The following is a 115,343-nucleotide window of genomic DNA, read 5'->3' on the forward strand; positions in this document are numbered from 1 at the left end:
CTAACTCCCTTCTTACCCCAACCCCCAACTCCTAACTCCCAACTCCCTTCTTCCCCCAACCCCAACTCCCAACTCCCAATCCCTTCTCCCTCTAAGTATGCATAGCCCGTGCGAGTTCTGCGGCGACTTCGGGGCGAGAGAACTCTGGTGGGGGGAGTTCGCCGCGACGGAGCATTTCCCGTACCTTGGTTCCGGATAGGTGAATGCGCTGTTCTGGCTTGCTGGGGCTGGTTTTGGTAGTGGCCATCCCTTTAGAAATGGTGCAGTAGAAGGCGTGTTCAAACTTCATCGGCGTAATGCCTAATTCGCCCGGTTCAAATTCATCGAAAATATATTGAGCGTCGTAGTGCCGTAGTAGTCGCCAACGCCTGCGTGGTCGCGTCCAACGATAAAGTGGGTGCAACCGTAGTTTTTGCGGACGATGGCGTGGAAAATGGCTTCGCGCGGGCCTGCATAGCGCATCGCCGCCGGGTTAATCGCTAAAATTACCCGGTCTTTGGGATAGTAATGTTCGAGGATGATTTCGTAACAGCGCATTCGCACGTCTGCGGGGATATCATCTTCTTTGGTTGCACCGACTAGGGGATGCAAAATAGCCCATCCACGGTTTCTAAGGCGCATTTTTGAATATATTCGTGGGCGCGGTGGATGGGGTTGCGGGTTTGGAAACCAACGACAGTCTGCCAGCCTTTTTCGCGGAACATTTGGCGGGAGACGGCCGGATCGATTTGATAGATGGGAAATTGGGGATGGGGATCGCGTTCTAGTAGCCAGATGTCGCCAGCGAGGTTGACTTCGCCTTGTTCGTAAACGACCTTGACGCCGGGGTGTTTGTCTTCGTCGGTGAGATAGACGTGGGTAGCTTCTTTAACTTTGTCGTAGTGGTATTTTTCGGTCAGTTCAAGAATACCCACCATGCGTCCGGTTGCATCATCAAGCCGAATGAGCGATCCTTCATTGAGGGGTTGAGCCGTTTCTTCGCTAACGGATAGGGTAATGGGGATAGACCAGGGTAAACCGTTCGCCAGACGCATATCGGTGACGACGGTTTGATAGTCTTGCGATCCCATAAATCCAGTCAGGGGACTAAAACCGCCAATGGCGATCATCACCAGGTCGGAAAATGTGCGTTCATCCAGCGAGATGCGGGGAAGGGTTTCTGCTTTGGAGAGAAAGACTTCTTTTTGCTCGGAGTTAACAATCCGATTCACTAGCACGCCGCCGTGTGCGGGAATGTTGTCTAGGTGACGACTCATTGTAGGTTCGTTCGATTATGCGCTTAGGGATTCCAATGTTTCATCCTACCAAGATGCGATCGCCAATTGCGATCTTTTAGCGAGTTCGGGTAGAGAGCCGCGCTTCTACCCGAAAAGTCACTCAAGTGGTGTATTCGGCGTTGATCTTCACGTAGTCGTAACTGAGGTCGCATCCCCAAGCTTTGCTGCTACCGGGGCCATCGCCAACTTTGACGGAAATTAAGACGGTATCTTCTTTGAGGTACTCGCCTGCTGCGGCTTGTCTCATGTAGTTGCTGGCCGCATTGCGGTCAAAGGGGAGGGGTTGACCGTTTTCCATGAGCAGAAAGTCGCCTAATTTGACTTGGAGGTCTTCTGGGTTGAAATGAACGCCCGCACGTCCGGCGGCGGCGGCAATTCGGCCCCAGTTGGGGTCGCGACCAAAAATGGCGGATTTCACTAGGGAAGACCCGACGATGGTTTTGGCAATTTGACGGGCTGATTTTTCGTCGGCTGTGCCTGTGACTTGCACTTCTACTAGACAGGTTGCGCCTTCTCCATCGCGGGCGATCGCTTTGGCTAAATATTGACAGACGGCGGTTAACATGGCTTCTAGCTTATCGGCTTCGGGCCCCTGTTCGGTAATGGCGGGGGTGCGCGACTCGCCGTTGGCTAAGGCAATTAAGGTGTCGTTGGTGCTGGTATCGCCATCGACGGTAATTTGATTGAAACTGCGATCGGCGGCGCGGCCCAGCATTTCTTGCCACAGATGGGGAGAAACGGCGGCGTCGCAGGTGACGAAGGCCAGCAGGGTGGCCATGTTGGGGTGGATCATCCCCGATCCTTTACAAATTCCGCCGATGCGAACGGTGCGATCGCCAATGGTGGTTTCTAAGGCGATGGTTTTGGGGACGAGATCGGTGGTCATAATCGCTCTGGCAGTGGCGTCAGAACCCTCGCTAGATAAGGATGCTACTAGATTGGGGATGCCAGCCACCAGCTTATCCATTTTGATGCGTTGCCCGATCACGCCTGTGGAGGCGAGAAGGATCTGATTGGGGGCTAAATTTAGGGCATCTCCTAACGCTGTAGCACTCTCTAAGGCGTCTTTCCATCCCTGTTCGCCTGTGGCGGCGTTGGCTTGTCCAGAGTTGCATAAGATGGCTCTGGCGCTATGCTTGGCTTGCAGTTGTTGGCGACAATAATCGACGCAGGCCGCCCGGACAATACAAGTCGTGAACACCCCGGCTGCGATCGCATCTACATCCGACAAAATTAACGCTAAATCGGGTTGTCCTGAAGGTTTCAAACCCGCTGTAATCCCGGCGGCCCGATACCCTCTCGGTGCCGTTACTCCCCCGCTAATCTCATGCCATTCAGACACCTAGCGCCTCCCCCTGTTTGTCACTGCTGTTTGAGAGGCGATTATACCAACTTCTGAAGAGTCTGCTCTGTTGCAAAAGGATAAAAAAAAAGGAGAGCCACATGACTCTCCCTACCATCAGGGTGCATCTACTTATCACATTATTACATCAAGAGGATGGGGGGCGTAACCCCCTATTGTGTTTTTTTGGCAAAGTTGAAAACCCCTTAAATGTAGTTTTCTTGAATTTCTTTTTCAGTAGAAATACGATAAACAATCGCGTATTTTGCTCAAAGCTAAAATATTCTGACATAACCTTCAACCATCTTCAGTGAAAGCGCGGAATTAGAGAACCGTAGAAGCGCGGTTTTTCTTAAAATAAATTCAACTTTTAATCTCAAAATTCAGTGAAATTGCGGATAAAAATAGGGCTGGATCGCCAAGAAATCCAACCCTTTTTAAGTCTGAGAATTTCGACAATTTTCAGCCCCAGCAGGCAGTCAACGCCTTAGCCGTTCAGCTTTTGGGCTAATAACTGGTTCGTTAATTTCGGGTCAGCGCGGCCGCTGGTTTTCTTCATCACCTGTCCGACAAAGAAGCCCAGAAGTTTCGTTTTGCCACCGCGATACTGTTCCAACTCCTTGGGATGGGCTGCAATCACCTCATCGATGGCTGATTCCAAGGCCGCAGTATCCGAAATTTGAGTTAATCCCTTACCTTCGACCAATTCCTTCGCCGAACCCCCTTTTTCTAGCAGTTCCGGCAGGATATCCTTAGCAATTTTACTGCTAATCGTATTGGCTTCAATCAATTGCACCAATTCCGCCAAAATCAAAGGCTTCAGGGCAATTTGAGCAATGGTCAGCTTTTGAGCGTTCATATAACCCGCAATATCTCCCATCACCCAGTTTGCGACTAACTTCGGGTTGGCCTTGGCAGCGATCGCCGCTTCAAAGTATTCTGCAACAAAACGGTCATCGGTCAGTACCCGCGCATCGTAAGGCGATAGCCCTAACTCATTTTCATAGCGGTGGCGTTTTTGCGCCGGAAGTTCCGGTAACTCCGACTGCCATTGTTGCAACTGTTCCACCGAAACTTCAATAGGCGGTAAGTCCGGTTCGGGGAAATAGCGATAGTCGCTAGAACCCTCCTTACTCCGCATACTAATGGTTCGTTGCGCCCCTTCTTCCCACAGACGCGTTTCTTGGATAATTCTTTCTCCGGCTTCAAGGGCTGCGGTTTGCCGTTCAATTTCGTACTCAATGGCGCGTTGAATGGCGTTAAAGGAGTTCATATTTTTAATTTCGACCTTAGTGCCAAACTCCTTTTGACCCACAGGACGAACCGAAATATTGACATCGCAACGCAGAGAACCCTCTTGCATATTACCATCGCTAACCCCCAGATAGCGGAGGATGCGGCGCAACTCTTGGGCGTATTCGGCCGCCTCTTGACCCGAACGCATATCCGGTTCCGAGACAATTTCCACCAAAGGCACGCCCGCCCGATTGTAGTCTACCAAAGAGTAGGTGGAACCCGAAAGGCGATCGCTCCCACCATGCACCAACTTGCCAGCATCCTCTTCCATGTGCAAGCGCGTAATCCCAATCTTCTTACGGACGGGGTTGCCTGCATCATCGCTTAACTCAATTTCTAGCCAGCCATGTTCGGCGATGGGTAAGTCAAACTGAGAAATTTGGTAATTTTTGGGTAAGTCAGGATAGAAATACTGCTTGCGGTCAAATTTACTGTATTTGGCAATTTCGCAGTTGAGGGCTAAACCCGCCTTGACTGCGTATTCCAGCACTTTCTGGTTGAGTACGGGCAACACTCCCGGCATCCCCATACAAATCGGGTCAATATTTGTATTGGGCGTTGCACCAAATTCCGTGGAAGAACTGGAGAAGATTTTAGTTTGGGTACTCAACTGACAGTGAGTTTCCAGACCAATTACTGCTTCGTACTGAGTTTTAACAGGTGTAGCCGTGGTCATAGAATATTTTAATGCTTTACCACAATAGGCTTCTATTTTAACGGCTAGAGATTGCGCCTTAGCGGTTTACAGGAAGCCGAATCGAATAAAATCAACAAATGACTCGAACTCCCCACGACCAATTCGCCAAACAGTATCTTGCGGAACTCTTATCCGCTTTGGGAGAGGTGAATGTGGGACGCGAAGTTTCCCCAGAAGTTCGCGAAGTTGATATAACGATGACCAGGAATTGCTTATGAACTTATCACCAGCGTATCTCCAATGGCGGGAAGCGACGTTACAAGAAGGTCAGCAAGAAGGCCGTCAGCAGATGGTGGAAAACTTTCTGAGGGCGCGGTTTGGTGAAATTGATGTGACTTTATCCCCTATCGTTGCACCTCTGTTACAGTTGCCGCCTGAAGAGTTGGCCCCCTTGTTACTAACCTTATCTCGCGAGGAGTTGATAGCCAGATTTGGAGAATAAAGGGGCCTGTAGCCCCAATCTTAATTAGGCAATGGGTTCTGGAGTTTTGAAGGCGGGAATCACTTGTCCATCTACTTTTGGCAGAGTGACTTCTAATAATGCGGCAATCGTTGGGGCAAAATCTAGGATAGAAATGGGGGCTTCTAACTGTCCGGGGGCGATACCAGGGCCGTAAGCAAATAATAGACCGTCGGGTTTATGGTCGCCTGTGCGAACGCCTGGGAAGACTTTTTCCAGGGTGCCAATTTTGGGCGAGGAGACTTGGGCAATGGGGGCTTCTCGGTTCCACTCGACGAGTAAGTCTGGGAAGTGGTCGAGATATTCGCCTTGGTAGTGGTCTTGGGTTTTTAAAACGCGTTTGACGATGGGTTGACCTGTTTTGACGTTAATAATGTCCATTAAGTCTTGGGTCAACTGCTGGCAATAGGCTTCGTACTCAGCGCCGGGATGAATTTTCCCGTTGGGTTCGCGCCCGACTAGGTTGATGCGAATTCCCCCGTAAACATCGTTATTCGGCAGGGTGAAGCACTTGCGGTTGCTGGTATCCGGTTCTTGGAGGGCGTGGCGAATGGGTTTGTCGCTTTTCCAGAGGCGATCGCGCATAGGCGGCCAAATATATTTTCGCAGAGGTTGCATGAAATGGCGAATAATGGGTTTTTTCTCCCAAGAGGAGTTGAGGGCTTTGGCGACTTGTCGTTGTACCGCAGGCGTTTTTACCTTTTCTAAGCGACAGAGGATTTCATCGAGTAGGAAGGTTCCATCGTAGTGAGGCCCCATCCCGTGACTGGCGAGGACAAAGACGGTGGTATCGGAGTCAATTTGTTGGAGTAAATCGCCAATGGCTTTATCGATGGCAATATAGATATCTTGAATGGGGTTGCCGACAGCTTGCGCGATCGCGCTATCGTATTTAGGATGAGTCGGATCGTTGAGATGCCAGCACTGATGACCGACGCAGTGGCTTTCAGCAAATACGGTCATAAATAAGTCCCATTTCTCTTGTTGGAGAAATTGACTGGATAATTGGGCTTTCTTTTGGGTTCGCTCAATTAAGTTATTGCGAAATTGGGTAAATCCTTCTACATTACGGGTAATTCGGTTGCAATAGCCGATGGGATCTCGACCGTATTTGGCTTCAATTTCGCTGGCTAGGGATGTAGGCCAAGTATATAACCGATCCGGTAAATCGGGGTCATGGGTTCCCCAATCGACAATTTGAATCCCATTTAAGTTTTCTGAAGGGGGAATGCGAGGAACGTCGATAATGGCGACTCTACGACCTGCGCGACTAATCGTATCCCAAAACAGTTCTGATTTAAAGTCAAACACGCTATAGCGTTCGGTTCGATAGGTTCCAGGTCGTAATTGCGAGTAGCAGTAACAACCGTGTTGGGTTGGGGAGAGTCCGGTTGCGAAAGACGGCCAAATGGAACCTACGTAAAAGCCGACGGGACTGGTGGTTGGCGTCCAAGCGGCGGTGTTTAAAAGGGATTGGAAGGTGGGTAATAAACCGGATTTTGCCCAGAGTAAGATTAAATCTTTGTCTGCTGCATCAATGCCAATAAAAGCAACTTTAGAGGGACGGGTCATTGATTTGTCCTGAGTGTTGAAAAAGGGGGATTTACTGGGTACTAAAGCTCAATTTTCTAAGCTGATTTATCCTGAATTTTCATTAAATTGCACGGCAATTTCTGCACTTGGTTCTAATCTAGGCGCTTTTTGAGGAAATGTCACGTTCTGGTTCAGCTTTTTTAGGAAATAGGTTCAATAGATAATAGAAGGGACTCAGCAAGCTACTCTGTAAAAATTCCCATTCGCAGGTTGCTACTAAATCAGTTTGAGGATAACGGCGAGATTTGAGCCAATGTTGCAGAAGGCGTTTGCTACTCCCTAAAATCATTCGCAGAAATATCAAGGGTTTCTGCCAATGTTTAGCATTCAACATTCGCAGGTAACAAAGGCATAGACTAGACCCTCGAATCAGGGAAACTAGATAAGATTTTTCGAGGCGATGCGGGGGGATTTGATGATAGGTGTGCATGGCGGAATTGTACCAAATTTCCCAACCCGCACGGTGAATATAGAGTAAGGCTTCGTAGTCTTCTCCCGCAAGCATGGAACCTTGAATTCGACCGACTAAATGCAGGCGTTTGGGAACGTTATCTAGCCAGACTTGACGGCGAACGACTAAGGCGGCCCCTGGCGGTAGGCTAAGATGTTGGGGTTGATATAAATGGGGTTCCGAACCGCGTTCGCGAATGGCGAGAAAGGATTCTATTCGCTTAAAGTTAGTGGGGGGAGAAATTGCAAATTCTCCGTGAATTTGTCCGCCAAATGCTCCAGCTTGGGGATGGTTTTGGGCAAATTGGTAAGCTTGGGCAACCCAGTCAGGATCGGGATGATTATCGTCATCTAAGAAAGCAACTAGTTCGCCTTGGGCTTCAGTAATTCCTCGGTTTCTCGCAAAGGCTAATCCTTGTTCGGGTTCAAAACAATAACGGAGTGGATAGGGAAAGTTCCAGTTTTGTTGAATGGCTTGAATGAGGGCAGCAGTGGAATCTGTGCTATTATTATCAATGATGAGAATTTCCCAGCTAAAGCGGTCTGTATCGAATTGCGATCGCAATTTTTCTAAAAGCTTGGGTAAGCGGTCTGCACCATTATAAGTCGGGATGGCCACACTCAAGTCAAAAGTCATGTTCTGGTGCCTAAATAGCGAATTTTCCACAAGAAGAAAGGACTGAGCAAGGTACTTAATAAAAGCTCTCGTTCGCATCGGGCAATCGTATCTTGAGAATCTCTGCTACAGGACTGAAAATAATGCTTGACCAGTTTGAGCAGATCGGCAACAAAATAGACTAAAGAAGCAATTGGTTTTTGCCAGCTTTTCAACCTCAACATCCGAATATGATAGCGACTTAAGCCAATACAGCGGACTAAAGATACTAAGTAATCTACTTCTAAACGCCAACTGGGAATATGGTGATACAAGCGCATTTCTGGGTTATACCAAATGTCCCAACCCGCCCGTTGAATGTATAACAACGCCTCAAGGTCTTCGCTGGCCAGTCCGGCTTCTCGTCCCTTATGATTGAGGAATAGCCGCTTGGGAACAGCGCTTAACCACACCTGTTTCTGTACCACTAACCCCGCACTGGGGGGTAAAATCTTGCTTTGAGGCGTGTAGCAGTAGGCGCGATCGCCCCGTTCGACAATGGCTAGCAAACACGCTATCTTTTGAAAATTAGTGGGTGGATCGCTCTCAAAAGATCCGTGAATTTGCCCCCCGTATGCGCCCACTTCTGGATGTGCCCGATGGAAGCCAATAGCCGCCGCCACCCAGTCGCTAGCCGGCCAGTTATCATCATCTAAAAAGCCAATCAGTTCGCCTTGGGCTTCTTCTACAGCCTTTTGTCGGGCAAAAGCCGCCCCTTGTTCGGGTTCAAAACAGTAGCGCAATTGGCTGTGCTGCGGCCAAATCGCTTGATATTCTCGAACAATCTCCGCCGTGCGATCGCTACTGTTATTATCAACAACCAGAATCTCGCCAAAATGACTCGGAAGGTTGAGTTCTAACAGTGCAGGATGGGTAAAGCAATCTTGCAAACACTGAAGCACTCTATGCAAGCGTGTTTCCCCGTTATACGTGGGAATGGCGACTGTAAAAAAGACCATATCGTCATCGGTGAACATCTGACTCGAACCTTGCCTTACTCCCCTCACCTCTAGAAAAAGATGGGGGATGAGAGCGTTTTTGCAACTCATTTAGACTCGCGCTTACTGGGTTGCTGGCTTCAATCCAAACGGATCGGAGAACATCAACTTCAAAGCATTTCAGTAGAATTTCGGAAACTATGTGTAGCGATTCTCCCTAGCTTGTCGCGATCGCGAGCATCAAATCACTCTATCGTTTGGTCTGTTTCAGGGAACTGGGGCAAGCCATCTTATCAAGGATCGCTGTAAGCAAGTCTCTCAAAGCTATTTGTAGAATAATCTACCCAATCCCGGAGTGGCAAGAGCATCGTCCCGTGAAATCCCTCAATTCGATAGAATAGCAGCGATTCGCCGTTTCCCTGGAATCCTCAGCCGCTTTGAGTTATGAAACTTCTTAAACAAATTGCCCTCACCTTCCGCCTGATTAAGTTTGAACGCTTTTTGGGTTCGCTGTTTTACTCCTTTCAACGCGATTGGTTAGAACGACAGTATTCCCCCCCTCCAACCCCAACCTTGGTACAATCTCCAGGCGGGTTGATTCAAGCAGAAGCTAGAGAACGGGGCGCTGATTGCCAGTTTGAACGCGCCGAATTAGAGATTACCTTTCTCACCCCCGAACTGGTTCGCCTAGAGTGGAAACCCGGAAAACCGCCCCTCCCCTATGGCATTGCTAAACAGGATTGGCCGGAAGTCGAAAGCCATCTAGAACAAGCTGCTGAGGGGTGGAGGCTGACCAGTTCTCACCTCAAAATTGAGATTCTTAACGACGGACATCTGAAATTTGCCACCCCGGAGGGACAAACCCTGCGCGAAGAACTCCCCCCGCAACAGTTAGGGGAAATGCGGATTCATCAAGCGCGTTTGCGTCCCGAAGAATGCATCTATGGCTTAGGGGAACGCGCCGCCTCGCTAGACTTGCGCCGTCCGAAAACCGAAGGCCAGAATATCCCGGCTTATCGGATGTGGAACTATGATGCGGGAGGGGTTTATACTTCAGGCACCGATCCGCTTTACCTGTGCATCCCGGTTTATCTGGGATTGCATCGCCAAGGAAGCTATCTGGTTTTCTACGAAAATCCCCATCCAGCTAATTTCAGCTTTGAAGCTACCGCCACTGCTAGTTTTGAAGGCGGGAGTTTATGCTATTACTTTACGTCAGGAACCCCTGCCCAACTCCTCGAACGCTATACCGAACTCACCGGAAAGCCTCCGCTTCCCCCGCGTTGGGCCTTTGGCTATCATCAGTCTCGGTGGGGATATGGTACGCAAGCAGCAGTACAAGAGACGGTTGAATCCTTTATTCAACGCGATCTTCCGATTAGCGCGGTTCACCTGGATATTGATTGTCAGGATAACTTTCGCGCCTTTACGGTCGATCCAGATAGGTTTCCCAATATTAAAACTTTGACGGCAAACTTAGCAGCCAGAAGCATTCAACTGATTACGATTCTTAACCCTGGCATTAAAGCCAGCCGTAAGAGTAAGCTGTTTCAAGAAGGGCGAATGCAAAAATTCTTCTGTAGCGATCGCCAAGGGAATCTGATTCTAGGCCCAGTTTGGCCGGGGATGTCTGCGTTTCCAGACTTTAGTAACCCCGATGTTCGTCACTGGTGGACGCGCCAGTATGAATATTTACTGGATTTAGGGATTCGAGGATTTTGGCATGATATGAATGAACCGGGGATTTTTACCCTCTGGGGCGATCCTTCGTTACCGCCGCAGGCGACGCAGCATAGCATGGAAGGGAGGGGTGGAAACCACCAAGAGGTGCATAATCTCTATGGGATGTTGCAGGCGATCGCAGCTTATGATGCCTTACGAGAGTATTCTCCGCAAATTCGACCGTTTGTGATTTCTCGCGCCGGATGGGCGGGGTTACAACGCTATGCTTGGACGTGGACGGGCGATGTTCAAACCAGTTGGGAAGGGTTGCGTCAAACGGTTCCCACAGTCTTAGGAATGGGATTATCGGGGATACCCTACACGGGGCCCGATATCGGCGGGTTTAAGGGGAACCCGTCCCCAGAGTTATACTTGCGTTGGTTCCAAATGGCGGCGTTTCTGCCGTTTTGTCGCACTCACTCGGCGAATAATGTCAAGCATCGCACGCCCTGGATGTATGGCGAACCCTATTTAAGCCTCATTCGCGAGTTGTTGCGGCTGCGCTATCGCTTATTACCGTTTTTTTACACGCTAGCCTGGGAAATGACCCAAACCGGACATCCGATGGTGCGTCCGCTATTCTGGCTAGATCCTACCGATGTGCGACTGTGGAGTGTGGATGATGCGTTTTTAGTAGGCGATGCACTTTTGGTCTGTCCCATTTTGGCAGAGGGAGTGCGATCGCGCCAAGTGATTCTTCCGAAAGGGGAGTGGTATCAATTCTGGGACGATATCCCCGTAGGTGACAGCGAAACCCTTACCCTAGACGCGCCTTTAGAAACCATTCCGCTTTTAGTGAAAGCGGGAACAATTCTGGCAATGGAGGAAAATCAGCAACTCATCTTGCACCTCTACCCCTCCAGCGAAGGAAGCTGCATGGGTCAAGTTTACAGCGATGCTGGTGATGGGTATGGCGAATGGCGCGTAGACCGTTTTCAACTTCACTGCACGGGTGCAGAAATGACTCTAACCTGGCAAAGTGAGGGCAACTTTGAATTTCCCTACCATCGGCTTAAAATCCAGTTCCACGGTATCCAGCCTCAGCAAGCTTGGATTGAAGGTCAAGACCTGCCTATCCTAGAAAATAGCATTGAGTGCGATTCCTGCAAGGTTTTATTTTCTAAGACGATGTAGCGGTTTTGTTTCAGATGAAACCAGCCAATGCTATAAACTTGTCACCCCAAACAGGTTCTTGAGGCGCTTGCGAACCCAAATGACTGGGTTTTTATCATCTTCGTCATCATCAACTAAACCCATTTCCCGAAGCTGCTTCTGGCGTTCGGCGAGTTCTTCGCGATGTCGGGCCAGTTCTTGGATAATGGCTTCAGTTAGTTCTGGGTGTTCGCGCAGCAGTTTTTCAAAAGCCAGATTATTAATTGCAAATAATAGCGTCTCTTCGGTTGCCCGAATTGTGGCGGTTCGGGGAATGCCTAACATTAAGGATAATTCGCCAAAGAACTTACCTGGCCCCAGGGTGGTTAAATGCTTGCCAATCTTTTCGACATAGACTTCCACTTCACCGGACAGAATAATATAGAAGGCATCGCCCGGATCGCCTTCTCGAAAGAGAACCTGGGAGGAAGAAAGGCGCTTGCGATAGCCAATTTCAATCATTTGGCGCAACTCTAAGTCATTGAGGTTTTGAAAATAGACGACTTCGTGCAGGAGTTGGCGCAGCGATAAGGGTTTTTTAGGTTTTTCGAGTTCTGGGAGTGAGGAGACGGGATGATGGTTATTAGTAGAATAAGTGGGGGTGAGAACTTCAGGATTTCGCAACCATAAATCGCGCTGCGGGAAGGGAATGCTAATGCCTTGCTGTCTGAGTTGATACTCGATTATAAAATTAATGGAACTGCGAATAATGGGGGAGAGGTCGATGCGGTTGACCCAAACCCAAAGTTCAAAATTCAAGGCGTTATCGCCAAAGCCTTTAAAGATGACTCGCGGGGCTGGATCGTGCAATACTGAAGCATCCGCATAGGCACAGTTTAATAGGGTTTCTGTGACTAAAACGGGGTCGGTTCCATAGGCGACGCCAACGGGAATTTGAACGCGGGCGGTAAAGGTATCATAACTCCAGTTGAGGACTTGATTTTCGACCAGTTGGCTATTGGGAACGACGACATCTCCGCCTTCGCGGGTGCGAATTACCGTGGCGCGTAAGGAAATTTCTTTGATATAGCCAGAAAGTCCGGCAAATTCTATAAAGTCCCCGACTTTTAGCTTGCGTTCTAGAAGCAGGGTGAGTCCGCTAGTAAAGTTCTTGGTGAGCGATTGTAACCCTAAACCAATCCCCACGCCAAGACCTCCTGCAAGAACGGCGAGGGAGGCGAGGTTAAAGCCTTGGGTTTGCAGCAAAACGAGGATGCTCAGGGTTCCTATACCATAACTGATGATGGTGGCGATCGCTTCTCGGTTGCCTTCGTCAATTTTGAATTTGGAGAGGAGGCGATATTTAAGAAATCCTTTGAGATTTCGACAAATAAATATAATTAGAAATAAAGCAAATAAAATCTGACAAATTACATTCAGAGTGATTGAAGTTTCTCCAAGGGAGAGAATTTCAGCGTTAAATAAGTTCGCAGTTCTCTGAACAATAGACTCAATCAGATTATTCATGGGTTGAGAGACTCAACTTCCTGTTTAGAGAGGATGGATATTTTAAGCGCGGTTGAATCATATAACAAAGTGCTGAGTCAAAAACGAGTCAGATTCTTGTTAATCGTTCAGCTTGATGGCTACAGCTATAATATTTGCAGGGAGTCTTGAGAAAAATCAAAGATTTGCCCTCGTTTGACAAAGCCCTGAAATCCATCTTCTATTGCATTGGGTAAAACTCCTGGCTGATAGTGGTATAACCACATTTTGCGTTTAATTTCGGCTGGAAGTTGGCAAAGATCTTGATAGTGGGCATGTACTTTACTGGGATATTTAGCTGTTTCTGTATCTTGAAAAATGAGATCGGCTTGTTCGTACAAGTTCCAAACGCATTCTAGGGCAAACTGAATATCTGAAGTAAAGAAAACTTTGGTTTGACCCAGTTTAAAGAATAATCCATAACTGGGTACCGTAAATTGACCGTTATGAATATGCTTAACTCGGACTAGCTTAAATTCAATATCCGACCACTGAAAAGATTGCTCAAGGGGAACCGGACAGACCTGAAAAAAGGTATTTAATTGAGCAATAGAGCCTTCAATTGAAGCCATGCCACCCGCTAATGTTTTTTCCCACAAATCCCCTGCTAAATCTTCACTAATATAGAGATTTGGAGAAGAACAATTGGGGTCAAATTTTGTGGCAAAACCAATGTATTCTAAGCCGCCTGAGTGATCGGAATGAAGATGACTAATATAGATGTCGGTGATATCTCGATGGGAAAATCCGGCTGCGTGCAGAGATAAACGGATATCAGTGCCACAATCAATCAGTAATTTCTGATTTTGCGAGTTAATTAACAAGAGATTAGATTGAAAGTTATCAGCACCCACTGTAAAGGCTGAACCTGAACCTAAAAAGATTAATTGCGTCATGGGGCTAGATGGATAGAGACTTCAATCGCCGGATTACTCCGATTGAGGGGACTGAAGAGATTTATAAAGCTGTTCGAGTTGCTTTTCAATCTCTGGAGGTTTTGCGGTAAAGCGAATATAAAAACTACTCGAAGGTGCGGGTTTTTCCAAGACTTTCGCGTAAATATCTTCGCTCTTGTTGTCCTCCTCGCCTAAGTTCAGCTTGATATTCGTCAGCATTAAAGGTAAGGATTCCAGACCTGCATGGCTCGAACGAATTAATGCGCCTTTATCAGAAAGCTCGACTAAGCGACCGTTAAAAACATTTTCGCCAACGTGCTTTCCTTCTAAGATTGTGTATTGTAGCGGAATTTCTGAGCGAAGGGAAATAAAAATTTCTTCTTCTTTTGGGAGAAAAAGATTGTACTCGCCGCCAATTCCCCCGACTTCATAAATCAGGATGGGTTGTTTCACCCCTTTGGGTTGAACCTGCTTGTAACCATCGATGCGGATGGTCGAACCCACCTCTTGCAGGGTAGACTCAGAAATCAAAATTTGACCGCCCGTTGTATAGGATTCAATCCGATAGGTCAAATTGACGTTATTGCCAACAACGCCATATTTCGTCCGCTTTTCCGAACCGATATTGCCAACCACGACTTCCCCCGTATGAATGCCAATCCCCATCGCTAGGGGCGGTAAATCCCACTCGGTCATTTTTTGATTCACAGAGATCATCGCTAATTGCATGGCAACGCCACAGGCAACCGCCCGAACAGCGTCGTCTGAGCCTTGGGTAGGTGCGCCAAATAGCACTAAGATGCCATCTCCCATAAATTCATCAATAGTTCCCTGGTGCGCGGTAATCACATCGGCCATATATTCCAGGTAAAAATTGAGAATTTTGACCACTTCTTCGGGAGGAAGCCGTTCGGAAAGGCTGGTAAACCCGCGTAAATCCGAGGTGAGAATCGTGAGTTTTTGCCGCTGTCCGCCCAGTTTAAGACCTTCGGGACTTTCGAGTAAATTGGCGACCACAGAATCGCTGAGATAGCGGCCAAAGGTTTTGCGGATATCGCCAGCGGTACGGGCAATATAGGCGGTAATGGCGATCGCACTTCCGGCTAAAGCTAGCGCCGGGGGAATCACGGGAATCCACCAACTTGCCAGAAAAGCCGCAAACGTACTCCCAAACAGGATAACCCCAGCCAATAGGGCGATCGCGGTTCGTCGTAGCGAGATTGCCTTAACCCCTCCGGCATACCGCCAAGTCCAGGTGAGGGTTGCGCCAACCCCAGACCAGAATAGCACCCACAACTCTTCATAAAGATTCGGCCAGGTGCGGATCGTGGATCGCCCTTCTAAGGCGGCGCTAATAAACTGACTGGCAAAATTAGCATGAACCTCTACACCGGCCATCCGTTCGGAAGGCGTGCGCGTATAGGGCGTAAAGAAGAGGTCTTGAAAACTTTCGCCCACCGCGCCAATCAAGATAATCCGATCGCGTCCCCAGTCGGGCGGAATGCGATCGTTTAACACATCCCGCATCGAGACAGTTTCAAAATGAAGATTGGGGCCGCGATAATTCAGAATCATCTGATACCCTCCGGCGTCTGCTCGCACGTAAGGGCCGTCATTGGCGTCGAAGGGTAAAAACGTCGTTTTTCCCAGTTTCCAGTAGTTTTTCCCCTCAACAGGCTGCGGTGCAATGCCTTCTTGAACGAGATAGAGCGAGGCCAGGTACAAGCTAAAACTAGGAATAATATTGCCGTCAGCGTCATTGAGGGTTAATAACCCGCGCCGTACTGTTTTGTCTTCATCAAAGATCAAATCGTTAGAACCCACCCGTTCCAAGCCTGGGGGACCGGGAATCGTTTCGCGATCGCGATCGCCCACGACCTTACGAATCCCAACCAGATTGGGCGTATTGGCAAAAACCTGCAACAACTCCGCATGACCGGGTTCTACCGCCTGATCGCGATAAACATCTAAACCAATCGCCCTCGGCTGCTGGGCTTTGAGCTTTTCAATCAGTTGGGCGTAAACAGCATCGGGAATAATCGCTTGTCCCTGTTCCCGCAGATCCCCCTCATCAATCCCCACAATGACGATCCGTTCGTCGCGGGGTTGTTGGGGTCTCAGGCGGACATAAAGGTCATACGCGGCCCATTCCCAGGACTGCAATAGACCCGTTAGTCGCACGCTCAAAACCAATCCTGCGATCGCGGGAGTGGCAAGCCAGACTCCCCGCCAATCCCACAATAATCGCCTGAGTTGTTTGCTCATGAATTCTGAATCACTCGATACCCCTACATCTTCAAGCGATCGATTGCGCCATCGGTACAAACCTCCCTTTTAACGAGGATTTGCCGGGGACGTGCAACACTCCAGCAGCGGCTCAGATGCGATCGCCTCTAGTCCCACCGATTTTAGTAATTGTTCCCACTCCCGACGATCGGCTGGGGGCAAACCGGCCAGGGTTTCTAGGGTTTCGTGCCAGATGCGCTCGCTGGCATAAACCTTCGCCCGATTGAGGCCCGTTGTCGCTTCAACTCTCGCCTTTGCCTCTGCTGAGAGTTCTTGACGTTGCAACCAGCCTTGCACAAACTCATCGCTAGTGCGATCGCTCGGATCGCAAAGTACCGAAAACTGCCACAAATAATCGACGCCCACCTCTAAATTCACGCTTTCCGGCAGCCGAATTTGCACCACGCCCGGTGCAGTCGGTAATGCTAATTTCACCTCATAAACTTCTTGCCCCCGACGGTTCACCAACAGAAACTCCGCTTCCGTCGCCGTCATCTGCGGCACATATACAAAAATTGTGGGATTACCCTTCGCTGTCATCCCAATCTTTTCTGGGGGAATCAGGGGGGTTAACCGCGTCCCTTCTCCCACGCGACAGGAAGCTTCCTCACCGCGCACGCCTCCCCCCGCCGTACTTCTGGGCGCGCCTCGATTCGGTGGCGGGGGAAACTCTAAACTTATCCGCGAGTCTACACGGGTCGAACTCGGTAACTGGGGCGATACTGCCGCGAATCCCATCCACGCCGGAAACAAAAGGCTAATGGGCAAACTCAACAACAGCCAAGATTGGGGAAATCTCATAGAGAGTTGCTTTCCTTACAAGCAAATTTTAGATTGCGTTTATGCTAGCCGAGTCGTTTAGGGAATTTGAGCCAGGGATAATCCTCAAAGAATTAAAGCCGAGAGCCAAAGTTCCCTAGCTTAGGGTTGCCATTCTCCCTGGAGCGTAAATCCAGCCCAGTAGTAAGGAGCATTCCACTGTTGTTGCTCCCACATGGCAATTTGTGCTTGTCGCAGAGCCGCCGCCGGCGTTAACCCCGATTGCAACATCCGCTGATAGAAATCAACCATCAGCGAAGCTGTTGCTTCATCATCGACGCTCCACAAACTCACCACGATCCGCGCTGCTCCAGCATACATAAAACCACGGGTTAAACCGACTAGACCTTCGCCGCGAATTTCTTGCCCTAAGCCTGTTTCGCAAGCACTCAACACGATTAATTCTGCCGGAAGATTTAAGTTAAAGATTTCAGGCAAGCGCAAAAAGCCATCGGCGGGCTGTCCGCCTTCATCCACCAGCGAGAGAATGAGTCCGGATTGCTCTGGGTTCTGACTATCTAGAATCCCGTGGGTTGCAAAGTGAACGATGCGGTATTCTCCTAACTGGGGACTGGTGGCCGCATCGCGGCTGGCTGCAAAACCAAAGGCGCGTCGGCTTTGCGATTTGGGGACGAGGGCTAAAATTTTTTCGGCTTCTTGACGGGTAAAGGGCAAGCGCTTCCAGGCTTGTTGAGATTGCTCTGTTGGGAAAGGTTCGAGATTTTTGTCCCTGGCGTGGTGGGTTGAGAGGTTCACCCGCTCGTCGTTTAAGCCAAATACTGGATCGGCCAATACTGCTAGGGCTTTGGTGGCGGGCGTTCGTCCGGCGAGTTCTCGGCGCAACACCCCCAGGGTTGAGGCAGAAGGCAGGCTCACCAGTTCGTGATTGACAATCAGGGGAATGGCGTCTTCGTCATTGTCGCCGGTTCCAGGGGTGGCTAGGGCTGCAAAGGGGATGTATTGTAAGGCTCCGTCGCTCACGACAAGCAAGCGTTTGTCCCCCAGTTTGTGGGCAACGGGTGCTAGGAGTAAGTCGCTGAGGGCTTTGGCGACTTGTTGCGTCCGATAGCGGCGAATTCTTAAGCTGGGAATGGTTAATAAGTTGCGAAACTCTAGGGCGACTTGTTCGATTTCGGCGCGGGGGGGGAGTTCGTAGCTGCTGATTTCTGTGGGCGTCACCACCCACAAATAGCTGCGTTCTTGACCGAGGGAGTATTCTAGCAAAACGGTTTCGGAGTCGAGGACTTGTTGCTGAATTTCTGCCAGGGTGAGGGGTTGCGGTTGAGTTAGGGCGGCGTAGCGGGGGCTGATTTGGCGGATGTTGGCTTGCAGGGTGGCGTATTGGGTTTCGAGTTGTTCAATTTTTTGGTTGATTTGGGCGGCTTGTTCGGAGTTCTGCTGGCTGCTGAGGAGTTGAATGCGGGTTTCTTCTAATGCGCCGAGTTGTTGCTGGAGTTGTTGCTGTTGCGCGAGGAGTTGGGGATCGATTCCCGATCGAATTTCGGCGTTGGCTTCGGTGAGGATTTCTAGGAGCGATCGCGCTCTGGCTCGTTCGCTGGCTTGCAGGGCTTTGGCATCATACCCCAATGTGGGGTTTTGTTGGTGCAGTTGCATCAACAGGTCGATATAAAACTCGTAATAGTCTTGTTTGGACGCAAAGAAAGAGGTGCGGAGTTCTTGGCTGCTAACTTTGGTTCGCAGGTCTTCAATAATGGTTAAGGCGGATTCAATTTGTACGAGGGCTGGCTCAAATTCTCCCTGCTGGCGCTGAACTTGGGCAATTCTAAATAGGGTTAAGGCTTCTTTGGCGCGATCGCCAACTGCTCGTCTTAAGGGCAGGGCTTGATTATAATAGGCGATCGCTCTAACCAGATCGCCAGAGTTGGCATAAACGTAACCCAGATTATTTAAGGTACTGGCTTCTCCGCCAATATCGCTGGCTTGTTGCCACAGGGTTAAGGCTTGGTTATAGGTGGTTAGGGCTTGTTGAAATTCGGCTGAGTTGGCATAAACATAACCGATATTATTTAAGGTACTGGCTTCGCCGCGAGCATCCCCCACTTCTCGCCACAGGGCTAAGGCTTGTTGGTAAGACTCTAGGGCTTTTTGGTAATCTCCCAAGGCATCGTAAAATAGGCCGATATTGTTGAGGGTGCGGGCAACTCCGGCAATATCTTCGATGGCTTGATATAAGGGGAGAGCTTGGTTATAGGATTCTAAGGCTTGGTTGAAGTCGCCTAAGCTGTCATAGAGAACGCCAATATTATTTAAGCTGGTGGCTTCTCCTTGACGGTCTTCCACTTCGCGCCATAGAGGTAAGGCTTGCTTGTAGACATCTAGCGCCCTTTGATACTCTCCCAAGGCACTGTAAACTACGCCCATGTTATTGAGGGTATAGGCTTCGCCGCCGCGATCTTCAGCCTCTTGGTAGAGGGGGAGCGCTTCTTCGTAGGCCGCTAGAGCCTGTTGGCGATTGCCAAGGGCATTGTAGAGTAAACCCATCTGATTGAGCGTGTCTGCAACCCCGATGCGATCGCCTGCACTGCGATAGAGGGGTAAGGCTTGTTCGTAAGCTTTGAGGGCCGGTTGCAGTTCGCCCAAACTATTGTAGATTAAGCCCAAACCCGAAAGACTTAAAGCCGCTTGTCCGGCATTTCCAACAGCGTTATAGAGTTTAAACGCAGTTTCTAAAGAGGGAATGGCGTCTCGCAATTCGCCTTGCTGTAATTGCTCAATTCCCCGCTCAAAAGCCCGATCCGCTTCGCTAACCTCTGGCGTTTGGGCAAGCCGTAGAGTTTGGGAAATGCGCGGAAAAACTGTTTCAGTTTCAGCCGCCCTTGCCAGCGGAGGTGACAAAATTAGACTCAGCAATAGCGTAGCGTTGAATAAGAGTCGGCGTCTATCGTTGAACTTCATAAAATCTGGCGGGTGAACAAGGACAGCTCGATCGAACATCCATCTTGGCAAAAGCGAGCAAGTTTTAGCTTCAAGCTGAATCGTAGTTTTCTGAGTGTGTCAGACCTCTGAAAACCGACAAAAGTGCCTCAAAATCGCAGCAAACCGATTGAGAAGTGATATGATTGATGTCCTGATTTGCCAAATATCAGCGCGAAAATAGGTGGTGTTTTGGCTTTAGCAGGACACCAGAGCAAACATGACTAAATTTCCGTCTTATCCGTCAGCTTGCCAACTTGCTCAATTGAGTTTATCTGTAGCGGCACTGACTGCACCCTGTATGGTAACTCCCGCCTCGGTAATGGCAAGCCCTTTTGAGCAAATGCCGATCGCCCAGGCGCAAGTTGAAGATAGCGTTACTGTAGCGCATCAGTGGATGCAGTCAATGGCCTTGCCAGAACGCTTTGCCCCTGAACCCCTTGCTAGCAGCCAAAATATTGAACTCGCACAGGTTCCCATCGCTCGCGGTTTAACGGTTGAAGAACTGCGGGGAACCGTTACCATTAATGGTCGAGTCGCTCAAGTGGGCGATCGCCTCAGCGCGATCGGCGATACGATTACCACAGGCCCCGGTTCCACCGCCCGATTGCGCTTTGATAGCAATATTGGCGTTGCAGAACTGGCTGAAAATACGACGGTGCGCGTTGAAGTCCTCACGGGAGGAACCGCACCGATTAGCGAATTATTTGTTACAGAAGGTCGAGTTCGCCTGTCTATTTCCCGCTTTGTCTCTCAAGGTTTCCTCCGCAGTGCTGGCGAGGAGAATCAATCGTGGGAAATTGCTAGTCTCGATCCGCGAGTCGCTTTTGCTGATGAATTAGCCCAAGCTTCGCAACAAACCGCTTCAGCCACAACTTCCCCCTTACGCGTTCGCACTCCAGCGGGGGTTGCTGGCGTGCGCGGTACGTCCTTTGGCGTGAACGTGGGGCCCACTGGCAAAACTGGCGTCAGTACCCTTGATGGGGCAGTGGGGGCCAATGCAGAAGAGTTTGAAGTCTTGGTCAATCCAGGTTTTTCTTCTACAATTAGTCCCGGTCAGCCTCCCACGGCAGCCATTGAAACGCCGCGCTTGTCAACGTTGCGCGTCATTAATGCGACTCGCGTGGGGGTCAATAGCGTCCGCCTATCGGGTCAAGTCGATCCAATGGATACGGTGTTTGTGAATAATCGTCCCGTTCCTACCAATCCTGATGGTTCTTTTAATAGTTATGTTGAACCCGTGGGAGGTCGTCTCAGGGTGGTAGTTCGAGGGCCGGCGTCGCGAACGTCACTATACGATTATTACTCGCTAGGAAATCGCGTATAAAATTCGGCGCGATTCCCCGGAGTCAGGGGGAATTTAAAGCACTCGGACTTCACAATTTCCAAATTCGATTAGAGCCTCTATTGCGGTTCTAGGGGTTCTGCTTGACCGGCATTAACTAAGGCTTGGTACAGCATCGCCGCCACTTCAGCGCGAGTTGCCTCTTGTTGAGGGTTAAAGCGGTTGGGTTCGGGATAATTGACCAGAATACCCGCTTGAGTGGCAGCAGCGATCGCCGGTCTTGCATATTCGGGAATTTCTCCGGCGTCCTCAAACTGCCCTAGGGTTTCTTGGGGGTTCTGGGGAGGCTGCAATTGCAACCCGCTGGCTAAGGCTAAACCCACTTGCAAGCGGGTAATGGGGAGATCCGGTCTAAAGGTGCGATCGGGATAACCTCTGAGAAATCCAGTTTGGGTACTGCTGCGGATGGAATCTAGCGCCCAATAGTCTTGTGCAATGTCGGTGTAAGCTTCTGGAGTGGGGGCGTCATCGGGGACAAAACTCCTTTGCAGCATGGTAGCAAATTCGGCGCGGGTTACGGGTCGATCGGGGCGATAGGTGCGATCGCGATAGCCCACAATAATATCCCGTTGCGATAGGGCGGCGATGAAGGGAACGGCCCAATAGCCTTCGGGAATATCGGTAAAGATTTGAGAAATGGGGGTGGGAGTCGGAGAAACCTCTGGAGAGGGAGTCGTCTCAACGGGTGCAACCACTGCCGGACGCGGAGACTCAGGGGTTGTTGGCACTCCCAAGGGAAGAGGCAGCACCCTTGGCGATGGAGAAGCAGTGGCGGCAGGCGTTGGCGTTCTGGGAACGACTGCGGCGCGAGGGTCAGCGGTGGGGCGTGGGACGGCTGCGGGGTCTTTGGGGCGAAACAGCGGGCGTGCGGGGGTCTTGAAGCCCAGGCGTGAGGGGTTGTGGGGTCGCTTGTGGAGAAGCGGCCGGTAAGGCTCCAAGTAAAGGCCGATCGAGAAAACCACCGGGGCGATCGCCCTGGAGTAAAGCCCAGCCTAAAATCGTGCCAATGGTCGCAAACGCAATTAAAACACCTATCCAATCGTCAAATCCGAGGGGATTTCTGTTAGAAGGGTCAGAATTGGGTTCTGGTAAGTTGCTCATCAGTCTCCCTTGTCCGCTAACAGATTCATTGCACCCATTTTTGGGTAGTGCTATGCGAATCATGCTACAACTTCGCATTTTGAGCAAGACCACCCCTAAAATCATAGGGGGTTTTAGGAGACTGTAAAGCGAACTCAAGGTAGAGATCTAACGGGCGGGTAAGGGGTTGCTAACGGCTTCGTCTGATGTAGCGGGGGCGAAGTGTTTGGCAACCATCGTGGGAACTTCTTGGGGGCGGATGCGGCTATAACGGGCTTTGTCAGGCATGACGACGACGTTAGGGCCGGCTTTGCAATTCTTTAAACATCCTGTTTTTTTGACCTGGATGCGATCGTCTAAACCCTGTTGGGCTAAAACTGACTCGATGGCTTGAGTCACCTGATGCGCCCCTTTCTTGCAACAGTCTGATTTTTGACAAACCAAGATGCAGGCTTTGCTTGGGTTGGCGGGGGCAACTGGGGTGGCAGGTGCTGCTAAACGGCTGGGGGCTGTGGTTTTCACCAATTTGGCTTTCAGTTGGGTTTCCCCGGTTTTGGGCTTAAATTTTTTCTGCCCTAAAACTTGAATCCAGTCTCCAGCGACTAGGCTGGTGGAGAGCTGGTGACGTAAATCGCTTTTGAGTTTAATCGTCAGTTCGCCTTCTGAAGTCACTAGGCGCAAGGCTCGCGGTTCGCCATTGTCTTTCAGTTCAAATCCTGCTAACCGTCCTTCGAGGAGGAAATACGATCCAAAGGTATGGGTGAATTGACTCATGGCTAATGGGTTCTCTTGCTTGCAATAAACTTCAGGGAAAAAAGACGGGTACGGGGATTAACTAGAATTTCTAGCAAAGAGCGATCGCTCTTAGTTGAGAATTATATGCAATATTTTGGCAAAATGCATCTATCGATTTTCACACTGCGATCGCCATCCTCTGAGGGTTGAAATCTTGCTAGGCTTGAGATAAGGGCAGTTTTGCTCGATCCAAAGCGATAGAGCGCGATCGCCGTGTGAGATCCTGCTGACAATTTGCAATAGATTGCAACAATTTTCGCCTATTGCCAATCAATAGCCATCTGTTTTTGCTCAAAACAAGCAAGGGCAACTCTTGCGGAGTTACCCTTAATTGAGATATTTCTTTCAACCGAACCTTAAGCGGGTACTTCTGGTTCCGGTGGCGTAGACTGATAACCGAAAAAGTCAATTCGATAATCCGTAATCTTTACCCCAGTCTGTTCTTCAATTTGCTGGAGCAGATCCGCCGGTAATTCAATATGCACGTCTAGAATTTGATGGGTATCTAGACAGTTAATATGGGAGTGCGAATCGCTGATATTGCCATAAAGACGACCGTCAGAACGCTCAACGCACTCAATAATCCCTTGACTGGAAAGCGCTTCTAAGTTTTGATAGACCGAAGTATGACCGATCGCTTTCCCTTCCTGGTTCAGACGGTCGTAAATTTCGCGAGCAGACAGGTGTTGTTGCTGCTGCCAGAGCAGTTCTAAAATAAATCGGCGCTGCCGACTCAGACGCATACCCAAAATCTGACAGCGGTTTAGCGCATCTTCTAAAGAGCGAATGGGTTTTGTAGAGGTTTGATTATACATAGCTAGCAATTTTTAACAAACTCAACTTGAGCGACCCAAAAGTAAATTCCTTTAAACGGTTAAAGTAAACTCATTACCACTTTACCTCAGATTTCGGTAATCTGTCCGCATCTATCTATAGACCGATTCCCATAATTTCCCCACTGCCTGTTTAGGAAAGACAACAGACAAGTCACAATTGAAGAGTTAAGTGAGTTAAAACCCCTACTGAATCAATGGCGATCGCAATTCCTGTTAATCCTGAGTGCATTCATAACTTGATTTTGTCACCTGCACAAACCGCCATCGAAGAACTGTTACAAAACAAGACATTCTCGCAGCCGAACAACAACTCACCTTTACCATCGATTATCCCCGCGATCCAACAGATCCGCGAGAATTGTCAGAGATTCCGGAAATTCGCCTCTGGTTTATTCGCTTAGATGCAGCCTACCCGTGGCTCCCCTTTCTGCTCGACTGGAAAGCCGGAGAACTCGCGCGCTATGTCGCGATGTTGGTTCCCCATCAATTTAACCGAACAGAAGGCATCCAGTTTAACCCAGAAGCCCTAGAAATCTTTGTCATGAACAAAATTTTCGTTTTAGCGCAGTGGATGCAACAGCAAGGCATCGAAGGCAAATCTCGCCTAAAAGCCATGACCCAGATGTTAGGTTACGAAATAGAGGATGGTTTTTTTGAACTCCTAGCTTAGACAAACACCAAGGGGGGTAGAACTGTTCTACCCCCCTTAAACTCGCTATATTATGCTCGCCCTACAAACCTATTGTCTTTTTAAACCGCACTTGAGAACAATTTTTTCCTAGTTAGCAGGTTGTTGACCTTGAGCATCTAAAGTGGATTGGATGTCGGGAGGAAGAACAACTTGGTCAATGACGTGAATGATCCCATTGCTGGCTTGGACATCAGCTTGAACCACTCTGGCACCATTAACCAGAACTTCGTTCGTCCCTTGTTGGACTTGAACGCTCAAAGGCGCGCCTTCAACCGTATCAACGCTACCAGAGGAAATTGCAGTAGAAGGCAACTGTTCGGGAACCACATGGTAACTCAGAATTTGGGTCAAAACTTCCCGATTTTCCGGTTGGAGCAATTGGTCAAGCGTGCCTTGGGGTAAAGCATCAAACGCTTGGTTCGTCGGCGCAAACACAGTGTAAGGACCTGCGGTTGCTAAGGTTTGGGTTAAACCGGCAGCTTCCACTGCTTGGGTAAAGGTGCTGAGATTATTTTCAGCCGAGGCAACTTCAACCACATTGTCACCCGTTCCGGCTTGAGTGCCTACACCCGCACCCGGAGCGGTTTGCGTGCCTGTAGCGGTGGGGTCAGTGGGTGCAGTTGTGGTAGTGGCAGTGGGAGTATCGTCTGTGGTGGTAGTGGTGGTGGTATCGCCGTTACAAGCTGCAAGGGCAACGGCACTACCCACGCTGAGAAGACCGACTAAGAAAAATTTGGGAAGACGACTAAAACCGATCATGGCTGCTCCTTATCAAATGAATTGGGATGAGCGTGCAAACTCTGCTTTATAAAAGTTAAAGGAGTAACCCCCCCCAAGGCTTCATCCCCAGGAAAGATGTTTTCCAGGCTACAATTCGCTCACAATGGAACATTTTTCTTCAATAAGGAGTCAAAGCAGCATTGGTGGCTAGGGTCGGGTCATTCCCTGGGGAATAATGGCACCGCTCAAGTTAGCGCCTGTTAAGTTGGCATCTTGCAAATTGGCCAGACTTAAATTGGCATCAATCAACACCGCATCGCTCAGGTTGGCTTGGTGAAGATTGACCCAACGAAGATTCGCGCGGTATAAGGTTGCTTCTCGCAAATCCGCAGAACGGAGGTTGACGCCACTCAAGTTGGCGGAACGCAGGCTGGCTTGGCGGAGGTTGGCTCGCCTCAGAGAGGCTCCTGTAAGATTGGTTTGGCTTAAGTTGGCTCCAATCAGCGTGGCTTCTTCTAAGGAGGCACCGCTGAGAATGGCGTGGGTTAAGTTGGCTTTATCTAAAATGACTCGCGTTAAAACGGCATGAGCCAAAATTGCACCTTCTAAATTAGCGCCTTGTAAGGAAGTCTCAATTAACTTGGCACCGCTGAGACTTGCGCCCTTGAGGTTGGCTCCTCTGAGGTTAGCACCGCTGAGGTTGGCTTCATTGAGGTTGGCATCTCGCAAATTAGCGCCTCGGAGGTTAGTTTCGCTGAGGTTTGCGCCGCTTAAGCAGCTATCGCTTAAATCTGCGCTAATCAGATTAGCACCGCTTAAGTTAGTGCCCATCAAAAATCCTTCTTTGAGTTTGGCTCCCCCTAAGTTGGCACCGCTCAGATTGACTTCGTGGAATTGCGCCTGAGCAAGATTCACTTCGCACAAGTTGGCTTGGTGCAAGTCTGCGCGGTTTAGGTAAATCTGATGAAAATCCCGTTCCCCCGCAGAATAGCGCCTGAGGATTTCTGACGCATCCATCGGCTTTGCCTCAAAGTTAATAGGTTAGGTAAGTTAGCGAAAAAAACTGGCTAGTAGAGTACGGCGAAAATTGAGCCATGCTATCAACAAGCTGGAACTCCCTCCGAAGCAGATGTTTCGTCTTGAACTTCCGCCAATCGGTACTAGGCAGTATTAGATAGCATACGATGCACCGTTAACTTGCGGTCTTGACTGAGTTCGCAAATCGTCTAGACACTCATTGTCCTCTACTACCAGTTTAATGGACATCCGCATCTGCCCTGAACTCAATCCTCAAATAGGGCTAACTGCTAGGGTTAAAGGGGGTTGCTTTCCTCAGAAGTGCTAGTTGTCGTAGACTCGCGCTTCGGGGGCGTCAGGGTTTTCCTCGCAATAGACTTCAAAGGCGGTTTTGTAAAGTCGTTCGGCGCGTTGGTGGGCGGCTTCGGCTTGCATTTCTTCTACAGCATCCCAGGCGGCAGCGCATTCAGCAGAGTTCGCGCCTTTGCTGGCGCAGATGGAACGTGCTTCTTCAATGGCTTGTTGGATGGACTGTTCGAGGAGTACGCTTTTGGGACGTTCCGCAAAGTCGCTCTTTTGTAGGATATCGGTGACGGAAATAATGCCCAGAAGCTCGCCCCGAATGACAGGCGCTCTGCGGATGCCGGTGTTGGCAAATAAGCGGGCGACATATTCAACACCCAGGTCGGGATTGACAACAATGCAGGGCTTGGTCATGATTTCGTAGACGCGACTCTTTTTCGGGTCTTTGCCGAAGGCTGCGACTTTGTAAACAATGTCGGTTTCTGTAACGATTCCATAGGCGTCGGTTTCGTGACGCCGCTCGACGATGAGCGTGCGGATATTATGCTGTTTCATTAAGGTGACTGCCTCTGCTACAGTTGCAGATCCGCGAATCGTTACCACCTCGGTAGACATAATGTCTTGGGCTTTCATCATCATTGCACCATTATCCATTGTGAATTGCAGTTTGTTCGTTTCAGGATACCCAGGACAATCATACGTCTAGAATTTACTTTTGCGGGCTGTTCTTGTAAATTTCCAGAATTTTTAAGGGTCGATCGAGATATATTGATGATTTAGTCAATTCTAGCTATAATTGTAATAGGATAGCTTTTCAAGAAGAGGGGGAAATTTAAGGGTTATTTCCCCCAAGATGACCCATTGTTATTTGAAGATTTGAGCGCGATCGCACTTTTAGGTGCTGGTGTTACAAGATCGCGTTTCCTGACACTTTTGAATTGAGTTGATGAAAATGAATCAATCGTTATTGCCGTCTTTCTCGGATAGCAATCTAAATATGAGACTGGCTGATTCTACTCAGTTTACTCTGAATCATTGGACGGGTCAACCGATTGCTTACTATCGGGTCGATCGTTTCGAGCGAGTTGGGGATTCTGCGGCAGTTTATGAATCGCTAAAAGGAGAGTACGAGTATCAGATTTTTGTAGATCCTCATCTCCAGAAGATTGTCGGTTCTGCTCAAGAATTGCAGATTCCTGCAACGGCATGTTGGGTTTATAAATATCAGCGGATTTCAGAGGAAGAATATCAGGCGATCGCGCCCAGTTCTACCCCTGCTGTTTTTGCCTTTGCCTATGCACATTTGAGTCAAGGAAACTTTAATCAGGGAAAGGCGGCTTTGTGGGGAACTGGCGATGCAATTCTCTTACAAAAGTATGCAAAAGCCTTGACAAAAAATGATTTCTATGAGTTGCTGCAAGCTTTGCAAGAAACGATCTTTCATCCGGAAAGCCTCAAAAGTCGGCTAGTTGTACGCCCAAAAGTCACTCCGGCAAAACCTAGCGTGATTGAACTTTTAGAGTTACTCGAAACGCACAAAGATAGCATTATTCTGAATTTACAGGAACTGCGATCGCATTATTGTAGAACGGGGGTTAAACAAGTGGTAGGAACGCGAGATCCCCAAGGAAATCTCGTTCAACCGCCTCTCAAAACCCAACCCATTTATCAAACCCAGTATGTACCAATGGGGACATTCAACTTTAGCCGTTACTCAGCAACGGTTAACTTGCAAATTGCTCAAAGCGTTCATCTCTTGAATTCTGAAAATAATCTGCCTATTTCTGAAATTGCCGGAATTTTGCCGCAACATCTTAAAACCTATCAAAGCTATACTCTGATTCGAGATGGAGAACTCAACATTAAGAGTTTGCGGTTAAAGTTCAGTAACTACAAAGTTTTTCAGAAAATTCAAGCGACAGGAATTTTGCACAACGTCAGCCAATCTTCCGATGACTTTGATTTTCACTCAGAATATGAACTTCAATTGCAAGACTTACCTTTAGTTTCCGATAAAATATCGACAACAGACCTTGAAAAAACCTTTTCTAAGGTTGCTGACTTACAAATCCTATTGGGGATAATTTCGGCGACTTTGAAAGGTCAATCTGCGGTGTATCTTACCGAACAGATTGCCGAACTTCAAGAACATTATCTTTCCCCCAATCTTTACTTCAACTTTCCTAAAACCTCCGATTTTCTAGATCTAGAGGCTGCTTTAGAAGAGCATCAAGTTGCGTCCAGAAATCGCTATCAAATTGAATTGGGCAACCTTGAGATTCTGTCTTTAGGTAAGCTTTATTCTGCCAATACCTTTCTGAAGCGCTTCTACGAACAGGTGGTTTCTTCTACCGGGGAAATTGTTGAGAAACCCAGTTGCGATCGCCTTCTCCAGCCTGATGTCATTTTTCGCCATAAAGAGCTTTCTTCCAGACTCAAAATTACCTCAGTTGATACGTTAATGCAACCCTTTTTTGACAGTTTCTTTGGGTTGGCGCATCCCGAAAAAGTCGTGGTTTTACTTCACTCCGTAGGCGCGATTGATTTGGCTAAAATTTTGCAAGCAAAATGGCAAGGAGAAGCCATAGTTCTAGAGCAATTTGTTGAAGCTTTAACTTCTGCCAAAGCTCAAATTCATCAGCAAATTGAGCAACTTTATCAAGAAAAAATTGCTCCCCTCATTCTATACGTAGGGGCGACTGGATTTTTACCCAATTCGCAAGTTGCAACCGCCCAAACCGCCGAACAACTCAGCGCTGAATTTCCCGATTTAAACTTAACTCAGCGCGATCGCACTGGCTTATTCTTTAATCTAGGAGATTGCTTAATCGGGATTTATCCCAAAACCACCTATTATTCTCTCTAGAAGAAGATTTGCCAAAAATTTAAATCCTTCCCTCAATTCCAACGAATGGGCAAGCTAGGTTTAGAAGGCCAACTCTCGCTATTGTGATTTGGCTTTGTTTCTTCATCTAAGACATTCACCACCTGATTGTAAAGCCCCTCAGCCTGTTGCAGAGAGTCACCAATACTGGTTAAACCTAGCTTCCCAAATTCAGAAATTGAACCCATTAAGTGAAAAACCGTTCCCGTTTCAGTTCCGGTATCAAAATGCAAATGCCGATGGGCGATAATATCCATTAAGTCTTGGGGAAGCAAGCCACGATAGCGGTCTTTTTGCAGGTTATCCGTTGCCATATAATATTTTGGCTTACCTTGTTGGGTGTAAAACAGACCCGTTGACGATTCGTAACGCCCACCTGTGAGGTATTTTAAAGTCATAAAGGGATGAGTTGTGCCGCCTTTTCTTAAATTAATTTCAATGGCTTGCAATTCCCAGCTTCCGGAGTCGTTCACCGCAATGAAATCTACCGAGAAGCGTTCTAAAGCCCCTTTTTTTGCAAGATTCTGTCCCACCCGCCGACCATATTCTTGCAGTTGCATCCGATATCCCTCATAGGCGGGAAAATGACAGCCTAGATAAATCTGTCCATCGCGCCCCCCTAAAATTTGATCGTGAGTTGAGAGAATTTCCACCGATCCTTTCGGGGTAATATAGCCTTGAACGCTTGGCGATCGCTTTTCTTGACCTTCAATAAACGCTTCAACAATTGCCCCTAATTCAGGTACCCGTCCGCCAAAATTTTCCCAGGTTTCCGTTTCCGATTGAAAATGTAGGTGATGAAACTGATTTTTCAGGGTATTAACTCTAGCTTGATGGCTAGCTGCATCGGGGGCTACTTCCTGAAGCGGTCTTAGGTCTAAAATTGCATTTCCCTCTCCCGAAAACCCTTCATTCAGCTTAACTACCATCCGCTGTAAATTGGAGTGACGTTCCCATAATTCAGCCGCCGCTTCTGCTAAATCTTCTTCACTAAAAACACAAGGACTACCATCGGGATGAGGAACGCCTGATTCTGCAAAAATTTGGCGACTTCCCGCTTTAGTTCCCCAGTGGAGTAGGTCGGGATCGACGGCGAGGAGGGGAACATTTAAGCGAACCGAAATTTCTCGTTCCCAAGGTGTGGAGTTGTAACACACCATATAGGACTTATCCGGCCGTAAAGCTTGGCGGATGCGTTCCATTAACCGGGGTCTTTCTAAAATCTTTTGCGAGAGGGATTTGCGGGAGGTATCGTAGGTTGAAAATAAAAGCAGGCGATCGCGGGCGTGAGAAAAGGGAATTCCGGGTAATAATTGTAAATAATAATCAATAACGATCGGGGGCAAAGGTTGTGCTGTTACGTAAATGACTCGCGTCCGAGGATTGCGTAAGCGAATCAGAGAAAAAAGTAACCGTTCTTCATAATGTAGAACGCCTTGAATCTTTACCAACTCCCGTTGATCGAGACTGACAGAAGGAATGACCAGCAAATCGCGATCGTCAACGTCAAATAGATCGACGGTTTGCCAGTAATCGCGCAACTGAGATTGCAGTTCGCGAAATTGTTCTTTCTGTAGCGAAATTGTTGGATCTAATGTTTGCATCCCTTGGATCTCACGCGCTGGTTTAACGTTATCTTACTGCGATTTTCCCGTTTTCTTGAATCGTCCTGGAGATACAACTTTTAGCCTGCCACAAAGCTGAAGAAGAAGTTAATTTTCTTGACAGATTTCCCCAGAAACTCTTTTGCGTTTATTAAATGCGTCAAATTAGACCTAATTTGAGGGAAGCCTAGGAATAGGGAACTCTAGCCGCATGGGGTAAAACAATGATTGAAGATGAAGAACTACGAAGTCTCTACAAGATTGCGAGTGAAGAACACCTCCAGAACCTAGAGGCGGGTTTGCTGCATTTAGAAAAAGACCCGCATGATTTGCAGCGCCTCCAAGAAGTTTTACGCGAAGCGCATACCCTTAAGGGCGACTCCCGGATGTTAGGGGTTAATGATGTAGAAGCGTTAACCCATCAGATTGAGCATATTTTGGGCCAGCTTAAAGAAAATGATACGGTTTTGCAGAATGGTATGAGCGATCGCCTTTACCAAGGTCTAGACGCCATTCGCCAACTCGTCAAAGAAGCCATCACGGGCGAACCCAGTGGCGTCAATACCCTCGCCGTCCTGGCTTTGCTGATGGGCGCTAACCCTCCCTCCCCAGCCGAACCCCCACCTGAAGTTGAGGAAACCGCTTTAGAAACGGTTTCTGAGGAAGCCTCCCCGCCTGAACCCCTACCCCAAGTTGAGGAAACGCCTACAGAAGTGATTTCTGGCGAACTGATTCCCCCTTCTCCGGTGGCGGTTGCAGAAAAACCCAGCGTTGCGCCTGTTCCCCAGAAGCCTCTTCTCCCGCCTCAAAATAGTAGCTATCGCATTGATAGCGTTCGGGTGGAAACGCGCAACCTCGATGCGTTAATGACTCAAGCCGGAGAGTTAACCGTCACCAAAATTCGCATGGCCCATCATATTGCTGAATTGGAGGAATTGACTAATCTTTGGGAAGAATGGAGTCGTCAGACTCATAACTCGCGTTTCGCCTTAGAAACCAACCTGACTCAGTTGCAAAACCTCCAACAGCGCCATGAGGAACGCTTGCAAACCTTGGGGGAGTTGGTGAACCGCTTGCGGGCGCGGGCCTCGGAAGATGTGGCTCGCCTGGAGGCGATCGCCTCTGAGTTAGAATCGGGTATCCGGACTTTGCGTCTTTTACCGCTATCCAACCTGTTTAATCTGTTTCCTCGCCTGGTACGAGACTTAGCCAAACAGCAAGGAAAAAAGGTGAATTTGGTCTTGGAAGGGGGAGAGACAAAAGCCGACAAGCGCATTTTAGAGGAAATGAAAGATCCTTTAATGCACATGCTGCGAAATGCGATCGATCATGGGATTGAGTCTCCCGCAGAACGGGAGGCTTTAAATAAACCGCAGGCTGCAACGATTCGCCTTAAGGGATATCAGATTGGTAATAGTATCATCATCGAAATTCAAGATGATGGGCGCGGTTTGAATCTCGAACAAATTCAACAAACAGCCCTAAAACGCGGGAACTGGCGCAAAGAAGAGTTAGACGCGATGACTCCCCAACAGATTCAAGCGCTGATTTTTGCCCCCGGTTTCTCGACTCGTCAAGCCGTGACGGAGGTTTCAGGACGCGGAGTCGGGCTAGATGTGGTGCGGACGAATGTGGAACGCCTCAAGGGAAATATTCAAGTTGAGTCTACCCCCAACCAGGGCTGTCACTTTCGCATTCAACTGAGTACAACTCTCGCCACGGTGTCTGTATTAATTGTTGCCGTAGAGGGCAGACCTTATGCAATTCCTGTAGAATTTGTCCAAACTTCGCTGCTGGTTCCCGAACGGGATATCTTTTCGATTGAAGGTCGAGAAACGATTGCGCTTGAGGATCGGGCCATTTCGGTGGTGCGTTTGGTGGAGTTGCTGAATTTACCCCCAGGAGAGAGTCAATCGATTTACCAAAACGGACAGTTACCTTGCATTATTTTACAGGTGGGTTCAGAGCGTTTGGGGGTGATTGTAGATGATTTGATTGACGAACAGGATGTAATCCTTAAACCCCAAAGTAAACTACTCAAGCGGGTATTGAATGTTTCTGGGGCAACGATTTTAGGGACGGGTGAGGTTTGCATTGTTCTCAATCCCCAGGATATGATTCGATCGGTGCAAAAGAAAACGGCGATCGCGATCGCGGCTAGCCAAGTTGCAGAAACTACAGCTATAACCCCCGCCGTTATCCTGTTAGCAGAAGATTCCATTGCAACTCGCACCCAAGAAAAGCGAATTTTAGAAGCGGCGGGATATCGGGTGGTGGCCGCTGTAGATGGTTTAGATGCTTATAATAAATTGCGATCGGGTCGCTTTGATGCCGTTGTTTCAGACGTGCAAATGCCCAACCTAGACGGCTTTGCTCTAACCGCCAGAATTCGCCAGCATCCAGAATACAATGAGTTACCTGTGGTTTTAGTCACCTCTTTAGCGTCTGATGAAGATAAACGACGCGGCGCGGAAGCAGGGGCGAGTGCTTATTTAACCAAAGGAACGTTCAATCAAGATGCTTTAATTGAAACGCTTCGCCGCTTAATTGTCTAACTCTTAATAGCGGCGTTGCGATCGCTAATTTCGCTGCCACCATCGACGAAGGTGACTCGACCAATTTTGGGGGGCATCTTGGCTTTTATACTTCCAGCTAACCATTGATAGGACTAGCGGGATTCCTCCCACTTTTAAACTTAAGCCAATATGCAGAGCTAAACAACAGACGAGGACAACCCAAGCTAACAGATGGAATTGATACCAGGGTTGGTTTAAATCTCCAGCCGGCAGCCAGGATTCTTGCATCATTTTACCCGTAATCAGGGCAAAGATTGCCGCGAGCAGCATGGCGGTATTGATTAAACGATGCCAGCTATACCAACCAATCGGATGGTTTAAGCGCCCTAAGTTTTTTCCGGTAGATTGCTGAACCAGACGCTTGTTTCCAACCCAAACGCTATAAATCCCAAAGGCTGGAAATCCGAGTAAAAAGATCAGTCCCAAGGTGCCATGCAAATCGATGGTTCCCGAAATTTCCGGCAGTGGCAGGCGACCAAAACGCCCATCGTAAATATTATAAACCCAGAATGAGGTAAGGATAGCCAGGATCGCTATTAAAGCGTTAAATCCATGCAGGATACGCAAAACTAAGGGTTGATAGGGAGACTTTGGCATTGATGAACAGTGAGGAGGAGACGGGAAACATTAAAAATCAACAGGTTCATTTTTGTCAATTTCTAGTATTTTAAAGAAGGATTATTCAATTGTCGAGGTTTTTCAGTTTATGGCAAAGGACGATCTAAAAATGAATTAAAAATGAAACTATAAATCAGCATTTATGGCTATTATAAAGACTTCTTGGTTATCCTAAAAACTGCCGCTCGTACAGGAGAAAATCAGATTCGTGAACGTCATGACAACCGTCTTCATGGGGCTTGGTTTAGCAGCCGATGCGTTTGCTGTTGCGATTAGTAGTGGAATTACGATTCGTCATATCACGCTCAATAAAGCTTTGAAAATTGCCTTATTTTTTGGAGGTTTTCAGGCTTTTATGCCTCTGTTAGGCTGGCTAGCAGGCTTAAGCATTCAAGATTTAATCTCCTCAGTCGATCATTGGATTGCCTTTGGCTTACTTTGCCTCATCGGTGGCAAGATGGTGTATGAAGCTTGCCAACATGAGGAAGATTGCGATCTTAAAATGAATCCTCTAGACACCCAAGTTTTGCTCACCTTATCGGTGGCCACCAGCCTAGATGCGTTTGCTGTGGGATTGGGTTTAGGGCTTTTAGAAGATTCTATTTTTAAAGCGGCTGCAACAATCGGGGGAATTACCTTTCTCCTCTGTTTTATGGGCGTCTTTATTGGACATAAATGCGGTTGTATTTTTCAAACGAAAATTGAAATATTAGGCGGTCTGATTTTAATCGGAATTGGCTGCAAGATTCTGTTGGAGCATTTGTTTTAAGCAACATGGCTCAATAGGACTTATTGCCGTTGAGGTTGAGTCAAGCTTTGGGCAATCCCATCCGTTAGGCGCGAACTCATGCAACCACGAGAGGGTTCTAATCGGCAGCGCTAAGGCCAATCTACTAGCATAGCAGTATCATTCCAGAGCAGGAATTACCTGTACAGCCCTCGCTCAGGTTCAGATTAGTCTATGCCCATTCGAGTTTTGTTAGTTGAAGATTCTCCGATTGCACTCGCGATCTTGAAACGCATTCTTTCTTCCTCCCCCGATATTGAGATTGTTGGAACGGCACGCACGGGCAAAGAAGCCTTAGCGCTGATTCCTCAAGTGCAGCCTCAAGTCATTTGCACCGACTTACATATGCCGCAAATGGATGGTTTAGAACTCACCCAAGAAGTGATGGCAACCTTTCCTAAACCAATCCTGGTGGTAAGCGCCTCAGTTCAAGACCGGGGTAGCGAGAATGTCTTTAAACTATTACAAGCAGGGGCGATCGATGTATTTCCCAAGCCGCTAGCTGGATCGGCTGCCGATTACGAAAAGGTCAAAAATGAACTAATCTCTAAAATTAAGATTCTCGCAGGCGTCTCGGTGTTTACGCAGCGGCGGCGAGTTCACCAAAGCCTATTTTCCCCCCCGGCAATGACTCTTCCGCCTACGCCTCCGCCTGCGCGTAGGGTTAGCTACCCTATAAAAATGATTGCCATTGGTGCCTCTACAGGGGGACCTCAAGCCCTACATCGGATTCTAAGTCCCCTGCCTGCTGATTTTCCTTTACCGATTATTTGCGTTCAGCATATCAGCGAGGGATTCTTGCAAGGACTGGTGGATTGGTTAGAGGCGGAGTGCCAGCTTCCCGTTAAAATTGCGGCGATGGGCGAATTTCCCCATCCCCAAACGATTTACTTTCCGCCGGAAAAGCGCCACTTGGAGTTAGATCCCCAAGGGCGCTTTTACTATTCTCAGGCGTCTCCGGTAAGCGGCCATTGTCCTTCTGTCACCGTGACGTTTGAGTCTGTGGCTAGCGTTTATGGGCGTTCTAGTCTGGGGATTTTGTTGACGGGGATGGGGCGAGATGGGGCGGCGGGACTCAGCGCGATCGCGCGGGCTGGCGGCTTAACCATTGCCCAAGATGAGCAAACTTCGGTGGTGTTTGGGATGCCCAGAGAAGCGATCGCCCTAGGGGCAGCCCAACAGGTGTTACCCATTGGCGAGATTGCCAAAACCCTTTTAGGATTGACTAAATCTCAACTCTATTAGGGCGTTTACTGGGCAAAGTCGCTTTGGCAAACTTGCAGCATTCTCTGGTCGTTAGCGCTAACGGTGCTAATCTGATGGAAGCCTTGCAAGCCAAAGGTGGCGGCACCCGGTTGATTGCGATCGGCCGTGTTGGGGAATTGTTGCTCTAGGGCGATGGAATAGGGGTGGGCGATTTGTTCGTAACTGTCAATCACGGTTAAAGCCATTTCCTGGGCTGTCAGCGTGCCGTGGAAGCAGTCGAAGGAAGAATGCGGCATATAAAACGCCCCAACCACTCGGTTATCTTGCACTTCAAAGACCATGTAGGCGTTGCCCAGTTGGTCGGGTTCGGCTGATTGACCGTATAAATAAGTGCCATTGCCTAGCGTTGGGAGGTTGCGTTCTAAAGAATTTTGTGCTATATTTAATGACCGATTTTGGTCTTCTGCTAAGTTGACTGCCGGAACTTCCCGCGCCACAGTCGCCAGCGCTGAAGCGCCCAGCAAAAGGAGAGATAGGGGCAAGAAAATTGCAGCAAAGGAGCTTTTCTGGGGAAAAGTTTGTTTGGTTTTAGAAGTTTGCTTAAACACCCTCGGATCTCCTCGACTAACTTTATGAATAAGAGTTTTAGCGATCGCCCAATCGCGTAGCGCTTGCTGTCCCTATTTATAAGATCCAACGCGATCGCCTCTAGATTTCTTACAGGTTTACAAATCTTTACAACAATTTGGCTTCCGACTAAAATAGCCCCTGGCAGCTTCATCAATTGTTCTGCCAAGGGCATTCGCCTAACTGCCACGTTGCGGAATTCACTTCAGCCGCACCCGGCGATTTTGAGACCTAGCTAGCTAGATACTCGCGCACGCTAGAACGATGGCGGCGCAAATAGTTCAGCGCTTGACGTTCGAGTTGGCGAACGCGTTCGCGACTCAGGTTCATGCGCTGTCCGACTTGAGACAGGGAAAGCTCGTGACCATCTTGCAAGCCGAAGCGCAAGCTCAGGACTTCCCGCTGTTGGGGGGTTAAATCATCCAAGAGGTGATTGAGGTCTTGGCGCAACGATTCTTGGGTGGTGTAGTTCTCCGGAGAAATGCCTTCATCTTCAAGCAGTTCTTGCAATTCTGTATCTTGATTATCGCCGACGCGAATATCTAAAGATACGGGCTGACGGGCAAGGGTTAAATATTCCCGAATCTGTGCGGGTTCTAGCTCTAAGGCTTGGGCAATTTCGGCGGGAGTCGCGCTGCGCCCAAATTTTTGCGAAAGTTCTCTTTGGACTTTCTTAATTTTGTTCAGCTTTTCGGTAATATGGATGGGGAGGCGAATGGTTCGGCCTTGCTGGGCGATCGCTCTAGTGATGGCTTGGCGAATCCACCAATACGCGTAGGTGGAGAACTTGTAGCCTCGCATGGGGTCGAACTTCTCGACGCCGCGCTCTAGTCCTAGCGTGCCTTCCTGGATCAGATCCAGAAATTCCATATTTCGTTTCTGATACTTCTTGGCGATCGCTACCACTAAGCGCAGGTTCGCTTCGATCATCTTCTGCTTGGCTCGCATTCCCTGCTTGAGAAGGCGATCGAGTTCTGCTTCCGACAGATTCACGCGCTCTGCCCATTCAGCTTGGGTGGCTTGGCGTCCAAGTTGGTCTTCTAGAGCTTCTTTGTCCTCTAGAAACTGCATCATTTGCTGTACCTGCTTGCCCAGCACAATTTCTTGCTCGTGGGTTAACAGTGGCACGCGACCAATTTCATGTAAATAAGTGCGTACCATGTCGGCAGTATACATGGGTTTCGTTGTGGTTTTGGTTTCAATTTCGGCGTTGGGCATGGGTGCGTACTCGTCTCCGTAACACCAGTAAAGGAGGGAAATCGAGTCTATCTGCGATCGGATAGACAGTGGCAGCATCTACAAGACGAATCGTAGATGTGTATAGTGTTCCCGTTTTCTAAACAAAGATATAAAGTTTCTCAGAATCTCCTGTTACGGACTTGCTGTAGGTTAGGATTCTAAGGGTAGGTCGCTCAAGGTTGTCTTCAATGAACGTTTTGGCAAGCTTGGAGTTCCAGCGAGGACTTCTAAAGCGAAGTCGAAATGAGTTTGACTATCTTCATGATATAACTAGAATAAACTTCTACCAACTAGTGCGGGCCATCCTATAGGGTGATTCTGGAGCTGAGAAGGCTGGGTTGAGCTGGCCCCTAGGACAGAACCAAGGGTTCTTCTTCTATAATGGATGATTAGCTTTTCGTTCGCCTCTAGAAGAAGTGTGAAATAACCGTACTGGCGATCGCCATTCAGGTAGAGTTAACCGTCGCAACGAATTTTGAAGCACGATCTCTCCTCGCGGCTCAAACGCAAGCAGGAGTTAGAGTGAGAACAGGCGTTTTTTTACTATAGAATGAGTTGTTCATAAAATCAACACTATTCATGCACCGTTCCATCCGGTAGAATTGCCCCCGTCAGAATTGCCCCCGTCATTTTCACTAAAACCCGGTTATTGCTACCAATAGCGGCTCCGCGCAAATCTGCACCCCGAAGATCCGCACCGCTCAGATCTGCCCCTACTAAATTAGCCTCTCGCAGATCGGCCTGTTGCAAGTTCGCTTGCAGTAAGTTCGCGCGAAACAAATTCGCCCGATACAGCGTTGCACCCGTTAGATTCGTCTTATGCATAAACGCATCGCTTAAATTCGCATGGCTTAAATTCGCCTGAGAAAGATTGCGTCCCGATAGATCCTTTTCGCTTAAATCAGCCCCCGTGAAATCAGCCCCCGTGAGATCGGGGAACGGGGATGGGCGATGATAGCGAGGTTGTGGTGCTTGGGGCGATCGCGCATAGGCAGAATGAGGCGTTCGCGGCGGTTGAGGAGAAGGCGCAGGCGCAGGGCGCGGGGCGGGTGCAGGCTGGGGCGCAACGGGGCGAGCTTGAGGTTGGAGCGATCGCAACTGTTCGCGAGCTTGATTAATTTCCTTAAGCTTTTCTTGCGCTTTTTGTTGCAGGCGGGGATTATCCTGGGGAATGCGATCGGGATGCCAAATAAACGCCAAATCCTTATAGGCTTGGTTCACCTCTTCCAACGAAGCCCCTGGTTTTAAGCCCAACACTTGATAGCAACGGTCTAATTCCTTCATCTCAAGACCTCACCCGCTTCACTTTCCATTATGTCTAGAATTGACATCCTCTCCCGTTAAATCGGAGTACCGATAATAATAGCCAGGAGTCTAAGAATTACAAATCCACTTCCACAAAGGATGCGTCGATCCTTGCTGGCGAATGCGACAGACACTTCTTTCTAGTTGTCGTTGGTAATGGGGCGAGCGACCTTGGAGAATATTACGACTTTGCCAGACCAACACCGCCGTCGTCATCCCCACGCATAAAGATAATCCTAACGCTGGCAGGGGATTGTCATACAACCCATAGCGCACCGCAGCCCAAGTAAACCCGGCTTGCAACAGTGCAATTTCAGCCCGTAACTCCCACAAACTCAACAACCCAATACTCAACCATAGCCCCCCAACAACTAGCCAGCGACACCAAACAATGAGTTCGTGCAGGCGCTGAACTTGTGCCTGAAAGCCAGGATCGAGTTCCGGAGAACTTGACGAATTGGGCTGAGAAAACTTGCTCACCGTCTTTTAAGTTCCAGATTCAGGCTCATCCGCAGATTCAGCCGTTACCGCTTCCGCCAGGATCGCTTTCCCCGTACGTTCCCGCCACCACGCCAGCAGAGAACTCGCCACAAAAATACTAGAGTAAGAACCCGCGATAAAGCCAATAATCAGCGCTAAAGCAAAATATTTGAGCGTTTCGCCGCCCAGGAAGAAAATTGCAACCAGCGGTAAGAGAGTAGTGAGCGTGGTATTAATGGAACGACTCAGGGTTTGATTCACCGCATCATTGACTGCATCATTGATATGCTCGCCAGGATTGAGTTGCAACACTTCCCGAACGCGGTCATAAATCACCACAGTATCGTTGACCGAGAAGCCGATAATGGTCAATAGCGCCACGATAAATAAGCTATCGACTTCTAAACCAATGACCAACCCCAGAATGGAGAAAATCCCCAACGTCACAAAAACATCGTGAAAGAGCGCCACAAACGCAAAGAAGGCATAGTCTAGCTGGAAGCGGAACGTCAAATAGATCGTAATTCCGGCAAAAGCCACCAGCAACGCTAGCATTCCTTCGATAAACAGTTGGCGTCCTAAAGTTGGCCCAACCGTGTCAATTTGAGTTCTCTGGGGGTCAAAAGCGCCGAGAGATTCGGTTAAAGCGGCTTGCAGTGAGGTTCGTTCTTCCGTATTTAAATCGCGGGTGCGAATGCTTAAGGCTTGGCGTTCTTCCCCTAAAACTTGAATGCTGCTTCCGGCTAAACCTTGCTCGGCCATGATGTTTCGCACTTGGGCGACATCAAGGGGTTCGTCGCAATTTCCTGGTTGCGTGCAGTCTCGTTCGAGTTGCAGGCGGGTTCCCCCAATAAAGTCTAACCCCGGTCGCAGCGGCGCGCGAATGTCGGGTCGCGAAACCGAAATCAGCATTGAGAGAATTCCGGCGAGGACAACTGCGCCGGAAATAGCCCACCAGAGCGATCGCTGTTTAATAATTTGCAGTTTCATTTTGGCTGGTTACTCGTGATCCTAATCGACATTCGACGCGCCGCAATGTTGATTTTAGTATTGCAAGCCGTCCGTTGTCTGAGATTTTTTCTTAGCGGGTTGCGGCTTTTGCCGTAGGCGGTAGGTTGGGACAAAACCACTCTGGTTTTCTCAGCGCTGGAATGGTTAATACGAATAGCATCAACGTGCGGCTACAGGTTAAGGCGGTAAACATGCTGACAGCGACGCCTAAACCGAGGGTTAAGGCAAAGCCTCGCACTAACCCAGAACCGAGCCAGAACAGAGCAGCACAAGCAATAATGGTGGTGACATTCCCATCGAGAATGCTGGAGAAGGCGCGGAAAAATCCGGCTTCTACGGAACGATACAAGCTTTTTCCGGTGCGTAACTCTTCGCGAGTCCGTTCAAAAATCAGCACGTTGGCATCAACTGCCATACCAATACTGAGAATAAATCCAGCAATACCCGGTAAGGTCAGGGTAACGCCGAGGAGGTTAAACAGCGCCAGGGTGAATAAGGCGTAAATGGTGAGGGCGAGATCGGCGATCGCACCCGGTAGGCGATAATAAACCACCATGAAGATCAGCACCAGCACTAAACCGCCCAACCCTGCATAGATACTGCGTTGAATGCTATCGCGGCCGAGGGTTGCGCCAACGGTGCGGTTTTCGATCACTTCAACGGGAACGGGTAACGCACCGCCTCGCAGTTGCACGGCCAGATCGCTAGCTTCTTGGGTGGTAAAGTTGCCGGTAATGGAGGCGCTACCGCCGACAATGCCTGTTTCTGCGAATTCAACGCCGACAATGGGGGCGCTAATAATGCGATCGTCAAGGAAAATCCCAATACTGCGGCCGGTTCCGGCTAAGTTTTTGGTCAATTCGGCAAAGCGATCGCCCCCTTGAGCATCAAAGCGGATAATAATATTCCAGTTATTGCCTGCCGGTAAAGGTTGAGCAAACGCATCATTGAGGTTGCTCCCCGTTAAGCCGACGGGTTCAAAAAGTTCTAGAATGGCTTGATTGCTGCGTTCAATTTCTGCTTGATTTTCCTGTAAGGCCTGCTCGTCACCGCTAGCCCGCAGTTCTGCCTGTTGCGCTTCTAGGGTTCTGAGAATTTGAAATTCAATCGGAAATTGATCTTCAGTCCCCGGACGTTGGGAGCGAAATTCGAGTTGCGCGGTTCCCCCCAATACCCGTTCGGCTTGGGCTGGATCGTTGACGCCGGGAAGTTGGATAATCAGTTGATCTTGTCCGGTGGTTTGCACCAGGGATTCGGAAACGCCTAACGCATTCACGCGCCCTTCCACAACGCGCTGCACGGCTTCCAGCACTCTGGCGTTAATTTCCGGGACTTCTTCAGTGGTGAGAACCTGGAGGGTGAGTTGCGCGCCCCCCCGCAAGTCCAGACCCAGTTGCGTGGGAACCCGGACTAAGATCGTAATGGCTGCAATGACCAGCACAAAAATCAAAGCTAATATAGAACGCTGTTTTCCCATAATGGCTTTAGCTCAATCCCATAAAATTAAGGCGATCGCAGGGGTGGCTCGGTCTAAGCCTTACCCCGGTTAGAAAATTTTGATGATTTTGATTTCTGAGCGATCCATCACGCTGAGAACCTGCAATCAGTGCTATGATATCTCGTTTTGGGATTGAGCATCGAGACTCTGGTGCGATCGCCCTCCCGAAAGCAAGCAAGCCCGCCCTCAAGCGGACTTGACAATAATGTAAAAATGTGGTAATAGCTTCTAGACCTGAAGCGCCATCATCTTTTGCACCGCTTCCACAATTTGCGGCGGTTGCACAATCGTCAAATTCTCCAACATCCCGTTATAGGGCGTGGGAATATCCTGAGAAGATAGGCGAATCACCGGCGCATCCAATTCATCAAAAAAGCGTTCGTTAATCGAAGCAATCAATTCTGCCCCAATTCCCCCGGTTTTCATGCATTCTTCAACAATCACAACCCGGTGGGTTTTGCGAATAGAAGCGCCAATCGTTTCAAAATCTAGAGGTTTGAGGGAAATCAAATCGATAACTTCTGGATCGAACCCTTCTTTTTCTAGCGTCTTCACCGCCTGCATAACATGATGGCGCATCCGAGAATAGGTCAAAATCGTCACATCCTGACCGGAGCGAACCACCTCCGCCCGGTCGAGGGGTAACAAATATTCCTCTTCCGGTAAATCTTCCTTGAGGTTGTACAACAACACATGCTCAAAAAATAGCACCGGATTGCGATCGCGAATCGCAGATTTCAGTAACCCTTTGGCATTATAGGGCGTCGAACAAGCAACAATTTTCAGCCCAGGAACCGCTTGGAAATACGCCTCTAAGCGCTGAGAATGCTCTGCACCGAGTTGGCGACCGACACCACCAGGGCCGCGAATCACCATCGGAATTGTAAAATTCCCACCGGAGGTATAGCGTAACATCCCGGCATTATTGGAAATTTGGTTGAAGGCAAGCAGGAGAAATCCCATATTCATCCCTTCAACAATCGGACGCAGACCCGTCATTGCTGCGCCAACGGCTAATCCCGTAAAGCTATTTTCGGCGATCGGCGTGTCGAGCAGACGCAGGTCGCCATATTTTTTATAGAGGTCTTTGGTAACTTTGTAAGAACCCCCATAGTGACCGACATCTTCGCCAAGCACGAAGACTGTGGCGTCGCGTGCCATTTCTTCATCAACAGCTTCGCGCAATGCATTGAAAAAGAGTGTTTCTGCCATCTTAAGGACGATCTAGGGAATAGGAGATTAGAGTAGAATCTTACCGTTTTGCCGGTAGCATTGGGGACGATTGCCAGATTCGCCGCACGCTTGCGCCAACATTTTAGACCAATCGGCGATCGCTCACCACTGGAGTACGATAACTTTCAGACATCCTGATATCCTTTGAAAACGGTGAAAAGTAAACCGACAGATCGAGAAAGCTGAGGTTGGGGAGCGACAGCATGACTACAATTTCCTCTACCCCCAACCTTGTCCGCTCTATATCCTAAGATTGTCTCATCCCTGTTTGATTCCCTTGGGTAGCCTTAGACTCCCTGAAAAGGCAATACTGATAAAGAGAAAACCAGACTTGTTTGGACTGCAAGCAACTCCCGATCTAGAAATTGCGAAGCTCACTCATCTGTTTGGGCAATCTAAACAGTAAGCTCGATCTTTCCCAGCCAAGAAGATATGAAACAAATTGTTATGGAAGCTTTGGAACTCCAGAGGCGCTATCAAGCAGGTGAAAGAGACTTTCGGGAAGTGAATCTCAGTCGAACGTTACTGAGCGGACTTTCTTTAGTTGAAGCCAACTTGCGGGAAGCTGAGATGATTGAAGTCAATCTCAGTGGCGCTGAAATGAGAGGGGTAAACCTACGGGAAGCCAATTTAAAGGGTGCAGATTTAAGTCGAGCCGACTTACAAGATGCCAACCTGATAGGCGCTAATCTTGTAGGAGCCAATTTAAGGGGAGCCAATTTAGCCGGAGCCGGTTTGCGGGGGGCAAATGTCAGCGAGGCGGATTTCTCGCAAGCGAATCTTTCCCAAGCGAACCTTAGCGAAGCCAATCTGACCGACGTGACCCTCTCCCAAGCCATTCTCCGTCAGGCAACCCTCAGCCGTTCCAAACTGATCGGAGCAGTTCTGATTAAAGCAAGTCTGGAAGGAGCCAATTTAACCTACACGCTTCTGAGTTTAGCGAATCTCGAAGAAGCAAACCTGACGAATGCCATCTTAAGCGGTGCCACCCTAGAAGAGGCGAATTTGACGCGAGCCGATATGAGCTTTGCGAACCTCAGCGGTGCTAACCTAAGAGCAGCCGTTTTGTTCAAAGCAAACCTCCGACGCGCTAACGTGAGTTGGACGACTTTGCGGAATGCGGATTTACGCTCTGCCAATCTCTATCAGGCATCCTTGAGTTGGGCAAATCTCAGCGAGTCAAAGTTAAGTCAAGCCATGCTGATTGATGCTAACCTCAGCAGAGCAAATCTGCGGAATGCGGATTTGCGAGGGGCGATTATGCCGGATGGTGTCACTCACGAATAGTATTGCTTAGAGGTACGGTAGATCGATTAACTTCTACCGAATCTCCGTTTCTGCCGAGTTAACAACCCAACTCCTCTCCCTGCAAAACCAACAGACGCAAACAGAGGTGAGTCACATTATGGATATGGACGCAGTAGAGCTGCTGCATCGCTATGCCGCAGGCGAACAGAACTTTAGCCAGGTTTTGTTGAGTGGAGCTGATTTAGCCGGGGTTTCTCTACCGCTCGTTTGTTTGAAGGAGGCGGTACTAGAGGGAACAAACCTGAGCGGTGCTAATTTACGGGGCGTTGACTTCACGGGCGCGAATCTCAGCGGTGCAGATTTGAGTAAAGCGGATCTGACGGGAGCTGATTTGACAGCAGCAACGTTAACGGGTGCTAATTTATGTAGCGCTCGCTTGATTGGTGCCCGGTTTGCGAGCGCTCAACTCATTGGTGCTGATTTGAGTTGGGCAAATTTAACGGGAGCAACGTTGAATCAAGCCGATATGAAACGAGCCGATTTAAGTTATGCCAATTTAAGCGACGCGCTGTTAGTGGGGGTCGATTTACGCAATGGTAAGTTAGCCGAAGCGAATTTAAATCGGACGGATTTAATTGATGCCAATTTACAAGACGCGGATCTCACCGGAATTGATTTGCAGGCGGCAAATTTAACTGGGGCAATTTTATCGGAATCTAGCGATGAAGATTTGCAGATTGAGAGTTGGGAATAAGCGAGTTATTTACGAGAATCGCTGTTGCGACTAAAGCGACTTTCTGGGATTGAACTGCCTAATCCTTGTAGAATTCCTCGTCCAATTAAGCCAATACCCCGCCCCACAATTTGGGTTAACAGATAAATGACGCCTGAGCCTAAGAAGGAGAGAATCGCCCGAATTCTCGGCGCGATCGCATCTCTGGCTTCTAGCAGGAGGGTGACTGCATAGCGAACCCCCCGGAGTCGTTCGAGTTCTTGGCGTCTGGGATGATAGATTTTAACTTTCTTGATACCTCGGTAATCGAGAGCGAGGAGGACATATTGGCTCTCAAACATGTTTTGAGGCTCTCCAAAAAGCTCCACTTGGCGATATTTCCAGCTCAAATCGTTGCGGAATCGCTCAATTTCTCGCGTGGAAAGGAGTTGTTTATCGTAAAAGTCTTGTTTGATTTCTACAATATCGGCAAATCGATTTAATAACGGCTGAATGACGGCATTCGCAACTTGAATAATCAGGTTTTGCGCTAAGATTTCTGCACGTTTATCGGCTTCTGGCGTGCCGTAACTGTACAGCACATTCTCAATCATTAAAGGTGTTTCGTATAACCAATAGGAGAAAAGTTCTAGAACTAAGGGGATTTTCTTGAGAATTTCTGATTGAATGCGCGGAATATTTTCCAACAGAATTGGAACGAGATCGTATTCAGTGTTGGCAATTTTGATGTGATAATATTTACCAAAAAAATCGGTAATTGAAGCCGACCATAAATCCTGTAAAATGGCATCCACTTTCTGAGAAAGGGAAAGCACATTCACTTGACCCAATTGCAGTTCGCGAATGGTTTCAGTTAAACGCTGCAAAATGATTTTGAGTAATTCTCGCCGTTTCTCTTCTCGCAGAATATCAATTTCTAACGGCTCATCGGTTAAGTTTTTGAGGCTGTATTGTAACTGCGCTTCGAGGGCGGCAAACAAACGATTGAGAGAGCCTTCTAAGGCCATTTCTGACTGGGGATTCAAGCTGCTTTCCGCCGCAGGAACGAGGGCAGAACGGGGATTAATGGGGGGACGCTTCGCCGTCGTATTTTCGGGAGGAGGAGGAATTGGGGGGGCGTTATTGGACGAGGGAGAGGCTGCTAGTAGTTGATTGACCACCCAACGCGCCGCTGCTAGTTCGCGCAACCGTCCAGCAATGACGGCTCTTTCGAGAACTGGAAGTGCTGGATTTTGTAAATAACCGCTCAATTCGGCGATCGCCGATTCAATTTGCTCGATCCCCGACTGATGGAGGCGATCGCGCCAACGTGCCAACATTCGCCCTCTCAATGGCGCTGCGGGCGAGGGTTCTAAGATTGCGAACCCATAGGTTTCTCCCGTCGCACAAGTCCGAATCGCCTGAATCAAATCGGCGATCGCCATCCCTTTACGACAATATCCGCGAACTCCCAACACTTGAGCAAACGCCAAAGTCTCTAGATCGGCTTTCCCCGTCAACAACAAGACCCCCAACTGGGGATAGCGCGACTCCCAAGGCTGATAAGCCTGCTGAAGCGCCTGCCACTGGGGTTCAGGGGGATTCTCCTGGGCCGACCAATCCAAAATCACTAAATTAACCGGAGGTTGAGCGTTCTCCTGTTCGCTGCTCGGAAGCTGTTCCAAAACCGAAAGACTGGTTGGACCATCCGCCACCACCTGCAAACCCGAAACCGCTTGCAGGGAAGTTTTCAACCCTAAACGGAAGATTGGATCGGGATCGACTAAAGCTAATTGGAGAACCGATGTACTCATCTTCGTTTAGGGCTGCTACAGAGTGGGCGATCGCGGCAAAACGCTTTAACGCATTGTGACATACTCCTATGCCTCTATTCGAGCAGGAGACCGTTAAAGATCCCCATCCTAATTCTCAGTGATAGGCATCCTCTATCCAACCCGTTATTCAGGCGGAGGCAGTGCATCTGACGGCGTGCCAAACTCTGGAGCAATGGGCGCTTCTAGCGGGGGAGGCGCGGGTTCCGGTGCGGGTTCCGGAGGATAGTAAGGAGCAGGTTCCGGCTCGCTCCAAGAGGAAGCTGGCGGTTCTGAGTAGCTTCTCGGCGCGGGTTGGGGTGGCGGTGCGAAGAGGGCATTGCGTTCGGCCGTCCACCGCGCAATGGAGCCTTGAGCCTCATCGTATAGCGGTCGTCCCCAGCGAATCCGAGAAGCCGTCCGAATCGCTTCAGAATACTGTCCAATGGAAGCCAGATAGCTGGCATCATTGAGAATGGCTCGGTCTTCAGCGACTTGAATTTGAATGGTCCAACCGTAGATCGCATCTTGAGCTTCGGTGTAAAGAACGCGACCGGGTTGAATCCGTTGGGCGACGGTAATGGCTTGAGCAAGATTGCCGCTGTTCGCCACCGATCGCGCTTCATTGAGGATGGGTTGATCTTCTAAGACTTCAATTTTCTTATTCCACTGGGCGATCGAGGTTTGGGCTTCAATCCGGCGCGGTCTGCCGATTTCCACGCGAGACGCTTCTGCGATCGCCGCTTTCAAACTCTCGATCGATTCAGTTTGAGCAATCTGACGCGCCCGAATAATAAAGGGTCGGTCTTGAATGCTTTGAATTTCCTTGCGCCACGAGGCAATCTTAGTTTGAGCTTCAATCCGGCGCGGGCGACCTTGAGCCACCATCTGTGCTAACTCATCAGCCAATCTAAAGGTTAAAGGCTGTCCTACGCTAGCTACAGCGCTCGCCACTTGAATTTGTAGCAAGTCTTGGATACTTGCCTGCCAAGTCTGAATTTGGGCTTGCGCTCGCTCGTATAGGGGGCGATCCGGCTGGATTTCGCCCACGATCGCCTGAGCTTCCAGCAACATCATCAGATTATCTTTCCAAGACATAGCCGTAGCGCGACTGAGGATTGCAAAATCCTCGGCTTCCTTAGACAACGAGGAATCTGGAGGCACAGTATTAGCTGCCGCGATCGCCCCTTCTAAATCTCTAGCCGCTAGCCGTTCGTCAGCAATCTTCAGCAAAGCGCGACTCCAGCGGGCAATCTCGGCTTGAGCGTCCGGACGGGCAAAGCTTTTTAACTCAACTTGTCGCGCCAGATCCATCGCTTCTTTGTAGCGAGCCACCGTTTGATATTCGGCGAGTTCTCTGGCTTGGGATAAACGCCGACGAGCCAGTTGCTCGGAGGCAATAAACCGGGTTAGCTCGTTGTAGCGTTGAGCGCGCCAATGCTCGTTATTGAGTCGGCTTAACTCTTCTGCCTTTTGATTGGCTAATCCCCAGTTTTGATTTTTCAGCGCTTCGAGGGCTTCCTCATAAATTGCCGCGCCTTTATCCCAATTACTTTGCCAAGCTGCAATTTGCTGTTGCGCTCGGTCGTATAGGGGGCTGTTTTCCGGGACATTCCCAGCAATTTTAATCGCCTCTTGTAGATCGCCATCGCTCATTTTGGCAGAGGCGATCGCCAAAATCCCCTTAGACCATTCCTCTAAAAACCGCTGGGACTCGCGATAAAGCGGATGCTCCTCCGTCCAATTTCGCACCAGCGCCACTGCTGCAACTAAATCTTCAAGCTGGCGAGAACTGGCCGCCTGATTCGCACAATACAAGCGTTCGCTATCGGCCGCAATCGGAGAAACTTGTTCGCAATTGGGAGGCGGCGGTACCAGCGTCAGCAATAAAAAGGCCGCATAACCCGTTCCGCCCAACAACCCCACAATCGTCAGCCACAATAAAGGCAAACCCCAAGATGCTCCCCCCTTCCGAGACGAACGTCTCTCTTGGGGAGGGGGCGGTTGAGCGATCCGCTTGGCAGGGGGTTCAGCACTCAACTCGGAAATCGTCGCTGCATAGGCATCGTCACTGGCCGAGCTAGCCGGGGCATTTTTGGGTCTGGGGGGGCGGCGAGAACGGCGAAAAATTGAATTTTGAGTTCTGTCAAACTGCCTTCTAGTCATGGCTGACGATTTCCTTCGGAACGCTTCGCGAACGAATAAGTTGCCTGGTTTTTCGTTATTTAGTCTACTGTTGTCTTCAACCGATCCGACGCTGCTTATGACAGTCTTTGATAGTGGCAATTCAGGTCTGCGTTCTGTTGTCTAGCGCGTGCAGGTCAGATCGATGGGTTCAGCAAGGGGGTGTAGTTTAATACCCCATTTGAATTGGGTTAATCCGGATGCTTTTAACTCCGAAGGCTTCAGGGCAAAAACCCAAGCTGAGGACTCTCTGGGGGTGCCTTGTCCTGGAGTTAATCCAAATTCTTTGGACATTGTAATGGTTAATTGGGTCTAGAGCGAAAAATTAGTCAGCCGGATCTCGTGCCACACTAAATTACAAGTAGACCTAAGCGGATGACAGATAATGTCCAATAGCGGTTTTGTTGTAGTAGAACTAGAACACAAGGGATGAACCTAAGTATTCGGCATTGGCTAGCAGAACGTAACCTCACACTAGCCCGGCTGAAGTGGGTCGCGGGGGCCCAGATGGCGGGAATCGCGTTCCGTATCGCTCAAGATCTGGAATTTAAAAGTCTCAGTTTGTTTGAAGTTGCGGTGCTGGCTGAGATTTTTGAATTGCCGATCGCGATCGCTTGGCCAGAACTCTCTCCCCTGGCGGAGTTAATGGGGTGTTTGCTGCGCGTCCTCAGTCAGAAAAAGCCGCTCAAGCGCAACGAAGGGACGTGGCTTGTGTTTCAAATTGCCTATCTCAACGGTTTAGATCGGCTCTTGCAGCAGGAAACCCTCGTGCGCCGACCGTGGATTAATCGGGCGATGCTGCCCACGGACGAACCGCAAAATAATATTGCCCTCAATCAGCCTCAGCTTCCAGATTTACTGCAAACCCTGCGTCCGGGTCATCTCAGCGACACCCAGGCGGAGCAAGCGTTGTCCCAGTGGAGTGCTTCGCTGCTGGTGCAGCAAATTAATCAGACGGCGAGTGCCTGGTTAATGGCGAATGGTGCTGAGGAAATTGAGAGTCAACTGTTGATCGGGCGCTTGAGTCATGGTTTGCCGGGGGAATTGCTCGAAGCGATCGCTCTGCATTCGTCGGCGCTTCCCCAGTTACAAAAGTTTGTGCGTTTGGGAACGGTGGCGTCCTGGAGCGAAAGCCTTCATGAAAGCGATGACTACGAGTTGCTTGAAGTGTCGCCTCCACCCACCCCCACCCTCGGCCCGATGCCCATCGATCTCGCCAGGGAACGCTATCGGGCAGGTTTTAACATTGCTCTGAGCCAACCGATGTTTGAGGAGTGTTTCTCCCTCAACGATATTCATGTGCCACTCAAGGGAGTGGTCTATGATGGGACGTTGGGCAGCAATCCTCCCCCGGTGGATTTAATGGAATGGGCTAAGACGCAACTGAGCGATCTGAGCAGCATTGCGGTGGTGGAAGGGTTGCCCGGTCAGGGAAAAAGCAGCTTTTGCCAAATGTGGGCGGCGAAGGTGGCTTCGGAGTTTTATCCCAGTTGGATGCCGGTGTTAATTCGCCTGCGGGATGTGACGTTGGGAACGACGTTAGAGCAAACGCTCTTATCCGCGCTGCCGCTGGGTAACTTTACTTGTGCTGATGGTTGGCTGTCTCCGGTTCACTCGCCTTGCTTGCTGGTTTTTGATGGTTTGGATGAGTTACCGCGATCGCCGTTAGCTGAAGATCAGATTTGGCTGTTGATGGATCAAATTGTCCGCTTTCAGTCTCAGTACGCGGGACCGACGGGTTTGCCGCGCCATAAGGTGTTTATTACCTGCCGTAATGGGACGCTGAGTCGGGCGGGGATTGAAACGCTGCATATTTCTTCGACGCACAGCCAAACGCCGCTGCTGTCTCATCTGCGGCGAATTGCGATCGCGCCGATGGGTCAAGATGAGGTCAAGCAGTGGTTTAAGCATTGGTCGCGCTTGCAAACCAAAAATATCGCTCAGGCTTACTTTAATTTCCTTAAGCAGGGCGGCCTCTTTCGTCCGACACCGCCGACTAAAGAGTTAGCCAACTTGGTTCGCCAACCTTTGATGCTGTACTTTCTGGGCATCTTACATCGGGATGGCTTGCTGCACGAGTCGGTCTTTCAGATGCCCTATCCCCAGGTTAAGTTTGAAATTTACGACCGCTTGCTGACTTGGTTATTGGGCAAACCGACCGCTGGGTTGTCGGTTTCGGGTCGCTTGGAAACGCCGGGTCGAGTCGGTTTGGCTCATGCGGGACGGCGCACCGAGGCGATCGCCAATTTACTAAAAACTCGCCAACCGCATCAAATCCGCGCGGCGATGCAAACCACGGCGCTGAGTATCTTACAAAGCGGTCGCGCCACTATTCGTTACGATGCCCTCCAATCCTATTTAGGGGATGAACCGACGCTAGCGGCCTTTTGTTTCCGCTTTGAAGAGGTTCAAACCGACACCTCCAAATTCCAACAAACCTTTCAGCGCGTTGGTTTTGCCCATCGCAGTTTAGGAGAATACCTCTGCGCCGAGGAGATCGCCGCCCAACTGAAGGCTTTAGCGCAGATTGTCCGAGATCCCTACGGGGAGTTAAAGTTTGCTACCGATGACAAAAGCGCGATCGCCCAGCATCTTTACAACCTTTTGGGCTATGGCATTCTCCCTTTAGAAATGGAGGATTTAATTGCCGAACGCCTTTGGCGCGAAGAAGCCCGCGATGAAGAAGCTTTTCGCTTCCGGACTTTGTTTGCTCGCTTGCATCGCTTTTACCGCTCCTATTGTCGGGGACGATGGATGGATGAGGGCATCGCCCACAAAGCCCGCCAGCATTTGCAACAGTTTAATAATTCTTTGAACGTGCTGCAAATTGATGCGGCGGTGGGGTTAAATACGTTCCTGCTCCTGTGTGCCTGTCGGCGAGAGGCGAATCTTCCCTTCTGGCCCTGTGGCAATGCTACGCCCAAACGTAGCAAACAAAACGCCCCCCCAGAAGCGCTCAGTGCAGAAGAACCGATGGAGTTTAACCCCAGTCAACTGCTAGCGCTAGCGGGACGGACGGCAGTTTTGTCTCCCAATTCCTTCTGGTTGCGGGTGCGCTACAGTCTCAAATCAATCCAGTTAAGCGGGACTTATTTGTATCGCGCGTTACTTGCCGGGGGCAATTTACAAGCCGCCGATCTGTCAGCCTCGGTGTTAGTGGAGGCTAACTTGGTGGGGGCGAATCTCAAGGAAGCCAATCTTTCTTGGGCTAATTTAACGGGAGCCAATCTCACGGGGGCGAATCTCACGGGAGCCAATTTGGAAGGAGCAAACTTGATGGGCGCTAATTTACAGCGCTGCAATTTGCAATCAACCCAGCTCAATAATGCGTGTCTGGTGGAAACGCAGATGGATGAGAGCAGTTGGGATATTGCCCGCGCCAAGGGGGCTTTCTTTTCTTGGGAGCAATACCAAGCTTACAGTCAAGCGATCGCCACTCAAAGTATTAAAGAAGAACCCACGACGGATTCTTCTGGGGATGATGCCACATCAGTTTTACCGATTGAAATGGCTGAAGATGAGCCGGTAGCGGTTCCCTCTTCAAGCACCCTCAGCGAAGAGGATATCGATGCGGAAACCGTCGTCTATCGCCCGCCTTTGAGCGACGAGACGCGCGCTTTAGAGTAGACTGCGGCGATCACTCTGACGGGCTGGTAGCAACCTGTCCGTTAGCTTTGGAGGGCGATCGCTTCTCGGCGGGGAGATTCACCGTTAACTCTTGAGCGACTTCCTCAGAGAGAATGCAGTCTAAAATCAGTTGCCAATCTCCCGTTGCGGTTAAGTCAAATCGAGTCATTTCGGCTTTCGCTTCGGCCAACTCTTTAATCGCTTTGGCAAAGGCTTTATCTTCAATGAGGGCGCATTGTTCCTCCGTGAGATATTGCTGTCCGGAGGGGTCGAAAATCAGCCGCAACAGGTCTGCGTAGGGTAAGGCCGCTTGATGGGCCTTGGCTAGGGCTGTCGCTAGCCGCGCTTTGGCGATCGCTTCGGCCGCCCCATTTAAAATGGCTTCAATCTCCGTACGCTTTTCGGCGGGAATGCCTTCTAAATCGATAGCGGCGTCAGATGTTCCGGTTTTTCTTGCCACAATAAAATCCTCTGGGATATGAATAATATTTTGCTCAACGGATAAGCCATTGGGAAAAGCAAAGGGATAGCGATCGAAGGGGGGCAACTCCTCTTCAAACCGCCGTTCTAGCTCAAATTTGGCTTGTTCTCGACTCGCGGGAGAGTCTTCACCCCCAAAGGCGATCGCCACCAGGTAAGCCCCCTGGCTGGGAACTTCAGGATCGTCGAGGGCGACATAAACTAACTGCTGTTTGCGACGAGTCTTCAACGTTACTTTGAAGATTAGATCAACACTTCAGGTTTATCACAAAAGGGTTCCCGGCGCGATCGGCACAATTCCCGGCACCTCGCCCCCCAACATAGCCCCCTTAATATCCCAAAACGTTGCTCCATGCCGCGCCATAACTTGTGCTAACTCCATTTCTGCCCGACGCGGTAGCATCGTTTTCCACGATCGCAAGGCTTCGATCGTATTGCCCAACAGTCCCCCTTGGCGATGGGCGGCCAGATATTCGCGATCGCCGCGCCAGCCTTTTGGCACATATCCTAACGGAATTAACATCCGATCGAGGACATCTTTGAGCAACGTATCTAAACGTTGGAAGCGTTGGGCATCAAAACTTTGGGAATTGTCCTGCATCCAGCGTCGAATCGCCGGATCGTTGAGAACTTCAGCATCTAAGCGATTGATAGCCGCAAACAAGGACTGACAGGAATCTTTAACGCAGGAAGTGGCAGGCGTCACCACCGAAGCCCCATTTCCCGGCCCGGTGCGATAGCGGGCGCAGGTAAACGCCAGTTCCTGTTCAATGGTTTTGAGCGGATCGAAAGTGCGATCGCCCAATTTATAAGGCACCGTAAACTCAGGCATCCGCAGCATCACCTCAGAAATCGGTACCGTATACATCCAGCCGCGCTTCAGACTGCCCACATAAGCGTGCCAGCGAATGGCCCCAGAAATAATACCTTCCTTGTTATGGGCGTACACCTGACGATGAACCAGATCGAAGCGCAAATGACCTGTAAATTCATCGCGAATCACTTTCGCAAACCCAAAGGAAAAATGTCCCGGTGCCAGTCCTAACGGGGGATTATTCCCCCTAGGGCCGCCCCGCCAGCCAAAGGTATGGATCGTTAAGGCGACATCGTTAAGATACCAAAGTTCGCGGGTTCGTCTCTCGCGTAGGGCAGCCGTCCGTTCTGAAGCCGCCAGAACCTTGTTATTGTTATCTACTAAGGTTTTTTCAATCCGACGTTGGGGCAAATTTTGCCATTTAGAAGCCACATAATAATCTTGCGTTTCCTGGCGTCCTGTCGTCATTTGGGTTGCGACCAGTTGCATCGCTTCTAGCGGTTCTAGGGCAGCAACGACAAAAGTCCCCTGACTGTCAGAATGACCGTAGATATACCAACCCCCCCGCATTCAGCGGCGATTTTTCAATATTCACCAGCGAACTCTGTTCCACAGTCTGTCCGCTACGGATCGCCCCCGCATCCGGACAGGAAACAATCTCTTCGGGGCCGTTAAAGGCTTTGCTGGCGGGGTTATAGTGCCTAACCCGATAGCGCCGATCTCCCGCCGGGCCAACGAAAGTCACCAAACCCTTTGTCACCCCAGCAATTTGATAGGGTTCGTCTCCAATGCTGAGAACCCAACTATTGCCTTCCTGAGTGGCGCTAATTACATTGAGTTCAACCTGCACGTCATCATCCGGACGCGCCCCTGCTAGGGATTCTAGGGGGCTAACTTTCTGCCACCCGTCGAGGCGTTTGGGATGGATTGCTTGGGTTTTTTCAATGCTATTGTAGGTGGTGCTGTCGAATTTGAGGTCAAGAGTGGCCCGCGACAGCCAGAGCGTATGGTGGGAGGTGGAATGCCACTTCACCCATGCTTGTTTCCCCACCAGAAAGCGATGGGAAGATGGCGCATTTTGAATTTGGATAAAGACCCCCCCGTCGGGTTTTCGTTGGGAAGGTTGGGGTAAAATTAGCCGCCCACTCCACGGCGCGATTGGACGGTAAAGGTTACTGATGGGATTATTCATAATCAATGTATTCCTATTCAGGCTTCCGGGAAGGGTTAGTTCAACGGTTGGTTGGTGGATTCAGGATCTCAGGAGGAAGGGTCTGCCCGTACAATTGAGGGAAGCAACGATCGATCCTCACTATGCTGCCAGTTAACGAAGCCGAAGCCATTATTCTCAACGAAGCTCAACCGATGGGCGTTTCCGATACTGAAATCGTAGATCTTTGGGAAGCAGTCGGGCGAGTTGTTGCAGTTCCCGTTACCAGCCGGTTGGATTTTCCTCACTGGGATAACTCGGCGATGGATGGATATGCGGTGCGCTATGCGGATGTGAGTCAGTGCAGTGCTGAAAATCCAACAATTTTAGACATTATTGAGGAAATTCCGGCAGGCTATGCCCCGCAAATGGCGATCGCGCCCAGACAAGCCGCCCGCATTCTTACGGGTTCGATGATGCCATCCGGTGCAGATACGGTGGTAATGCAGGAAAATACCCGTACCGAGGGTTCGCAAGTTTATATTTTGACAGCGCCGAGTCAGCTAGGGGCGTTTGTTCGCCGCCAAGGGGAGTATTATCAGGCCGGAGCGCCTTTGCTCGATCGCGGTACGCTATTGTCTGCGCCGGAAATTGCCGTATTAGCGGCGGCGCAATGCGTGCAGGTTTCGGTGTTTTCTAAGGTGCGGGTGGCGATTATTTCGACGGGCAGCGAGTTAGTCAGTCCCGATCGACCGCTGCAACCGGGTCAGATTGTAGACTCGAATCAGTATGCGTTGGCGGCGCTGATCGAGCAGGCGGGCGGGGTGCCGCTGATGTTGGGGATTGTGCCCGATAACCCCCAGGCGATTCGAGAGGCGATCGCAGAAGCAACCCAAATCGCTGATATTATTCTCTCCTCTGGAGGGGTGTCAGTGGGCGATTACGATTATGTCGATAGCGTGCTGGCTGACTTGGGGGCTAAGGTGCATTTTCATCAAGTCGCGATTAAACCGGGGAAACCTTTGACGTTTGCGACGTTTTCCCAATCGATGCAGCCGGAAGGCCGTTCTGTTTTATATTTTGGTTTGCCCGGAAATCCGGTTTCAGCGTTGGTAACAGCTTGGCGGTTTGTGGTTCCGGCGCTGAAAAAGCGTTCTGGACTGGCAGCGGGTTGGCAGCCGAAATGGGCGATCGCGCGATCGCGTCAGCCCCTCAAATCCGATGGACGGCGAGAAACCTATTTGTGGGGTCAACTGATACCGACTCCCCAAGAGAGTGAGTTTGAACTCGCTACCGGCTCTCACAGTTCGGGGAACTTGATTAACTTAGCACGGACGAATGCTTTAGCCGTTCTCCCAGTCGGGGAAACGCAGGTTAAGCTAGGGGAAAGAGTCAAAGTTCTCTATTTCTAGTTCAGGTCATCAACCACATTGGATTCGAGCTAGACAGGTATCGGATTGACTCAACTGAGGAAATCCGCTAGCGCATGATTTCAAGAGCTTAACCCTAGTAAAGATCGGTAGAGGAAAGGTTAACTTAATTACCAGGAGCGGCTTAAGTGCTGGCTCTTAAATGAATAGTTTGCTGAGGAATAGACATGAAACCTGGAATCTTGTGGACTACAGCACTGCTTTTGACGTTCGGTACATCTACCTCGGCTTTGGCGATTAACCCCGATCACGTTAAGCTATTGCTGGCAACTAAGGCGTGTACGGGTTGCGATCTCAGAGGGGCCAGTTTTGAAGGCATGGATTTGCGCGGTGCGAATCTGGCAGGGGCAAATTTAGAAGATGCGCGGCTGCGAAGCACCAATCTTGAGGGCGCAAATCTGGCAGGTGCAACTCTGGAACGGGCGAATTTAGAGCGCGCTAGACTGCGAAATGTGAATTTTAGCAACACGACTCTGCGCCGCACGAATCTGGCTAGAGCCGATTTAGAACGCGCAACGCTTCAGGGTGCGCGATTGGGGGATGCGAATTTACCAGGGGCGAATTTGCGACGCGCCGATCTCAGATCGGCCGATCTCAGAGATGTGGTTTTGTTAGACGCGAATTTAGAACGGGCAAACTTAGAACGCGCCAATCTGGATGGGGCGGATTTACGCCGCGCCAATTTGAGCAATGCTAACCTCCGACGCGCCAATACGCGGGGGGTGAGAACGGATGGTGCTAATTTGAGTGGGGCGGATCTGAGCAATACGGATCTGGCTCGCGATCGCGATCGCCGCACCAGCGATGGCGATTGGCGTTGGGACGATCGCCGCACCAGCGATGGCGATTGGCGCTGGGATGATGGTCGCAGTTCTGACAGCCGCAGCCGAGTTCGCCTGGAGTTTATTTCGGAAACTCGCGATAACGTGCGCGTTGAGATTGTTGGCAATTCGACTCGCCAAACGCTTTCTTTCTCTGGAAACCAAACGCGGCGTTCTTTGGATGTTCCTCCCGGAAATTATGAGTTACGTTTTATTGAAGGGGGGCGCAATCGGGTTTGGCGTTCGGGTTCTTTAGATACGGGACGAGCCAGTCGGTTAGCGGTAATTTTTAATCAATCCGCGCAACGGGTTGAAATTGAAGATCCCTCTCGCAGCGGCAGCCGTTAATCAGGGAGAGTTAGCGCGATCGCCCAATTGCAATATTTAATACTATTTTTGGTTTGTCTTAACAAGAAACCCCTTTTTTATGGGGAGGTTTTCAGTAAAATCCGAAGTTGAATCTCTTCATTGACTCTAAAACCAATTACTGCTAAAATTATCTTGGTAAATTAGTACCCAGTCAGCCGAATCAACCCTGTCGATCGTAACGTGCGATCGCGCAGTTTAAAGGAAGAGCGGAGGAACCAAGTGTCCTAAACGGGGCGTATCTCAAATCCAATTAAGGAGTCGATCCTTAAGGAGAGAGGGGGATCTTCCAACCCTAGCCCGTCAGCTAACTTCGTAGGCAATGGAAGAAGATTGAAGAGACAGCATTTTCACAAAAAAATGACCTGCACTCGTCAGCTTCTCTAGACTGAGATTAAACGTGCAACCCTAATTGCCTGACAAAACATGGCTAGGTTAGGTCAAGCTTGAGGCAACCTAACACAACACCCAAAAGAGTTGTCAGTCAACCCGCGTACAACCGCATCCCTCTGAATTGTTCAAACTCAAGAGAGATTCGATTGACATTTCTTTAGGTGGCTCGGCAGATAGTATACCCGATCGACAAACGTTCTTTCCCAAAAAGATACGCTCGCCGATCGATCTTGCATAATTGACGTAGAAAGGTGCTATGGAAAACTGGTCTTCTCTCGTTGCAACGGTAACGTTCATTAGCGTCATCGTCTTAATCATGACTGAGTGGATGCACCTTACCATTGCAGCTTTTTTAGGTGCATTGCTTCTAGTTTTCACCCATGTCATGACCTTAACAGAGGCCATTGGCTATATCAGTAATAGCTACTCAACCTTAGCACTCTTTTTTGGTGTAATGGTCATTGTGAGAGCCTTTGAGCCGACCAAAATCTTTGAATACCTAGCCACTCAAATTGTTATTTTAGCCCAAGGTCAAGGCAAGCGACTCTTATTAGGAATTGTAGCCATTACAACGCCAATTTGTGCGGTTTTACCGAATGCAACAACCGTCATGTTGCTAGCACCGCTAATTCCGCCAATGGCCGAAGAAATTGGCGTTGATTTTGTGCCCTTGCTCATCTTAATGGTGTTTGTCGCCAACAGCGCTGGACTATTAACCCTAGTTGGAGATCCAGCAACTTTTATTGTCGGCGATGCAATTAATATCAGTTTCGCCGACTACTTAACCCGTCTCAGCTTGGGGGGACTGCTGGCTATTATTGCAGTCACCGTCACTCTCCCCTTTGTCTTTCGGCAAATTTGGCATAAAAATCTAGATAACCTGAATAAACTGCCTCATCCTCAAATCAATCACCCGCGAACATTAGCAGTCGGTAGCTTAATTTTTGCCTTCGTTCTACTCTTTTTCACCATTGGCGAATCTCTCCCCATTCCCATTTCTCCAGCAGCCGTTGCTTTGATGGGGGCTGCTTTAGCGATGCTGCTCGCCCATCACAGTAAAATTGATACCGTCAATCATATTTTGCGCGATTTAGATTGGAGTACGCTGATTTTCTTTATGAGCGTTTTTGTGCTGATTGGCGGGTTAGAAAAAACAGGCGTAATTGCTGGACTTTCTAACGTCCTAGCAGTTATCTTGCAACAAAATATTGCAGTTGGCTCCATTTTGCTGTTGTTTATCGTCGGCTTGCTGTCCAGTTTGGTGCCAAATATTCCTTTAGTGGTTGCAATGGTTCCTTTGCTGAAACAATATCTCGTCAATGTGGGATTAGCCGGATCGGAAATTCTACCTTCTAACTTTTCTGGACAACTTCCACCCGCAGTTTTACCCCTGTTTTATGCCATGATGTTTGGTGCAACCCTAGGGGGGAACGGTACCTTGGTGGGAGCATCTTCTAATATTGTTGCTGCTGGAATTTCTGAATTGCATGGTCGGCGAATTTCATTTAGAACATTTCTCAACTACAGTATTCCCATTGCATCCATTCAGCTTGTTGTGGCGGCTCTCTACGTTACCTTCCGATTTTTGCTCTAGGCTTGCTCTCAAGCATTGCTGGCTCTGCTAAAGTTTGAGAATATCAAATACGGTATTTAAAGCTTAAATTGCAATGACGGCAACTCTCAATCCCAACTCTAATCTTGGACTGACCTCTCGTTTAGTCAATGGTATCTTAGCCATTAAGCCTCTCGCTGACCTGGCGAAACACCGAGCGCGGACAATGATGATTCAGCGGGCCGAAAAGATTGGCGTACCGTGGCGTCAGCAGGTAGAAACGCTGCGCGCTCATGACTGGGAAGGGGAATTCGCAGCAGTCCAAAATTCTCAATTGCGCTATCCCGATTACTATGTCACCTCTTTCCATGCTTATGAGGAAGGAAATCTGAGTTGGGATGCGGCTTTAGAGGTGGAAGTTGCAGCAAAAGCCGTTCATGCGGGAATTTGGAAAGATGCAGGCGCTCAAGGGGATGCAAAACTCCGCCAAAGCTATCACGACTTGCTGCAAGCTCATCTGTCTCAACCGCCCCAAGATATTCTAGATCTCGGCTGTAGTGTGGGAATGAGTACGTTTGCCCTGCAAGCGCTTTATCCCCAAGCCAAGATTACTGGGATTGATTTATCGCCTTATTTCCTATCTGTGGCTCGGTACAGTCAAACTCAGTCCCAACTTCAGGGGATTAACTGGGTTCATGCGGCGGCGGAAAGTACCGGCTTACCGGATGCGTCGTTCGATCTGATCTCGATTTTCTTAATGTGTCACGAACTGCCCCAGTCTGCAACCCGGCAAATTTTCCAAGAAGCGCGGCGCTTGTTGCGTCCTCAAGGGCATCTGGCGATTATGGATATGAATCCTCAGTCGGAAATTTATGCCAAAATGCCCTCTTATATCTTGACGTTGCTCAAGAGTACGGAACCTTATCTCGATGAGTATTTTACGCTGGATATTGAGGAGACGCTGGTGAGTACGGGTTTCCAGTCTCCTAAGATTATTCCTAATAGTCCGCGCCACCGGACGGTGATTGCTCAGGTTCAAGACGCGTAAAGTTTAGTAAACTTTTTGGCGTAACTTGCATAAAAACAGGGCTTTTTTACCGATATAAGGATGGCAGCTTATTAATTGCCAATAGACCGAACTGAACGAAGTGGAGATCGGTATAGTTCGGATCTGAAGCTAGCAACCGGATAGAAGGGTGATGTAGGCGATGCATCGCCCTTCTTTTTACCCACAAAAAAGTAGCCCTAGGGCTACTTTTACAGGAGAAATTCAGCAGAATTCAGCCGCTTACGAGGCAACTTTCGCCGCTGTGCGGGGTCTGGTGCGGGCTGATTTGAGGGGTGAGAGTTCTGGCACTTGCATTAACAGAACGACGAGGGGATTGCTTTGTAGTTCGCGACGAATGAGTTTGTTCAATTCTAATTCGAGAATGGCTTTGAGTTTATCCCAGTCGATATCGCGATCGCCATTGGCAAAGTTGGCCGAAAAGTCGGGCGCGCGATCGCTCAAAATGGTTTCAATGACTTTGGTAATCATGGCTTGCAGTTGCGCTTTCTCCACTGAAGTCACCACCCCGCGCAGGTGGACTTCGGGTGTCGCCACTAACTGACATTCCCAGTTCACGGTGGCTGCAACGGTCACAACGCCATCTTCGGCTAACTGCTGGCGTTCCTTGAGAATATTGTCGTGGAGAATGCCGGAGCTATCCACTAATTCAATCCCAGACTGGACTTTCCCAGCGACTTGAATGGAGTTTTCCGTCAGTTCAATAATGTCGCCATTATCGATAATCACCATATTCTCTGGCGGAACGCCCATATTTTTCGCGGTTTCGGCGTGTTTTACCAGCATTCGGTGTTCGCCGTGGACGGGGACAAAAAACTTCGGTCGCGTTAAGGCGATCATCAGTTTCTGGTCTTCTTGACAGCCGTGTCCGGAAACGTGAATGCCTTTATCTCGACCATAAATCACATTCGCGCCTTGGATCATCAGTTTGTCGATGGTGTTAACCACGCTGATGGTGTTCCCCGGAATGGGGTTAGCGGAGAAGACAACGGTATCTCCAGGGCGAATTTGCACCTGACGGTGTTCTTTGTTGGCGATCCGCGTCAAGGCTGACAGGGGTTCGCCTTGCGATCCGGTGGTGAGGATCAGGACTTTCTCGTTGGGGAGATGGCGAATGGTATGGAGGGGTTGGATTAAGTCGTCGTCATACTTGACATAACCCAAGTTTCGGGCAATGGCGATCACATTCAGCATGGAGCGTCCCAAGACTGTCACCACGCGGTTATGTTTTTTCGCCAAGCTCAAAATGATGTTGAGGCGATGTACCGAGGAGGCAAAGGTTGTCACCAGCAACCGACCGGGAGCTTGGGAAAATACGCGGTCTAAGTTGGGATAAACTGAGCTTTCGGAGGCGGTATACCCCGGAACTTCGGAGTTGGTGGAGTCGCTAATTAAACAAAGGACGCCTTTTTCGCCATGTTCTGCGAGTTTTTGTAGGTCAAACCGTTCGCCATCAACGGGGGTGTGGTCGATTTTGAAGTCTCCGGTGTGAATGACAACGCCCAGGGGGGTATGCAACGCCACGGTGAAGCTATCGGCCATTGAGTGGGTATTGCGAATAAATTCGGCAAAGAAGGAACTCCCCACTCTCACCAAGTCGCGGGGGCTGACGGTGCGAAGTTCGGTGCGATCTGCGACGCCGGCTTCTTCGAGTTTGCGCTCTAGCAAGGCCATTGCTAAACGCGGTCCGTAAATGACGGGGATTTCAAATTGCTTGAGGTGGTAGGCAATGCCGCCAATGTGGTCTTCGTGACCGTGGGTGACGATCATGCCTTTGATGCGATCGCGATTTTCTCGCAAGTAGGTCATGTCTGGCAAGACAATATTGACGCCGTGCATCCCGTCTGTGGGGAAGCCTAACCCGGCATCGAGCAGAATCATTTCATCTTCGTATTCAAAAATGCAGGTGTTCTTGCCAATTTCATGCAAGCCGCCGAGAGGAATAATTTTGAGTTTTGATTGATTAACGCTTTTGGTCATTAGTTGTGTATCCTGATAATCCACAAGTGGGTTGAGTGTTATGAGAAATCGAGGGTCATAGGTCGGTTGCCTCTGTAGGCTTGGTGAATGACCGATGACGGAAAACTCAGCAAAAAATATTCAGTTGTTCGCAAAGGTTAGGCTTCAGAGCAACTTCAGATCGGCTAAAACTGCCTTGAGGGTGTCGCTCAGATCCGGATCGGGATCGCAAAGGGGTAAACGCGGAGAACCTACATCCCAACCCTGAAGCTTGAGGGCCGTTTTGAGGGGAATCGGATTTGTGGTGATAAATAGGGCTTTGAATAGGGGGAGGAGTTGAAGATGAATGTCAGTTGCCGCTTGTACTTGACCGGCAAAAAAGGCTTGAATCATGTCTTGCAGTTGCGGGCCGACCAGGTGGGAAGCCACGCTGACGACGCCTTGACCGCCGACCGCCAGTAAGGGTAAAGTCAGCGAGTCATCTCCAGAGTAGATGGCAAAATCTGAAGGTGTAATTCGGCGAACTTGACTCACTTGATCGAGACTGCCGCTAGCTTCTTTGATCCCTACGATATTGGGGATTTCTGCTAGACGCGCTACGGTTTCCGGTTGGAGATTTTGTCCAGTCCGTCCAGGAATATTGTAAAGGATGATGGGGAGATCGGGGGTAGCTTTGGCGATCGCCGCAAAGTGTTGATATAACCCTTCCTGGGGCGGCTTATTGTAATAGGGTACCACCTGCAAGCTGCCATCTAACTGAAGTTTATGGGCTTTTTGCGTAGCGGCGATCGCCTCAGTCGTGGAATTTGACCCAGTGCCAGCAATCACCTTTGCCCGACCGGCAACCGCCTTTTGCACCACCTGAAAAAGCTGATACTCTTCTTCCCAGGTTAAGGTCGGAGACTCGCCCGTCGTACCGCAGACCACCAACGCATCCGAACCTCGATCCGCCAATTGCGAGGCTAGTTTTTCAGCCACCTCATAGTTAACCGCGCCATCTTCACGGAAAGGCGTCACCATTGCGGTCAGAACTCGTCCAAAATCGCTCACACTCGCACTCACTCCTCGTCATTAAACTGGTTAGGGGTTCTCATTCGCACCGTTCCCAAGCGCGACCTTTAATTTCACACCGTCGCGACTTCCCGTTTTTTCAGCAAATTGCGCTCGATCAACAACTCCGCAATTTGTACGGCGTTCAACGCGGCCCCTTTGCGAATTTGGTCGCCACACAACCACAGTTCTAACCCACAAGGATGAGAAAGATCTTGGCGAATTCGACCGACTAACACATCATCTTCCCCCGTCGCATCAATCGGCATCGGGAAATAATTGGCTTGCCAATCTTCGACTAACTTAACGCCCGGAGCCGAGCGCAAAATTTCCCGCGCTTGCTGCGGCGAAAAAGGTTCGCTAAATTCTAGGTTAACGGCTTCTGAGTGCGCCCGCAGTACAGGAACCCGAACGCAAGTGGCCGTAATTCTCAGATCGGCCGTCCCAAAAATCTTGCGCGTCTCATTGAGCATCTTCATTTCTTCCTCACAATAGCCCTGCTCAGTGAGCTTGGAGTTGTGAGGGAACAAATTAAACGCCAAAGGATAGGGAAAAGCCTCTGTTTGCGGTTCTGCCCCATTTAAAATGGCTTGGGCTTGGTGCTTGACTTCCTCCATCGCCCGCGCCCCAGCACCGCTAGCCGATTGGTAGGTTGCCACCACAATCCGCTGAATCGGTTGAACGCGATGGAGCGGCCAAATGGCCACACTCATTAAAATGGTCGTACAGTTCGGGTTGGCAATAATCCCTTGATGTTGGTCGGCTGCCTCTGGGTTAACCTCTGGCACCACCAGCGGGACTTGCGGGTCCATACGAAAGGCGCTGGAGTTATCCACCACCACTGCCCCGGCTTCAACTGCCTTAGACGCCCAAGCCTTAGACGTGGAAGCCCCAGCAGACGCTAAAACAATGTCAATATCTTTGAAGCAGTCTTCGCTGACGGCTTCAACGGGTAGCTCCTCGCCCTGAAACGTTAAGGTCTTGCCCGCAGAACGGGGAGACGCGAGCAACTTCAAATCTGCTAGCGGAAATTGCCGAGCAGCCAGCAACTCCAGCAACTCTGTGCCAACGGCACCTGTCGCACCCAAAATGGCGACTTTGTAAGACTGAGGCAAACGATTTTCCTCCTGTTAATAAGCTTGAACTATTTAAGGCAAATTCAGAAAAATTAGAATATTAACCAACTTTGGGGCTTGATTTGTATAGTTTTCCGATTCTAGCAGGTTCAGCGGGAAGGCTGGAGACAATTAAAAGGGAAAGCCAGTGCAAATCGAAAAACAATTGCAAGACCTCGCACAATCCCAAGCTCCCAACTGTATGATAAAAAAGCAATGTGGTGATGTTAAACCGTCACAAGCACCAAAATCAAGTTAGCCAAAACATTTAGTTGTCATCAGACTCGAAGAACCGATGAAAGTTACCCAGGAAAAATTGCCTCAGAGCCAGATGGGGCTGGAAATTGAAGTCCCAGCCGAGATGTCCAAACAAGCGTACGATCGCGTAGTCCAAAATATGATCCGCTCGGCGAACATTCCTGGGTTTCGTAAAGGCAAAGTTCCCCGTCAAGTGGTCATGCAGCGGTTTGGGGCAAGAAACCTCAAAGCGGCTGCGGTAGAAGACTTGATTCAAAAAGTCCTGCCAGAAGCTATTGAGCAGGAAAAAATTCAAGCCATTGGCAATTATCAGTTGCGCTCTGACATGGAGAGCTTGATTGAAGCCTACGAACCCGGTCAACCCCTAACCTTTTCGGCGGCTGTCGATGTTCCTCCGGAAGTAACGCTTAACCAATATACAGGGCTGACGGTTCAGGCAGAAGAGGTGAAGTACGATGCAGGTAAAGTCGATCGACTGCTAGAAGAACAACGTCAGCGACAAGCAACGCTGATCCCGGTTGAGGGTCGTCCCGCTTCCCTGGGCGATGTTGCCTTGGTCGATTTTATGGGTTACACCCACTCTGAAGACGGCGAACTGCAAGAAATCCCAGGCGGGCAAGCTGAAGATTTTGAAATTGAGCTAGACCAAAACCGTTTTATTCCCGGTTTTGTGGATGGCATTCTTGGGATGAATCCAGGCGATACAAAGGAAGTCATCGCCCAGTTTCCCGAAGACTACCCCCAAGAAGAGGTCGCTGGCAAGTCCGCTCAGTTTCAAATCACGCTCAAAGAACTCAAAGAGAAAGAGCTACCCGAACTTGATGATGAGTTTGCTCAAGAAGTCAGCGAGTTTGAAACCCTAGAGGAATTGCGCGCCTCTTTAGAAAAACGCTATCAAGACGAAGCCAACAGCAAAACCAAGGAGAATAAAGAGCGATCGCTCCTTGATGAACTCCTCAATCATATTGAAGTCGAAATTCCCGAAAGCATGATTCAGCGCGAGGTAGACTCCATGCTGACTCAAACCGCCATGCAACTGGCCAACCAAGGTCTGGATATCAAGCGCCTCTTCACGGCAGAATTAATTCCCCAACTGCGCGAGCAAAGCCGCCCGGAAGCCCTCAAACGGATCAAACGCGCCCTCACCTTAGCTGAAATTGCCAAACGCGAATCCCTCAGCGTTGAAGCAGAAGCCATTGACGCTAAAGTGCAAGAAATTATGACCGAATACGCCGGACGGCAAGAACTCGACCCCGAACGCTTGCGCGAAGCCGTAGAAGACGACTTGATCAAAGAAAAAATCCTCACCTGGCTAGAAGAGCATTGCACGGTAGAACTCGTTCCAGAAGGCACCTTAAAGTCTGAGGAAGACGAGGAAACAATCGAAGAGACAGAAGTTGAGGAAGAACTCGCCCCTTCAACAACCGCAGACTCGTAAAAGCCTCCCCTGCTGACTGGACGATCGATCCGCTAGGATTGATTGGCATTCCTCGCAGGGGTCTTTTTCAGGATTTCCCCCCAGAGACTAGCGGATTAAGGCATAATGATCGCAGATAGAAGTCTTAAAAATTTCTAGCTCTAAGATTTAATTGAGTGCATTAAACCGTCTTGAGACTTGGCTGCTGAAACGATAACTCCTATGCTTGTATCCCGCACCCCTTATCACCAATCAATCGAGAGCTTGAGCCAATTTGAGATTGACTCTTCAGTCGCGCCCCAGAACGTGATTCCAATGGTGGTCGAACAATCTGGTCGTGGCGAACGAGCCTTTGATATCTATTCTCGATTGCTCCGAGAACGGATTATCTTTCTTGGCACCGCAATTGACGATGCTGTAGCAGACTCCGTTGTGGCTCAGTTGCTCTTTTTAGAAGCAGAAGATCCCGAAAAGGATATTCAACTTTACCTAAACTCTCCAGGCGGCTCAGTAACAGCAGGGATGGCCATCTACGACACCATCCAACAGATTCGCCCGGATGTTGTCACCATCTGTTTTGGCTTGGCTGCGAGTATGGGAGCTTTTCTCCTCGCCGCAGGGACAGCAGGTAAGCGAATGTCGCTGCCGAGTTCTCGAATCATGATTCACCAACCCCTCGGTGGCGCTCAAGGTCAAGCGGTTGATATTGAAATTCAGGCTAGAGAGATTCTTTATCATAAGAGTACCTTAAATCGCTTGCTAGCTCACCACACCGGTCAGCCGTTGGAAAAGATCGAAGCTGATACAGAACGCGATTTCTTCATGTCGGCCCAGGAAGCCAAAGACTATGGTCTGATCGATCAAGTCATTACCCGGCAAAATCTTCCGACGTCGGCCGATCCTCTAACCGCAGTGAAATGAGAGGCAGAGTATGTCTAAATATGACTCCCATCTAAAATGTTCATTCTGTGGCAAATCTCAAGAACAAGTTCGCAAATTAATCGCGGGACCGGGAGTCTATATCTGCGATGAATGCGTTGAGTTATGCAACGAAATCCTAGACGAAGAGTTATTTGACTCAAGTTCCGCATCCCATTCCGGCACCGCCCGTCGGGAACCGCCACCCCAGAAGCGGAAAACGCGCACGGCGAACCTTTCGTTACATCAAATTCCCAAACCTAAAGATATCAAAAAGTACTTAGACGAGCATGTCATTGGTCAGAACGAGGCGAAAAAAGTTCTGTCCGTTGCCGTGTACAATCACTACAAGCGATTGAGTTACGCTCAGTCGAAGGGGAATGCTAAGGGGGGATTTGATGATGCAGTGGAACTGCAAAAATCGAATATTCTCCTAGTCGGTCCCACAGGTTGCGGCAAGACATTGTTAGCCCAAACCTTGGCAGAAATGCTAGATGTCCCGTTTGCAGTTGCGGATGCCACAACGCTGACTGAGGCCGGGTATGTGGGCGAGGATGTGGAAAATATCCTGCTAAGGTTGCTTCAGGTTGCGGACTTTGATGTCGAAGAAGCCCAGCGCGGAATTATTTATATTGACGAGATTGATAAAATTGCGCGCAAGAGCGAAAACCCCTCCATTACTCGCGATGTTTCGGGTGAAGGCGTTCAACAAGCGTTGTTAAAAATGCTAGAGGGGACAGTCGCTAATGTTCCTCCCCAAGGCGGACGCAAACACCCCTATCAAGATTGCATCCAAATTGATACCAGCAATATCTTGTTTATCTGTGGTGGCGCTTTTGTGGGCTTAGATAAGGTCGTGATGCAGCGCAGCGGTAAGCGCTCTATTGGCTTTATTCAAGGCAATGAGAATGCGTCCAAGGATAAACGAGCGGCTGATATTCTGCGGAATCTAGAACCGGAAGATTTAGTAAAATTCGGGATGATTCCAGAGTTTATCGGTAGAATTCCCGTGGCGGCAGTAGTCGATCCTCTCGATGAAGAGTCTCTGACGGAAATTTTGACGGAACCTCGCAATGCGTTGGTGAAGCAATATCAGAAATTGCTGAAAATGGACAACGTACAGCTTGAGTTTAAACCGGAAGCAACTAGAGCGATCGCCCAAGAAGCGTATCGCCGCAAAACCGGAGCGAGAGCATTACGCAGCATCGTTGAAGAATTGATGCTAGAGGTGATGTACGAGCTACCGTCCCGCAAAGACGTAACCCGCTGTACGATTACGAAGGAAATGGTTGAGAAACGTTCGACCGCAGAGTTGCTACTGCACCCCTCTTCTCTTCCCAAACCTGAATCTGCTTGATATTTTTGAGGAATCTCTCAAGTGCGGCTGGCGCAAACCTCCTGAGCTTCAACGCCTCGCAGGAGCAGTAGCGCCCTCACTTTTGGTCAGGGAACTCAAAACGTTTAATACACTGGATATGCCTTACATTTCAGTTCGAGGAGTTGAGCATTACTACGAGTGGATTAAAACCTCCCAACCCCACACTCACTCCTCTAAACCCGTGATGGTGTTTGTTCATGGTTGGGCGGGTTCTGGGCGGTATTGGCAAAGTACAGCAGAAGCACTCGCTAGCGATTTTGATTGCTTGCTCTACGATATGCGGGGGTTTGGGCGTTCTACGCGTTTGGTACAGCCTCCTCCCGTCTTTTCCTACGAGTTAGAAGAATACGCAGAAGATTTAGCGGCGTTTCTGGCCGCATTAGAACTCCCTAGCGTTTATATTAATGCCCATTCGATGGGTGCGTCTGTTGTTACTTTATTCCTCAATCGCTACCCTCAACAAGTGAAAAAAGCCATACTCACTTGTAGCGGCATTTTTGAGTATGATGAACAGTCTTTTACGACGTTTCACAAATTTGGCGGCTATGTCGTCAAGTTCCGCCCCAAGTGGCTGGGTAAAATTCCGCTGATGCATCGGTTCTTTATGGCTCGCTTTCTACATCGCAGCATTCCGTCACCCCTGAGTCAGGCTTTTTTAGAAGATTTTCTCCTAGCAGACTATGCGGCGGCGTTAGGGACGATTTTCACGTCAGTCAGCCAAAAAGCAGCGGAAATGATGCCTCAAGAGTTTGCGAAGCTTTCCGTTCCCGTGCTGCTAGTCGCGGGCGAATATGACAAGATTATCCCGGCTGCAATGGGTCAAATGGCCGCTAGTTTGAGTCCTTATGTAGAGTTTGCGCTCGTTCCTCAAACGGCTCACTTTCCCATGTTGGAAGATTCTTCGATGTATCTTAAAACGGTACAGGCATTTTTAGCCAAAGATTAATTGATTTCAAAGACCTCTCACCCACCGCAGCCCCTGCTGTTGGTGGGTTTCCCGTCGCCGAATTCGCTATAAAACTTTACAAAGTAATGAGACTTTAATATAACTTAACTTGAAGCGTGGGCGATCGCAGTTGCGGGAAATACGGAGTTTTCTCGCGATTCTTGTCCGTATCCCTACGTAAATTTGGATTGACCAGACAAAGATCTCGCAAAGTTTCAGTATAAGTACGTACAACTTTCCCAGCTCTCCCTAATCGAACCCCTTGGGAGTCAAACCCTTCAGGGGAGTGAAACCCTAGAAATTTAGAAAAATTTATCTAAGAATCACTATTTAAGACAGAAATTACGCATTTCTGCCTAAAGAGCGGCTCCTCATCTAAAAATTGACGATGACACCTTCGATTCCGCAGGGAACAGTATTAAGACAAAGATATCTAATCAGACAGATCCTAGGTCAGGGGGGTTTTGGGCGCACCTACCTCGCGATTGATTTAGAGCGTTTTAAAGAACCTTGCGTTCTCAAGGAACTCACCGTTCCTTATCAAGATCGAGCGTTATGGGAAAAAGCCCAAATTCTGTTTCAACGAGAAGCCAGTACGCTTTATCAAATTCAGCACGCTCAAATTCCTCGTTTTTGGGCTTCCTTTGAAGATAATCATCGTTTATTTCTGGTTCAAGACTTTGTAAGGGGCAAGTCTTACCGTCATTTATTGCAGGCTCGCCAACGACAAGGGCGTCACTTTTCCCCCAATGAAGTGTTGCATTTGCTCAATCAACTGCTCCCAGTTTTGAGCTACATCCACGAGCGCAAGATCATCCATCGCGATATCTCGCCAGAAAATATTATGTTGCAACTGCCGGGACAAAACTCGAATGCAAGCGCCTCGGCAGAAGTTCCCAGATTGCCTGTTCTGATAGATTTTGGGGCAGTTAAGGCAGCCGTTACGGCCTATTGCGGTACGCCTTTATCCCCTTCTTTAATGACCTGTATTGGCAAAGCCGGTTATGCCCCCCCGGAGCAATTGCAAACGGGTAAAGCGTATCCCCATAGCGATCTTTACGCCTTAGCCGCCACTTGTTTAGTCTTGTTGACCGGACAAGAACCTCAAACGCTTCTCGATAGTCAAACACTGACGTGGCAATGGCAGCAATACACTTCCTTAAACAAGCGCTTTGCAGCAATTCTCCATAAAATGTTAGCTTGGCAGCCGAGCGATCGCTATCAGAACGCCCAAGAAGTCTTAATCGACCTGCAATCGCTGCTTACTCCAGCACAGACCCGCCCTGCTCCTTCAACGCGGATTGCCACTTCCCCCGTAACTTCAACCCTGCTTTATCCGCCAACACCCGAATTAAGAACGCCAACTCAACTGGCTGCTCCTTCTGAACAAAATCTCTGGGCTAAATTAGGGATTGCGACGAGCATTGGATTAGTTGTGGCAACAGGTCTAGTTGTACCGCATCTGTGGCGACCTTGGAGCGCCCCCCAAACAGCCCATTCCGAACAATCTTCCGCAGTCTCCTCAAACCTTTTAGACGAGCCAACTCGCTCTTCTTGGTCTTTGAGTAAATCCCAAACCCTGGGCGGATCTCCGGCAAGTACCAGCAGCATGGCACAGCCGCAGCGTTTAGAATTTTTACCGGGTCAGAATGTGGCGATCGCGCGCGGAACGCTACAAGAATATACGCTCCAACCCTACCTGTTAAAAGCCGCCCAAGGTCAGATCGTCACAGTAACGCTAGAGGGAAGTGGCGTTGTGATGAACTTATTAAACTCTAACCAGCAAGGAATTGATGCCGCCGCTTATCAGACGCGCAGTTGGACGGGTCAAATTCCAGCCGACGATCATTATCTCATTCAAATTTTAGGCACGGGCAGCTATGCCTTAGAAGTGGCAATGACACCCGTTTCGAGAACCCTAGAGGCCCCAACCCAGCGCATTAAACTGGCTCGCGGCACCACGGGAACAACGGTAACAGGCAATCTTTCTCCCAATAAGATGCAGCGCTACCTGATTCAAGCCAGGGGCAAACAGATTATGGTGGTTAAGGTATTGCAGGGAGAGGCTCAAGTGAGTATTATCTCTCCAACTGGCGATCGCATCGGTGGCAGCAATAGCGAATCCCCCGATTGGCAAGGTCAGCTTCCCGTTGATGGGGACTATGCCATTGAAGTGTCGGCCCCAGGTGTGAGCGAATTTGCCCTAGCGCTGGACATCTATTAAGAGGTCATTCCTCTAAGAGCGAATCTTCAGTTGAAAGAGTCTCAGCAGTGGGTTCTTCTACAGAAGCACTCAGCGCTTTGACCACATAGGGTAGATAAGCACCTTGTAAACCGCGCTTAATCCGTTCGGGTGTTTCTGGAAAAACCACAAATAACGGACAAATCTCTTCAGCTTCTTCGCTCAGAATATGTTTATAGCGGGGTGGCATCAGCCATTCATAGCCTTGATCGAGCCAGACTTGTGTTTGTCGCCAACGTCCGAGAAAATCGGAAAAGTCTTCATGGGGGCGATGGATGAAAATAAAGATTTCGGGGCCGGTCTTAATTTTCCACTCCGGATCGCACAAAATTAAACTCACATCGCAGGGTAAAGTCGTTAACCCTTCAGGAGTATTCGCGTTTTGGTGGCGATGGCTGCTCGGTCGCAAGCGCACGACAGGTAGCGGAATCGAAATTAAACTTTCTTCCGGTCGGCGCATACTGGGGAGCATTTCTAGATAGGGACGATGCTGCTTGAGGAGGGCGATCGCCAAATCTTGATTGCTATACTCAGCGAGCAAAGATTCATAGTGAGATTTTTTAACAGGCATCTTTTTAAAAGAATATTTTTGACAAACATCAGGGTAGCAACCCTCTATTCAGATTGACTACCCTCTGCTAAACCCTAACCCCTAATTTGCGACTATCGCGTGCAAAATAGCTTTCGTCTTACAGCGATTCAAATACCTTAAACATCGGTAAATACATCGCCAGCAAAATTGAACCAACCATCCCCCCAATGACCACAATCATCAGAGGTTCCAACATACTCGTTAACCCTTTAATCGCTTGTTCTACTTCATCTTCGTAGAAGTCAGCCACCTTCATTAACATCTTGTCAATTTCCCCAGTTTCTTCACCAATACTAATCATTTGTACGGCCAAGATAGGGAAAACCTTTTCGCGATCCAGCGCAATACTAATCATCCCGCCGCCTTGAATCTCTTTGCGGGCCTCTTCCACCGCGTTAGCAATCACCTGGTTGCCTGCCGTATCGCGGACAATTTCTAAAGAGGTTAAGATCGGGACGCCCGCGCGGGTTAGCGTTCCAAAAGTTCGACAAAACCGAGCAGTTGCGGCCTTAGAAATCAAGTCGCCAAATAAAGGAAGTTTCAGAAAAATTCCATCGCAAACCACTCGACCCATTGGAGTTTTGTAATACTGCTTGTAGGCAATAAACAGCCCAAGCAGAATCACCACCAAAGTCACTGATTTCCTTGGATCGAGCAAGAACGCGCTAATCCCCAACATAATCTGAGTAAACAAGGGTAACTCTACCCCAATCTCTTCAAAAATTGCGGCAAAAGTTGGGATTAAAAAGATAGTCAGCGCTAAGAAAATAATGACAGCCAAGCTTCCCACGGTGGTTGGGTAAGACATCGCTGATTTCAATTGGTTTTGCAGGCGAGCAGAATCTTCGAGAAGTTTAGCCAAGCGGTTCAAAACTTCATCAAGTACCCCCCCAACCTCACCGGCTTGTACCATTGCCACGTACAAATTATCATAGCAAGCCGGATGCTTGCCCATTGCTTCGGAGAGGTTAGAACCTTCTTGAACTTCTGCTGAAATTTGCTTGAGCGCCTTTTTGAGCTTAGGGTTTTGACACTGATCGGTCAGAACGCTCAAACAGCGAACCATCCCCACGCCCGCATTCACCATTGCGGCGAATTGTCGAGAGAAAACCGCTTTATCCTTAACGGTGACAGAGGCTGTTGCGACTGCAAAAGCCTCGTTAAGTTCGTCAAGATTAATATTTTTGATGTCGAAGCTTTGCGCCTTTTTGAGATCGGCAACCGTTAAACCTCGTTCCCGTAATAAGGTGCGGGCTTCTCCCAGGGAATCAGCAGTAACTTTCTCTTTTTTAGCTTTTCCAGTATTATCTCGAACGCTAGCAATATACGTAGGCATGGCAGTTCCACATAAGTTGAGAAGTGGCGAAAGGGAGCTACTTGTTAGGGAGGTCTCCTAATCCTAAAGGACAAGACCCCCTAACTCACAACGATCGTCTCAGACTGACAAGGGGACTTAGTGAGCGCCAACTTTACCTTTTGCGCCCGAAGGGACTGCACCAATCAAGCGAGCCAATTCATCCGGTCGCGAACTCTTGGACATCGCATCTTCGTAGGAAACCTTCCCTTCGTTGTAAAGCCTTGCCAGACACATTTCCATTGTCTGCATTCCTAGTTTAGCCCCGGTTTGAATGGCCGAGTAAATTTGGGAAGTTTTACCTTCACGAATCAGGTTTGCGATCGCTGGGGTATTGACCATAATTTCTTGAGCCGCAACCCGTCCCCCGCCCATTTTAGGAACGAGGTTTTGCGAGCAAATCCCCACCAGCGATCCGGACATCTGAGCGCGGATTTGGGGCTGTTGAATGGGTGGGAAAACATCTAGCATCCGGTCAATGGTTCCCGCCGCCGAGTTGGTGTGTAAGGTACCAAAGACTAAGTGACCCGTTTCCGCCGCCGATACCGCCAAGCTAATCGTCTCTAAGTCCCGCATTTCACCCACCAGAATGATATCGGGGTCTTCCCGTAACGCTGCTTTCAGGGCGTTGGCAAAACTTTTGGTGTCTTCGCCCTTTTGGCGTTGGTGGAACAAGCTTTTGACATTGGGGAAAACATACTCAATCGGGTCTTCTACCGTCAGAATATGCTCGGCTCGCGTGCGGTTAATCATGTCCAGAATAGCCGCGAGGGTCGTCGTTTTCCCCGATCCAGTTTGTCCTGTCACCAGCACCATCCCTCTGGGACGTTCTGCGAGTTCCTTCATAATTTCAGGAACGCCGAGTTTCTCGAAATTAGGGATTTTGGATGCCAAGGCTCGCAAGCAGGCCGCAAAACAGCCGCGTTCGCGGTAAACGTTCACCCGAAACCGCGCTAAACCTTTTACCCCATAGGCGCAGTCTAGTTCCCAGTTTTGCTCCAGTTCTTTGCGTTGGGTGTTGTTAAGCATACTGAAGATCAACCGCTGGCAACCATGAGCGTCCATTTGCTCGCCAAACTGGGGTTGCGGGGTCAGCTTTCCGTGAATCCGGAAATAAATCGGCGCGCCTGCTTGAATGTGGATATCCGATCCTCCCTGCTCCACCAGGGACTCCATGACATCTTCAATCATTAATTCCATGTGGGTTTCTCCTTAGTTGTCATTTAGGAATCAGTCAGGCTCCTGTTCGGAGCCAGAAGGGTCGAAGCTTGTTTACTCGGTGAACCGAGGGGTCATGCAATAGGGACACTCTAACCATTCTTGTTGCAGGCCCGCACCGCAAGTTTTGCAGGTTAAGCCCACTTTTCGTTTGGCTTTGAGTTCAGCTTCTAAGCCGGTATCGGTATAGGTGACGCGTTCTACTTCTTCTAACGTTGTATCGCCGCGACGAACAAGATTCAAGCTATAGGCTAAAAGCGTTACCATGCCTTCTTCAACGGCGGTTTCTTTAATCCGTTCGGTGGGCGCGCCTTGGTTAATTAACATTTGCAGGGGTTCGGTGACGCGCAAGACTTCGTAAACCCCACAGCGTCCCTTATAGCCAACGCCACCACATTTCGGGCAAAGTTCGCCTTTGTCTTTGAGTTCGGCGCGTGCTTCTAGGGGGATGGTGTTGGCTTTGTAGAAGGTGATATGGGCTTCTTTAGAGGCAGATAAGCCGTAGCGAGCCAGTTCTTCGGGTTCGGGTTGGTAGGCGAGGCGACATTCGGAACAAACCCGACGCATCAGCCGTTGAGCGACAACGCCGAGTAAGGCACCGGAAACCATGAAGGGTTCAACGCCCATTTCATCGAGACGCGCGATCGCGCCGGAGGCGTCATTGGTGTGTAAGGTGGTTAAAACAAGGTGTCCGGTTAAAGCCGCTTCAATTGCCGTTTTTGCGGTTTCTTTGTCTCGCGTTTCACCCACCAGGATGATGTCTGGGTCTTGACGCAAGAAAGCGCGGAGAATATTAGCAAAGGTTAAGTCTTTTTCGCGAATCACCTGACATTGGGTAATCCCTGGCAGTGCATACTCAATCGGGTCTTCAGCGGTACTGATATTCACGCCCGGTTCGTTGCGTTCGGCCAAGATGGAGTACAGAGTTGTCGATTTCCCCGAACCTGTAGGACCTGTTACCAGAATCAGACCGAAGGGACGGCTTGCCATCTCTCGCACCAACTTCAGGGTTTCTGGGTCGGTAATCAGCTTATCAAGTCCCAATTGCGTTGAGGCGTTATCCAAAATCCGCAATACGATCTTTTCACCGTACCGGGAGGGTAAGCTGTTCACCCGGAAGTCTACGGTTCGACCTTGGAATACTCGTCGAATCCGTCCGTCTTGAGCTTGTCGGCGTTCGGCAATGTCTAAGTTAGAGATAATTTTGAAGCGAGAGGTGAGGGCTGGAATAATCTTTTTCGGCAGCCGATAGTATTCTTGGAGAACGCCGTCTTTCCGCATCCGAACTCGCATATCCTCTTCTTGCGGTTCGATGTGAATATCCGAAACCCCTTCTGTTAACGCCTTAGCCAGAATCTGGTTAACGGTTTTAATGATGGGGGCGCTATCTGCCTCGTTGATGGCTTTGGAGAGGTCTTCCTGAGAAGGTTCGTCATCCTCAGCATCTTCTAAGGTCGTTTCAATTTGAGCAATATCGATTTCCAGAGATTCTGGATTGATTTTATTGGGGGCGGGTTGGCGCTTGACTTGCTCGTCGAGATATTTAGAGATAATCTGCTGAAAGTCTTCTTGGGTAATCACCATCCGCTGCATGGTGAATCCTTGAGGACGCAAAACGCGGTTAAGGTCATCTTGAGCGGCTAGGTTGTCAGGATCGACCATTGCAATCAGCACGCTGGGGGGCTGATTGTTGGATTTAGAAAGCGGGACTAGGCTGTAGCGGCGGCAGATATCAATCGGGATTAGGGTATCAATCAGTTCGGTAACTTGATCGTTAGCAATTTCGCTGATTTCCGGGTCGAGCGAATCAACACCGTAAAGGATTTTGAGTTCAAAGAGTTGTTGTTTTTTGTACTGGCGAACTAAATCTGGGGGAAGTTGCTGTCCTGTAAGGGCTTCAAGAACTTGGGTGAGCGGCCGACCTGATTTGCGACTTTCAACTAAAGCTTGCTGCATTTGGTCTACGTTAACGTAGCCAGACCGGACGAGCTTGTTACCAAATGGGGAAAGGTTATTCGCTGCAATGAGTGCTGTACTGGGAACGCGCCGCTGCGATGGAGAGTTAGTCATAGCGATAGCAGGTAAGGGTTTGATTAGGGATTCGGATTAACAGCGCTCCAGTGCCTAGCCCAGAAGAGGTTATCGAAGGATCGCCACGGGCAGTTGCAGAGTTCAGCGCCGCCTCTGTGCTACTATTATGCATACTACCCAAGACTAAAAGAAAAATAACACGGCAAGCCAATGGCTGAGGTTCGCACCGATTGTCTAGAACGCTTGGGAGATTGTTCGGCAAGGTTGCCTTAAACGTTTTATTATTAAGTTTTTATTAGAAAATTGCATCTTCGCAAAGGGGTTCGGGTACTGATGCTGCAATGCGCCCGCTAACCTTGGAGGCGATCGCGCTTTGAGGTTACTCTAAAGGTTAGTCTTAGCTTAAAAGCGATTAGATCGAGTTGAACGCGAAAACGCTACAATCAGAAGCGTTGTCCGTTAAACTCAAAGCTTTCTCAACAGACAATTGCTAAATGCAAGGCTCTCTAGAACAGTCATTGAGGCTCAATGCAGCACTCAACATCAAAGCTAGAAGTCTGGCAACGTAGGATTAGCGCATGATGATAGACGAAGAAAAACAGTTCGACAACACCCCCGACTCAACCAGCGAAGTCTCCGATCTGCCAGAAGATGCGACCGGGGTTTCGTCCTCAGACCCAGAGGAAGTGAGTGCAGCCGCATTCGAGGCCGAAGATGTGCCCATTGCTGAAGCGACAGCAGAACCAGCACTAGAGGAGCAAACCGCCCTAGATGCGGAAGCGTTGTTGGCGGAAGTTGCCCGCAAAGATGCCGAAGTAGAGACGCTCAAGGCTCAACTCAAAGACCTGAATAACCAGTCTATTCGGATCGCGGCAGACTTCGATAATTTTCGCAAGCGGACGCAAAAAGAAAAAGAAGAGTTTGAGCAACAGGTGAAATGCTCAACCCTCAAAGAGCTATTACCCGTTGTGGACAACTTTGAGCGGGCGCGATCGCAAATCAAGCCGCAAAGCGAAGCGGAAATGAGCATCCACAAAAGCTACCAAAGCGTTTATAAGCAACTGGTAGATTGTCTCAAACGCATTGGCGTTTCTCCCATGCGCTCCGAAGGCAAGGAATTTGACCCCAACCTTCACGAAGCCGTCATGCGGGAAGCGACCGACCAATACGAGGAAGGCGTCGTCATGGAAGAATTGATGCGAGGATATCTGCTGGGCGATCGCGTTTTGCGTCATGCAATGGTGAAAGTTGCGGCGGCTCCCGAACCGGGAGACCCCTCAACCGCAACGGAAACGCCAACAGCCGAAGCTGAAAATGCTGGCTAAATTGCGATCGCATCTACCCAATCTGGAACGGCTCGCCCTTGAGAAGAGCTAGAAATTAAATTTCAGATTGGGTGGATTCCCAGAAAATTGCGAAGTATGCTGTAAAAAAGTTACTCCGTCCGCGAAAATTTTGTTAACATCTATCGCCGCTACCTATGGGAAAAGTCATTGGGATCGACTTAGGCACGACAAATAGCTGTGTAGCTGTATTGGAAGGCGGTCAGCCAGTCGTCATTACCAACTCAGAAGGTGGGCGAACGACCCCAAGCATGGTGGGTTTTGGGAAGGCTGGCGATCGCCTCGTCGGACAACTCGCCAAACGGCAAGCGGTCACCAACGCCGAAAACACAGTCTATAGCATCAAACGATTTATCGGACGCCGTTGGGACGACACGGTAGAAGAGCGATCGCGCGTTCCTTACACCTGCATTCGGGGACGGGACGATACCGTAGACGTACAAATTCGCGGTCGCAACTACACCCCGCAAGAAATCTCTGCCATGATCCTGCAAAAACTCAAGCAGGACGCCGAAAACTACCTCGGAGAACCCGTTACCCAAGCCGTTATCACCGTTCCCGCCTACTTTACCGACGCCCAACGGCAAGCCACCAAAGACGCCGGAACCATCGCCGGTCTAGAAGTTCTTCGCATCATCAACGAACCGACCGCCGCCGCCCTCTCCTACGGCCTAGACAAACAAGACCAAGACCAACGGGTTCTCGTCTTTGACCTGGGTGGGGGAACCTTCGACGTTTCCGTTCTCCAGCTTGGAGACGGTATTTTTGAAGTCAAAGCCACCGCCGGAAACAACCACCTTGGCGGCGATGACTTCGATAACTGCATCGTCCAATGGATGATCGACAGCTTCCGCGCCCAAGAAGGCATCGACCTGTCGATGGACAAAATGGCTCTGCAACGCCTGCGCGAGGCAGCAGAGAAAGCTAAAATTGAGCTATCCAATCTCAGTACCACTTCAATCAACCTGCCATTCATCACAGCAGACGAAACCGGCCCCAAACACCTAGAAATGGAGTTAACGCGCTCAAAGTTTGAAGAACTCGCCAGCGATCTCGTCCAAGGAACCATCGAACCCGTCATGCAAGCCTTAAAAGACGGCAACATGACCATTGACGACATTGACCGCATCCTGTTGGTAGGCGGCTCCACCCGCATCCCCGCAGTTCAAGAGGCAATTCGTCAATATTTCAAAGGCAAAGCCCCCGACCGCTCTGTTAACCCCGATGAAGCCGTAGCCCTCGGTGCCGCCATTCAAGGGGGAGTCCTGGGTGGAGAAGTCAAAGACCTGCTGTTGCTAGATGTCACCCCCTTATCCTTGGGGATTGAAACATTAGGGGAAGTGTTCACCAAAGTCATCGAGCGGAACACCACCATTCCCACCAGCAAAAACCAAATCTTCTCAACCGCGACCGACGGGCAAACCTCGGTTGAAATTCACGTTCTCCAGGGAGAACGGGCAATGGCACGAGATAACAAGAGCTTAGGGAAATTTCAGCTCACCGGAATTCCTCCAGCTCCCCGTGGCGTTCCGCAAATCGAGGTTTCCTTTGACATTGATGCCAACGGCATTCTCAAAGTGTTCGCCCGCGATAAAGGAACCGGACGCGAACAAAGCATTCAAATTAGCAATACCGGCGGTTTGAATGCCAACGACGTTGAAAAAATGCGTTTAGATGCTGAAGTCTTCGCCGAAGAAGATCGGCGGCGGCGACAACTGGTTGAACTCAAAAACCAAGCTGACAGCATCTTCTATAGCTACGAAACAACCGTTAAAGAAAATTCAGCGCTCATTGGCGAGGACCTCAAAGCCCAAGCCAAAGCCAAAGCGACTGAACTCAGAGCCGCCTTAGCCAATCCCACCTCCTCTGTAGATGAGGTGAAACAGCTCCTCGAAGGACTACAGCAAACCCTATTTTCAATTGGCGCTGCTGTTTACCAACAGGCAAACAGCACCATGCAAGAAGATGGCGGTTATACAGCCGACTATTCAACGCCAGAAGTCACAGACAACGCTTCATCCTCCTCTAGCGAGGACGAGGACGAGTTCAGTTTTGAGGAAGACGATACAGTCACCGCCGATTACGAAGCCATTGAATAGCCCCGAACGAGAGAGCTTTGATAAAACCGAGTCCGGATTTTTCTTGCCTCCCTCGCCAGCGGACAAGCAGCTTGAGATCGATTTACCTTACACTAGAGATTTTCTTAACTTAGCGCCCTATGGCCGATTACTATCAAATCCTCGGAGTCTCCCGCGACACAGATAAGGAAGAAATTAAGCGTGCTTATCGTCGTTTAGCCCGCAAGTACCACCCCGACGTGAACAAAGAACCCGGGGCAGAGGAACGCTTTAAAGAAATTAATCGCGCCTACGAAGTTTTATCGGAACCGGAGTTACGAGCCAGGTACGATCGCTTTGGCGAAGCGGGTGTCAGTGGCGGGCCAGGCGGGTTCCAAGACTTTGATATTAGTAGCGGCTTCGCAGACATCTTTGAAAGCTTCTTCAGCGGCTTCTCAGGTGGGATGGCTGGACAAGCCGGCCGTCGGCGCGGGCCGGTACGCGGCGATGACTTGCGGCTAGACCTCAAACTCGACTTTAACGAAGCCGTGTTTGGGGGCGATAAGGAAATTCGGATTAACCATCTAGAAACCTGTACCACCTGCGATGGTTCGGGAGCCAAACCCGGAACTCGCCCCCGCACCTGTACAACCTGTAATGGTTCCGGACAAGTGCGGCGAGCAACCCGTACCCCCTTTGGCAGCTTCACCCAGGTTTCGGTTTGTCCCACCTGCAATGGCAGCGGACAAATGATTGAAGAAAAATGCGAAGATTGCGGCGGTAGCGGCAATAAGCAAGTCACGAAAAAGCTGAAGATTTCGATTCCTGCTGGCGTTGACAATGGCACCCGCTTGCGGGTTTCTGGAGAAGGGGATTCGGGTCAGCGCGGTGGCGTGCCTGGAGATTTATACGTTTATTTGTTTGTTAACGAGCATCCTGAATTCCGCCGAGATGGGATTAATGTCCTATCAGAAGTGAGAATTAGTTATTTGCAAGCGATTTTAGGCAGTCGCATTGAAGTCAATACGGTGGATGGCGAGGAAGAGTTGGTGATTCCCCCAGGAACGCAACCCAATACCGTCCTGAAGCTAGAAAGCCGAGGCGTTCCCCGTTTGGGCAATCCGGTCAGTCGCGGCGATCATTTAATTTCAATTTTGGTGGATATTCCGGCGCGTATTAGTGCCGAAGAACGCGAGCTGCTGGAAAAGTTGGCGAAACTGCGAGGCGATCGCATTAGCAAAGGGGGCATTGAAGGATTGTTTGGAGGTCTGTTTAACAAATGATCGCGGACGCTCAACTCGACTTGCGAGGCACCCCTTGTCCGATTAACTTTGTGCGAACCAAGCTGCGCCTGGAACAAATGGCTCCAGGCAGCCTGCTGGAAGTCTGGCTCGATCCGGGCGAACCGATCGAGCAGGTTCCAGATAGTCTGGCGATGGAAGGCTACACGATCGAGCAAATTGAAGATCGTCAAGCGTTCTTTGCGCTCCAGGTTCGCCGACCGACAGCACCTTAGAGTTTGCAAGCGCGATAGAATAAAGAAAAATGGGCTAATACATTGGGAGTTACTGGGCTGAGTTATGGGTCATGCATGGGCTTAACATCGAAGTTAGACTATGAGTTCTGAGCCACCGACCACACTCAGGACGTTATCGGTAGAAGAGAACAGTCTGCGCGGGACTGTTCTAGCGGTACAGGCAAACTTTTATCAAGTCCAGCTTGACGGCATTGGCGATGCGAGTTCAGAGTCTCAAGGGAACTTGCCGCAGCCTCAATTACTGTGTACGCGCCGCACCCGCCTGAAGAAGATCGGTCAGCAGGTGATGGTGGGCGATCGCGTTTTGGTAGAAGAACCCGACTGGGAAGGGGGACGAGGCGCGATCGCTCAAGTTTTTCCCCGTACCACAGAACTCAGCCGCCCCCCTGTTGCCAATGCCAGTAATATCCTATTGGTTTTTGCTCTAGAAGAACCGTCCTTAGATGTTTATCAGTTAAGCCGCTTTTTAATTAAGGCTGAATCAACAGGCTTAGATGTTTCTCTGTGTTTGAATAAGCGCGATTTGATTTCGGCCGATCGGTTACGCTGGTGGGAACAGCGCCTGCAAGGGTGGGGCTACCAACCCGCGTTTATGAGCGTCTATACGGGCGAGGGACTCGCCGAACTCAGATCGGTTCTCAGCCATCAAATGACTGTGGTTGCTGGTCCTTCTGGCGTGGGGAAATCGAGTTTAATTAATCAATTGATTCCCAATTTGGATCTGCGGGTGGGGGAAGTCTCCGGTAAGCTTGGTAGAGGTCGGCATACAACCCGCCATGTTGAGTTATTTGAGTTACCCGATGGGGGGCTGTTGGCAGATACGCCGGGGTTTAATCAACCGCAGATGGATTCTACGCCGCAAGAGCTAGCCACTTATTTTCCCGAAGCGAGGGCGAGGCTAGCCCAAGGAAATTGTCAATTTAGCAACTGCTTGCACCGAGATGAACCCAATTGTATCGTTCGGGGTGATTGGGAACGTTACGAGCATTATCGCGATTTTCTGGAGAAGGCGATCGCCTACGAAGAGCAACTCAATCAACAAAGCGATCCGGATGCGGCGTTGAAGCTGAAAACCAAAGGCAAAAGCGGGCGACAGTACGAACCGCGCCTTGAGAGTAAAAAATACCGGCGGACGGCTCGGCGTACCCAATTGCAGCAGCTAGAAGAGCTGTATCAAGAAACGGATTTGTAGTGCAGTTGGAGAATTTGAGTTGAGTTTTCCTCTCGTAGGAAGACTTTGCGGCGCACTTCAATCAATCCTAATGCTTGAAATTGCTTGAGTTCTCCGTCAGAAAGCGGCCAGGGCGGTCCATCGGGCGGATCTTCGCGATCGCGATAATAGGTGACAATCAGCAAACTTCCACCCGGCGCAACTAAGGTGGCGATCGCTTCAATTGCGGGCGATCGCACTTCTAAAGGTAAGGCTTGGATGGTACGCGACTCCACCACTAAATCAAACCTCTGTTGCCAGGTTGGATCGAGGGCAAATAAATCCGCCACCTGATAATTTACCCCAGAATTGGGAAAGCGCTGGCGACATTGAGCGATCGCGCTAGCAGAAATATCAAAGGCGGTGACTTGGAAACCTCTCTGGTTCAAAGCTTCTGCATCGTCTCCAAAACCGCATCCCACAACGGCTGCTGTTTGAGTCGCCTTCCCTTGAATTTGCTCAGTTTCTAGCCAATCTTGTATGTAAGGATTGACGACCATTAATGCCCAGGGAATTTGTTCGGGTTCGCACTGGGCATACAGAGACTCAAACCAGGCTGTGGGGCTTCCTTGGGCTAAAGCTTCAGTGGCTAGCTCTTGAATCCGTTGTCTGCCAATATCTTTCGGGGAATCTAAACTCATATTTCTCTTCGAGCTACCTCAATCGATAAAACACTCTGTTGCGAGAATAAATTGATTAGAATACTCGCCTGCTTTTCCAAAGCAAAACTTTACTGAATTCCCTACTTCTGTCTGAGGGTGTAACTCTATATAAATTTTATTAAAAATATATTTTAGGAATATTAAAAAAAACCAAAGTTTTACTTAAAATCGATAAAACTTAAAATTTGAAGTGTAGAAAGATACAAACTCAAAATGGAGTCTTACTATACAATCTGGAACGACGACAAAGCCCGATTGGATGAACTTGCTATAGAGGAAACTCAATGAATAATCTTTAGTTTGCCATTTTTTTTATTGTAATTGTTGTGGCTACTGGTTGCTAAAAAAACTCATCAAAAACCTTGTGTTGGTTTTAGAATCCAGAGCATCTTTGTATTTCCAAAAGCATCTTCCTCGCCCCAAAGAATTGACGGCAAGCGATCGCGCTCATATTCCTAAACCTTCTAGCGTATCAGTTTTTTCGATTCCTCGTTGATGGAATTCTGACAAAAAAAAATCCCAAAAATTGTCAGGATGTACACAGTTTAGGCTAAAGTTGCACTCTAATCTCAACAAGCCCCTATTCGTTGTTGCTAGATTTGCATCTCTTCAATCCGATTGATTCATCTTTTTATATTTGATTTACCCCGCTTCAATCTCCCTTTAAATTCAACTCATCAAAAATGAGAAATTAACCGGACTTTGCCTTTTATTCTCGTTGCGCCCTAATCTCCATGTGGTTCAAAGTCTTGACGCACCAATATCTCAATGGTTATCTTCGTCGATCGTTACGGATCGCCTTAGTGTTACCATTGCTACTGCCTATCGCCGCCGCTGAAAACCTGACTCGCGATCGCGAGACGCGCCGCCATCGGGAATCAATCGTCAAGATGAGCGCCCAATCTCCCCAATTCAACTCGCCACAGCCCGTTACCCTGGTGGTTTCAGACCAACCCGAAGGAGCGATCGCCCTTTACGAGCCAGCCTTCAGTGTCAGCAGGTCGTCAAGTTTGCTCCTTGAGTATCGTCTGATGATTGTCTTGAGCCTTTTTACACCCATCGTTACCCTTTGGCTCACCACCCACTGCCTCGTTAAACCCTTTTTATTTTGTACCCAGACCATTTTGTCCTACCTTTCCTGCCAGCGAAGAAAGCCACTCCGTTTAAGCTCAATGCGGGTACAGGAATTCAACCTCTTAAACTGGCGCAAACTGGCACCCGCTGCGGCGAAACGTCCTCCCCTGCAAGCGCTCGATCCTTCTACCCTACTCACTCAAGCCATTGTCAGAAATATTAGCGATCGCAAACAAACCGAACGAGCCTTTCAAGAGAGCCAGCGCGTTTTGACCACTTTATTAGAGAACCTGCCTGGAATGGTTTTTCGCCGTCGTTATCAACAACAGGAGTGGGTGATGGAATTTGTCAGTGAGGGATGTTTGGCGCTGACAGGCTATCCAGCTAGCCTGTGGTTAAGCGGACAAGTTTTGCTGACTCAAGTGATTCATCCAGAAGATTTAAACCTAGTCTTGCAAGCAACGCACAAACGCACCTATCAGATCGCCTATCGCCTGATGACAGCCACAGGCGAAATCAAGTGGATTTGGGAACAGGGGACTCAAGCTAGCATTGGCTGTTTAACCGTTGAAGGGCTAATGCTCGATATTACCGAGCGCCAGCGCGCCGAAGAAGCCTTGCAAGAAGCAGAAGCCAAATATCGCAGTATTTTTGAAAACACCATAGAAGGGATTTTTCAAACCACCCGCGACGGTAAATATCTGAGTGCAAACCCAGCTTTAGCCCGAATTTACGGTTATTCCTCGCCCAGCGAACTACTCAGCGAACTAACCGATATCGAGCATCAACTCTACGTTTCACCCCAAGCGCGATCGCAATTTGTCGAACGCCTGCACGCCGACGATCTCGTCATCGGCTTTGAATCGCAGATTTATCGCAAAGATGGCAGCATTATTTGGATTTCGGAAAACGCCCGCGCCGTTCGCGATCGCTTGGGCAACCTGCTTTACTATGAAGGCACTGTAGAGGATATCACCGAACGCCGTTTTGTTAAAAACCTGTTAGCAGGTCAAAACCGCGTTTTAGAAATGATCGCTAAAGGCACCGAACTTGCCATCGTACTGAATGCCATTATCCAATTTTTAGAAGAACAGTTTCACAATGTCCAATGCCGGATTTCGCTGTTTGAGCAGCAGCAGATCCATCCTCCGATGGGAGACGCTTCTTGCAATAGGGCGATCGCCACTATCCCTTCTCACATGACTCAAACCTGGGACAACTCTCGCGAAGCTGCCCTAGCTGAAGAACTGAACGCCAATTTATCCATTCCCATTCTCTCAACAAACGGTCAGATTTTTGGGTTGCTGAGTCTGTATGGCAATTCCGGAACGGATCGCTACGAAAATCGCCCTCAACCACTCACGCGCTACGAACAACAAGCGCTGGATAAAGCCACCCAACTCGCCGGAATTGCCATCGAACGCGCATTTGTTGAACAGCAACTCTATCGCGAAGCCTTTTACGACTCGCTAACCCACCTCCCCAACCGCGCCTGGTTGATGAAACAACTCGAAAGAGCCATTGCTCGCACGCAGTCAACTTGCCCTTACTGCCCTCAACCCTCTATAGAAGATTGTTCTAATCACTTTGCCGTTCTATTTCTCGATTTAGATGGCTTTAAGGTGATTAATGATAGTTTGGGCCATCTCGTGGGCGATCGCCTGTTGCAACGCATCGCTAGACGCCTAGAAAGCTGTCTGGCAGCCCAGGGAACCATTGCTCGCCTGGGAGGAGATGAATTTACAATTTTGCTGGATAACCTCACCGATATTAGCCAAGCAACCGCCATTGCTGAAAAGATTCATACAGCCCTCGCAACGCCCTTCGATCTCGACAGTCATGAGGTGTTCACCAGTGCGAGTATCGGCATCGTTTTTGCCAAAACTCACCCCCAAGAGGCGATCGCTTCCGTCAGCCAATACGAACGCCCGGAGGAACTCTTGCGCGATGCCGATATTGCCATGTATCGGGCTAAAGCCTTGGGGCGCGGGCACTACGCTGTTTTTGATGCCACCATGCACGCCCAAGCGGTGGCTCGGCTACAACTGGAAACAGAATTGCGTCGAGCCATTGAGCGCCAAGAGTTTCTGTTGTACTATCAACCCATCGTGGCTCTGGCTACGGGTCAAATTAGCGGGTTTGAAGCATTGATCCGCTGGCGTCACCCAGAGTTAGGCATGGTTTCGCCTGCCCAGTTTATTCCCATTGCTGAAGAAACGGGCTTAATTATCCCGATCGGACGTTGGGTGCTGTGGGAAGCCTGTCGGCAAATGCGCGCTTGGCAGCAACAATACCCGCACTTAGAACTTTCTATTAGCGTCAACTTATCGGGCTGTCAACTGGCTCATCCGAACTCGATCGAGCAAATCGATCAAATCTTGCAGCAGACAGGGTTGCCGCCCCATAGCCTGAAGTTAGAAATTACTGAAAGTACGATTATGGAAACCTCCGCGATCGCGCTTTCGGGCTTGCAAGGGCTAAAGCAGCGTCACCTCAAATTGTGTATTGATGATTTTGGGACGGGTTATTCTTCGTTGAGTCGCCTGCATCAGTTGCCCATTCATACTTTAAAAATTGATAAGTCTTTTGTTAGCCAGATTCAACAGGACGGCAGTCAGTGGAAAATGATGGGGACTATTGTCACCCTGGCGCGAAATTTGGGCATGGAAGCGATCGCAGAAGGCGTGGAAACCGCAGAACAACTCGAACTATTGCGATCGCTACAGTGTCAGCAAGGGCAAGGTTACTTTTTCTCGCCCCCGGTGGATGCTCAACGCGCCCAAGAGTTGCTCGCCCAGTTTCCCCAGTGGTGAAAGCCGAGAATGTTATAATTTTCAGCAAAAAAGCCTGAGTTTGCTCGCGCTTTGATGTTTAGTCTGACTCCCCATTCGTGAGGCAATATGCCAAGAACCCAACGGAATGATAATTTCATTGATAAAAGCTTTACCGTCATGGCAGATATCATTCTGAAAATTCTGCCAACGAACCAAAAAGCGAAAGAAGCGTTTGCCTATTATCGCGATGGTATGGCGGCTCAAGCCGATGGCGAATATGCCGAAGCTTTAGAGAACTATACCGAAGCGCTTACCCTTGAAGAAGACCCTTACGATCGGAGTTATATTCTCTACAATATGGGTCTGATTTATGCGAGTAATGGCGAACACGATAAGGCAATTGAACTCTATAGCGAAGCCTTAGAGTTAAATACCAATCTTCCCCAAGCTTTAAATAATATTGCTGTGATTTATCACTTCAAAGGGGAAAGAGCCAAAGAAATGGGCGATGCTGAAGGTGCAGAGCAACTGTACGATCGCGCTGCTGACTATTGGAAGCGGGCAATTCGCATGGCTCCCAATAACTATATTGAAGCCCAAAACTGGCTAAAAATCACGGGTCGCTCGACGATGGATATCTACTTTTAATGAGCGTCTAGCTGAAGATTTGCCTAGAGGCGATCGCAACTTACCAGTCAATTATGCTTGGATTCAATCAACCAAGCAACCTTTCCCTGTTGGGCTAAAAACGGTCAATCCAGCTTTTCTTTTCCAATTGATTTAACTCGTCATTATGTCTATTATCGATCGCGAACAAGTCCGTAAAGTTGCCCGGTTAGCTCGGTTGGAAATTAGCGAAACAGAAGAAACACAATTTTCTACTCAACTCAGCGATATTCTAGAATACTTTGAACAGTTAAGCGAACTCGATACATCTGAAGTTCCGCCCACAACTCGCGCAATTGATGTCAGCAATATAACCCGATTGGATGAATTAAAACCCGAACCCAATCGGGATAATATTCTAAATTGCGCGCCCGATCAAGATGGAGACTTTTTCAAAGTGCCGCAAATTCTCAGCGAAGAATAAACGCAGCGAGTTAAGGTGTCCCCCTCTCTCACTCCATACAGAGAGGGGAATTTGCTAATTACCCCGACTTTTTATATCTCTGATGGCAAAATTTTATTCAGAAGTAACAGACGAACTTCAGCAATTTATTGCCCAACAAAAACTCTTTTTTACAGCAACTGCCCCGACAGAAGGACGGATCAATCTTTCTCCTAAAGGCATGGACACCTTTTGCTGTATCAATTCCCAAACCGTCGCTTATTTAGACTTAACCGGAAGCGGTAACGAAACCGCCGCCCATTTAATTGAGAATGGCAGAATTACCCTCATGTTCTGTAGTTTCACAGAACAACCTTTAATTTTACGCCTTTACGGACAAGGTCAAGTCATCCGCCCCAGAGATGAGGCTTGGGAAGAACTTTCTGCTCATTTTGATTCCTTTCCAGGCAAGCGCCAGATTATGCTAGTTCATGTGGAAACTGCCCAAACTTCCTGCGGTTATGGCGTTCCGCTGTATGAATTTCAACAGGAACGTCCAACCCTGAAAACTTGGGCAAAAAATAAAGGCGAAGAAGGCATCCTCAACTACTGGCGCGAAAAGAACCAAACTACCATAGATGGGTTGCCCACTTACATTTTAGAAACTACAGAACCCGCACAACGCTAGGAATGCGTTCCACCGCTTTGAGGGTGCGAATTTCCTCAAGGGCTTGGCGGAAATTGCCTTCGCGAGATTCGTGAGTCACCACCACAATTTCAGCAAACCCATCTTGGAAACCAATTTGCACCACCGATTCTAGACTGACTTGGTGGTTGCCAAAACTGGTACCCAAATGTCCGATTACGCCAGGTTCGTCGTTACACAGGAAACGGGCATAAAATCGGGTATTGAGTTCTGCCATCGGCGCGATCGCGCAATAATGTTGATGCGAACAACTCAACAGCGGGTGCGGAACATCCACCTTCTGTTGATTGAACTGTTGCGCCTCAATTTCTTCCACCTTGAGGATCGCCGCAATACTCATAATATCGGAAACCACCGCACTTGCCGTTGGCCCTGCGCCCGCCCCGCGCCCGTAGAACATCACTTGTCCCACAGGGTCTCCTTCAACCAAAATTGCATTGTAGACGCCATTCACGCTGGCCAGAGGGTGCGCTTTGGGGACTAATGTAGGGTGAACCCTCAGTTGCAGCAAATCGGGATTATCGGTGGGAGATTCGCGATGCGCGATCGCCAATAGCTTAATCGTAAAGCCCAACCGATCCGCATAGGTAATATCGGCTGCACTCACCTGGCGAATTCCCTCGCAGTAGACATCCTCTAACTTTACCCGTCCCCCAAACGCCAGAGACGCCAAAATTGCTAGCTTATCCGCCGCATCCAACCCATCCACATCCGCCGTCGGATCGGCTTCTGCATACCCCAGGCGTTGCGCGTCAGCCAGAACCTCCGCAAAATCCGCCCCTTCTGCCTGCATCCGCGTCAAAATATAATTCGTGGTACCATTCACAATCCCCATCACCGACTGAATGCGGTTTACCACCAAAGCCTGTTTTAGCGGTTGAATCACCGGAATACCCCCCCCCACCGCCGCCTCTAGCATCACATAGACGCCTGCTTCATTCGCCGCCGTAAAGATTTCATCCCCGTAGCGAGAAATCACCGCCTTATTCGCCGTGACGACGTGCTTTTTATGGTGAATGGCCTTGAGAATCAGCGATCGCGCTGGCTCCAATCCCCCGATCAACTCCACTACAATATCGATATCGGGGTCCGTTGCGATCGCCTCTAAATCTGTTGTAAACGCGGTACTGGGTAAATCAACGGTTCGCGGTTTAGTCGTATCGCGCACGCCAACCCGATAAATTTCAATCTCCTGCAACAAAGGATTTCTCCCCGTCGGATCGAGCAAAATTTCGGCCGTTCCCGTACCCACAGTGCCTAAACCGAGCAAACCAATCTTAAAACCCACGATTTTTCGTCCGTAGAAACGCTAAAAATTAACCCAAACCTCATTTTACTGGGAATTGGGAGGGGATGGGGGGAAGAAGGGAATTGGGAGTTAGGAGTTAGGAGTTGGGGGAAGAGGGGAGTTAGGAGTTGGGGGGGATAAAGGTAAATCGGCTATTGCTCTAGATACCTACTTAGAACTCAACACACCCCTACGCTGAAGAACCGCGCCAACAGCACTCTTCTCCCCCACTCAGCACTCAGCACTTTACACTCAGCACTCTTCTCCCACTCGGAACTCGGAACTTTGCACTCATTTCCCCACTCAGCACTAAAAAAAGGGCGGATCGCCCCTTAAGATCGAACTGAGTTGAACCTTAGTAGGTTTCAACGTGCCAGCGACCTTCTTTTTTCAGTTGCTTTTGATAATCGGACCAATCTACGCCGTGTTTGCTAGCAGCAGAAGACATCCCTTCATCAATACCGCCTTCCATGCCTTTTAGACCGCAAATGTAGGTATGAGTTTTGGGATTTTGCACCAATTCCCATAACTGATCTGCGTTTTCTTGAATGCGGTTTTGAATGTACATCTTACCGCCGTCAGCATTCTTTTGTTCGCGACTAATCGCGCAGGTGAGGCGGAAGTTATCGGGATATTTTTCTTGGAGTTGTTCAAGTTCTTCTTTGTAAAGAATATTGGGAGTATAAGCCACACCAAAGAACAACCAAGCAAGTCCTCTGAATTTATAACCTTCGTTTTGTTCTTTAAACATCCGCCACAAATAAGCGCGGAAGGGTGCAATCCCGGTTCCGGTTGCCATCATGATAATGTTGGCATCTTCATCATCGGGCAAAAGCATCTCTTTACCCACCGGCCCTGTAACTTTGACTTCAGAACCGACCGGAAGATTGCACAGGTAGCTAGAACAAACGCCGTAGACTTTCTCTCCAGTTTCTGGATGCTTGTACTCTAGCTGACGAACGCACAGGGAGATAGTTTTATCATCGACGAGATCGCCGTGACGAGTAGACGCAATTGAATAAAGTCTCAGCTTGTGAGGCTTTCCTTTTTCGTCTGTTCCTTCTGGAATCACGCCAAGACTCTGACCTTCCAAATAGCGAAAATCGCTTCCAGACAAGTCAAAGGTTACATGACGAACAGTTCCTTCTCCGCCTTCGCGCACCAGTTCTTCATTGCTGAGGCATTTAACCATAAGAGGACTATTCGGGCGGTACAGGTTGACCGGAATATCCGCTTTATGCTTTTCTTTGGCTGTCGTTTTTGTCGCGTCTGTTGATTGCATCGGCTTTGATTCAGTTTCTGATGTGGCTTGACTTTTCGCCGGTGCCGCCTTGCCATTGGTGACGCTATCCACACCCAGAGGCTGAATGTTAACAATCCTACCCCCCAACCGGGCAATCCGCTGCATTTCTTGGTTCATCCGGCTATAGGGAACCTTAATAAAGGTGCTGCCGCTATTGCGGATGGGGTAGCTGGTTTTGTCAGTTTCGTCATTTTGACGCAAACCCACAACTTCATAAACAAACACGCGGCTACCCGCTTGTGTGTTAGCAGCACCACCGATACTGGAACTGTACATGACTGATTGATCTCCAAACCCAACGAGTGAAACGATCTGGCTGTAACATCGCTACAGAGATGACAAAACTTCTATACAGTCTACCGGAGTAGACTCCACATCACGAGATGACTGCATTGCAAAATCTCGCCTAGTACCCCAAAAAAGTAAATTTGTTCTTTTGGGATCTCTATCCAGGCGGAGTTTGTAGCAAATCCTCTACAGGCTTTGCAATCTCACCGATTGTAGGTGTCACCAGAACTGGCACAATGCCACCATTGTACCGAAATCAGTCCTATTCCTTTGGATAGGTTTTTGGGTCAGGAGGTGCATGGACATCAGGAGGCTTGACCTATTCAACCCCTCAGTTGGGATAGCGATTCCTGCAAGGATTGCTGCGCGAAGCGCGCAAATCCGGCACCCAATTCCTGTATCACCCTAGCGAGTCCCAAAATCGCATTCTGTCAAAATTGAGTCAGTTTCACCTTTTTTTAAAGACACAATTGCCTTTAGCATATGTACTAAGGAAGAATATCAATTTAGAGTTTGCCTTGTAGGGGAATAACCGATTCTGGTAGAATTTCTCCAACAGGTAGGACTAAATACTTAATTTAGAGTGGAGCTTGAGCCTTCCTGAACTAGCCCGATCGTGGCTGAACGCCGAGCAAGTCTAGCTAGTTTCTTTGTGTTGGGTATTAACTACCCGCTGTTTCATCGGGAATTGCCCCCTCAAGCACCAGCTTTAGAATGCTCACAAATGCAGTTAGCGAACAAACTTTATTGATAGAGGAAGTCCATGACCAGTAAACCGGATCGCGTGGTTTTAATTGGTGTTGCAGGAGATTCTGGATGCGGTAAATCCACCTTTTTGCGTCGTCTTTCCGATTTGTTTGGTGAAGAGTTAATCACCGTCATCTGCTTAGACGACTACCATAGCCTCGATCGCAAACAGCGCAAAGAAACCGGGATTACAGCCCTTAATCCCAAGGCGAATAATTTTGACCTGATGTACGAACAAGCCAAAGCGCTGAAAAACGGTCAAGCCATTGATAAACCGATCTATAACCACGAAACCGGTACGATCGATCCACCCGAACGCATTGAACCCACTCCAATCGTTGTTTTAGAAGGGTTACACCCGCTGTATGACGAACGAGTCAGAGGGTTGCTAGACTTCAGCGTTTATCTCGATATCAGCGATGAAGTCAAAATTGCGTGGAAAATTCAACGCGACATGGCAGAACGCGGCCACCGCTATGAAGATGTGATCTTTGCGATCAATGCCCGTCGTCCCGACTTCATGGCCTACATCGATCCGCAAAAAGAACACGCCGATATCGTCATCCAAATTCTGCCTACAGAACTGCTTAAAGATGACAAGGATCGCAAGATTTTGCGCGTTCGCATGATCCAACGCTACGGCGTAGAAGGTCTAGAACCTGTTTACCTGTTTGACGAAGGATCGACCATTCACTGGACGCCTTGCGGCCGCAAGCTGACCTGTAACTATCCCGGCATCAAGATGTACTATGGCCCCGATAGCTACTACGGTCACGAAGTCTCAGTGCTAGAGGTGGACGGTCAGTTTGACAACCTCGAAGAGATGATCTACATCGAAGGTCACTTAAGCAATACCGCAACTCGCTATTACGGCGAACTCACCCACCTGTTGCGCCAGCATCCCGATTATCCGGGTTCTAACAACGGTAGCGGTCTGTTCCAAGTGCTAACCGGGTTAAAAATGCGGGCAACCTACGAACGCTTGACTAAAACGGAAGCCAAAGTTACGGCTGCTGTCTAACTCTCAACGTAGATAGTTTAGCCCCCGAAGTGCGAGAGACTTGCAAAAACTCTCGCACTTTTTTAATGATCTAGGCTCGATTCCGCAATTAAGGTATTCTGGGCAAGGCGACGATCGCGATCGCTGTGGCAAAATTTAAGTACATTACCGATCATTCGCTCTCCATGACTGCAAGTATCCCGACTCTCGCCAGCAAATACGATCCGTTTAGCACAGAAGCTAAGTGGCAAAAGTATTGGGAAGAGAACCATGTTTTCCAAGCAGACCCTACCCAAGGCGGCGAACCCTTCTGCGTGGTGATTCCTCCCCCGAATGTGACGGGTAGCTTGCACATGGGTCACGCGTTTGAAAATGCCCTGATTGATACCTTAGTCCGCTACCAGCGGATGACGGGCAAAAATACGCTGTGGCTGCCGGGGACAGATCATGCCAGCATTGCAGTCCAGACGATTTTAGAAAGAGAATTGCGATCGCAAGGCAAAACCCGCGATGAGGTCGGTCGCGAAAAGTTTTTAGAACGGGCTTGGCAGTGGAAAGAAGAGTCCGGCGGTACCATTGTCAACCAGTTGCGCCGTTTAGGGGTTTCCGTAGACTGGTCGAGAGAACGCTTCACCCTGGATGAAGGCTTATCTAAAGCTGTAGTTGAAGCGTTTACCCGCCTTTATCAGGACGGTTTAATTTATCGCGGTCAATATCTGGTGAACTGGTGTCCGGCTTCCCAGTCGGCGGTATCTGACTTAGAAGTAGAAGCCCAAGAAGTCAACGGTCATTTGTGGCACTTCCGCTATCCTCTCAGCGATGGGGAAGGGTATGTGGAAGTGGCAACCACTCGCCCGGAAACCATGCTAGGCGATACGGCAGTGGCGGTGAATCCTGGCGATCGCCGCTATCAACATTTAATCGGAAAAAGCCTTACCCTGCCCATTATGGGACGGCAAATTCCGATTATCGCCGATGAGTATGTGGATTCTGAGTTTGGCACGGGATGCGTCAAAGTAACGCCCGCCCATGACCCCAATGACTTTGAAATGGGACAGCGCCATAACTTGCCGATGATTAACATCATGAACAAGGATGGCACCCTGAACGAGAACGCCGGGGAATTTGCCGGACAAGACCGCTTTGTCGCCCGCAAGAATGTGGTGAAGCGGCTAGAAGCCGATGGGGTTTTGGTCAAGGTTGAGGATTACAAGCATAGCGTTCCCTATAGCGATCGCGGTAAGGTTCCGGTTGAACCGCTGCTTTCGACCCAGTGGTTTGTGAAAATTCGCCCAATGGCGGATCGAACCCTAGATTTTCTCGATAACCAGAATTCCCCAGAATTCGTTCCCGAACGCTGGACAAAGGTTTACCGCGACTGGCTAGTCAAACTCAAAGATTGGTGTATCTCTCGCCAACTCTGGTGGGGGCATCAAATTCCGGCTTGGTATGCTGTCAGCGAAACGGGCGGTCAAATTACGGATGAAACGCCGTTTGTCGTTGCCCGCAATGCAGCCGAAGCCGAAGCCAATCTTAAATCGCGGTTTGGGGATAGCGTCCAAATTGAACAAGACCCTGATGTTCTCGATACCTGGTTTTCCTCTGGGTTGTGGCCGTTTTCGACAATGGGATGGCCTGAAAATACGGCCGACTTAGATTTCTATTACCCCACAACCACGTTAGTCACAGGCTTTGATATTATCTTCTTCTGGGTAGCCCGGATGACGATGATGGCGAGTTACTTTACCGGACAAATGCCGTTTAAGGATGTCTACATTCACGGGTTAGTCCGGGATGAAAACGGCAAGAAGATGTCTAAGTCTGCCAATAATGGCATTGACCCGTTAATCTTAATCGAGAAATACGGGACGGATGCCCTCCGCTATACCCTGATTAAAGAAGTGGCAGGGGCAGGCCAAGATATTCGCTTAGAATATAACCGCAAAACGGATGAATCTGCCTCGGTGGAAGCGTCGCGCAACTTTGCGAACAAGTTATGGAATGCAGCGCGGTTTGTGATGATGAATTTGGATGGGAAAACGCCCGAACAGTTGGGTTCTCCCGATCGCGAGACGTTAGAATTGTGCGATCGCTGGATCTTATCGCGCTACCATCAACTGATCGTTCAAACCCGCACCTCTTTAGATCGCTACGGCTTTGGGGAAGCGGCTAAAGGCGTCTATGACTTTATTTGGGGCGACTTCTGCGACTGGTATATTGAACTGGTCAAACCCCGTTTGTGGGATAAACAGGCCCCCTCATCGCGCCTAGCGGCCCAGCAAACCCTCGCCTACGTCCTCGAAGGGATTCAGAAACTTCTGCACCCCTTTATGCCTCACATCACGGAGGAAATCTGGCAGACCCTCGTCCAGGCAGAGGATCGGGTATTGGCGGTTCAACCCTATCCGGAAAGCGAACCGAATTGGGTGGATAGCGGTTTAGAACAAGAGTTTGACCTGATTATTAACGCGATTCGGACGATCCGCAACCTCCGGGCTGAGTTAGAGATTAAACCCTCAGCGAAAGTTCCGGCGATCCTGCAAACAGAAAACGCTAGCGAACAGCAGACCCTAGAAGTTGCCAAGTCCTATCTTGAGGATTTAGGAAAAGTGGATTCTCTGACGCTAACGGCGACCGTCGATCCTAACCTGGGTAAGACGATGGCGGGAGTTGTGGGAACGGTACAAATTTTGATTCCCCTTGCTGGAGTGGTCGATATTGAAGCCCTCAAAGCAAAGTTAGAAAGAGATTTGGGTAAGATTGAAGCAGAAATGCAATCGATCTCGAATCGGTTGAATAATCCAGGATTTGTAAACAAAGCCCCAGTTGAGGTGGTTCAATCCGCGCGAGATACTGTAGCAGAATTGCAAAAACAGGCAGAAATTTTACGCGATCGCCTCAGCTATCTCTGAAGATCGGGATATGATGAATGAACCGAGAGCAAACACACACGGGAATGTTATACCTAGCCCAAGTCCAAAAAAAAGCGATCGGCAAAGCCGGAGTCCAACTCCTGGCGTATCAAGCAACCGAGACGACTTGGGTGACGGTCGCTGGTGAAGAGATCATTGTGACTTCTGAGGTCAACCCTTTTAGCGATAACTTGCTGGTGTTGGTTGAACTCTCCCCTAGCCATCAGGTGATGTCGATTAAAGAGGCGAAAGAATGGGCGATCAAACTCGTTCAAGATTACCTCGTTCCGGGTCTGACTCCCGATTTTCTCAAAGCCGAAGCCGAACGCGCCGAACAATGGCGACAAACGCTGACTCTCCAAAGTCAAGAATTTGGACGCCGAAGTTTGGAAGTTGAAGCCCGTCGCGAACAAATTCAAGGCTTGGAAGAAAATCTCAAGCGCGAGAAAAAAGGATTGGAACAAAAAGAGGCAGAGTTAAAAGCCTGGGAAGAAGAATTACAAAATAAGCAACAAGAACTTGAAGCAAAGGAAGCTGATTTAAAGGCAAAAGGCTAAGTTTAAACGGGCAAAAATAGCAGGGTTCACCCTTCTACTTTGTCTCCATTTTTTAGATCTAAAAAGAGTTCAGATAACTGGATCTGAACTCTTTTGCAGATTTAAGCTTTTGAAGCGTACTGCTTAGAAGCGCTTGGAGTTGGGAGAAAAGCGATCGCCACCGCGACGATTTCCACCCCCAAAAGAACCCCGGTTATTTTCGCGAGGTTTGGCTTTATTGACTTTTAAATCGCGCCCCATCCATTCTGCCCCATCTAGGGCTTCAATTGCTGCTTGTTCTTCAGCATCTGAACTCAGTTCTACAAACCCGAATCCACGCATCCGACCCGTTTCGCGATCGGTCGGGAGTTGAATCCGTTTGACCGAACCGTATTCTGCAAATACAGCACTCAGATCGGCTTCTGTTACTTCGTAAGAAAGATTACCAATGTAAATTGACATTTATTTCTCCAAAATCAAAACAGGTGTAGAAAGTGAGATTTCGGAGAGAAGCCTGCCAATAGAAAGCGCGATAAACCGTCAATACTAAAAACAAACGCTGCAACCGAACTATATCTCGCACACTATTCTAGCACCTTCAGTCTTTTTTGGAGGTGAAATAATTCTTATGATTCAGCAGTGGGGTCATTGATGTTTTGAAATCTCAATGACCCGTTTCGCAAGCACCGACCTAACGTTCAAAGATTGCCGCAGAGGGTAATGATAACTGGGGATGTTTAGCAGGAGGTTGAGGTTGATTTAACGGTGCAGTTGTTTTAGCCTCATCAGCTAATAGAACTTCCCGGATAAACCGAACGGCAACCCGTTGGGCTAAAGCACTGGCAATCTGCTGCCCCATCCGTTGAGTTTCAGGCTTGGTCAATAATTTGGGAATCAGCGGTAAGATTTTACCCGGATCGAAACCGCGCGTTTCTTGTAAAATTCCCCAGATGCGTTGGATATGTTCCAAGCTTTGTTGATCGGTGGAAGTGACTGCCGCAGAAGCAGGGGGCTTGCGACCATTTAAGCCAACTCGCTGGCGGAATTGATCGGTGGCTTTGGCGATCGCATTTCTCCCCAACGTATCCACTGCTTTGACAATTTCATCCACTAAGCGATCGCGAATAAAAGTGCCCCGTTCCGAAAACAAGAAGTCAATGGCTTGATCGAGAACCCGATCCAAATCGTAATCGTCGCTATCTTTGGCGTTCCGCAAAAGGTTTTCCAAACGATTCCAGCGAAAACGACCCTCTTTAAACAATAAATCTTGTAGCGACGCTCGCAACTCCGGAGCTGGATCGGTCAGCAAACGCTTCGAGACATAGGGATAGGCTTTACTCAAAACCTTAAAATTCGGATCGACATTAATGGCAATCCCTTCTAGCGTCACCAACGACCGAATAATCAGCGCATAATAGGCCGGAACTCGGAACGGATACTCATACATTAACTCCGATAGCTGATCGGTAATGCTCTTAAAATTCAGTTCCGCAACACTCGCCCCCAGTGCATCGCTAAACACATTCCCTAGGGCCGGAATAATTGGAGTTAAATCCGTATCGGGGGTTAAAAACTCCAACTTGACATAATCATGGGCTAACCCACTAAAGTCGCGGTTGACTAAATGAACCACCGCTTCAATTAAGCCATAACGCTGATAGGGTTTCACCTCGCTCATCATGCCAAAATCCAGATAGACCAACTTGCCATCCGGAGAAGCCAATAAGTTACCGGGGTGAGGATCGGCATGGAAAAAGCCATGTTCGAGGAGTTGGCGCAGGGAACATTGAACGCCCACCTCAATTAAATGACTCGCATCTAACCCTTGGGCGCGAATGGCATCAAGTTGAGTTAGCTTAGTTCCCACCACCCATTCCATTGTCAGTACGCGGCGTTGGGTATATTCCCAGTAAATCTTAGGAATGTATATATCCGACAAATGCCCGTAAAGTTCAGCAAAGCGTTCGGCATTTTGCCCTTCATGGGTATAGTCCATCTCTTCGTAGATCCGGGCCCCAAACTCATCGGCGATCGCCACCAGGTTGCTGCGAATGCGCTTAACATTTTTTTGCGCCCAAGCGGCAAGGCGGCGGGCAATATAAAGATCGAGAGAAATTCGCTCTTGTAAGTCGGGGCGCTGCACCTTAATGGCTACGGTTTCCCCCGTTTTGAGTTTCCCTTTATACACCTGCCCCAGGGAAGCGGCGGCTACAGGTTTCGGACTAATTTCTGCATAAATCTCTTCCGGGCGATCGCCTAACTCTTCCTCAATAAACTGAAATGCCATTTCATTAGGAAACGGCGGGAGTTGATCTTGAAGTAGCGTCAACTCTTCTAGATATAAGGGCGGCACCAAATCCGGGCGCGTTGACAGGGCTTGTCCAATTTTGATATAAGCCGGCCCCAAATCTGTAAGAATCTGCCGTAACTGGATTGCCCGCTGGCGCGAATGACGCGGCGATCGCCCCCTTCTTCTGTCCCACCAAATCCCAATGCCAAACCTCAAAAAAGGCCAGACAATACTCAAAAATCGAGCAATGACTTTGAACGGTCGCCGACGATAGTACGCTAAGAGCAAGACTGGATCGTAGACCAAGCGTCCGGAGTCTTCCTCAAGATCGGCAGCCGCAGCCGAACGCAGCGCCGACGGAGAAGCCGCTATCGGTTGGGGTTCAACCGTAACGCCAGACAAACCAACAGAATTCGCATGTGGGATCGTCATATTGGAGTTTGCAGGAGAAGGAGGGACAGAAAACGAAGAGGGCGTTTTATTCATGGATTCATGCAGAATTCAGGGCAACCATGTAAAGCAATTGTAACAATGGTCTCAGCATTACAGTTCTACTCCCATCGTGCCGTTTGAGGGAAAGCTTGTCATCGGTCGAGAGGGTGGCGAACGGTTAGGATTTGCCGCCGATCGAGTAGAGATTGCCGACCCAGTAAGCTAGAGTGGGAAACCTAAGACGATGGGATGGCCTTGCGATAGCGAAATTTAGCCCATACAAAACCTTTAAGGTGACTGGACATCTATGTTGCTTGCGATCAGGATTGAAAATTTTGCACTTATCGATCGACTAGAGTTAGAGTTTGGCGCGGGATTAAATGTCTTGACGGGGGAAACCGGGGCCGGCAAGTCGATTCTGTTAGAAGCAATTGATGCGGCTTTAGGCGGGAAGCTGAATAGTCGGGCCATGCGAACGGGGGCCGATCGCGCTGTGGTAGAGGCAACCTTTGCCCTCAATGAAGCGGTGATGCAATGGCTGCAAGAGCAAGAGATTGATTTACTCGATGAATCGGTTGTGGTATGCAGTCGAGAAATGGTGATGGGTCAAGGGACGTTCCGATCGCGATCGCGGGTTAATGGTATCCTGGTGAATCGTCAAGGGATGGATCGCCTGCGGGAATCCTTGGTCGAAATTACAGCCCAAGGTCAAACGGTACAACTCGGACAACCCGCTTTACAACGAGAATGGCTCGATCTCTACGGGGGTAGGGAAGTCTTAGAGCAGCGCGGGCGGGTGGCGGCAGCCTACGAAGACGCTCAACGCGCCCTACAAGCCTTGGAACATCGCCGCAGTTCGGAACAGCACCGCCTGCAACGCATCGATTTATTAGAGTATCAGGTGGGAGAACTGCAAACCGCCAGCCTGACAACGCCCGATGAGTTAGAGCAACTCGAACAGGAAAGCCAACGCCTCGCCCACAGCGTTGAGTTACAGCAAAATAGCTATCAAATTTATCAAACCCTCTACCAAAGCGATGCTGGGGAAAATGCGGTGGCGGATCTGCTGGGGAAAGCGGAATCCCTGCTTAATGATATGTTGGAGTACGACGCTGAGTTACAACCGATTTTAGAGTTAGTGGCTGAGGCATTGGCTCAGGTGGAAGAAGCTAGTCGTCAAATTAATGCCTATGGCGATCGCCTCGAAACCGATCCCAGCCGTTTAGAAGATGTAGAAACGCGCATTCAAGACCTGAAGCAAATTTGCCGCAAATACGGCCCCACCTTAGCGGATGCGATCGCCTACAGCCAAAAAATTCAAACCGAACTCGCAGAACTCACCGGCAGCGAACAAACCCTAGAAGCCTTAGAACAAGCCCACGAGCAAGCGACAACCCATTTAATGCAGGTTTGCGCCCAGCTTACCGATCTGCGTGCCACCGCCGCCAGCCAACTCCAAGCCCGACTCGTGGAAGAACTCCGACCCCTAGCAATGGACAAGGTACAGTTTAAAGTCGGCATTCTTCCCGCCTCCCCGACGGGTAGCGGAGCCGATCGCATCGCCTTTCTGTTTAGCCCGAACCCAGGCGAACCCTTGCAGCCCCTAGCCTCAACCGCTTCGGGAGGAGAAATGAGCCGCTTTTTACTGGCGCTCAAAGCCTGTTTTTCCCAAGTCGATCCGGCTAGCACCCTCGTCTTTGATGAAATTGATGCTGGGGTATCGGGGAGAGTCGCAGGCGCGATCGCCCTCAAACTTCACCAACTCGGCTTAGGCCATCAGGTGCTGTGCGTCACTCACCAACCCATCGTTGCAGCAATGGCAGAACACCATTTTCGAGTCAGTAAAGAAGTGATTGCCCACCTAGAGCAAATTTCCAACGGTCAACATTCTCAACTGCGAACCGTCGTGCGCGTTACCCCCCTAGAAGGTCGCCAACGCCAAGAAGAACTCGCCCAACTCACCGGCGGAGAGTCCGCCCAAAGCGCGATCGCCTTTGTTGAGTCCCTACTGGTTCAAGCCGCAGAACTCCGTCAGAAAAATACACTTTAACGTTCCCTCTAGAGCGAACAGTTGCGATCGCCTTTCGCTTGCGAGAACTTCTACGGAAGCTTCGACTCAACTCCTGGTAAAAGTCAACACATCTTCTAAAAATTTTAATGCCAAAATCAGGATAGAATCAGGAGCTTTTAACCTAAATGAGCGATCCTGAATCTTACACGATCAAATCTCAATAACAGAGTAAACTGGTGAAGAGTCTGTTCTCTAGGACCCATTGCCTGGGGATAGCCCTGCACAACCACTCGTTAGCAATCAAAAAATTCCCTTCTACCGTTTTACCTTCTAACGTCGGTGACATCTATGAAAGCTTCACCTCAGCACTTTTCTACTGTGGATGCGAAAGCAACCGCGATCGATGATGATGCCCCCCAGGAAGTCACTGCAACTGTCGTGAGTGATGCTCCACACTCTGTTAGCGCTGAGGAGCCAATTCAGGAGGTTATGAATCAGAACACGCACTCTCCCTCACCGAGTAGCGCTTTAACTACCACCAAGGGAAGTTTTTCAGCGTTTCTAGCGCCTCTAACCCAAGACACCTTTAAACAAGTTGTCACCGATGTTGAAGATAAACTCAAAGTCGTTCAACAAACCCTGGGAATGTTAGACATCCTTGACAGCCAAGGTCAAGGGTTTGACTCCGTTCTCGAAGAAATGTTGCGCTCGATCACCCTGAAAACGGGAGAATTGCTCAACGCCGATCGCACCACCATCTTCTTAATTGATGAAGAAAAAGAAGAACTGTGGTCAATTGTCGCCAAAGATGAAAGCGGCAAAAATTTAGAATTACGCTTTCCCAAAACGGCTGGAATTGTGGGCGAAGTCGCCACCTTTAAAAAAGTGGTGAATATTCCCTACGACTTTTATGACGACCCCCGTTCCACCACCGCCCAACAATCGGATAAAAGAATTGGCTATCGTACCTATACGATGCTAGCGATGCCCCTGTTAAACGAAGAAACTGGGGAATTAGTGGCCGTCGTCCAACTCATTAATAAACTGCGCGCCAGCCATAACGCCGAAGCCTTACTCGCTGACAAAATCGACATGGGCGGCTTTACAGGCGAAGACGAGCAGATTTTCCGCGAATTTGCCCCTTCCATTCGCCTGATTCTAGAGTCTTCCAAATCTTTCTACATCGCCACCCAGAAACAACGCGCCGCCGCCGCCTTAATGAGCGCGGTTAGTTCCCTCAGCAAGAGCAGCCTTGACCTAGAAGACACCCTCAAACAGGTGATGGACGAGGCGAAAAAACTGATGAACGCCGATCGCAGTACCCTGTGGTTAGTCGATGACGAGCGCAACGACCTGTGGACAAAAATTCCCGTCTTGGGCGAGTTACGCTGTCCGATGGGCGTCGGCTTTGCCGGTCAAGTGGCGGCGACGGGCGAACCGATTAATATTGGCTTTGACTTATACAACCACCCCAACGCCGAAAACTCGAAAAAAACCGACCAAAAAACCGGCTATCGCACCTGTAGTTTGCTGTGTATGCCCGTTTTTAACGCCGATGGTAAATTAATTGGCGTGACGCAACTGCTGAATAAGAAAAAACAAGGCGACTATCCCCCCTATAACCCAGAAGATTGGCCGAATGCGCCGGAGGTGTGGAAAGCCAGTTTTAATCGCTCCGACCAAGAGTTCATGCAAGCGTTTAACATTCAAGCGGGGGTAGCGCTGCAAAATGCCAAACTGTTTGCCACGGTGAAACAGCAAGAGCAGATGCAACGCGATATCCTCCGCAGCTTGACCAATGGCGTGATCTCGACCGATAAGTCCGGTCACATTATCGCCATGAACGAAAGCGCTAAGGAGCTTTTAGGGTTCAAACCGGAGGATGTGTTAGAAGGTCGCCCCGTTTATGAGTTGCTGAAGATTAAAGAAGGCGACTTCTCCAAATGGTTTAATGATGCCCTGACTGCTAAAGAAGCGAAAAAACGCCAGCAATACTATCCCGACCAAACGTTAGTTTCTGAGGGGAAAGGCGGGGCCGAAGAGCATAGCATCCACCTGTCGATTAACTCCATTGCGGACGCTAGAGACATCAGCAATGTCTATGGGGCGCTGGTGGTGATGGATGATATCTCCGATGAGAAACGCCTCAAGAGTACCATGTATCGCTACATGACCCAGGAATTGGCCGAACAATTGCTGGCCAGTGGCGAAACGAAGATGGGAGGCGATCGCAAAGAAGTCTCTGTTCTGTTCTCGGATATTCGCAGTTACACCAGCCTGACCGAAAACATGGAAGCCGAAGAAGTCGTGCAAATGCTTAACGATTACTTCGAGTCTATGGTAGAAGCGGTCTTTAAGCATAAAGGAACGCTCGATAAATACATCGGCGACGCAATTATGGCTGTGTTTGGTTCGCCTTTACCTTTAGAAGATCACGCTTGGATGGCCGTGCAAACTGCCGTAGAAATGCGCCATCGCCTCGCTGAGTTCAACCGCCAACGCCAAGAAACTCACCAACCCATTATCCGGATCGGGATCGGGATTAACTCCGATAGCGTGATTAGCGGTAACATTGGCTCTAGCAAGCGGATGGAATTTACCGCTATTGGTGACGGCGTTAACTTGGGTTCCCGTTTAGAAAGTGCCTCTAAGCAATATGGCTGCGACATTATTATCAGCGAATATACCTTTGCGCCCTGTAAAGACCGCATTTGGTATCGCGAACTCGATCGCATTCGAGTCAAAGGTAAAAATAACCCAGTCTCAATTTACGAACTCGTAGAACTGCGCGCTACTGAGATTCCAGATGTTACTAAACAGGTCATCGAACACTATCACAAGGGTCGCGAATACTATCTAGATCGCAAGTTTACGCGGGCGATGGTTGAATTCGGTGCCATTATGGAGGATTTGGGCGTACAAGATAAGGCTGCACTCCTCCACCTCAACCGCATTCAACATTGGCTGAAAAATCCCCCCACCGATGAGACTTGGGATGATGGGGTGTGGACGATGCAAGAAAAATAGAATAGCGCGGTTCCTCTAGAAACCAGAGATCCAGGTCAATCAAAAAGAATCCCAGAATCTAAAGTTGGGATTCTTTTTGGTGTTGGACATTCAAGGTTAATCAACTTGGGTTTTTGAACCTCGACATTGAGATCGCGCTTTAAGGGCTGAACGCCCTCAATTTCAATCCTTAGTCGCGATATCCTGTGCGAGTCGTCCCGGTGGTTCCTGTGGTTACGGTGTCCGGATCGCGGTAGCGGGTGGTGTCGGCTGGTTTACGCATCAGTCCAGCTAAACCAATTAAGCCCAGTAAACCCAACCAACCCCAGTCAAAGCCATCATCTCGATCGCCTTCAACTACAGTGGTTGGGGTTCCCGTACCCGGTTCTGTAGGAGAAACAGTGGTTTGAGCCGAGGCGGAGAACGTGGCAGGAAGCATGGCTAAACTGAGGCTGAGAATACCCGCGCTAACCCCTTTGGATAGATGAGAAAGTTTCATGGTGTGTTTTTCATAGCGTGCTAACGACTAGCTTCAATGTATCGATCCCCCATCGCGTCTATCTCGGCCATTAGCAGGAGTCTTGGAAGCCAACGGCTATTTCCCAAGAAATAAGTCGGTTAAGTTCGCCCTCGAAAAAAATTCAGTAAAATCATTTCAATCCTTACCGATTCTGGGATTGAAGGCTGAAGATTGTTTGTTGGAAGACAGTCTACTCTGACAGGATAGTTACAATGGTTCTAGAGAGGGATGTCTTTCCTCTAGTTGCTCAGTTACTTTAACAAAGTCAAGTTAGACGCTTTCTTTATGGAATCAGGTAGTGAACCTGCCAGTCCTTTCGGCAAAACCCACAATCATCGACTGGCAGATATCATTGGAACTGCGATTGCATTACTCACCTTGACATTGCCCCTGTTTGCAATTGCCTACTATTCCTCAAGCAGCGTTGAAGTCTTTCCGCCTGCAACCTATCCGCTGCCAAGAGCTAGGGAATGAGGGTCTTTATCGCTCAATAAGATTAAAATTCTTTACTAAATATGCCACCTTAAGTGACCTTTGCGATCGCAGCCCCTGGGAATGCACGTTGTTAACCCAGTAAAATCTGGGCTGCGAAAACACCTGGAGTCAACGTCTTCCCCTACAATGCTAGTCGGGGGGCTTTTTTGGGTCTTTGAACGTCGATGGCTGGAGCGATCGACCCCCTCAAACCCAATCGGCCCCTAACAAAGACGCAGTTACAAGGAGAAGATCGTTGGATTTATCGCGCATTCCCCCTCAGCCTAAACCCGGTGTTGTGAATGTCTTGATCGAGATCACAGCCGGAAGCAAAAACAAATATGAGTATGATAAAGACCTACAAGCCTTTGCTTTAGATCGGGTACTTTACTCTTCGGTAAAATATCCCTATGACTATGGTTTCATCCCCAACACCCTGGCTGACGATGGCGATCCCCTCGATGGCATGGTGATAATGGATGAACCAACCTTTCCTGGGTGCATTATTGCGGCGCGACCGATTGGTTTATTGGAGATGGAAGACGGCGGCGATCGCGATGAAAAGCTGTTGTGCGTTCCGGACAAAGATCCGAGATACGCTCACGTCAAATCGATCAAAGACCTCGCACCGCATCGGCTGGCAGAAATTGCAGAGTTTTTTGGCAGCTACAAAAACTTAGAAAAGAAAACCGTGAAAATTGGTGAATGGAAAGATGCCGATCGAGTAATGTCGTTGGTCGAACAATGTATTAAAGCCGCTGGTTAACAGCGATCCGGCCGTAAGAGCCTTCCTTGACAGCCTGTGCTTTTTTGATTTGGGTAGCTCAGGCTGCCTTTCCCCCCCTAATAGCGCAGCCAATGCAATGAAACTCCCCTTCCCTCGCGCTCATTCTAGGCAGAAATTGCGATCGCCTGATGACTCCCCAGAGTCATTGGCGATTCCCCGACGCGATCGAGAGGGATAATATTGCTTAGATTCGTTCCTAGAAGAGTGAAGATTGCCCTCCAAATGGGCTAATAAAGCGTTCCTATGCCAGATTCAGAACCCTCTGCACCAGAGCTACAACCTTCAACAGCAACCTGTCAGTTTACTGTTCAGTTTTGGGGTGTCCGAGGCGGTATTCCCACTCCCGGAAGTGAAACGGTGCGCTATGGGGGGAATACTTCCTGTATTGAGATGCGAGTTGCCGATCGCCTTTTGATCTTTGATGCAGGAACGGGTTTGCGAGTGCTAGGCAAACATCTGTTGCGGCAACTCCCCGTTGAAGCTCACTTATTTTTCACCCATTGCCATTGGGATCGCATTCAAGGCTTTCCCTTTTTCGTACCCGGCTTTATCCCTGGAAATCGCTTCCACCTCTATGGCGCATCTGCTACCAATGGAGCATCCCTCAAACAACGCCTCAACGAACAGATGCTTCCCCCAAACTTTCCGGTACCGATTCAAATCATGCAATCGGATCTAAAGTTTCATGACATTTCTCCAGGCGATCGCCTCACCTTACCCGATATTGCCATCGAAACAAGCTGTCTCAACGATTGCCATCACACCACAGGTTATCGAGTCACTTGTCAGGGGTATAGCGCCGTTTATGCCACCGATACCCTCTGTTTGCCCGATCGCATCAATCCCGGTCTTTTACACCTAGCCCGCGAAGCCAACCTGCTGATTTATGATGCTACCTCAATGGCCCATCGCGCCAACGAGTTGCAACTGTGTCCCGACGAGGTGCAAGATTGGACGTGGAAAACCGGAATTGCGATCGCCAAAGAAGCCGGGGTGAAACAACTGGTGATTTGCCATCACGACCCCAGTCACAGCGACGATTTTCTGGATCGAGTCGAAACTCAACTGCAATCTGCTTTTCCCCACGGCAAGCTCGCCAGGGAAGGCATGAGTTTAAACGTTTGTCAAGCCTAATTTTTAAGGATGGGCTGAATAATTAAGGCGCTGGCTCTCCACCTGAGTTGCCAATTGCACCAGCTTATCGCGGACTTGACCGCTAACAATCAGGCGTTCGGCGTGGGCTAAACCCGATTCGAGATCCGGACAAACCTGAGAACGCCACAAATAAAACCCCCCATTCCAAATCGCCGATTTCAGCAGTTCGCCCGCTTCAGCTTGCAAAACCGCCCGCATCTGGTCAATCAACTCCGGGGTGGAATGAAACGGCACATCCGCTCCCGCCAACTCATAGTCGCGCGGATGCAAGAGAATGCGCTCAAAATCTTGAATTTCCGGCACATAGCAGCCGATGATGGCCGTGCGATCGCGCGAAAGGTCGCAACTACCTTCCAACCCCTTAACCGTCGTAAACTGCTCCATTCCCCGCAGTTCCAAACAAGTCTTAAACATATTTTCCGTGGGCGGATGCACGTATCCTGCAAACAAATGCTTGTCTCCCGCATAGGGACACCACATCAACTCCATCGTGGCAATGGGCGGACGCTTGCCAATCTGATCGCGATATTCCACAAACGCATGAGCCACCGGAAAATGTTGGGGAAGGTAAACAAACCCCACCCCCGTCGCTTCCAACACCTGCTGCACCTGCGCCAGCGATAAATCTCCCCATTCCACGCCCAAACCTTGCCAAACTTCCAGCAAAGGCACCCCGTACTTAGTTGGCATTCGTTCTCCACCATGCAGGATAACCGGAACCTCGCAACAAGCTAGAATCAGAGCCGTTAAAGGACTAATGGGGGCCGTGCGCGATCGCCCATCGTAAGGCGAACCCAAAATTGCGGTATGATAGCGGCGACTCAACGGGAGCAATTTTGGCCCTAACGCTTCGTAGGTATCGAGCATACCTGCCAATTCCTCGCCTGTGGGTCGTTTAATCCGATGGGCAATTAAAAATGCTCCAATTTGGGCGGGTTTAGCCTCTTGTAGCAACATGGCTCGCAATGCCTCTGCTGCTTCTGGGCGCGTTAAGTTTTCGCTAGTATGGGGGCCGCTGCCGACTTTTTTTAGAAGTTCTCGAAACGCATGACTCATCGTTTTGCCCTTTTTCCTCAAGATTCGCCACGAGCGAAGTCACTCCAATCGGATGACCTACAAATTTACCATTGAGAGAGGATAGTCCATTGGAGGCGGAATTAACTTCAAGACTAGCTCGCGGAAATGTTGAATCGGGGGGACTTGCAAGCGATCGCGCGTGGTGACTAAAACCACCTGCCGCACCAGTGGAGAGTCTTCCGCCGTGCTGTTCCAGAGCGATCGCATCACCAGCAAGGGGTCTTCTTTAACGTATAACAGGGCAGAGTGGGGTAATAAAGCAATCAACTTGCCCTGACGCACCACGCCTCGAAAGGCATCGAGAGTATTGAGTTCTAAAGCCGCTTGCAAACTTAGCCCTTGCCTGAGAAACATTTCCTGCACAAGACGTTGCATCCCGTAACCTTCTTTAAACACAACCTGGGGGTAAGACGCCAAAGCTTTCCAGGGGATTTGCTCAAATTGAGCCAGCGGGTGATTGGCGGCCATTAACACTTCAATGGGTTCTTCAAACAGCGGATCGACCACCATTTCTGCTCCGGAAGTCAGAAAGCGGTTTTGCATGACAAGGGCCAGATCCACCAATCCATCTTTTAACACTTTCAGCGCGCGATCGCTCCCCAAGGAGGTGACGCGCAATTGAACGTTGGGGAAATCCGAGCAAAACTGTTGCAACACGGGCGGTAAAGAATGGGCGCATAAAGAGGGAATGGCCGCAACGCAGAGTTCGGGCTGTTTGCCAGCCAGCAGTTCGGAGATTTCCTGTAAGGAGGCTTGCCACTCTTGGCAAATTTTGCGGGCGTGGGGCAAAAACCTTTCGCCACCAATGGTTAACTTCGCTTGAGTCGATCGATGAAACAGTTGCACGCCTAAATCTGCTTCTAATCCTTGAATTTGACGGCTGATGGTTGATTGGGTAACTCCACAATTTCGGGCAGCTTGCTGAAAGTTTCCCGTTTCAGCAACTGATAAAAAAGCTTGCAACTGTTCCAGGCGCATGATGTTGTAGCCAACACTACATTCTTAAGGATGGTAAGACCTTAGCGAAATTGCAAGCAGGTTTTGGTAAGAGAGGATACGGACAGTTGCTCAAACTTTCAATTCTTGTAAAGCGGTGGCTACGCCTTGGGCGAGTTCCGGTGATAGGCGGCTGTGGCTGAGTTGTTCTAGGTTGGGATAGGCTTCTAATTGTCGGAGGGCGGCGATCGCATGGAGTTGAACGCTTTTGTCGCTATCGGCTAATAACTGAACTAAGGCGTCAAAGGCTTGGGGTTGTCCAAGTTGACCTAAGCTCAGGGCGATCGCTTGTTTGATCGGGGGAAACTGGACGTTGGGTAGGGATGAATTTAACAGTTGCAGTAGAATTTGGGTGGCTTGAATTTGGGTTTCAAGATCGGTGAGGCGACCTAATACCGAGATGATTTCGCGGAGCGCGGGCACTGGAGCGATGGCGATCGCGCTTTGGAGCTGTTCTAGGGCGATGGGGGTGCCAATCCATCCCAGGGCGCGGACGGCCTCAATTTGCAAGGGAACCGGGGTCTGAGGCGATTGCAGCAGGCGGGCTAAGGCGATCGCGGCCGCTGGCGTTCCCAAACGGCTGAGGGCGATCGTGGCAGCTTGGCAAACCTCGAAGTTAAAGTCCCACAAGCGTTCTTGCAACAAGCTGACGAGATCGAGTTGGGCCAGCAAATCGGAGCGCAAGCCTAAACCAATCGTAGCGGCTCGTCTGATGGGGGCGGCGGTATGTTTGAGCGCTTGCAACAATAGGGGGGTAATGGCTGGATCGGTTGAGTTGCTGAGGGCTTCTAAGGCCATTGCACAGAGGGCTGGATCGCCAGAGCTATAGCTGTCTTGCTGCAAAAACTCGCCGACGACGTTCAAAAGCGGGGGCACGCTTGCCGGCCCGCCAATCACGCACAGGGAGCGCACGGCAACCATTCGCGTCCGGGGTTCGGCTAGCAAGTCTGTGAGAGCGGCGATCGCGGCTGACCCAAAATTGGTGAGGGCGATCGCGGCGGTTGCAATTAAATCTTCCCCTTCAGAGGTTTTCAGTAGATTTACTAATGCCTCAAGGACAACGGGTTCGTGAAAGTCTCCTAAAATGCGGCTGACAAACCACCGCAATTCCCAGTCGGTTTGTTCGTCTTCTAGCAGCGCAATTAAAGGCGCGATCGCACCCGTTCCCAGTTTTGGAAAGAGTTTGGCAATGTCCCATCTTTGCTGAAAGTCGCCCCAACTCAGTGCAGTTAAAGCAAACTCTAAAATCTGGGAATACTCTTCACCCTCAAGACTTTCAGCTTGATTGAGAAGCCATTGCAGCCTAGTTACCGCATCTGAAGATTGGGGAGGCTGTAGGAGAGCTAAGTCGTTCTCTATCATTATCGAATTTATGCGAGCATTAGCGCGTTTGCCATTGGCATCGCTTTACTCTAGTCAGAGTTCTGCCGCAATTTCGTAACCTGCATTACACAATTGCCGCTGCTATGTAATTTCCAGATAACTTTTATCCTATTTTTGCATAACTCAAGCAGCGACCTTTCGCCTCTTAAGTAATGAAGACTTAACAATTCGCCCAAAGCCAGTCTAGTCCAGAAAAATCGGGTCTTTTAGCATCTTCCGATCGGAAGATTTCCACCCGCATCATGCAAAGTTGCGATGATTTTCATGCAAAAAATTCATAATCCGAAATGTTTTGTAACTGAATATACGAATTCCCTTGGGGAGGTCGCCTAAGCTGGCATCTAAATCAATCCCGAATGGGGTTTATCCAGTTTGAGATTAAAAATTTAACCGGGTCAATGACTTCAGCCCAGTAGAGCGTCATCCGATGGCTTGCAATCTGCCCTCAAGACCTTAGACCGCTCAATTCTCAAGCGCTCTTTTTCTCAGTCCATTCCTCTAGTTAGACCTTCATTCGGTAGGGCTAATGCAGCGCGTTATCCCCCATGCAGTATTGAGAGCGGGAAGCTTATGACAACGACCACCGCGAAACCGAGTACCCTCAACAAGTTTGAGAAATTCAAAGCCGAAAAAGACGGACTCGCCGTCAAGTCCGAAATCGAACAATTTGCGCGGATGGGTTGGGAAGCGATGGATGAAACCGATCGCGACCATCGCCTTAAGTGGCTTGGCGTGTTCTTCCGTCCCGTCACTCCCGGCAAATTCATGTTACGGATGCGAATTCCCAACGGGATTCTCACCTCCCAACAGATGCGAGTGCTAGCAGAAATTGTCCAACGGTACGGCGAAGATGGTAACGCTGATATTACCACAAGACAAAACCTGCAACTACGCGGAATTCGGATTGAAGATATTCCCGACATCTTCAATCGGTTTGAACAAGTCGGCTTAACCTCCGTCCAGTCCGGGATGGACAACGTGCGAAACATTACCGGATCGCCCGTTGCTGGTATTGACCGCGACGAGTTGATTGACACGCGGGAATTGGTGCAAGCTGTCCAAGACACGATCACCAACTCCGGTCAAGGCAACCCAGAGTTTACCAATTTACCGCGCAAATTCAACATTGCGATCGCCGGAGGGCGCGACAACTCCGTCCACGCCGAAATTAACGACCTCGCCTTCCTCCCCGCTTACAAAGAGGGTACTCTTGGCTTCAACGTGATTGTAGGGGGCTTTTTCTCCGGGAAACGTTGCGAAGCGGCCATTCCTCTCAACGCCTGGGTTGAAGCGCACCAAGTCGTCGAACTCTGCCGAGTTGTCCTCGAAATTTACCGCGACTGCGGCTTAAGAGCCAACCGCCAAAAAGCCCGTCTCATGTGGCTGATTGATGAATGGGGAATCGAAAAATTCCGCAGCGAAGTAGACCAAAAACTCAGCTATCCCTTACAAACAGCCGCCCCCAAAGACGAAATTGACTGGGAAAAACGCGACCACATTGGCGTTTACCCCCAAAAGCAAGAGGGATATCATTACGTCGGCTTGCACGTTCCCGTCGGTCGCTTATTTGCCACAGACCTCTTCGATTTAGCCAGAGTCGCCGAGGTGTATGGTAGCGGCGAAATCCGCTTAACTGTCGAACAAAATATTATCATCCCGCAGATTCCCAATTCTCGCCTGGAAACCTTCCTCGCAGAACCGCTACTGCAAAAATTCTCGACTCAGCCCGAACCCCTAAGCCGCGCCCTCGTTTCCTGTACGGGTTCTCAGTTTTGCAACTTTGCCCTGATTGAAACCAAAAATCGAGCTTTGGCAATGATTCGCGAACTCGAAGCCGAACTCTGTGTTCCCCAGTCCGTTCGCATTCACTGGACAGGGTGCCCTAACTCCTGCGGACAACCCCAAGTTGCCGATATTGGCTTAATGGGAACCAAAACCCGCAAAGAGGGCAAAACCCTAGAAGGCGTGGATTTGTACATGGGCGGCAAAGTTGGCAAAGATGCTCACCTCGGTCAATGCGTGCAAAAAGGCATTCCCTGCGAAGACCTTAAGCCAATTTTACGTAACTTGTTAATCGAACGCTTTGGGGCAACGCCGAAGGTAGGCGCTTAAACCCCAGCTTGGGCAATATCTGCCCAACCTCACCTTTTTTGTGATTCGCAAGCCCATTTTGTACCGTTATCTGCAACGGCACAACTTCCGATTGCGCTTTTTTAAACCCTCACCTCAAGAGTGCAACCATGAGTAACTTTTCTCGACGCAAATTTCTGTTCACCGCCGCCACCGCCACCGCTAGCACCCTGTTAATTCACGGCTGTACCTCCGGCAGCAACAACAACACCACAACCGCCGGAACCGTACCTGCTGCCAACGTTAATCCCGCAGATAGCCCAGAAGTCACTGGGGCAAAGCTAGGATTTATTGCTCTGACAGATGCTGCCCCTTTGATCATTGCTAGAGAAAAAGGGATGTTTGCCAAGTATGGGATGCCTGATGTGGAAGTGCTGAAGCAGGCTTCCTGGGGCACAACCCGCGATAACCTAGAACTCGGTTCTACAGGGGGTGGCATTGATGGGGCGCATATTCTCACCCCCATGCCTTACCTGATGGCTTTAGGGACAGTCACTCAGCAACCCGTCCCCATGTATATCTTGGCGCGGTTAAATTACAACGGTCAGGGCATTCAACTTTCAAATAACTATAAGGATTTAGGGGTCGGCATTGATGCTAAAGCCCTC

The 115,343-nt window shown here is 49.4% G+C and carries 87 protein-coding genes, 2 pseudogenes and 1 riboswitch (1 of these 90 running past the window's edge); of the genes and pseudogenes, 40 read left to right on the forward strand and 49 right to left on the reverse strand.

From position 1 onward, the window contains the following. Positions 1 to 91: 91 nt before the first annotated feature. From sat to gatB, 3 genes and pseudogenes are all read right to left on the reverse strand, one after another. Positions 92 to 1,256 (reverse strand): annotated as a pseudogene (sat, locus tag QQ055_RS04215) (sulfate adenylyltransferase). Between the two features lie 121 nt (positions 1,257 to 1,377). Further along, positions 1,378 to 2,619 (reverse strand): bifunctional ornithine acetyltransferase/N-acetylglutamate synthase, encoded by a 1,242-nt coding sequence (gene argJ, locus QQ055_RS04220; protein WP_284474383.1) that lies wholly within the window; start codon positions 2,617 to 2,619, stop codon positions 1,378 to 1,380. Between the two features lie 487 nt (positions 2,620 to 3,106). Next, positions 3,107 to 4,591, reverse strand: a complete 1,485-nt coding sequence (gatB, locus tag QQ055_RS04225; RefSeq protein WP_283362006.1) for an Asp-tRNA(Asn)/Glu-tRNA(Gln) amidotransferase subunit GatB — start codon at positions 4,589 to 4,591, stop codon at positions 3,107 to 3,109. A 98-nt stretch (positions 4,592 to 4,689) separates the two neighbouring features. On the opposite strand from gatB, the gene QQ055_RS04230 reads away from it, so the two are divergent. Next, entirely contained in the window at positions 4,690 to 4,830 is a 141-nt protein-coding gene (locus tag QQ055_RS04230; RefSeq protein ID WP_284474384.1) for a hypothetical protein, read from the forward strand. Beyond that, positions 4,827 to 5,054, forward strand: a complete 228-nt coding sequence (locus QQ055_RS04235) for a hypothetical protein (protein WP_284474385.1) — start codon at positions 4,827 to 4,829, stop codon at positions 5,052 to 5,054. Before QQ055_RS04230 ends, QQ055_RS04235 begins: the two co-directional genes overlap by 4 nt. A gap of 24 nt (positions 5,055 to 5,078) precedes the next feature. On the opposite strand, the gene QQ055_RS04240 is transcribed toward QQ055_RS04235, so the two are convergent. From QQ055_RS04240 to hpsE (QQ055_RS04250), 3 genes are all read right to left on the reverse strand, one after another. Continuing rightward, a complete protein-coding gene (locus tag QQ055_RS04240; protein WP_284474386.1) occupies positions 5,079 to 6,644 on the reverse strand; it encodes an alkaline phosphatase family protein in 1,566 nt (521 codons plus the stop codon). Positions 6,645 to 6,762: 118 nt separating this feature from the next. Further along, positions 6,763 to 7,752 carry a hormogonium polysaccharide biosynthesis glycosyltransferase HpsE gene (gene hpsE / locus QQ055_RS04245; RefSeq protein ID WP_284474387.1) on the reverse strand — a complete coding sequence of 330 codons (990 nt, stop codon included), beginning with the start codon at positions 7,750 to 7,752 and terminating at the stop codon, positions 6,763 to 6,765. Then, the gene (hpsE, locus tag QQ055_RS04250; protein WP_284474388.1) at positions 7,749 to 8,747 is read right to left on the reverse strand and encodes a hormogonium polysaccharide biosynthesis glycosyltransferase HpsE; all 999 of its coding nucleotides are present in this window, start codon (positions 8,745 to 8,747) and stop codon (positions 7,749 to 7,751) included. The genes hpsE (QQ055_RS04245) and hpsE (QQ055_RS04250) overlap by 4 nt, the downstream gene beginning before the upstream one ends. Positions 8,748 to 9,152: 405 nt before the next feature. Between hpsE (QQ055_RS04250) and QQ055_RS04255 the strand changes: the two genes are divergently transcribed. Further along, positions 9,153 to 11,564, forward strand: a complete 2,412-nt coding sequence (locus QQ055_RS04255; RefSeq protein ID WP_284474389.1) for a glycoside hydrolase family 31 protein — start codon at positions 9,153 to 9,155, stop codon at positions 11,562 to 11,564. A gap of 30 nt (positions 11,565 to 11,594) precedes the next feature. On the opposite strand, the gene QQ055_RS04260 is transcribed toward QQ055_RS04255, so the two are convergent. The 5 genes from QQ055_RS04260 to QQ055_RS04280 form a co-directional block, all read right to left on the reverse strand. Continuing rightward, positions 11,595 to 13,049: a cyclic nucleotide-binding domain-containing protein gene (locus QQ055_RS04260; protein WP_284474390.1), complete on the reverse strand. Its 1,455-nt coding sequence runs from the start codon at positions 13,047 to 13,049 to the stop codon at positions 11,595 to 11,597. Positions 13,050 to 13,174: 125 nt separating this feature from the next. Further along, a complete protein-coding gene (locus tag QQ055_RS04265) occupies positions 13,175 to 13,963 on the reverse strand; it encodes an MBL fold metallo-hydrolase (RefSeq protein WP_284474391.1) in 789 nt (262 codons plus the stop codon). Positions 13,964 to 13,996: 33 nt separating this feature from the next. Further along, positions 13,997 to 16,228: a CHASE2 domain-containing protein gene (locus QQ055_RS04270; protein ID WP_284474392.1), complete on the reverse strand. Its 2,232-nt coding sequence runs from the start codon at positions 16,226 to 16,228 to the stop codon at positions 13,997 to 13,999. Between the two features lie 69 nt (positions 16,229 to 16,297). Further along, entirely contained in the window at positions 16,298 to 17,050 is a 753-nt protein-coding gene (locus tag QQ055_RS04275) for a DUF928 domain-containing protein (RefSeq protein ID WP_284474393.1), read from the reverse strand. Between the two features lie 120 nt (positions 17,051 to 17,170). Beyond that, a complete protein-coding gene (locus QQ055_RS04280; RefSeq protein ID WP_286004273.1) occupies positions 17,171 to 19,984 on the reverse strand; it encodes a CHAT domain-containing tetratricopeptide repeat protein in 2,814 nt (937 codons plus the stop codon). 238 nt (positions 19,985 to 20,222) lie between these two features. Between QQ055_RS04280 and QQ055_RS04285 the strand changes: the two genes are divergently transcribed. Further along, positions 20,223 to 21,329, forward strand: a complete 1,107-nt coding sequence (locus QQ055_RS04285) for a FecR family protein (protein ID WP_286004274.1) — start codon at positions 20,223 to 20,225, stop codon at positions 21,327 to 21,329. Between the two features lie 77 nt (positions 21,330 to 21,406). Here QQ055_RS04285 and QQ055_RS04290 read toward each other — a convergent pair whose 3' ends face one another. From QQ055_RS04290 to QQ055_RS04305, 4 genes are all read right to left on the reverse strand, one after another. After that, positions 21,407 to 22,075 (reverse strand): S-layer homology domain-containing protein, encoded by a 669-nt coding sequence (locus QQ055_RS04290; protein WP_286004275.1) that lies wholly within the window; start codon positions 22,073 to 22,075, stop codon positions 21,407 to 21,409. Positions 22,076 to 22,160: 85 nt separating this feature from the next. Then, positions 22,161 to 22,448 carry a hypothetical protein gene (locus QQ055_RS04295; protein ID WP_286004276.1) on the reverse strand — a complete coding sequence of 96 codons (288 nt, stop codon included), beginning with the start codon at positions 22,446 to 22,448 and terminating at the stop codon, positions 22,161 to 22,163. Between the two features lie 147 nt (positions 22,449 to 22,595). Beyond that, the gene (locus QQ055_RS04300; protein WP_069965198.1) at positions 22,596 to 23,201 is read right to left on the reverse strand and encodes a (2Fe-2S) ferredoxin domain-containing protein; all 606 of its coding nucleotides are present in this window, start codon (positions 23,199 to 23,201) and stop codon (positions 22,596 to 22,598) included. A 377-nt stretch (positions 23,202 to 23,578) separates the two neighbouring features. Then, entirely contained in the window at positions 23,579 to 24,037 is a 459-nt protein-coding gene (locus QQ055_RS04305) for a Fur family transcriptional regulator (RefSeq protein WP_283361994.1), read from the reverse strand. A 215-nt stretch (positions 24,038 to 24,252) separates the two neighbouring features. On the opposite strand from QQ055_RS04305, the pseudogene QQ055_RS04310 reads away from it, so the two are divergent. Then, positions 24,253 to 24,728, forward strand: a pseudogene (locus tag QQ055_RS04310) (CRR6 family NdhI maturation factor). Between the two features lie 108 nt (positions 24,729 to 24,836). Here the strand turns inward: QQ055_RS04310 and QQ055_RS04315 are convergent. The 3 genes from QQ055_RS04315 to QQ055_RS04325 form a co-directional block, all read right to left on the reverse strand. After that, positions 24,837 to 25,508 (reverse strand): fasciclin domain-containing protein, encoded by a 672-nt coding sequence (locus QQ055_RS04315; protein ID WP_283361993.1) that lies wholly within the window; start codon positions 25,506 to 25,508, stop codon positions 24,837 to 24,839. Between the two features lie 168 nt (positions 25,509 to 25,676). Then, positions 25,677 to 26,486 (reverse strand): pentapeptide repeat-containing protein, encoded by an 810-nt coding sequence (locus tag QQ055_RS04320; RefSeq protein WP_069965202.1) that lies wholly within the window; start codon positions 26,484 to 26,486, stop codon positions 25,677 to 25,679. A gap of 324 nt (positions 26,487 to 26,810) precedes the next feature. Further along, positions 26,811 to 27,428 carry a CP12 domain-containing protein gene (locus tag QQ055_RS04325; protein WP_069965240.1) on the reverse strand — a complete coding sequence of 206 codons (618 nt, stop codon included), beginning with the start codon at positions 27,426 to 27,428 and terminating at the stop codon, positions 26,811 to 26,813. A 358-nt stretch (positions 27,429 to 27,786) separates the two neighbouring features. On the opposite strand from QQ055_RS04325, the gene QQ055_RS04330 reads away from it, so the two are divergent. Then, positions 27,787 to 29,655, forward strand: a complete 1,869-nt coding sequence (locus QQ055_RS04330) for a VWA domain-containing protein (RefSeq protein ID WP_286004277.1) — start codon at positions 27,787 to 27,789, stop codon at positions 29,653 to 29,655. Positions 29,656 to 29,687: 32 nt separating this feature from the next. Here QQ055_RS04330 and QQ055_RS04335 read toward each other — a convergent pair whose 3' ends face one another. After that, on the reverse strand, positions 29,688 to 31,277 hold the full coding sequence (locus tag QQ055_RS04335; RefSeq protein ID WP_283361991.1) for a peptide ligase PGM1-related protein: 1,590 nt from the start codon (positions 31,275 to 31,277) through the stop codon (positions 29,688 to 29,690). A gap of 224 nt (positions 31,278 to 31,501) precedes the next feature. On the opposite strand from QQ055_RS04335, the gene QQ055_RS04340 reads away from it, so the two are divergent. Further along, a complete protein-coding gene (locus tag QQ055_RS04340) occupies positions 31,502 to 33,832 on the forward strand; it encodes a hybrid sensor histidine kinase/response regulator (protein WP_284474399.1) in 2,331 nt (776 codons plus the stop codon). A 24-nt stretch (positions 33,833 to 33,856) separates the two neighbouring features. Here the strand turns inward: QQ055_RS04340 and QQ055_RS04345 are convergent, their stop codons facing one another. Further along, entirely contained in the window at positions 33,857 to 34,450 is a 594-nt protein-coding gene (locus tag QQ055_RS04345; protein ID WP_283361990.1) for a cytochrome b/b6 domain-containing protein, read from the reverse strand. Positions 34,451 to 34,679: 229 nt separating this feature from the next. On the opposite strand from QQ055_RS04345, the gene QQ055_RS04350 reads away from it, so the two are divergent. Further along, the gene (locus tag QQ055_RS04350; RefSeq protein ID WP_349775316.1) at positions 34,680 to 35,240 is read left to right on the forward strand and encodes a manganese efflux pump MntP; all 561 of its coding nucleotides are present in this window, start codon (positions 34,680 to 34,682) and stop codon (positions 35,238 to 35,240) included. Between the two features lie 192 nt (positions 35,241 to 35,432). Next, positions 35,433 to 36,503 carry a chemotaxis-specific protein-glutamate methyltransferase CheB gene (gene cheB / locus QQ055_RS04355; protein ID WP_284474400.1) on the forward strand — a complete coding sequence of 357 codons (1,071 nt, stop codon included), beginning with the start codon at positions 35,433 to 35,435 and terminating at the stop codon, positions 36,501 to 36,503. A 5-nt stretch (positions 36,504 to 36,508) separates the two neighbouring features. Here cheB and QQ055_RS04360 read toward each other — a convergent pair whose 3' ends face one another. The 7 genes from QQ055_RS04360 to QQ055_RS04390 form a co-directional block, all read right to left on the reverse strand. Then, positions 36,509 to 37,072 (reverse strand): hypothetical protein, encoded by a 564-nt coding sequence (locus QQ055_RS04360; RefSeq protein ID WP_284474401.1) that lies wholly within the window; start codon positions 37,070 to 37,072, stop codon positions 36,509 to 36,511. A gap of 250 nt (positions 37,073 to 37,322) precedes the next feature. Beyond that, the gene (locus tag QQ055_RS04365; protein ID WP_283362018.1) at positions 37,323 to 38,309 is read right to left on the reverse strand and encodes an RNA polymerase sigma factor, RpoD/SigA family; all 987 of its coding nucleotides are present in this window, start codon (positions 38,307 to 38,309) and stop codon (positions 37,323 to 37,325) included. A 594-nt stretch (positions 38,310 to 38,903) separates the two neighbouring features. Then, positions 38,904 to 39,614 carry a pentapeptide repeat-containing protein gene (locus tag QQ055_RS04370; protein WP_284474402.1) on the reverse strand — a complete coding sequence of 237 codons (711 nt, stop codon included), beginning with the start codon at positions 39,612 to 39,614 and terminating at the stop codon, positions 38,904 to 38,906. A gap of 90 nt (positions 39,615 to 39,704) precedes the next feature. Beyond that, positions 39,705 to 40,115, reverse strand: a complete 411-nt coding sequence (locus QQ055_RS04375) for a hypothetical protein (protein WP_069965210.1) — start codon at positions 40,113 to 40,115, stop codon at positions 39,705 to 39,707. A gap of 6 nt (positions 40,116 to 40,121) precedes the next feature. Next, on the reverse strand, positions 40,122 to 41,105 hold the full coding sequence (gene secF / locus QQ055_RS04380) for a protein translocase subunit SecF (protein WP_283361987.1): 984 nt from the start codon (positions 41,103 to 41,105) through the stop codon (positions 40,122 to 40,124). 91 nt (positions 41,106 to 41,196) lie between these two features. Then, positions 41,197 to 42,603: a protein translocase subunit SecD gene (gene secD / locus QQ055_RS04385; protein WP_284474403.1), complete on the reverse strand. Its 1,407-nt coding sequence runs from the start codon at positions 42,601 to 42,603 to the stop codon at positions 41,197 to 41,199. A 249-nt stretch (positions 42,604 to 42,852) separates the two neighbouring features. Then, positions 42,853 to 43,836, reverse strand: coding sequence for an alpha-ketoacid dehydrogenase subunit beta (locus QQ055_RS04390; RefSeq protein WP_283361986.1), 984 nt, complete (start codon positions 43,834 to 43,836; stop codon positions 42,853 to 42,855). A gap of 453 nt (positions 43,837 to 44,289) precedes the next feature. On the opposite strand from QQ055_RS04390, the gene QQ055_RS04395 reads away from it, so the two are divergent. Next, complete coding sequence (locus QQ055_RS04395) at positions 44,290 to 45,144, forward strand: pentapeptide repeat-containing protein (RefSeq protein ID WP_241829216.1); 855 nt, start codon at positions 44,290 to 44,292, stop codon at positions 45,142 to 45,144. A gap of 118 nt (positions 45,145 to 45,262) precedes the next feature. Beyond that, the gene (locus QQ055_RS04400) at positions 45,263 to 45,859 is read left to right on the forward strand and encodes a pentapeptide repeat-containing protein (RefSeq protein ID WP_284474404.1); all 597 of its coding nucleotides are present in this window, start codon (positions 45,263 to 45,265) and stop codon (positions 45,857 to 45,859) included. Between the two features lie 5 nt (positions 45,860 to 45,864). Here the strand turns inward: QQ055_RS04400 and QQ055_RS04405 are convergent, their stop codons facing one another. The 3 genes from QQ055_RS04405 to QQ055_RS04415 all read right to left on the reverse strand — a co-directional run bounded on the left by QQ055_RS04405 (position 45,865) and on the right by QQ055_RS04415 (position 50,106). Then, entirely contained in the window at positions 45,865 to 47,631 is a 1,767-nt protein-coding gene (locus QQ055_RS04405; RefSeq protein ID WP_284474405.1) for a DUF3685 domain-containing protein, read from the reverse strand. Positions 47,632 to 47,775: 144 nt separating this feature from the next. Next, a complete protein-coding gene (locus tag QQ055_RS04410; RefSeq protein ID WP_284474406.1) occupies positions 47,776 to 49,794 on the reverse strand; it encodes a hypothetical protein in 2,019 nt (672 codons plus the stop codon). Positions 49,795 to 49,935: 141 nt separating this feature from the next. After that, positions 49,936 to 50,106: a hypothetical protein gene (locus tag QQ055_RS04415; protein ID WP_286004278.1), complete on the reverse strand. Its 171-nt coding sequence runs from the start codon at positions 50,104 to 50,106 to the stop codon at positions 49,936 to 49,938. Between the two features lie 135 nt (positions 50,107 to 50,241). Here QQ055_RS04415 and QQ055_RS04420 point away from each other — a divergent pair, with 135 nt between their 5' ends. After that, on the forward strand, positions 50,242 to 53,439 hold the full coding sequence (locus tag QQ055_RS04420; RefSeq protein ID WP_284474407.1) for an NACHT domain-containing protein: 3,198 nt from the start codon (positions 50,242 to 50,244) through the stop codon (positions 53,437 to 53,439). Positions 53,440 to 53,449: 10 nt separating this feature from the next. Here the strand turns inward: QQ055_RS04420 and QQ055_RS04425 are convergent, their stop codons facing one another. From QQ055_RS04425 to QQ055_RS04435, 3 genes are read right to left on the reverse strand one after another with little or no spacing between them, the layout of a single operon-like run. Continuing rightward, positions 53,450 to 54,148 carry a hypothetical protein gene (locus tag QQ055_RS04425; RefSeq protein ID WP_283361981.1) on the reverse strand — a complete coding sequence of 233 codons (699 nt, stop codon included), beginning with the start codon at positions 54,146 to 54,148 and terminating at the stop codon, positions 53,450 to 53,452. A 36-nt stretch (positions 54,149 to 54,184) separates the two neighbouring features. After that, positions 54,185 to 55,303, reverse strand: a complete 1,119-nt coding sequence (locus tag QQ055_RS04430; RefSeq protein ID WP_286004279.1) for a hypothetical protein — start codon at positions 55,301 to 55,303, stop codon at positions 54,185 to 54,187. Next, positions 55,269 to 55,925 carry a hypothetical protein gene (locus QQ055_RS04435; protein ID WP_286004280.1) on the reverse strand — a complete coding sequence of 219 codons (657 nt, stop codon included), beginning with the start codon at positions 55,923 to 55,925 and terminating at the stop codon, positions 55,269 to 55,271. The genes QQ055_RS04430 and QQ055_RS04435 overlap by 35 nt, the downstream gene beginning before the upstream one ends. Before the next feature lie 122 nt (positions 55,926 to 56,047). On the opposite strand from QQ055_RS04435, the gene QQ055_RS04440 reads away from it, so the two are divergent. The 4 genes from QQ055_RS04440 (at position 56,048) to QQ055_RS04455 (ending at position 61,493) form a co-directional block, all read left to right on the forward strand. Next, positions 56,048 to 57,295, forward strand: a complete 1,248-nt coding sequence (locus tag QQ055_RS04440; protein WP_283361979.1) for a molybdopterin molybdotransferase MoeA — start codon at positions 56,048 to 56,050, stop codon at positions 57,293 to 57,295. Positions 57,296 to 57,480: 185 nt separating this feature from the next. After that, positions 57,481 to 58,482, forward strand: a complete 1,002-nt coding sequence (locus QQ055_RS04445) for a pentapeptide repeat-containing protein (RefSeq protein WP_284474409.1) — start codon at positions 57,481 to 57,483, stop codon at positions 58,480 to 58,482. Between the two features lie 198 nt (positions 58,483 to 58,680). Continuing rightward, positions 58,681 to 58,837, forward strand: a riboswitch (cyclic di-AMP (ydaO/yuaA leader). 312 nt (positions 58,838 to 59,149) lie between these two features. Further along, positions 59,150 to 60,487, forward strand: coding sequence for an ArsB/NhaD family transporter (locus tag QQ055_RS04450; protein ID WP_283361977.1), 1,338 nt, complete (start codon positions 59,150 to 59,152; stop codon positions 60,485 to 60,487). Positions 60,488 to 60,560: 73 nt separating this feature from the next. Next, positions 60,561 to 61,493: a class I SAM-dependent methyltransferase gene (locus tag QQ055_RS04455; protein ID WP_284474410.1), complete on the forward strand. Its 933-nt coding sequence runs from the start codon at positions 60,561 to 60,563 to the stop codon at positions 61,491 to 61,493. A gap of 240 nt (positions 61,494 to 61,733) precedes the next feature. On the opposite strand, the gene QQ055_RS04460 is transcribed toward QQ055_RS04455, so the two are convergent. From QQ055_RS04460 to QQ055_RS04470, 3 genes are all read right to left on the reverse strand, one after another. Then, positions 61,734 to 63,491, reverse strand: coding sequence for a ribonuclease J (locus QQ055_RS04460; protein ID WP_069965224.1), 1,758 nt, complete (start codon positions 63,489 to 63,491; stop codon positions 61,734 to 61,736). 144 nt (positions 63,492 to 63,635) lie between these two features. Next, a complete protein-coding gene (gene dapA / locus QQ055_RS04465) occupies positions 63,636 to 64,520 on the reverse strand; it encodes a 4-hydroxy-tetrahydrodipicolinate synthase (RefSeq protein WP_071958106.1) in 885 nt (294 codons plus the stop codon). A gap of 74 nt (positions 64,521 to 64,594) precedes the next feature. Continuing rightward, positions 64,595 to 65,635 (reverse strand): aspartate-semialdehyde dehydrogenase, encoded by a 1,041-nt coding sequence (locus QQ055_RS04470; RefSeq protein WP_069965226.1) that lies wholly within the window; start codon positions 65,633 to 65,635, stop codon positions 64,595 to 64,597. Positions 65,636 to 65,930: 295 nt separating this feature from the next. Between QQ055_RS04470 and tig the strand changes: the two genes are divergently transcribed. The 5 genes from tig to QQ055_RS04495 all read left to right on the forward strand — a co-directional run bounded on the left by tig (position 65,931) and on the right by QQ055_RS04495 (position 72,776). Continuing rightward, positions 65,931 to 67,331, forward strand: coding sequence for a trigger factor (gene tig, locus QQ055_RS04475; protein WP_284474411.1), 1,401 nt, complete (start codon positions 65,931 to 65,933; stop codon positions 67,329 to 67,331). A 201-nt stretch (positions 67,332 to 67,532) separates the two neighbouring features. Next, on the forward strand, positions 67,533 to 68,231 hold the full coding sequence (gene clpP, locus QQ055_RS04480; RefSeq protein ID WP_069965228.1) for an ATP-dependent Clp endopeptidase proteolytic subunit ClpP: 699 nt from the start codon (positions 67,533 to 67,535) through the stop codon (positions 68,229 to 68,231). A gap of 10 nt (positions 68,232 to 68,241) precedes the next feature. Then, positions 68,242 to 69,585: an ATP-dependent protease ATP-binding subunit ClpX gene (gene clpX / locus QQ055_RS04485; protein WP_284474412.1), complete on the forward strand. Its 1,344-nt coding sequence runs from the start codon at positions 68,242 to 68,244 to the stop codon at positions 69,583 to 69,585. A gap of 118 nt (positions 69,586 to 69,703) precedes the next feature. Continuing rightward, positions 69,704 to 70,552 (forward strand): alpha/beta fold hydrolase, encoded by an 849-nt coding sequence (locus tag QQ055_RS04490; RefSeq protein ID WP_284474413.1) that lies wholly within the window; start codon positions 69,704 to 69,706, stop codon positions 70,550 to 70,552. A gap of 388 nt (positions 70,553 to 70,940) precedes the next feature. After that, the gene (locus QQ055_RS04495) at positions 70,941 to 72,776 is read left to right on the forward strand and encodes a protein kinase domain-containing protein (RefSeq protein WP_284474414.1); all 1,836 of its coding nucleotides are present in this window, start codon (positions 70,941 to 70,943) and stop codon (positions 72,774 to 72,776) included. A gap of 4 nt (positions 72,777 to 72,780) precedes the next feature. On the opposite strand, the gene QQ055_RS04500 is transcribed toward QQ055_RS04495, so the two are convergent. The 4 genes from QQ055_RS04500 to QQ055_RS04515 all read right to left on the reverse strand — a co-directional run bounded on the left by QQ055_RS04500 (position 72,781) and on the right by QQ055_RS04515 (position 78,028). Next, positions 72,781 to 73,365 (reverse strand): hypothetical protein, encoded by a 585-nt coding sequence (locus tag QQ055_RS04500; RefSeq protein ID WP_069965232.1) that lies wholly within the window; start codon positions 73,363 to 73,365, stop codon positions 72,781 to 72,783. Between the two features lie 118 nt (positions 73,366 to 73,483). Next, on the reverse strand, positions 73,484 to 74,722 hold the full coding sequence (locus QQ055_RS04505) for a type II secretion system F family protein (protein WP_069965233.1): 1,239 nt from the start codon (positions 74,720 to 74,722) through the stop codon (positions 73,484 to 73,486). A 117-nt stretch (positions 74,723 to 74,839) separates the two neighbouring features. Then, a complete protein-coding gene (locus tag QQ055_RS04510) occupies positions 74,840 to 75,940 on the reverse strand; it encodes a type IV pilus twitching motility protein PilT (RefSeq protein ID WP_069965234.1) in 1,101 nt (366 codons plus the stop codon). 72 nt (positions 75,941 to 76,012) lie between these two features. Then, on the reverse strand, positions 76,013 to 78,028 hold the full coding sequence (locus tag QQ055_RS04515; protein ID WP_283361971.1) for a GspE/PulE family protein: 2,016 nt from the start codon (positions 78,026 to 78,028) through the stop codon (positions 76,013 to 76,015). 542 nt (positions 78,029 to 78,570) lie between these two features. On the opposite strand from QQ055_RS04515, the gene grpE reads away from it, so the two are divergent. From grpE to rsgA, 5 genes are all read left to right on the forward strand, one after another. Further along, positions 78,571 to 79,314, forward strand: coding sequence for a nucleotide exchange factor GrpE (grpE, locus tag QQ055_RS04520; RefSeq protein ID WP_283362017.1), 744 nt, complete (start codon positions 78,571 to 78,573; stop codon positions 79,312 to 79,314). A gap of 155 nt (positions 79,315 to 79,469) precedes the next feature. Next, the gene (dnaK, locus tag QQ055_RS04525; protein WP_190566581.1) at positions 79,470 to 81,431 is read left to right on the forward strand and encodes a molecular chaperone DnaK; all 1,962 of its coding nucleotides are present in this window, start codon (positions 79,470 to 79,472) and stop codon (positions 81,429 to 81,431) included. A gap of 119 nt (positions 81,432 to 81,550) precedes the next feature. After that, complete coding sequence (gene dnaJ / locus QQ055_RS04530; protein WP_069965256.1) at positions 81,551 to 82,672, forward strand: molecular chaperone DnaJ; 1,122 nt, start codon at positions 81,551 to 81,553, stop codon at positions 82,670 to 82,672. Then, positions 82,669 to 82,905 (forward strand): sulfurtransferase TusA family protein, encoded by a 237-nt coding sequence (locus QQ055_RS04535; protein ID WP_283361970.1) that lies wholly within the window; start codon positions 82,669 to 82,671, stop codon positions 82,903 to 82,905. The genes dnaJ and QQ055_RS04535 overlap by 4 nt, the downstream gene beginning before the upstream one ends. A 100-nt stretch (positions 82,906 to 83,005) precedes the next feature. Further along, a complete protein-coding gene (gene rsgA, locus QQ055_RS04540; protein WP_284474415.1) occupies positions 83,006 to 84,118 on the forward strand; it encodes a small ribosomal subunit biogenesis GTPase RsgA in 1,113 nt (370 codons plus the stop codon). On the opposite strand, the gene QQ055_RS04545 is transcribed toward rsgA, so the two are convergent. Then, entirely contained in the window at positions 84,100 to 84,777 is a 678-nt protein-coding gene (locus QQ055_RS04545) for a class I SAM-dependent methyltransferase (protein WP_284474416.1), read from the reverse strand. The genes rsgA and QQ055_RS04545 overlap by 19 nt on opposite strands. A 755-nt stretch (positions 84,778 to 85,532) precedes the next feature. Here QQ055_RS04545 and QQ055_RS04550 point away from each other — a divergent pair. The 4 genes from QQ055_RS04550 (at position 85,533) to QQ055_RS04565 (ending at position 90,382) form a co-directional block, all read left to right on the forward strand. After that, positions 85,533 to 88,685, forward strand: a complete 3,153-nt coding sequence (locus QQ055_RS04550; RefSeq protein WP_284474417.1) for a sensor domain-containing protein — start codon at positions 85,533 to 85,535, stop codon at positions 88,683 to 88,685. Between the two features lie 87 nt (positions 88,686 to 88,772). Continuing rightward, positions 88,773 to 89,294 (forward strand): photosystem I assembly protein Ycf3, encoded by a 522-nt coding sequence (locus QQ055_RS04555; RefSeq protein ID WP_069966832.1) that lies wholly within the window; start codon positions 88,773 to 88,775, stop codon positions 89,292 to 89,294. Positions 89,295 to 89,445: 151 nt separating this feature from the next. After that, on the forward strand, positions 89,446 to 89,736 hold the full coding sequence (gatC, locus tag QQ055_RS04560; RefSeq protein ID WP_069966897.1) for an Asp-tRNA(Asn)/Glu-tRNA(Gln) amidotransferase subunit GatC: 291 nt from the start codon (positions 89,446 to 89,448) through the stop codon (positions 89,734 to 89,736). 82 nt (positions 89,737 to 89,818) lie between these two features. Continuing rightward, entirely contained in the window at positions 89,819 to 90,382 is a 564-nt protein-coding gene (locus tag QQ055_RS04565; RefSeq protein ID WP_283361966.1) for a pyridoxamine 5'-phosphate oxidase family protein, read from the forward strand. On the opposite strand, the gene QQ055_RS04570 is transcribed toward QQ055_RS04565, so the two are convergent. Together QQ055_RS04570 and cpcD/petH are read right to left on the reverse strand one after the other, a co-directional pair. Beyond that, positions 90,360 to 91,688, reverse strand: a complete 1,329-nt coding sequence (locus QQ055_RS04570; protein WP_069966834.1) for a homoserine dehydrogenase — start codon at positions 91,686 to 91,688, stop codon at positions 90,360 to 90,362. The genes QQ055_RS04565 and QQ055_RS04570 overlap by 23 nt on opposite strands. Before the next feature lie 355 nt (positions 91,689 to 92,043). Then, on the reverse strand, positions 92,044 to 93,267 hold the full coding sequence (gene cpcD/petH, locus QQ055_RS04575; protein ID WP_286004281.1) for a bifunctional rod-capping linker CpcD/ferredoxin--NADP reductase PetH: 1,224 nt from the start codon (positions 93,265 to 93,267) through the stop codon (positions 92,044 to 92,046). A 775-nt stretch (positions 93,268 to 94,042) separates the two neighbouring features. Here cpcD/petH and QQ055_RS04580 point away from each other — a divergent pair. The 3 genes from QQ055_RS04580 (at position 94,043) to QQ055_RS04590 (ending at position 98,495) form a co-directional block, all read left to right on the forward strand. Beyond that, the gene (locus QQ055_RS04580) at positions 94,043 to 95,047 is read left to right on the forward strand and encodes a phosphoribulokinase (protein WP_283361963.1); all 1,005 of its coding nucleotides are present in this window, start codon (positions 94,043 to 94,045) and stop codon (positions 95,045 to 95,047) included. 164 nt (positions 95,048 to 95,211) lie between these two features. Next, positions 95,212 to 97,938 (forward strand): valine--tRNA ligase, encoded by a 2,727-nt coding sequence (locus QQ055_RS04585; protein WP_284476457.1) that lies wholly within the window; start codon positions 95,212 to 95,214, stop codon positions 97,936 to 97,938. Between the two features lie 17 nt (positions 97,939 to 97,955). Next, positions 97,956 to 98,495 (forward strand): hypothetical protein, encoded by a 540-nt coding sequence (locus tag QQ055_RS04590; protein WP_283361962.1) that lies wholly within the window; start codon positions 97,956 to 97,958, stop codon positions 98,493 to 98,495. 123 nt (positions 98,496 to 98,618) lie between these two features. On the opposite strand, the gene rbp is transcribed toward QQ055_RS04590, so the two are convergent. Together rbp and QQ055_RS04600 are read right to left on the reverse strand one after the other, a co-directional pair. Beyond that, entirely contained in the window at positions 98,619 to 98,936 is a 318-nt protein-coding gene (gene rbp / locus QQ055_RS04595) for an RNA-binding regulator (RefSeq protein ID WP_069966839.1), read from the reverse strand. A 229-nt stretch (positions 98,937 to 99,165) separates the two neighbouring features. After that, complete coding sequence (locus QQ055_RS04600; protein WP_284476363.1) at positions 99,166 to 101,196, reverse strand: ABC1 kinase family protein; 2,031 nt, start codon at positions 101,194 to 101,196, stop codon at positions 99,166 to 99,168. 307 nt (positions 101,197 to 101,503) lie between these two features. On the opposite strand from QQ055_RS04600, the gene recN reads away from it, so the two are divergent. Both recN and QQ055_RS04610 read left to right on the forward strand, forming a co-directional pair. Then, positions 101,504 to 103,246 (forward strand): DNA repair protein RecN, encoded by a 1,743-nt coding sequence (recN, locus tag QQ055_RS04605; protein WP_284476362.1) that lies wholly within the window; start codon positions 101,504 to 101,506, stop codon positions 103,244 to 103,246. A gap of 309 nt (positions 103,247 to 103,555) precedes the next feature. Next, entirely contained in the window at positions 103,556 to 106,234 is a 2,679-nt protein-coding gene (locus QQ055_RS04610) for a GAF domain-containing protein (protein ID WP_349775317.1), read from the forward strand. 169 nt (positions 106,235 to 106,403) lie between these two features. Here QQ055_RS04610 and QQ055_RS04615 read toward each other — a convergent pair whose 3' ends face one another. Continuing rightward, positions 106,404 to 106,712, reverse strand: coding sequence for a WGxxGxxG family protein (locus tag QQ055_RS04615; protein ID WP_284476361.1), 309 nt, complete (start codon positions 106,710 to 106,712; stop codon positions 106,404 to 106,406). A 306-nt stretch (positions 106,713 to 107,018) separates the two neighbouring features. On the opposite strand from QQ055_RS04615, the gene QQ055_RS04620 reads away from it, so the two are divergent. From QQ055_RS04620 to QQ055_RS04630, 3 genes are all read left to right on the forward strand, one after another. Beyond that, positions 107,019 to 107,207 carry a TLTLP motif-containing protein gene (locus tag QQ055_RS04620; RefSeq protein WP_069966843.1) on the forward strand — a complete coding sequence of 63 codons (189 nt, stop codon included), beginning with the start codon at positions 107,019 to 107,021 and terminating at the stop codon, positions 107,205 to 107,207. A 256-nt stretch (positions 107,208 to 107,463) separates the two neighbouring features. Further along, positions 107,464 to 107,973, forward strand: a complete 510-nt coding sequence (locus QQ055_RS04625) for an inorganic diphosphatase (RefSeq protein ID WP_069966844.1) — start codon at positions 107,464 to 107,466, stop codon at positions 107,971 to 107,973. 264 nt (positions 107,974 to 108,237) lie between these two features. Continuing rightward, positions 108,238 to 109,128: an MBL fold metallo-hydrolase gene (locus QQ055_RS04630; protein WP_284476360.1), complete on the forward strand. Its 891-nt coding sequence runs from the start codon at positions 108,238 to 108,240 to the stop codon at positions 109,126 to 109,128. Between the two features lie 3 nt (positions 109,129 to 109,131). Here QQ055_RS04630 and QQ055_RS04635 read toward each other — a convergent pair whose 3' ends face one another. The 3 genes from QQ055_RS04635 to QQ055_RS04645 all read right to left on the reverse strand — a co-directional run bounded on the left by QQ055_RS04635 (position 109,132) and on the right by QQ055_RS04645 (position 112,584). Continuing rightward, a complete protein-coding gene (locus QQ055_RS04635) occupies positions 109,132 to 110,205 on the reverse strand; it encodes an anthranilate phosphoribosyltransferase family protein (RefSeq protein ID WP_286004282.1) in 1,074 nt (357 codons plus the stop codon). Positions 110,206 to 110,262: 57 nt separating this feature from the next. Continuing rightward, complete coding sequence (locus QQ055_RS04640; RefSeq protein ID WP_283361957.1) at positions 110,263 to 111,204, reverse strand: LysR family transcriptional regulator; 942 nt, start codon at positions 111,202 to 111,204, stop codon at positions 110,263 to 110,265. Positions 111,205 to 111,294: 90 nt separating this feature from the next. Next, on the reverse strand, positions 111,295 to 112,584 hold the full coding sequence (locus tag QQ055_RS04645; protein ID WP_284476359.1) for a HEAT repeat domain-containing protein: 1,290 nt from the start codon (positions 112,582 to 112,584) through the stop codon (positions 111,295 to 111,297). Positions 112,585 to 113,175: 591 nt separating this feature from the next. On the opposite strand from QQ055_RS04645, the gene QQ055_RS04650 reads away from it, so the two are divergent. Together QQ055_RS04650 and QQ055_RS04655 are read left to right on the forward strand one after the other, a co-directional pair. Then, entirely contained in the window at positions 113,176 to 114,717 is a 1,542-nt protein-coding gene (locus QQ055_RS04650; RefSeq protein ID WP_284476358.1) for a ferredoxin--nitrite reductase, read from the forward strand. A 128-nt stretch (positions 114,718 to 114,845) separates the two neighbouring features. Further along, positions 114,846 to 115,343, forward strand: the 5' portion of a protein-coding gene (locus QQ055_RS04655) for a CmpA/NrtA family ABC transporter substrate-binding protein (RefSeq protein WP_069966850.1). The gene runs 831 nt beyond the window's last position; only the first 498 of its 1,329 coding nucleotides appear in the window; it begins with the start codon at positions 114,846 to 114,848; its stop codon lies off the right edge, out of view.

This window comes from Geitlerinema calcuttense NRMC-F 0142, from assembly GCF_030285425.1.

Bases quoted from the DNA above. Each gene is read 5' to 3' on its own strand.
- gatB (WP_283362006.1), bottom strand. From the start codon at position 4,591: ATGACCACGGCTACACCTGTTAAAACTCAGTACGAAGCAGTAATTGGT.
- QQ055_RS04230 (WP_284474384.1), top strand. From the start codon at position 4,690: ATGACTCGAACTCCCCACGACCAATTCGCCAAACAGTATCTTGCGGAA.
- QQ055_RS04235 (WP_284474385.1), top strand. From the start codon at position 4,827: ATGAACTTATCACCAGCGTATCTCCAATGGCGGGAAGCGACGTTACAA.
- QQ055_RS04240 (WP_284474386.1), bottom strand. From the start codon at position 6,644: ATGACCCGTCCCTCTAAAGTTGCTTTTATTGGCATTGATGCAGCAGAC.
- hpsE (WP_284474387.1), bottom strand. From the start codon at position 7,752: ATGACTTTTGACTTGAGTGTGGCCATCCCGACTTATAATGGTGCAGAC.
- hpsE (WP_284474388.1), bottom strand. From the start codon at position 8,747: ATGTTCACCGATGACGATATGGTCTTTTTTACAGTCGCCATTCCCACG.
- QQ055_RS04255 (WP_284474389.1), top strand. From the start codon at position 9,153: ATGAAACTTCTTAAACAAATTGCCCTCACCTTCCGCCTGATTAAGTTT.
- QQ055_RS04260 (WP_284474390.1), bottom strand. From the start codon at position 13,049: ATGAATAATCTGATTGAGTCTATTGTTCAGAGAACTGCGAACTTATTT.
- QQ055_RS04265 (WP_284474391.1), bottom strand. From the start codon at position 13,963: ATGACGCAATTAATCTTTTTAGGTTCAGGTTCAGCCTTTACAGTGGGT.
- QQ055_RS04270 (WP_284474392.1), bottom strand. From the start codon at position 16,228: ATGAGCAAACAACTCAGGCGATTATTGTGGGATTGGCGGGGAGTCTGG.
- QQ055_RS04275 (WP_284474393.1), bottom strand. From the start codon at position 17,050: ATGAGATTTCCCCAATCTTGGCTGTTGTTGAGTTTGCCCATTAGCCTT.
- QQ055_RS04280 (WP_286004273.1), bottom strand. From the start codon at position 19,984: ATGAAGTTCAACGATAGACGCCGACTCTTATTCAACGCTACGCTATTG.
- QQ055_RS04285 (WP_286004274.1), top strand. From the start codon at position 20,223: ATGACTAAATTTCCGTCTTATCCGTCAGCTTGCCAACTTGCTCAATTG.
- QQ055_RS04295 (WP_286004276.1), bottom strand. From the start codon at position 22,448: ATGAGCAACTTACCAGAACCCAATTCTGACCCTTCTAACAGAAATCCC.
- QQ055_RS04300 (WP_069965198.1), bottom strand. From the start codon at position 23,201: ATGAGTCAATTCACCCATACCTTTGGATCGTATTTCCTCCTCGAAGGA.
- QQ055_RS04305 (WP_283361994.1), bottom strand. From the start codon at position 24,037: ATGTATAATCAAACCTCTACAAAACCCATTCGCTCTTTAGAAGATGCG.
- QQ055_RS04315 (WP_283361993.1), bottom strand. From the start codon at position 25,508: ATGATCGGTTTTAGTCGTCTTCCCAAATTTTTCTTAGTCGGTCTTCTC.
- QQ055_RS04320 (WP_069965202.1), bottom strand. From the start codon at position 26,486: ATGGATGCGTCAGAAATCCTCAGGCGCTATTCTGCGGGGGAACGGGAT.
- QQ055_RS04325 (WP_069965240.1), bottom strand. From the start codon at position 27,428: ATGATGATGAAAGCCCAAGACATTATGTCTACCGAGGTGGTAACGATT.
- QQ055_RS04330 (WP_286004277.1), top strand. From the start codon at position 27,787: ATGAGACTGGCTGATTCTACTCAGTTTACTCTGAATCATTGGACGGGT.
- QQ055_RS04335 (WP_283361991.1), bottom strand. From the start codon at position 31,277: ATGCAAACATTAGATCCAACAATTTCGCTACAGAAAGAACAATTTCGC.
- QQ055_RS04340 (WP_284474399.1), top strand. From the start codon at position 31,502: ATGATTGAAGATGAAGAACTACGAAGTCTCTACAAGATTGCGAGTGAA.
- QQ055_RS04345 (WP_283361990.1), bottom strand. From the start codon at position 34,450: ATGCCAAAGTCTCCCTATCAACCCTTAGTTTTGCGTATCCTGCATGGA.
- cheB (WP_284474400.1), top strand. From the start codon at position 35,433: ATGCCCATTCGAGTTTTGTTAGTTGAAGATTCTCCGATTGCACTCGCG.
- QQ055_RS04365 (WP_283362018.1), bottom strand. From the start codon at position 38,309: ATGCCCAACGCCGAAATTGAAACCAAAACCACAACGAAACCCATGTAT.
- QQ055_RS04370 (WP_284474402.1), bottom strand. From the start codon at position 39,614: ATGAAGGAATTAGACCGTTGCTATCAAGTGTTGGGCTTAAAACCAGGG.
- secF (WP_283361987.1), bottom strand. From the start codon at position 41,105: ATGAAACTGCAAATTATTAAACAGCGATCGCTCTGGTGGGCTATTTCC.
- secD (WP_284474403.1), bottom strand. From the start codon at position 42,603: ATGGGAAAACAGCGTTCTATATTAGCTTTGATTTTTGTGCTGGTCATT.
- QQ055_RS04390 (WP_283361986.1), bottom strand. From the start codon at position 43,836: ATGGCAGAAACACTCTTTTTCAATGCATTGCGCGAAGCTGTTGATGAA.
- QQ055_RS04395 (WP_241829216.1), top strand. From the start codon at position 44,290: ATGAAACAAATTGTTATGGAAGCTTTGGAACTCCAGAGGCGCTATCAA.
- QQ055_RS04400 (WP_284474404.1), top strand. From the start codon at position 45,263: ATGGATATGGACGCAGTAGAGCTGCTGCATCGCTATGCCGCAGGCGAA.
- QQ055_RS04405 (WP_284474405.1), bottom strand. From the start codon at position 47,631: ATGAGTACATCGGTTCTCCAATTAGCTTTAGTCGATCCCGATCCAATC.
- QQ055_RS04410 (WP_284474406.1), bottom strand. From the start codon at position 49,794: ATGACTAGAAGGCAGTTTGACAGAACTCAAAATTCAATTTTTCGCCGT.
- QQ055_RS04415 (WP_286004278.1), bottom strand. From the start codon at position 50,106: ATGTCCAAAGAATTTGGATTAACTCCAGGACAAGGCACCCCCAGAGAG.
- QQ055_RS04420 (WP_284474407.1), top strand. From the start codon at position 50,242: ATGAACCTAAGTATTCGGCATTGGCTAGCAGAACGTAACCTCACACTA.
- QQ055_RS04430 (WP_286004279.1), bottom strand. From the start codon at position 55,303: ATGCGGGGGGGTTGGTATATCTACGGTCATTCTGACAGTCAGGGGACT.
- QQ055_RS04435 (WP_286004280.1), bottom strand. From the start codon at position 55,925: ATGAATAATCCCATCAGTAACCTTTACCGTCCAATCGCGCCGTGGAGT.
- QQ055_RS04440 (WP_283361979.1), top strand. From the start codon at position 56,048: ATGCTGCCAGTTAACGAAGCCGAAGCCATTATTCTCAACGAAGCTCAA.
- QQ055_RS04445 (WP_284474409.1), top strand. From the start codon at position 57,481: ATGAAACCTGGAATCTTGTGGACTACAGCACTGCTTTTGACGTTCGGT.
- QQ055_RS04450 (WP_283361977.1), top strand. From the start codon at position 59,150: ATGGAAAACTGGTCTTCTCTCGTTGCAACGGTAACGTTCATTAGCGTC.
- QQ055_RS04455 (WP_284474410.1), top strand. From the start codon at position 60,561: ATGACGGCAACTCTCAATCCCAACTCTAATCTTGGACTGACCTCTCGT.
- QQ055_RS04460 (WP_069965224.1), bottom strand. From the start codon at position 63,491: ATGACCAAAAGCGTTAATCAATCAAAACTCAAAATTATTCCTCTCGGC.
- tig (WP_284474411.1), top strand. From the start codon at position 65,931: ATGAAAGTTACCCAGGAAAAATTGCCTCAGAGCCAGATGGGGCTGGAA.
- clpP (WP_069965228.1), top strand. From the start codon at position 67,533: ATGCTTGTATCCCGCACCCCTTATCACCAATCAATCGAGAGCTTGAGC.
- clpX (WP_284474412.1), top strand. From the start codon at position 68,242: ATGTCTAAATATGACTCCCATCTAAAATGTTCATTCTGTGGCAAATCT.
- QQ055_RS04490 (WP_284474413.1), top strand. From the start codon at position 69,704: ATGCCTTACATTTCAGTTCGAGGAGTTGAGCATTACTACGAGTGGATT.
- QQ055_RS04495 (WP_284474414.1), top strand. From the start codon at position 70,941: ATGACACCTTCGATTCCGCAGGGAACAGTATTAAGACAAAGATATCTA.
- QQ055_RS04500 (WP_069965232.1), bottom strand. From the start codon at position 73,365: ATGCCTGTTAAAAAATCTCACTATGAATCTTTGCTCGCTGAGTATAGC.
- QQ055_RS04505 (WP_069965233.1), bottom strand. From the start codon at position 74,722: ATGCCTACGTATATTGCTAGCGTTCGAGATAATACTGGAAAAGCTAAA.
- QQ055_RS04510 (WP_069965234.1), bottom strand. From the start codon at position 75,940: ATGGAATTAATGATTGAAGATGTCATGGAGTCCCTGGTGGAGCAGGGA.
- QQ055_RS04515 (WP_283361971.1), bottom strand. From the start codon at position 78,028: ATGACTAACTCTCCATCGCAGCGGCGCGTTCCCAGTACAGCACTCATT.
- grpE (WP_283362017.1), top strand. From the start codon at position 78,571: ATGATAGACGAAGAAAAACAGTTCGACAACACCCCCGACTCAACCAGC.
- dnaK (WP_190566581.1), top strand. From the start codon at position 79,470: ATGGGAAAAGTCATTGGGATCGACTTAGGCACGACAAATAGCTGTGTA.
- dnaJ (WP_069965256.1), top strand. From the start codon at position 81,551: ATGGCCGATTACTATCAAATCCTCGGAGTCTCCCGCGACACAGATAAG.
- QQ055_RS04535 (WP_283361970.1), top strand. From the start codon at position 82,669: ATGATCGCGGACGCTCAACTCGACTTGCGAGGCACCCCTTGTCCGATT.
- rsgA (WP_284474415.1), top strand. From the start codon at position 83,006: ATGAGTTCTGAGCCACCGACCACACTCAGGACGTTATCGGTAGAAGAG.
- QQ055_RS04545 (WP_284474416.1), bottom strand. From the start codon at position 84,777: ATGAGTTTAGATTCCCCGAAAGATATTGGCAGACAACGGATTCAAGAG.
- QQ055_RS04550 (WP_284474417.1), top strand. From the start codon at position 85,533: ATGTGGTTCAAAGTCTTGACGCACCAATATCTCAATGGTTATCTTCGT.
- QQ055_RS04555 (WP_069966832.1), top strand. From the start codon at position 88,773: ATGCCAAGAACCCAACGGAATGATAATTTCATTGATAAAAGCTTTACC.
- QQ055_RS04565 (WP_283361966.1), top strand. From the start codon at position 89,819: ATGGCAAAATTTTATTCAGAAGTAACAGACGAACTTCAGCAATTTATT.
- cpcD/petH (WP_286004281.1), bottom strand. From the start codon at position 93,267: ATGTACAGTTCCAGTATCGGTGGTGCTGCTAACACACAAGCGGGTAGC.
- QQ055_RS04580 (WP_283361963.1), top strand. From the start codon at position 94,043: ATGACCAGTAAACCGGATCGCGTGGTTTTAATTGGTGTTGCAGGAGAT.
- QQ055_RS04585 (WP_284476457.1), top strand. From the start codon at position 95,212: ATGACTGCAAGTATCCCGACTCTCGCCAGCAAATACGATCCGTTTAGC.
- QQ055_RS04590 (WP_283361962.1), top strand. From the start codon at position 97,956: ATGAACCGAGAGCAAACACACACGGGAATGTTATACCTAGCCCAAGTC.
- rbp (WP_069966839.1), bottom strand. From the start codon at position 98,936: ATGTCAATTTACATTGGTAATCTTTCTTACGAAGTAACAGAAGCCGAT.
- QQ055_RS04600 (WP_284476363.1), bottom strand. From the start codon at position 101,196: ATGACGATCCCACATGCGAATTCTGTTGGTTTGTCTGGCGTTACGGTT.
- recN (WP_284476362.1), top strand. From the start codon at position 101,504: ATGTTGCTTGCGATCAGGATTGAAAATTTTGCACTTATCGATCGACTA.
- QQ055_RS04610 (WP_349775317.1), top strand. From the start codon at position 103,556: ATGAAAGCTTCACCTCAGCACTTTTCTACTGTGGATGCGAAAGCAACC.
- QQ055_RS04615 (WP_284476361.1), bottom strand. From the start codon at position 106,712: ATGAAACTTTCTCATCTATCCAAAGGGGTTAGCGCGGGTATTCTCAGC.
- QQ055_RS04620 (WP_069966843.1), top strand. From the start codon at position 107,019: ATGGAATCAGGTAGTGAACCTGCCAGTCCTTTCGGCAAAACCCACAAT.
- QQ055_RS04630 (WP_284476360.1), top strand. From the start codon at position 108,238: ATGCCAGATTCAGAACCCTCTGCACCAGAGCTACAACCTTCAACAGCA.
- QQ055_RS04635 (WP_286004282.1), bottom strand. From the start codon at position 110,205: ATGAGTCATGCGTTTCGAGAACTTCTAAAAAAAGTCGGCAGCGGCCCC.
- QQ055_RS04640 (WP_283361957.1), bottom strand. From the start codon at position 111,204: ATGCGCCTGGAACAGTTGCAAGCTTTTTTATCAGTTGCTGAAACGGGA.
- QQ055_RS04645 (WP_284476359.1), bottom strand. From the start codon at position 112,584: ATGATAGAGAACGACTTAGCTCTCCTACAGCCTCCCCAATCTTCAGAT.
- QQ055_RS04650 (WP_284476358.1), top strand. From the start codon at position 113,176: ATGACAACGACCACCGCGAAACCGAGTACCCTCAACAAGTTTGAGAAA.